Annotated in this window: 107 protein-coding genes, 1 tRNA gene and 3 pseudogenes (2 of these 111 cut by a window edge); 53 read left to right on the top strand and 58 right to left on the bottom strand. The window is 45.0% G+C overall.

Going from position 1 to position 115,343, the window contains the following annotated elements; all coding sequences use genetic code 11:
• The 4 genes and pseudogenes from murA to SO_RS18360 form a co-directional block, all read left to right on the top strand.
• Positions 1-970 carry the 3' portion of a UDP-N-acetylglucosamine 1-carboxyvinyltransferase gene (gene murA / locus SO_RS18375; protein ID WP_011073687.1) on the top strand. 290 nt of this gene lie to the left of the window's left edge, so only the last 970 of its 1,260 coding nucleotides appear in the window; its start codon lies beyond the left edge, outside the window; the stop codon is at positions 968-970.
• A 364-nt stretch (positions 971-1,334) separates the two neighbouring features.
• Positions 1,335-1,604 (top strand): annotated as a pseudogene (locus SO_RS18370) (transposase); the annotation flags it as partial.
• An 89-nt stretch (positions 1,605-1,693) separates the two neighbouring features.
• A complete protein-coding gene (locus SO_RS18365; RefSeq protein WP_011073686.1) occupies positions 1,694-2,728 on the top strand; it encodes an IS110-like element ISSod14 family transposase in 1,035 nt (344 codons plus the stop codon).
• Between the two features lie 693 nt (positions 2,729-3,421).
• The gene (locus tag SO_RS18360; RefSeq protein WP_005054087.1) at positions 3,422-4,624 is read left to right on the top strand and encodes an IS256-like element ISSod4 family transposase; all 1,203 of its coding nucleotides are present in this window, start codon (positions 3,422-3,424) and stop codon (positions 4,622-4,624) included.
• 115 nt (positions 4,625-4,739) lie between these two features.
• Here the strand turns inward: SO_RS18360 and degS are convergent, their stop codons facing one another.
• Both degS and degQ read right to left on the bottom strand, forming a co-directional pair.
• Positions 4,740-5,822, bottom strand: a complete 1,083-nt coding sequence (gene degS, locus SO_RS18355; RefSeq protein WP_011073685.1) for an outer membrane-stress sensor serine endopeptidase DegS — start codon at positions 5,820-5,822, stop codon at positions 4,740-4,742.
• Positions 5,823-5,947: 125 nt separating this feature from the next.
• Entirely contained in the window at positions 5,948-7,300 is a 1,353-nt protein-coding gene (degQ, locus tag SO_RS18350) for a Do family serine endopeptidase DegQ (protein ID WP_011073684.1), read from the bottom strand.
• Between the two features lie 448 nt (positions 7,301-7,748).
• Here degQ and zapE point away from each other — a divergent pair, with 448 nt between their 5' ends.
• The 8 genes from zapE (at position 7,749) to rlmB (ending at position 15,629) form a co-directional block, all read left to right on the top strand.
• A complete protein-coding gene (gene zapE / locus SO_RS18345) occupies positions 7,749-8,861 on the top strand; it encodes a cell division protein ZapE (protein WP_011073683.1) in 1,113 nt (370 codons plus the stop codon).
• A gap of 296 nt (positions 8,862-9,157) precedes the next feature.
• Entirely contained in the window at positions 9,158-9,586 is a 429-nt protein-coding gene (rplM, locus tag SO_RS18340) for a 50S ribosomal protein L13 (protein WP_011073682.1), read from the top strand.
• Between the two features lie 14 nt (positions 9,587-9,600).
• Positions 9,601-9,993 (top strand): 30S ribosomal protein S9, encoded by a 393-nt coding sequence (gene rpsI / locus SO_RS18335; RefSeq protein WP_006083052.1) that lies wholly within the window; start codon positions 9,601-9,603, stop codon positions 9,991-9,993.
• 113 nt (positions 9,994-10,106) lie between these two features.
• Positions 10,107-10,295, top strand: coding sequence for a DUF2065 domain-containing protein (locus SO_RS18330; RefSeq protein WP_011073681.1), 189 nt, complete (start codon positions 10,107-10,109; stop codon positions 10,293-10,295).
• A gap of 66 nt (positions 10,296-10,361) precedes the next feature.
• Entirely contained in the window at positions 10,362-11,657 is a 1,296-nt protein-coding gene (locus tag SO_RS18325; RefSeq protein ID WP_011073680.1) for an adenylosuccinate synthase, read from the top strand.
• 107 nt (positions 11,658-11,764) lie between these two features.
• The gene (gene motX, locus SO_RS18320) at positions 11,765-12,421 is read left to right on the top strand and encodes a flagellar protein MotX (RefSeq protein WP_011073679.1); all 657 of its coding nucleotides are present in this window, start codon (positions 11,765-11,767) and stop codon (positions 12,419-12,421) included.
• 40 nt (positions 12,422-12,461) lie between these two features.
• Positions 12,462-14,888 (top strand): ribonuclease R, encoded by a 2,427-nt coding sequence (rnr, locus tag SO_RS18315; protein WP_011073678.1) that lies wholly within the window; start codon positions 12,462-12,464, stop codon positions 14,886-14,888.
• The gene (gene rlmB / locus SO_RS18310; RefSeq protein ID WP_011073677.1) at positions 14,889-15,629 is read left to right on the top strand and encodes a 23S rRNA (guanosine(2251)-2'-O)-methyltransferase RlmB; all 741 of its coding nucleotides are present in this window, start codon (positions 14,889-14,891) and stop codon (positions 15,627-15,629) included.
• Positions 15,630-15,700: 71 nt separating this feature from the next.
• Here the strand turns inward: rlmB and SO_RS18305 are convergent, their stop codons facing one another.
• Together SO_RS18305 and SO_RS18300 are read right to left on the bottom strand one after the other, a co-directional pair.
• A complete protein-coding gene (locus SO_RS18305; RefSeq protein ID WP_011073676.1) occupies positions 15,701-17,125 on the bottom strand; it encodes an MFS transporter in 1,425 nt (474 codons plus the stop codon).
• A gap of 211 nt (positions 17,126-17,336) precedes the next feature.
• Entirely contained in the window at positions 17,337-18,080 is a 744-nt protein-coding gene (locus tag SO_RS18300; RefSeq protein WP_011073675.1) for a DUF481 domain-containing protein, read from the bottom strand.
• A 212-nt stretch (positions 18,081-18,292) separates the two neighbouring features.
• Between SO_RS18300 and rpsF the strand changes: the two genes are divergently transcribed.
• From rpsF to rplI, 4 genes are read left to right on the top strand one after another with little or no spacing between them, the layout of a single operon-like run.
• Positions 18,293-18,688 carry a 30S ribosomal protein S6 gene (rpsF, locus tag SO_RS18295; protein ID WP_011073674.1) on the top strand — a complete coding sequence of 132 codons (396 nt, stop codon included), beginning with the start codon at positions 18,293-18,295 and terminating at the stop codon, positions 18,686-18,688.
• 8 nt (positions 18,689-18,696) lie between these two features.
• The gene (priB, locus tag SO_RS18290) at positions 18,697-19,002 is read left to right on the top strand and encodes a primosomal replication protein N (RefSeq protein ID WP_011073673.1); all 306 of its coding nucleotides are present in this window, start codon (positions 18,697-18,699) and stop codon (positions 19,000-19,002) included.
• 11 nt (positions 19,003-19,013) lie between these two features.
• Positions 19,014-19,241 (top strand): 30S ribosomal protein S18, encoded by a 228-nt coding sequence (gene rpsR / locus SO_RS18285; protein WP_006083042.1) that lies wholly within the window; start codon positions 19,014-19,016, stop codon positions 19,239-19,241.
• A gap of 36 nt (positions 19,242-19,277) precedes the next feature.
• The gene (gene rplI, locus SO_RS18280; RefSeq protein WP_011073672.1) at positions 19,278-19,730 is read left to right on the top strand and encodes a 50S ribosomal protein L9; all 453 of its coding nucleotides are present in this window, start codon (positions 19,278-19,280) and stop codon (positions 19,728-19,730) included.
• Positions 19,731-19,889: 159 nt separating this feature from the next.
• Here rplI and hydF read toward each other — a convergent pair whose 3' ends face one another.
• The 8 genes from hydF to SO_RS18240 form a co-directional block, all read right to left on the bottom strand.
• Complete coding sequence (hydF, locus tag SO_RS18275) at positions 19,890-21,131, bottom strand: [FeFe] hydrogenase H-cluster maturation GTPase HydF (protein ID WP_164925770.1); 1,242 nt, start codon at positions 21,129-21,131, stop codon at positions 19,890-19,892.
• The gene (gene hydE, locus SO_RS18270; RefSeq protein ID WP_011073670.1) at positions 21,115-22,194 is read right to left on the bottom strand and encodes a [FeFe] hydrogenase H-cluster radical SAM maturase HydE; all 1,080 of its coding nucleotides are present in this window, start codon (positions 22,192-22,194) and stop codon (positions 21,115-21,117) included. Before hydE ends, hydF begins: the two co-directional genes overlap by 17 nt.
• Entirely contained in the window at positions 22,191-22,832 is a 642-nt protein-coding gene (locus SO_RS18265) for a hypothetical protein (protein ID WP_011073669.1), read from the bottom strand. The genes hydE and SO_RS18265 overlap by 4 nt, the downstream gene beginning before the upstream one ends.
• The gene (gene hydG, locus SO_RS18260) at positions 22,833-24,272 is read right to left on the bottom strand and encodes a [FeFe] hydrogenase H-cluster radical SAM maturase HydG (protein ID WP_011073668.1); all 1,440 of its coding nucleotides are present in this window, start codon (positions 24,270-24,272) and stop codon (positions 22,833-22,835) included. It abuts the gene before it with no gap.
• A 69-nt stretch (positions 24,273-24,341) separates the two neighbouring features.
• The gene (locus SO_RS18255) at positions 24,342-25,007 is read right to left on the bottom strand and encodes a cytochrome b/b6 domain-containing protein (protein WP_238560501.1); all 666 of its coding nucleotides are present in this window, start codon (positions 25,005-25,007) and stop codon (positions 24,342-24,344) included.
• Between the two features lie 31 nt (positions 25,008-25,038).
• On the bottom strand, positions 25,039-25,359 hold the full coding sequence (gene hydB / locus SO_RS18250) for an iron hydrogenase small subunit HydB (protein ID WP_011073666.1): 321 nt from the start codon (positions 25,357-25,359) through the stop codon (positions 25,039-25,041).
• Positions 25,360-25,371: 12 nt separating this feature from the next.
• Positions 25,372-26,604 carry an iron hydrogenase large subunit HydA gene (gene hydA, locus SO_RS18245; RefSeq protein WP_011073665.1) on the bottom strand — a complete coding sequence of 411 codons (1,233 nt, stop codon included), beginning with the start codon at positions 26,602-26,604 and terminating at the stop codon, positions 25,372-25,374.
• Positions 26,605-27,241: 637 nt separating this feature from the next.
• The gene (locus SO_RS18240) at positions 27,242-29,440 is read right to left on the bottom strand and encodes a S46 family peptidase (protein WP_011073664.1); all 2,199 of its coding nucleotides are present in this window, start codon (positions 29,438-29,440) and stop codon (positions 27,242-27,244) included.
• 125 nt (positions 29,441-29,565) lie between these two features.
• Here SO_RS18240 and dnaB point away from each other — a divergent pair, with 125 nt between their 5' ends.
• Both dnaB and alr read left to right on the top strand, forming a co-directional pair.
• Positions 29,566-30,972 (top strand): replicative DNA helicase, encoded by a 1,407-nt coding sequence (dnaB, locus tag SO_RS18235; protein WP_011073663.1) that lies wholly within the window; start codon positions 29,566-29,568, stop codon positions 30,970-30,972.
• A gap of 76 nt (positions 30,973-31,048) precedes the next feature.
• Entirely contained in the window at positions 31,049-32,125 is a 1,077-nt protein-coding gene (gene alr, locus SO_RS18230; protein WP_011073662.1) for an alanine racemase, read from the top strand.
• A gap of 177 nt (positions 32,126-32,302) precedes the next feature.
• On the opposite strand, the gene SO_RS18225 is transcribed toward alr, so the two are convergent.
• A complete protein-coding gene (locus SO_RS18225) occupies positions 32,303-32,767 on the bottom strand; it encodes a chemotaxis protein CheX (protein ID WP_011073661.1) in 465 nt (154 codons plus the stop codon).
• Positions 32,768-33,324: 557 nt separating this feature from the next.
• On the opposite strand from SO_RS18225, the gene SO_RS18220 reads away from it, so the two are divergent.
• The 5 genes from SO_RS18220 (at position 33,325) to SO_RS18200 (ending at position 38,353) form a co-directional block, all read left to right on the top strand.
• Positions 33,325-35,517: a TonB-dependent receptor gene (locus SO_RS18220; RefSeq protein ID WP_011073660.1), complete on the top strand. Its 2,193-nt coding sequence runs from the start codon at positions 33,325-33,327 to the stop codon at positions 35,515-35,517.
• A 75-nt stretch (positions 35,518-35,592) separates the two neighbouring features.
• The gene (locus SO_RS18215; protein ID WP_011073659.1) at positions 35,593-36,267 is read left to right on the top strand and encodes a Fe2+-dependent dioxygenase; all 675 of its coding nucleotides are present in this window, start codon (positions 35,593-35,595) and stop codon (positions 36,265-36,267) included.
• A 230-nt stretch (positions 36,268-36,497) separates the two neighbouring features.
• Positions 36,498-37,505: a tRNA dihydrouridine(20/20a) synthase DusA gene (gene dusA, locus SO_RS18210; protein WP_011073658.1), complete on the top strand. Its 1,008-nt coding sequence runs from the start codon at positions 36,498-36,500 to the stop codon at positions 37,503-37,505.
• Between the two features lie 208 nt (positions 37,506-37,713).
• Entirely contained in the window at positions 37,714-38,007 is a 294-nt protein-coding gene (locus SO_RS18205; RefSeq protein ID WP_011073657.1) for a hypothetical protein, read from the top strand.
• Positions 38,008-38,152: 145 nt separating this feature from the next.
• On the top strand, positions 38,153-38,353 hold the full coding sequence (locus tag SO_RS18200; protein WP_011073655.1) for a PspC domain-containing protein: 201 nt from the start codon (positions 38,153-38,155) through the stop codon (positions 38,351-38,353).
• Between the two features lie 136 nt (positions 38,354-38,489).
• On the opposite strand, the gene SO_RS18195 is transcribed toward SO_RS18200, so the two are convergent.
• Positions 38,490-39,227 carry an enoyl-CoA hydratase gene (locus SO_RS18195; protein ID WP_011073654.1) on the bottom strand — a complete coding sequence of 246 codons (738 nt, stop codon included), beginning with the start codon at positions 39,225-39,227 and terminating at the stop codon, positions 38,490-38,492.
• A gap of 34 nt (positions 39,228-39,261) precedes the next feature.
• Here SO_RS18195 and SO_RS18190 point away from each other — a divergent pair, with 34 nt between their 5' ends.
• Genes SO_RS18190 through SO_RS18180 form a run of 3 tightly spaced genes read left to right on the top strand, consistent with a single transcriptional unit; the run spans position 39,262 to position 41,464 of the window.
• The gene (locus SO_RS18190) at positions 39,262-39,744 is read left to right on the top strand and encodes a copper chaperone PCu(A)C (RefSeq protein ID WP_011073653.1); all 483 of its coding nucleotides are present in this window, start codon (positions 39,262-39,264) and stop codon (positions 39,742-39,744) included.
• A gap of 11 nt (positions 39,745-39,755) precedes the next feature.
• Positions 39,756-40,724 (top strand): DUF2333 family protein, encoded by a 969-nt coding sequence (locus SO_RS18185; protein ID WP_011073652.1) that lies wholly within the window; start codon positions 39,756-39,758, stop codon positions 40,722-40,724.
• A gap of 2 nt (positions 40,725-40,726) precedes the next feature.
• Positions 40,727-41,464 (top strand): TIGR04219 family outer membrane beta-barrel protein, encoded by a 738-nt coding sequence (locus SO_RS18180; RefSeq protein ID WP_011073651.1) that lies wholly within the window; start codon positions 40,727-40,729, stop codon positions 41,462-41,464.
• A gap of 82 nt (positions 41,465-41,546) precedes the next feature.
• On the opposite strand, the gene tolC is transcribed toward SO_RS18180, so the two are convergent.
• Positions 41,547-42,854, bottom strand: a complete 1,308-nt coding sequence (gene tolC / locus SO_RS18175; RefSeq protein WP_011073650.1) for an outer membrane channel protein TolC — start codon at positions 42,852-42,854, stop codon at positions 41,547-41,549.
• Positions 42,855-43,095: 241 nt separating this feature from the next.
• Here tolC and nudF point away from each other — a divergent pair, with 241 nt between their 5' ends.
• Genes nudF through parC form a run of 7 tightly spaced genes read left to right on the top strand, consistent with a single transcriptional unit; the run spans position 43,096 to position 51,047 of the window.
• Positions 43,096-43,698, top strand: a complete 603-nt coding sequence (nudF, locus tag SO_RS18170) for an ADP-ribose diphosphatase (protein ID WP_011073649.1) — start codon at positions 43,096-43,098, stop codon at positions 43,696-43,698.
• 13 nt (positions 43,699-43,711) lie between these two features.
• A complete protein-coding gene (locus SO_RS18165; protein WP_164925769.1) occupies positions 43,712-44,152 on the top strand; it encodes a DUF1249 domain-containing protein in 441 nt (146 codons plus the stop codon).
• A 15-nt stretch (positions 44,153-44,167) separates the two neighbouring features.
• Positions 44,168-45,004 (top strand): 3',5'-cyclic-AMP phosphodiesterase, encoded by an 837-nt coding sequence (gene cpdA, locus SO_RS18160; RefSeq protein ID WP_011073647.1) that lies wholly within the window; start codon positions 44,168-44,170, stop codon positions 45,002-45,004.
• Between the two features lie 26 nt (positions 45,005-45,030).
• On the top strand, positions 45,031-45,606 hold the full coding sequence (locus SO_RS18155; protein ID WP_011073646.1) for a YqiA/YcfP family alpha/beta fold hydrolase: 576 nt from the start codon (positions 45,031-45,033) through the stop codon (positions 45,604-45,606).
• 56 nt (positions 45,607-45,662) lie between these two features.
• Positions 45,663-47,549: a DNA topoisomerase IV subunit B gene (gene parE, locus SO_RS18150; RefSeq protein ID WP_011073645.1), complete on the top strand. Its 1,887-nt coding sequence runs from the start codon at positions 45,663-45,665 to the stop codon at positions 47,547-47,549.
• A 53-nt stretch (positions 47,550-47,602) separates the two neighbouring features.
• On the top strand, positions 47,603-48,778 hold the full coding sequence (locus tag SO_RS18145) for a PQQ-dependent sugar dehydrogenase (RefSeq protein WP_011073644.1): 1,176 nt from the start codon (positions 47,603-47,605) through the stop codon (positions 48,776-48,778).
• The gene (gene parC / locus SO_RS18140) at positions 48,771-51,047 is read left to right on the top strand and encodes a DNA topoisomerase IV subunit A (RefSeq protein WP_011073643.1); all 2,277 of its coding nucleotides are present in this window, start codon (positions 48,771-48,773) and stop codon (positions 51,045-51,047) included. Before SO_RS18145 ends, parC begins: the two co-directional genes overlap by 8 nt.
• Before the next feature lie 198 nt (positions 51,048-51,245).
• Here parC and SO_RS18135 read toward each other — a convergent pair whose 3' ends face one another.
• Complete coding sequence (locus SO_RS18135) at positions 51,246-52,355, bottom strand: porin (protein WP_011073642.1); 1,110 nt, start codon at positions 52,353-52,355, stop codon at positions 51,246-51,248.
• A 1,022-nt stretch (positions 52,356-53,377) separates the two neighbouring features.
• Here SO_RS18135 and tcdA point away from each other — a divergent pair.
• Positions 53,378-54,181 (top strand): tRNA cyclic N6-threonylcarbamoyladenosine(37) synthase TcdA, encoded by an 804-nt coding sequence (gene tcdA, locus SO_RS18130; RefSeq protein WP_011073641.1) that lies wholly within the window; start codon positions 53,378-53,380, stop codon positions 54,179-54,181.
• Between the two features lie 74 nt (positions 54,182-54,255).
• Here tcdA and SO_RS18125 read toward each other — a convergent pair whose 3' ends face one another.
• Positions 54,256-55,887, bottom strand: coding sequence for an ATP-binding protein (locus SO_RS18125; protein ID WP_011073640.1), 1,632 nt, complete (start codon positions 55,885-55,887; stop codon positions 54,256-54,258).
• A gap of 169 nt (positions 55,888-56,056) precedes the next feature.
• Here SO_RS18125 and SO_RS18120 point away from each other — a divergent pair, with 169 nt between their 5' ends.
• A complete protein-coding gene (locus tag SO_RS18120; RefSeq protein ID WP_011073639.1) occupies positions 56,057-56,668 on the top strand; it encodes a superinfection exclusion B family protein in 612 nt (203 codons plus the stop codon).
• Positions 56,669-56,788: 120 nt separating this feature from the next.
• On the opposite strand, the gene SO_RS18115 is transcribed toward SO_RS18120, so the two are convergent.
• Positions 56,789-56,920: a DUF3149 domain-containing protein gene (locus tag SO_RS18115; RefSeq protein ID WP_011073638.1), complete on the bottom strand. Its 132-nt coding sequence runs from the start codon at positions 56,918-56,920 to the stop codon at positions 56,789-56,791.
• A gap of 314 nt (positions 56,921-57,234) precedes the next feature.
• Here SO_RS18115 and SO_RS18110 point away from each other — a divergent pair, with 314 nt between their 5' ends.
• Positions 57,235-58,824: a bacteriohemerythrin gene (locus SO_RS18110; protein WP_011073637.1), complete on the top strand. Its 1,590-nt coding sequence runs from the start codon at positions 57,235-57,237 to the stop codon at positions 58,822-58,824.
• A gap of 324 nt (positions 58,825-59,148) precedes the next feature.
• Positions 59,149-59,235: transfer RNA gene (locus SO_RS18105), tRNA-Leu, on the top strand.
• Positions 59,236-59,365: 130 nt separating this feature from the next.
• Here SO_RS18105 and SO_RS18100 read toward each other — a convergent pair.
• From SO_RS18100 to SO_RS18025, 16 genes and pseudogenes are all read right to left on the bottom strand, one after another.
• Positions 59,366-59,698, bottom strand: coding sequence for a YegP family protein (locus SO_RS18100; RefSeq protein WP_011073636.1), 333 nt, complete (start codon positions 59,696-59,698; stop codon positions 59,366-59,368).
• Positions 59,699-59,828: 130 nt separating this feature from the next.
• A complete protein-coding gene (locus SO_RS18095) occupies positions 59,829-60,233 on the bottom strand; it encodes a DUF2787 family protein (protein WP_011073635.1) in 405 nt (134 codons plus the stop codon).
• Positions 60,234-60,314: 81 nt separating this feature from the next.
• On the bottom strand, positions 60,315-60,782 hold the full coding sequence (locus SO_RS18090; RefSeq protein ID WP_011073634.1) for a hypothetical protein: 468 nt from the start codon (positions 60,780-60,782) through the stop codon (positions 60,315-60,317).
• A 22-nt stretch (positions 60,783-60,804) separates the two neighbouring features.
• Positions 60,805-62,847, bottom strand: a complete 2,043-nt coding sequence (locus tag SO_RS18085; protein WP_011073633.1) for an AAA family ATPase — start codon at positions 62,845-62,847, stop codon at positions 60,805-60,807.
• Positions 62,841-63,773: a tyrosine-type recombinase/integrase gene (locus SO_RS18080; protein ID WP_011073632.1), complete on the bottom strand. Its 933-nt coding sequence runs from the start codon at positions 63,771-63,773 to the stop codon at positions 62,841-62,843. The genes SO_RS18085 and SO_RS18080 overlap by 7 nt, the downstream gene beginning before the upstream one ends.
• A 168-nt stretch (positions 63,774-63,941) precedes the next feature.
• Complete coding sequence (locus tag SO_RS18075) at positions 63,942-64,352, bottom strand: hypothetical protein (protein WP_164925768.1); 411 nt, start codon at positions 64,350-64,352, stop codon at positions 63,942-63,944.
• 94 nt (positions 64,353-64,446) lie between these two features.
• Positions 64,447-65,649 carry an IS256-like element ISSod4 family transposase gene (locus SO_RS18070; RefSeq protein ID WP_005054087.1) on the bottom strand — a complete coding sequence of 401 codons (1,203 nt, stop codon included), beginning with the start codon at positions 65,647-65,649 and terminating at the stop codon, positions 64,447-64,449.
• Positions 65,650-66,069: 420 nt separating this feature from the next.
• Positions 66,070-67,110 (bottom strand): IS481-like element ISSod13 family transposase, encoded by a 1,041-nt coding sequence (locus SO_RS18065; RefSeq protein ID WP_011073373.1) that lies wholly within the window; start codon positions 67,108-67,110, stop codon positions 66,070-66,072.
• Between the two features lie 97 nt (positions 67,111-67,207).
• Positions 67,208-67,480: a hypothetical protein gene (locus SO_RS18060; RefSeq protein ID WP_164925767.1), complete on the bottom strand. Its 273-nt coding sequence runs from the start codon at positions 67,478-67,480 to the stop codon at positions 67,208-67,210.
• Positions 67,481-67,694: 214 nt separating this feature from the next.
• Entirely contained in the window at positions 67,695-68,900 is a 1,206-nt protein-coding gene (locus tag SO_RS18055) for an IS256-like element ISSod5 family transposase (RefSeq protein ID WP_011073631.1), read from the bottom strand.
• A 51-nt stretch (positions 68,901-68,951) separates the two neighbouring features.
• The gene (locus SO_RS18050; RefSeq protein ID WP_164925766.1) at positions 68,952-69,341 is read right to left on the bottom strand and encodes a hypothetical protein; all 390 of its coding nucleotides are present in this window, start codon (positions 69,339-69,341) and stop codon (positions 68,952-68,954) included.
• Positions 69,342-69,597: 256 nt separating this feature from the next.
• On the bottom strand, positions 69,598-70,800 hold the full coding sequence (locus tag SO_RS18045) for an IS256-like element ISSod4 family transposase (protein ID WP_005054087.1): 1,203 nt from the start codon (positions 70,798-70,800) through the stop codon (positions 69,598-69,600).
• A gap of 107 nt (positions 70,801-70,907) precedes the next feature.
• A pseudogene (locus tag SO_RS18040) lies at positions 70,908-71,327 on the bottom strand (integrase core domain-containing protein); the annotation flags it as partial.
• An 892-nt stretch (positions 71,328-72,219) separates the two neighbouring features.
• Entirely contained in the window at positions 72,220-73,191 is a 972-nt protein-coding gene (locus SO_RS18035; protein WP_011073630.1) for a LysR family transcriptional regulator, read from the bottom strand.
• A gap of 563 nt (positions 73,192-73,754) precedes the next feature.
• Positions 73,755-74,510, bottom strand: coding sequence for an outer membrane protein OmpK (locus tag SO_RS18030; RefSeq protein WP_011073629.1), 756 nt, complete (start codon positions 74,508-74,510; stop codon positions 73,755-73,757).
• 53 nt (positions 74,511-74,563) lie between these two features.
• Positions 74,564-76,354, bottom strand: a complete 1,791-nt coding sequence (locus SO_RS18025) for an aryl-sulfate sulfotransferase (RefSeq protein ID WP_011073628.1) — start codon at positions 76,352-76,354, stop codon at positions 74,564-74,566.
• Between the two features lie 417 nt (positions 76,355-76,771).
• Between SO_RS18025 and SO_RS18020 the strand changes: the two genes are divergently transcribed.
• Both SO_RS18020 and SO_RS18015 read left to right on the top strand, forming a co-directional pair.
• Complete coding sequence (locus SO_RS18020; RefSeq protein ID WP_011073627.1) at positions 76,772-77,383, top strand: thiol:disulfide interchange protein DsbA/DsbL; 612 nt, start codon at positions 76,772-76,774, stop codon at positions 77,381-77,383.
• An 11-nt stretch (positions 77,384-77,394) separates the two neighbouring features.
• Complete coding sequence (locus tag SO_RS18015) at positions 77,395-78,033, top strand: disulfide bond formation protein B (RefSeq protein WP_011073626.1); 639 nt, start codon at positions 77,395-77,397, stop codon at positions 78,031-78,033.
• Between the two features lie 419 nt (positions 78,034-78,452).
• On the opposite strand, the gene SO_RS18010 is transcribed toward SO_RS18015, so the two are convergent.
• Complete coding sequence (locus SO_RS18010; protein ID WP_172966570.1) at positions 78,453-79,499, bottom strand: DUF2628 domain-containing protein; 1,047 nt, start codon at positions 79,497-79,499, stop codon at positions 78,453-78,455.
• Positions 79,500-79,547: 48 nt separating this feature from the next.
• On the bottom strand, positions 79,548-79,781 hold the full coding sequence (locus SO_RS23110; protein ID WP_172966569.1) for a hypothetical protein: 234 nt from the start codon (positions 79,779-79,781) through the stop codon (positions 79,548-79,550).
• Positions 79,782-79,946: 165 nt separating this feature from the next.
• Between SO_RS23110 and SO_RS18005 the strand changes: the two genes are divergently transcribed.
• Positions 79,947-80,174 carry a helix-turn-helix domain-containing protein gene (locus tag SO_RS18005; RefSeq protein ID WP_011073625.1) on the top strand — a complete coding sequence of 76 codons (228 nt, stop codon included), beginning with the start codon at positions 79,947-79,949 and terminating at the stop codon, positions 80,172-80,174.
• Between the two features lie 14 nt (positions 80,175-80,188).
• On the opposite strand, the gene SO_RS18000 is transcribed toward SO_RS18005, so the two are convergent.
• The 4 genes from SO_RS18000 to modA all read right to left on the bottom strand — a co-directional run bounded on the left by SO_RS18000 (position 80,189) and on the right by modA (position 84,380).
• Positions 80,189-81,463: a tyrosine-type recombinase/integrase gene (locus SO_RS18000; RefSeq protein ID WP_011073624.1), complete on the bottom strand. Its 1,275-nt coding sequence runs from the start codon at positions 81,461-81,463 to the stop codon at positions 80,189-80,191.
• Between the two features lie 315 nt (positions 81,464-81,778).
• Positions 81,779-82,864: a molybdenum ABC transporter ATP-binding protein ModC gene (gene modC, locus SO_RS17995; RefSeq protein WP_011073623.1), complete on the bottom strand. Its 1,086-nt coding sequence runs from the start codon at positions 82,862-82,864 to the stop codon at positions 81,779-81,781.
• Positions 82,858-83,595: a molybdate ABC transporter permease subunit gene (modB, locus tag SO_RS17990; protein ID WP_011073622.1), complete on the bottom strand. Its 738-nt coding sequence runs from the start codon at positions 83,593-83,595 to the stop codon at positions 82,858-82,860. Before modB ends, modC begins: the two co-directional genes overlap by 7 nt.
• Complete coding sequence (modA, locus tag SO_RS17985) at positions 83,595-84,380, bottom strand: molybdate ABC transporter substrate-binding protein (protein ID WP_011073621.1); 786 nt, start codon at positions 84,378-84,380, stop codon at positions 83,595-83,597. Before modA ends, modB begins: the two co-directional genes overlap by 1 nt.
• Positions 84,381-84,582: 202 nt before the next feature.
• On the opposite strand from modA, the gene SO_RS17980 reads away from it, so the two are divergent.
• Positions 84,583-85,362, top strand: a complete 780-nt coding sequence (locus tag SO_RS17980) for a TOBE domain-containing protein (protein WP_011073620.1) — start codon at positions 84,583-84,585, stop codon at positions 85,360-85,362.
• 19 nt (positions 85,363-85,381) lie between these two features.
• Here SO_RS17980 and queG read toward each other — a convergent pair whose 3' ends face one another.
• On the bottom strand, positions 85,382-86,563 hold the full coding sequence (gene queG / locus SO_RS17975; protein WP_011073619.1) for a tRNA epoxyqueuosine(34) reductase QueG: 1,182 nt from the start codon (positions 86,561-86,563) through the stop codon (positions 85,382-85,384).
• A 206-nt stretch (positions 86,564-86,769) separates the two neighbouring features.
• Between queG and SO_RS17970 the strand changes: the two genes are divergently transcribed.
• Positions 86,770-87,522 (top strand): substrate-binding periplasmic protein, encoded by a 753-nt coding sequence (locus tag SO_RS17970; protein ID WP_238560610.1) that lies wholly within the window; start codon positions 86,770-86,772, stop codon positions 87,520-87,522.
• Position 87,523: 1 nt separating this feature from the next.
• On the opposite strand, the gene SO_RS17965 is transcribed toward SO_RS17970, so the two are convergent.
• Positions 87,524-89,419: a GGDEF domain-containing protein gene (locus SO_RS17965; protein WP_011073617.1), complete on the bottom strand. Its 1,896-nt coding sequence runs from the start codon at positions 89,417-89,419 to the stop codon at positions 87,524-87,526.
• 134 nt (positions 89,420-89,553) lie between these two features.
• On the opposite strand from SO_RS17965, the gene SO_RS17960 reads away from it, so the two are divergent.
• The 3 genes from SO_RS17960 (at position 89,554) to SO_RS17950 (ending at position 91,860) form a co-directional block, all read left to right on the top strand.
• On the top strand, positions 89,554-90,756 hold the full coding sequence (locus SO_RS17960) for an IS256-like element ISSod4 family transposase (RefSeq protein WP_005054087.1): 1,203 nt from the start codon (positions 89,554-89,556) through the stop codon (positions 90,754-90,756).
• 118 nt (positions 90,757-90,874) lie between these two features.
• Entirely contained in the window at positions 90,875-91,402 is a 528-nt protein-coding gene (locus SO_RS17955) for a phosphatase PAP2 family protein (protein WP_011073616.1), read from the top strand.
• A 23-nt stretch (positions 91,403-91,425) separates the two neighbouring features.
• A complete protein-coding gene (locus tag SO_RS17950) occupies positions 91,426-91,860 on the top strand; it encodes a DUF3069 domain-containing protein (protein ID WP_011073615.1) in 435 nt (144 codons plus the stop codon).
• A gap of 73 nt (positions 91,861-91,933) precedes the next feature.
• Here the strand turns inward: SO_RS17950 and SO_RS17945 are convergent, their stop codons facing one another.
• The 9 genes and pseudogenes from SO_RS17945 to SO_RS17905 form a co-directional block, all read right to left on the bottom strand.
• Complete coding sequence (locus SO_RS17945) at positions 91,934-93,622, bottom strand: NAD-dependent malic enzyme (RefSeq protein ID WP_011073614.1); 1,689 nt, start codon at positions 93,620-93,622, stop codon at positions 91,934-91,936.
• A gap of 341 nt (positions 93,623-93,963) precedes the next feature.
• Entirely contained in the window at positions 93,964-94,887 is a 924-nt protein-coding gene (locus tag SO_RS17940) for an IS5 family transposase (RefSeq protein WP_011073613.1), read from the bottom strand.
• A gap of 341 nt (positions 94,888-95,228) precedes the next feature.
• Positions 95,229-95,693 (bottom strand): YehS family protein, encoded by a 465-nt coding sequence (locus SO_RS17935; RefSeq protein WP_037422212.1) that lies wholly within the window; start codon positions 95,691-95,693, stop codon positions 95,229-95,231.
• A gap of 149 nt (positions 95,694-95,842) precedes the next feature.
• Positions 95,843-96,094, bottom strand: a pseudogene (locus SO_RS17930) (divalent metal cation transporter); the annotation flags it as partial.
• Positions 96,095-96,176: 82 nt separating this feature from the next.
• Complete coding sequence (locus SO_RS17925) at positions 96,177-96,719, bottom strand: PH domain-containing protein (RefSeq protein WP_011073611.1); 543 nt, start codon at positions 96,717-96,719, stop codon at positions 96,177-96,179.
• A gap of 352 nt (positions 96,720-97,071) precedes the next feature.
• The gene (locus SO_RS17920; protein ID WP_011073610.1) at positions 97,072-97,572 is read right to left on the bottom strand and encodes a DUF4447 family protein; all 501 of its coding nucleotides are present in this window, start codon (positions 97,570-97,572) and stop codon (positions 97,072-97,074) included.
• Positions 97,573-97,617: 45 nt separating this feature from the next.
• Positions 97,618-98,025: an SMI1/KNR4 family protein gene (locus SO_RS17915; protein WP_011073609.1), complete on the bottom strand. Its 408-nt coding sequence runs from the start codon at positions 98,023-98,025 to the stop codon at positions 97,618-97,620.
• Between the two features lie 204 nt (positions 98,026-98,229).
• Positions 98,230-99,015, bottom strand: a complete 786-nt coding sequence (locus SO_RS17910; protein WP_011073608.1) for a RelA/SpoT domain-containing protein — start codon at positions 99,013-99,015, stop codon at positions 98,230-98,232.
• A gap of 210 nt (positions 99,016-99,225) precedes the next feature.
• The gene (locus SO_RS17905) at positions 99,226-101,310 is read right to left on the bottom strand and encodes a M13 family metallopeptidase (protein ID WP_011073607.1); all 2,085 of its coding nucleotides are present in this window, start codon (positions 101,308-101,310) and stop codon (positions 99,226-99,228) included.
• A gap of 345 nt (positions 101,311-101,655) precedes the next feature.
• Here SO_RS17905 and rsuA point away from each other — a divergent pair, with 345 nt between their 5' ends.
• On the top strand, positions 101,656-102,345 hold the full coding sequence (gene rsuA / locus SO_RS17900) for a 16S rRNA pseudouridine(516) synthase RsuA (protein ID WP_011073606.1): 690 nt from the start codon (positions 101,656-101,658) through the stop codon (positions 102,343-102,345).
• Between the two features lie 72 nt (positions 102,346-102,417).
• On the opposite strand, the gene SO_RS17895 is transcribed toward rsuA, so the two are convergent.
• The 3 genes from SO_RS17895 to SO_RS17885 are packed head-to-tail and all read right to left on the bottom strand — an operon-like array spanning position 102,418 to position 104,497.
• Positions 102,418-103,374, bottom strand: a complete 957-nt coding sequence (locus SO_RS17895; protein WP_011073605.1) for a DUF4097 family beta strand repeat-containing protein — start codon at positions 103,372-103,374, stop codon at positions 102,418-102,420.
• Positions 103,371-103,964: an anti-sigma factor gene (locus tag SO_RS17890; RefSeq protein WP_011073604.1), complete on the bottom strand. Its 594-nt coding sequence runs from the start codon at positions 103,962-103,964 to the stop codon at positions 103,371-103,373. Before SO_RS17890 ends, SO_RS17895 begins: the two co-directional genes overlap by 4 nt.
• Complete coding sequence (locus SO_RS17885; RefSeq protein WP_011073603.1) at positions 103,964-104,497, bottom strand: RNA polymerase sigma factor; 534 nt, start codon at positions 104,495-104,497, stop codon at positions 103,964-103,966. The genes SO_RS17890 and SO_RS17885 overlap by 1 nt, the downstream gene beginning before the upstream one ends.
• Before the next feature lie 405 nt (positions 104,498-104,902).
• Between SO_RS17885 and SO_RS17880 the strand changes: the two genes are divergently transcribed.
• The gene (locus tag SO_RS17880) at positions 104,903-106,765 is read left to right on the top strand and encodes a methyl-accepting chemotaxis protein (protein WP_011073602.1); all 1,863 of its coding nucleotides are present in this window, start codon (positions 104,903-104,905) and stop codon (positions 106,763-106,765) included.
• A 73-nt stretch (positions 106,766-106,838) separates the two neighbouring features.
• On the opposite strand, the gene SO_RS17875 is transcribed toward SO_RS17880, so the two are convergent.
• From SO_RS17875 to lolB, 3 genes are all read right to left on the bottom strand, one after another.
• On the bottom strand, positions 106,839-107,786 hold the full coding sequence (locus SO_RS17875; RefSeq protein WP_011073601.1) for a ribose-phosphate pyrophosphokinase: 948 nt from the start codon (positions 107,784-107,786) through the stop codon (positions 106,839-106,841).
• A gap of 112 nt (positions 107,787-107,898) precedes the next feature.
• Positions 107,899-108,753 (bottom strand): 4-(cytidine 5'-diphospho)-2-C-methyl-D-erythritol kinase, encoded by an 855-nt coding sequence (gene ispE / locus SO_RS17870; protein WP_011073600.1) that lies wholly within the window; start codon positions 108,751-108,753, stop codon positions 107,899-107,901.
• A 1-nt stretch (position 108,754) separates the two neighbouring features.
• A complete protein-coding gene (lolB, locus tag SO_RS17865) occupies positions 108,755-109,399 on the bottom strand; it encodes a lipoprotein insertase outer membrane protein LolB (RefSeq protein WP_011073599.1) in 645 nt (214 codons plus the stop codon).
• A 254-nt stretch (positions 109,400-109,653) separates the two neighbouring features.
• On the opposite strand from lolB, the gene hemA reads away from it, so the two are divergent.
• From hemA to prmC, 3 genes are read left to right on the top strand one after another with little or no spacing between them, the layout of a single operon-like run.
• Positions 109,654-110,904, top strand: a complete 1,251-nt coding sequence (gene hemA, locus SO_RS17860) for a glutamyl-tRNA reductase (protein WP_011073598.1) — start codon at positions 109,654-109,656, stop codon at positions 110,902-110,904.
• A gap of 14 nt (positions 110,905-110,918) precedes the next feature.
• A complete protein-coding gene (gene prfA, locus SO_RS17855; protein ID WP_011073597.1) occupies positions 110,919-112,010 on the top strand; it encodes a peptide chain release factor 1 in 1,092 nt (363 codons plus the stop codon).
• Between the two features lie 2 nt (positions 112,011-112,012).
• Positions 112,013-112,873 carry a peptide chain release factor N(5)-glutamine methyltransferase gene (gene prmC / locus SO_RS17850; RefSeq protein ID WP_011073596.1) on the top strand — a complete coding sequence of 287 codons (861 nt, stop codon included), beginning with the start codon at positions 112,013-112,015 and terminating at the stop codon, positions 112,871-112,873.
• Positions 112,874-113,019: 146 nt separating this feature from the next.
• Here prmC and SO_RS17845 read toward each other — a convergent pair whose 3' ends face one another.
• Positions 113,020-113,433 (bottom strand): GNAT family N-acetyltransferase, encoded by a 414-nt coding sequence (locus SO_RS17845; RefSeq protein WP_011073595.1) that lies wholly within the window; start codon positions 113,431-113,433, stop codon positions 113,020-113,022.
• A 118-nt stretch (positions 113,434-113,551) separates the two neighbouring features.
• Between SO_RS17845 and SO_RS17840 the strand changes: the two genes are divergently transcribed.
• The 3 genes from SO_RS17840 to SO_RS17830 form a co-directional block, all read left to right on the top strand.
• Positions 113,552-113,947: a SirB2 family protein gene (locus SO_RS17840; protein ID WP_011073594.1), complete on the top strand. Its 396-nt coding sequence runs from the start codon at positions 113,552-113,554 to the stop codon at positions 113,945-113,947.
• Complete coding sequence (locus tag SO_RS17835; RefSeq protein ID WP_011073593.1) at positions 113,947-114,735, top strand: transglutaminase family protein; 789 nt, start codon at positions 113,947-113,949, stop codon at positions 114,733-114,735. Before SO_RS17840 ends, SO_RS17835 begins: the two co-directional genes overlap by 1 nt.
• A gap of 141 nt (positions 114,736-114,876) precedes the next feature.
• Positions 114,877-115,343: the 5' end (the start) of a DUF819 family protein gene (locus SO_RS17830; RefSeq protein WP_011073592.1), read on the top strand. It continues 781 nt past the right edge of the window; the window shows 467 of its 1,248 coding nt (coding positions 1-467); the start codon lies at positions 114,877-114,879; its stop codon lies beyond the right edge, outside the window.

Genomic DNA, 115,343 nt, shown 5'->3' with positions numbered 1-115,343 from the left:
GATCCTTGGCCCTTTATTGGCGCGCTATGGCACTGCAGATGTGTCATTGCCTGGTGGCTGCGCCATTGGTGCCCGTCCAGTTAACCTTCACTTACATGGCCTTGAAATGATGGGCGCCAAGATTGAAGTGAAAGAAGGTTATATCAAAGCCCGTGTCGATGGTCGCTTAAAAGGCGCCCATATTTTTATGGATATGGTCAGTGTTGGTGCAACCGAAAACCTACTGATGGCCGCAGCCCTTGCCGATGGCGAAACCGTGATTGAAAACGCGGCCCGTGAGCCAGAAGTGATCGACTTGGCTAACTGTTTGATTGCCATGGGTGCAAAAATCACCGGTGTAGGCAGTGCTACTCTGCGTATTCAAGGGGTTGAGCGTTTACAGGGCTGTGAGTATCGCGTGATGCCAGATCGTATTGAAACTGGTTCATTCCTCGTTGCCGCCGCCGTGACCCGTGGTCGTATCCGTTGCTTAAAGGCAGACCCTGCTTCGTTAGAATCGGTAATCGCCAAACTTGAAGATGCGGGCGCCAAGATCACCACAGGTGAAGATTGGATTGAGCTGGATATGGAAGGCAAGCGTCCAAAAGCCGTGAATATCAAAACCGCGCCATACCCTGGTTTCCCAACCGATATGCAGGCACAGTTCTGCGTGCTCAACGTATTAGCGCAGGGCACGGCAACGATTACCGAAACCATCTTCGAAAACCGCTTTATGCACGTACCAGAACTCATCCGTATGGGCGCGACCATGGAGCTTGAAGGCAATACCTGCATTATTCAAGGCATTGAGTCTTTGAGTGGTGCGCAGGTAATGGCGACCGATTTACGTGCTTCGGCAAGTCTAGTGATCGCAGGCTTAGTCGCCGATGGTAAAACTATCGTCGACCGCATCTATCACTTAGACCGCGGCTACGAGCATATTGAGCAGAAATTCCAAGGATTGGGCGCGCATGTAGAACGTGTGCAATAACATTTGCGTAGGATTAGCTTCCAATAAAAAACCAGCCTAGTGCTGGTTTTTTATTGGGTGCAATTTGTTTAGGTAAAAAGTAAGGGGCATTTAAACGCTGGATTTGATTGATGGATGAGTCATGGCATTTGCTCGACGACACGCAGCTAGTCCATCCTTGGATGCTCGACCGCCCCATCCGTGGGGCGGACGGTCGTCTCGCTAATCACCATGACTCACTCTTTTAGCATCGGTGTAGCTTGCAGGTTTTAAAGAAAGACACAGCATGCTTTGGGACATAAACGTGCCAGAACTGATTGGAATGACAGAGGCTGTTCATAATTCTGTGTCATTTCAGTAAAATATTCAAAAACAGGAATGATACATGACCCAACCTTTTAACTTCGAACAAGCCCTTAAAGATCTGCAGTCAGGTAAAAGCCTCACAGGTAAAGACAGCATTCTTGGCCCACTGATCAAGCAACTCACTGAAGCGGCTCTCCAGGCTGAGCTTGAGCAGCATTTAGCGCATGATCCTCAGCCTAATCGTAAAAATGGCAAAACCCCTAAGACCATTAAGCATCCGTCCGGTAACTTTGAGTTAGACGCGCCTAGAGACCGCAATGGCACCTTTGAGCCTCAGTTGATTAAGAAAAAGATATGGCTGCTGAGATGGTCACCTCGGTCTCGGCATCGCAATGTGCCATGATTTAGGTGCACAAAATCTGACTCGAGGTGACCGATATGAACTATAAACTCATCAGCATTGATTTGGCAAAAACTGTCTTCCAAGTCGCAGCCTTTAACCCTGATAACACCATTGCTTTTAACCGTAAAATCAATCGCCCAGCATTACTTGACATGCTTAGGCAATGCGAGCCGACACTCGTGGTGATGGAAGCCTGCTACAGCGCTAATTACTGGGGGCGTACAATCGAAAAACTCGGCCATACCGTCAAGCTTATCCCCGCCAGAATGGTGAAAGCCATGCTGGTTGGTAATAAGAATGACGCCAATGATGCGGTTGCCATCGGAGAAACGGCTGGCCGCCCTAAAGTGAGTCTACTTCGCCCTAAAACGGTCGAGCAGCAGGATATTCAATCTTTACTGCGCATTCGTGAGCGCTTGGTGGAGAATCGCACGGCTAACTGCAATCAACTGCGTGGTTTTCTCGCGGAATACGGCCTGATTGTCGCAAAGACCCGCCGCCAGTTGATGTTAGCCATTCCGCTCATTCTTGAAGATGCTGACAACGAATTATCCACGGTTGCCAGAGGGTTTATTCAACGACTCTATGAGTTTCAGTTGTATTTAAATGAACAAATCGACCAGGTTGCACAGGACATATTAGCCCTTGCCCAAGCCATGCCACAGTATCCATTATTGCTAACCATCCCCGGTGTCGGCCCTATCGTCGCATCCACATTATTAGCCAGTATTAATGAAGTTAATGATTTTAAAAATGGCCGGCAATTGGCGGCATGGCTAGGGCTCACTCCTTCACAATACAGCAGTGGCACGACCAATCGGCTCGGCAAGATAACCAAGCGCGGAAATCAAACGCTCCGGCGGTTACTTATCCATGGCGCAAGAACCGTGGTGAACTGGTGCGATAAGAAAGACGACTCACTTAGCCTGTGGTTACAACGGCTTAAACAGCGTCAACACGTCTGCAAAGTGACGGTTGCCTTGGCCAATAAGATGGCTCGGATGGTGTTTGTAGTGATGAGCCGCGGACAAGCATTTGATATGAATAAGGCCTGTAAATTGGCAACGTAATGCAGTGTTTTTTGCGTAAATAGACTCAAAATGTAAATAGATAAATGTCCATCAAAGCACAACAGCGGTAATGGTATTAATGAGTTAAACGGTTTGTCTTACCCAAAACCTGATGAGGACAGTGGCCTTTGAGGCCATGTGGGTGCCAAGGAGGGTAAGACGTCAATTTGGATCTCATTAGGGCGCAACAGACGCCGGATATATGTCGCAAGACCGCAAACCATTAACGACCGATACCCCGTTGTGAAAGGTGAATTATCGATTAGCACAAATTAATTTGAACAAAATAGGACATTGACCTTGCTAACCCCGAGGTGACCATATATGTCCTCTCTTTTGTCTTGGCGGCATGGTTGCTCATTCACATCAGACCCATAGGGATATGGGGAATATCACTATAATGTCTGGAACATTATTGACCATGTGAACGCGACATTTACACTTCCGTGTGCTGCAGATGCCGCCGTTGAGCCTATAGGGATACTTCTAGTGAAATAAAGGGGCGGTTTGTCACTGGGGAAACAGTGGCAATCTATATAAGCATATATGGTTCAGTAATCTAGCTTTGGGCAAAAGTGAGTTAAAAATAGCGCGGTGAGATATTAGTTCTGCCATTTGAGGATGAGGTAATACGCGGGTAGTGTTCATAATTCTGTGTCATTTCAGTAAAATATTCAAAAACAGGAATGACACATGACCCAACCTTTTAACTTCGAACAAGCCCTTAAAGATCTGCAATCAGGTAAAAGCCTCACAGGTAAAGACAGCATTCTTGGCCCACTGATCAAGCAACTCACTGAAGCGGCTCTCCAGGCTGAGCTTGAGCAGCATTTAGCGCATGATCCTCAGCCTAATCGTAAAAATGGCAAAACCCCTAAGACCATTAAGCATCCGTCCGGTAACTTTGAGTTAGACGCGCCTAGAGACCGCAATGGCACCTTTGAGCCTCAGTTGATTAAGAAAAATCAAACTACACTAACCGATGAAATCGAACGTAAAGTGTTATCGATGTTCAGTATAGGTATGAGCTATCGCGATATTAATCAACATGTTGAAGATATGTATGGGCTCAATGTGTCTAACGCAACAGTCAGTGCTATCACTGACAAACTCATCCCCGAACTTAAAGCGTGGCAGCAGCGCCCATTAGATAGCCATTATCCTATCGTTTGGCTTGATGCGATACATTATAAAGTCAAAGAGGATGGGCGTTACGTCAGTAAAGCCGTTTACACATTGTTAGCGCTTAATATGAAAGGAAAAAAGGAAATTTTAGGGCTTCACTTATCCGAAAATGAAGGCGCTAATTACTGGCTATCCGTACTGACCGATCTTAATAATCGTGGTGTAAAAGATATTCTTATCGCCTGTGTTGACGGCTTGACCGGTTTCCCTGAGGCCATAGCCAGTATCTTTCCTCATACGGAAACACAGCTATGCGTTATCCACCAGATCCGTAACTCAATGAAGTATGTCGCCTCAAAAAATCAGAAAGCGTTTATGGCTGATTTAAAGCCTGTGTATCGAGCCGTGAGTAAAGAAGCCGCAGAGATGGCATTGGACGAACTGGAGGCCAAATGGGGTGATGCTTATCCGTTGGTAATCAACTCTTGGCGTCGCAAATGGCATAATTTGTCTCATTATTTTAAGTACCCAGAACATATCAGGAAAGTGATTTACACGACCAATGCAGTTGAGGCTGTACATCGCCAATTTAGAAAGCTCACCAAAACCAAAGGTGCTTTTCCTAATGAAAATAGCTTGTTGAAGCTACTTTACGCAGGCATATTAAACGCCTCAGATAAATGGACCATGCCAATCCACAATTGGAGCCTTTGTTTATCTCAGTTAGCGATTTATTTTGAAGGACGTTTAGATAGCGTGCTAGAAATTTAAAAATTAGCCTGACACAGAATTTTGAACGCCCTCAATACGCGATTTAGATTGTAATTACACCAAATGAGGCTTTATTCCGGCCTCATTTGGCATTTATCTAAACATGGTCATTCAATTAATTACTAACAACCACTTTTTCATCGATGATTACAGGTAATTCTTGCTGTTTGCCTTGGCGGATCACTGTCATCATGACTTTCTTGCCGGGCGTTGTTTCGGCAATTCGATCCATCAGCATTTCAACCCCTGGCACATCTTCACCATCATATTTAATGATCACATCCCTTGGTAGTAGCTGCGCACGTGCCGCAGGACCATTAGGGTCGATGCCAGTGACTAATACGCCACGCAAATCGGGGAGGTTAAGGATTTGCGCCACAACAGGGTTAATCGGTTCGCCCGAAATCCCTAAGGCGCCACGGATCACACGGCCATTTTTGATCAGTTTGCCCATAATGCTGTGGGCGAGTTTAATCGGGATCGCGAAGTTAATGCCGTGGCCACCACCTTCACCGCCCACTTGAAACGCAGCGGTGTTGATGCCAATCAGGCTACCATTAGTGTCAATTAATGCACCTCCGGAGTTACCGGCGTTAATTGCTGCATCGGTCTGTAAAAAGTCTAAATAACCCGAACTTAAGCCGTTACGGCCTGTGGCGCTGATAATGCCTTGGGTAATCGTTTGGCCAAGGTTATAGGGGTTACCAATGGCTAATACCACATCGCCAACCTGGGGGGGGCTGTCGAGATTGACTGGCACAGTGGGGAGATTATCGCCTTCGATCTTAAGCACTGAAAGATCGGTTTCGGGATCAAACCCCACCACTTCAGAGGTGAACTTGCGGCCATCTTGCAGCGCGACGACGATCTCATCGGCTTTTTTAATCACATGATAATTAGTGAGAATATAACCTTCTTTACTCATGATCACCCCAGATCCTAGACCTTGGAGTGAGCCAGAATTCAATGGACGGCTCTGATCGATACTCAAGCTGTAAATATTGACGACGGCAGGGGCTGCGCGACGCACGGCCTTGGCAAAGGAGAGTTCAACCGTGTTGTTACCGCGGTTTTGTAGTAATGAGTTGCCAAGACTCTTATTGTCGAAGTAATGAGTTACTAACAAAAACATGGCTGCCATAATAAGGCCGAAAAGCACGGCTTTACCGAGATATAACAGGGTGTCTTTTATTGTCATGGCAGGCTAAATATTGAAAAAGGTGAGTTAGATTAACATGTTTAACAAGTTAAAGCATAGGGAACGCGTGTTCCCTATGCTGATTAGCGTCTGATAATTGGAGCAAGATCAGATTCGCCAATTGATTAACGAAGCACTAAGTAAAGCATGCTCTTACCACGGACAATCTTCAGGGCGACAGCACCTTCTTGATCTTTGAGCAGCTCTTTGAGCGATTTAAGATCTTTAACCGCAGTACGGTTGATACCGACAATCAAATCGCCTTTTTGCAGACCGCTCATTGCCGCTGGAGATCCTTGTGCAACATCGGTAATTTCGACCCCTTTAGAGGCATTTTCTAATGAGGCACCTTGTAGCATAGGATGCACTGCACCAGCTGCTTTTTCTGTCGTTTGGTTTGCTTCACCTAAGGTGACGTTGACAGTTTTCTTATCGCCATCACGGATAAGGCCCAGTTCGACTTTAGCGCCAGCGCCCATCGTCGCGACTTTAGCACGCAGCTCTTGGAACGACTTGATCGCACGGCCATCGACGCTAACGATAATATCGCCCGCCTTAATACCAGCTTTTTCGGCGGCACTGCCCGCGCTAACTTCATTCACAAAGCCACCGTGTTGAGTGTCTAAGCCAAAGCCTTGGGCAAGTTGGCTATCTAAATCACGGCCAGCAATCCCCAATACGCCGCGGCGAACTTCACCATGCTCAGCAATCTGTGCGATGAGGTTTTTCACCATGTTTGCTGGAATCGCAAAACCGATACCTACGTTACCGCCGTTAGGCGCGACGATAGCCGTGTTAATACCGATCAGTTCGCCTTTAAGGTTAACTAGAGCGCCGCCCGAGTTACCACTGTTGATGGCTGCGTCGGTTTGGATAAAGTTTTCAAGCATTTCAATGCCTAAACCGCTACGGCCTAGGGCACTGACAATCCCTGATGTTACGGTTTGTCCTAGACCGAAGGGGTTACCGATAGCGACGGCAAAGTCACCGACGCGCAGTTCATCAGAATCAGAGGTTTTAATCGCGACCAGATTTTTAGCCTCGATTTGCAATAACGCAATGTCGGATTCGGAGTCAGTACCAATCAATTTGGCTTTGACTTCACGGCCATCGTGTAAACCCACTTGGATATCATCGGCACCGTCGATCACGTGGTTATTGGTGACAATATAGCCTTTGTCGGCATCGATAATAACGCCGGAGCCTAAGCCTCTAAATGGACGCTCTTGCACTTGTTCTTGTGGCGCATTAGGGCCAAAGAAATAACGGAACACATCGGGCACGCGTTGTTTAGAAACATGGGTTCCAGAAACCGCCACAGAAACCACGGCGGGAGTCGTACGCTCTAACATGGGCGCAAGACTGGGTATGGATTGTCCCTCAACAGATTGCGGAATAGCGGCCTGTGAGACAGCTGGCATCATTGTCAGGGTTGCGGCTAACATTGCGGCTGAAAGTACAGATAATTTCGTTTTCATCTATTCATAACTCCAAATAAGGGATCAAGGATCTGGATGTAATACGTCTTAAGTTTTGTCCGCACCAGATCAAATCTGTATCGGTACCGGCTATTTGCCTAGGTAACCACTCGGACACGCACCTCATTGAAAAAGTTCATTAATATTAACAAAGGTTAATTTCTTAACTGTTATTTTATCAGCATTTAACTGAGTGTAACTTGTGGGCTTTGAAGGACTTTTTCAAGTGTTAAATGATCCAAACCGTTCAGTTTAATTAGCTAACAGCATAGTCCTTTATAAATCAGTTTTAATCATTTTATACATGGTTTTAGTGGTGTTGCAGTACTTATTACTAGGTGATTTAAAAATGCTGAATTCAGGTCGCTTGGGTATAAATATATGCTGTGTCATCTAGGCCGTGCTAATATCGACGCAGTTTCAATAAAGGATATAAGAGAATTATAACGTGCCCCAGTTAAGCCCTTGGCAGCATTACCAAAAAGATCTTACTCGAGATGGTTTTTCCCATGATCCGGCGCAGGAAATTGCTGTTAAGGCGCTGCAACGGGTTTATGAGGATTTAACCGCAGCCGAAGAGCCTAACTCTTTGTTTGGTAAATTATTTACCTCTTTTGGGTTAACATCTGCGCCCGCGCCTACAAAAGGACTTTATCTTTGGGGGGGCGTTGGCCGCGGCAAAACCTATCTGATGGACACCTTTTTTGATACCTTGCCAGGCAATCAAAAATTAAGGGCGCATTTTCATCGTTTTATGCATCAACTGCATTTAGACTTAGATGCGCTTAAAGGTACGCGAGATCCATTATTAGTCATTGCAAAACAAATGGCGGCTAAATATAGAGTCATTTGTTTTGATGAGTTTTTTGTGTCAGATATCACCGACGCCATGTTACTTGGCACCTTATTTCAAGCCCTCTTTAAAGAAGGCGTGGTCTTAGTGGCGACTTCAAATATCATCCCTGATGACTTATATAAAAATGGGTTGCAACGGGCCCGTTTCTTACCGGCTATTGCACTGATTAATCAACATTGTGAAGTACTTAATGTGGACTCGGGGATCGACTATCGTTTACGGACGTTAGAGCAGGCAGAGATTTATCATCATCCATTGGACGAGCAAGCCGATACTAACTTGCTGCGTTATTTCGGCCAGTTAGCACCAGAGGCTGAAATCTCAACCGAAGCGATCGAAATTGAAGGACGCGCAATTTCAATACGTCAACAGGCGCAAGGCGTCTTACTGGCGGATTTCAGAGCCCTCTGCGATGGCCCGCGAAGCCAGCGGGATTATATGGAGTTAGCGCGGATTTATCATACCGTGTTGGTCAGTGGTATTGAGCAAATGGGTGCGTTTTTAACCGGTGATGATATCGCCAGACGTTTTTTGGCGATGGTGGATGAGTTTTACGAACGAAACGTTAAATTGATCGTGTCCGCGCAGGTGCCGTTAGAAGACATTTATGCCGACGGCTTATTGAGTTTTGAATTCAGACGTTGTCGTTCTCGCTTGATTGAAATGCAATCCCATGATTACTTAAAATCAGAGCATTTACCCTAACTCTTAGACTACTGCAGGGCGTGCTTTGCGGTTTTTTTCGACAAATCTTCAGTGGCTCATTCCTTAGCACAGTAATGAGCCACATCGATCGAATTTTTATGAGTTTTGTCAAAATATCAGGTGATTTTTAACTCACGTTTGTCTATAATCCGCCACCTGCCCACGTTACTCCACCAAACTAGGTGGAAGTTGTACGCCGAGTTAAGTACTCGAAGGGGTACTGAAAGGCAATTTTGTGTTGTTTGCCATTGCAAGCAGCATGTGAGACAGAAAATTAACTTTGGGTTTTTGTAATAATGAAGACTTTTACTGCTACACCAGAAACTGTAACTCGTGACTGGTTCGTCGTTGATGCAGACGGCAAAACTTTAGGTCGTATCGCTACCGAAATCGCTCTGCGTTTACGCGGTAAGCACAAGCCTGAATACACTCCTCACGTTGACACTGGTGATTACATCATCGTTATCAACGCTGAGAAAGTTACTGTTACTGGTAACAAAGCGCAAGGCAAGACGTACTACTCGCACTCAGGCTTCCCTGGTGGCATTAAGCAAATCAGCTTTGAAAAGCTGCAAGCTCATAAGCCAGAAATGATCATCGAGAAAGCAGTTAAGGGTATGTTACCAAAAGGTCCACTGGGCCGTGCCATGTTCCGTAAACTGAAAGTTTACGCTGGCGCAGAACATAACCACGCTGCACAACAACCTCAAGTTCTTGATATCTAAACGGGATTAAGCAAATGGCTGCAACTCAGTACTACGGCACTGGCCGTCGCAAAACCTCTACAGCACGCGTATTCGCTAAAGCTGGTAGTGGCAACATCGTTGTAAATCAACGTCCTTTGGACCAATACTTTGGTCGTGAAACTGCTCGTATGGTTGTTCGTCAACCATTAGAGTTAGTTGAAATGACTGACAAGCTGGACATCTATGTAACTGTTAAAGGCGGTGGTATCACTGGCCAAGCAGGTGCAATCCGTCACGGTATCACTCGTGCGCTGATGCAATTAGATGAAGCTCTGCGTCCATCATTACGTTCTGCTGGTTTCGTTACCCGTGACGCTCGTAAAGTTGAGCGTAAGAAAGTGGGTCTACGTAAAGCACGTCGTAAGCCACAATTCTCTAAGCGTTAATACGTTTTGGAATATCAAAAAACCCAGCTTATGCTGGGTTTTTTATTGCCTAAAATTGGTTATCCTTGTGTTAGTCGTGTTGTTTTAGGTTGAAATACTCAAAAGAGGGGAAAATGACCTTACAGTTATTTATGCTGGCCGTGGCACTGGTGCTGATTTTGGAAGGTGTAGGGCCATTGTTATTCCCCAATAAATGGCGCCGTTACTTGAACGAACTTTCCAATCAAAATCATCAAGTTTTACGTCGAATCGGTGGTTCATTGGTCACCGCTGGCTTGGTCATGCTGATTATTTTTTCATAAATGCCTTACCACTTGCGGTTTAAAATCTGTTAGAATTCTTTTTTAACCACAACCTTGCAGCAAACAATGGGCAAAAACGTAGTTGTTCTCGGCACCCAATGGGGTGACGAAGGAAAAGGTAAGATTGTCGACCTTCTAACAGAACAGGCAAAATATGTAGTTCGCTATCAAGGCGGTCATAACGCAGGTCACACCTTAGTGATCAATGGCGATAAAACCGTACTTCATCTGATCCCATCTGGCATCTTACGCGACAATGTTAAGTGCATTATCGGTAACGGTGTGGTGCTTGCACCCGACGCGCTGATGAAAGAGATCAACATGCTCAAAGAGCGCGGCATTCCTGTTGAGGAACGCTTGCTGATCTCTGAAGCATGTCCGCTGATCCTGCCATTCCATAGTGCCTTAGACATCGCCCGCGAAAAAGCGCGCGGTAACAAAGCTATTGGTACGACTGGTCGTGGTATTGGTCCTGCGTACGAAGACAAGATTTCCCGTCGCGGTCTGCGTGTTGGCGATCTGTTCAATGCTGAACTCTTTGCTGAAAAGCTGAAAGAAGTTATGGCATATCATAACTTTATGCTGACAGAGTACTACAAAGTTGACGCAGTCGATTATGAGCAAACGCTCAGCGATGCGTTAGCCTTGGCAGACTACCTCAAGAGCATGTGTGTTGACGTAACCGAACTGCTTGATAACGCGCGTAAAGCGGGTGAGCCAATTCTGTTTGAAGGTGCTCAAGGTACGCTGCTAGACATCGACCACGGTACTTATCCGTTTGTGACTTCGTCAAACACAACCGCAGGTGGTGTAGCAACGGGCAGTGGTTTTGGTCCACGTCACTTAGACTATGTATTAGGTATCATGAAGGCTTACACCACGCGAGTGGGTGCTGGTCCTTTCCCGACTGAACTCTTATGCGAAGTGGGTGATCATTTAGGTACTAAAGGTCATGAGTTTGGTGCGACTACTGGTCGTAAGCGTCGTCCAGGTTGGTTAGATGCTGTGGCAATGCGCCGCGCAGTACAGATCAACAGTGTAAGTGGCTTCTGCTTAACGAAGTTAGACGTACTTGACGGTCTGAAAGAAGTGAAGATCTGTGTGGGCTACCAACATCCAGATGGCACAATTTCTAAGGTTACTCCGTTAGCGGCTGAAGGTTATGAGCAGGTCACTCCTGTTTATGAAACTATGCCAGGTTGGAGCGAGTCAACTTTCGGTGCGACCTTTTTAGAGCAGTTACCGCAAGCGGCTATCAACTACATCAAACGTATTGAAGAGTTGTTAGAAACGCCGATTGACATCATCTCTACCGGTCCAGACCGTAACGAGACGATGATTTTAGTTAGCCCGTTTAACTAAGATTGTGAAGGCCGTGTTTCACGGCCTTTTCTTCCTGTGCTTTTCCTTCCTGTTTGCTTTCGTGGTTAGAAATTCGGCTTGAGCTCAAGAAATAGGTTATACTGCCGATGCAAGTATTCATCCTATTGTCATTGAGAGTCGTTATGCTACGTACTGCATTATTTGCGCTGCTGCCCTTAGTATCTTCAATGTGCTTTGCCGAGACACAAGCAGTAGATATTTATTCTCAAGAACAATTACTTGAAATGATCCGTAGTGAACAATATTTGGCAAAAGTCAAACAGGATGAGTGCCAATTAGTACAAGATATTGAAGCGCGTGCAGAAGTCTTAAAACAGCCCCTATATCAGTTTTTGTGGGGGGAAATGCTCAATCACGGAACCTGCGTAAAAGCCAATGCTGTCAAAGGGATGGCGTTACTGCGTGAAGCGGCTGAGCAGGGGAGTCCTGAGGCAATGGTAAAACTTGCCGAGTATTATCAAACGGGTAAGTTTGTTATTCGCAATAAGGACCGCGCAGTCAATTATTTATTGCCAGCTGCAGCGAGCGGTAGTTTAGCTGCTCGAATGATGCTTGTACGTTTGTACGGTGAAGGTTATGGTAGTCCAAGGGATTACGAAATGGCCTATAACTGGTTATATAACAATGTATTTACCGATGAGGCGACGAAGAAAAAAGCCTTATCATTACTGCAGGTGTTAGCAGCTAAAATGCCCGCCAGTGCAGTGGCGCGGGCCCAGCAAGAGCACTTGCGAACCCGTTGAGATGTCTCCAATCGTTGAGACAGAAATTTTTGGATATTGAATGATAAAAGACCCTCATTTTGAGCGTGAACAGGATAAGTACGAAAACCCTATCCCAAGTCGTGAGTATATTATCGAGTACTTACGTTCTCAAAAATCACCTATTACCCGTGACAGCATTGCTGCTGCATTACAGATCCATGATGAAGAGCAGTTAGAAGCTCTGCGTCGTCGTTTACGGGCGATGGAGCGCGATGGTGAATTGGTGTTTACCCGCGGTCAAAGCTACGGCTTACCTGAAAAAATGGATCTGATTTCTGGCACAGTGCTGGGTCATAAAGAAGGCTATGGCTTCTTTAAACCTGACGAAGGTGGCGACGATTTATTTATCTCCAACCGTGATATGTTGATGTATTTCCACGGCGATAAAGTATTGGCGCAGAAGGTCGGAATGGACCGTAAAGGTCGTCGTGAAGCCCGTATCGTGCGACTTATTCAGCCTCGAAGTGCTGCGATTGTTGGCCGATTCCATGTCGATAGCGGCATGGCATTTGTGATTGCCGATGATAAACGCATTACCCAAGAAATCTTAATTGCAAGCGAAGATCGCAATGGCGCCCGTCAAGGCGATGTGGTGGTGGTGGAATTAACCCGCCGTCCCGGTCGATTCGTTAAAGCCGCAGGTAAAGTGACCGAAGTGCTCGGCAAACAAATGGCGCCTGGAATGGAAATCGAAATTGCCCTGCGTAATTACGATCTTCCCCATACGTGGTCGGCTGCAATTGAAAAGAAACTGCGCCGTATTCCCGATGAAGTGACTGAGTCTGATAAAGTCGGTCGTGTCGATCTGCGCAGTCTGCCTTTAGTGACGATTGATGGTGAAGATGCCCGCGACTTTGACGATGCGGTATATGCCGAAGTCAAGCCTAGTGGTGGCTGGCGTCTGTGGGTGGCGATTGCGGATGTTAGTTACTATGTACGCACCGATTCAGCCTTAGATACCGAAGCACGCGCCCGTGGTAACTCGGTGTACTTCCCGTCGCAAGTGATCCCAATGCTGCCGGAGAAGATCTCTAACGGCTTGTGTTCACTCAATCCCCATGTAGACCGCCTCTGTATGGTTGCTGAAATGACGATTTCAGCCCGTGGTAAGCTGTCGGGTTATAAATTTTATCCGGCGGTGATGCATTCACACGCGCGTTTTACTTACACCCAAGTTGCAGCCATGCTCGAAGGCGGGCCGATTGCGCCTGAACATGAAGCACTCTTTGTGCATCTTCAATGCTTACAGTCGCTTTATTTAGCGCTTGATGAACAGCGCGCCGAGCGCGGTGCGATAGCATTTGAGACGATAGAAACGCAGTTTATTTTTAACGACCAGCGCAAGATCGATAAGATTGTGCCAAGAGCTCGAAATCAAGCTCATAAAATCATTGAAGAATGTATGATTTTGGCCAACGTATCGGCTGCTAAGTTTGTGAAAAAGCATAAGGGTGAAATCCTTTATCGAGTGCATGAGTCGCCCTCAGAGCAAAAACTGGCTAACTTTAAAGAGTTTTTGGCCGAGCGCGGCTTAAGCATGGGCGGTGGACTTGAGCCGACGCCGGCGGATTACCAAAATGTGATGTTGCAGATTGCCGATCGCCCCGATGCTGAACTCATTCAAGTGATGTTGCTGCGATCAATGCGCCAAGCTATCTACACGCCTGATAATGAAGGCCATTTTGGTTTAGCACTGGAAGAATACGCACATTTTACCTCGCCAATTCGCCGTTATCCGGATTTGGTGCTTCACCGTGTTATCCGCTATTTGTTGGCGAAGGAAAAGGGCGAAGCCAATGAAAAATGGACTCCAGATGGTGGCTACCACTATCAACTCGATGAGTTAGACCAATTAGGCGAAGAATGTTCTACTACTGAGCGCCGCGCCGACGAGGCTACCCGTGATGTAAGTGACTGGCTGAAATGTGAATTTATGCAGGACCATGTGGGTGACACCTTTGAGGCCGTGATTGCCTCTGTCACTAACTTTGGTTTATTCGTTCGCTTAAATGACTTATTTATCGATGGCTTAGTGCATATTTCTAGCCTTGGCAGCGATTATTATCAATTTGATCCTATGCGTCAGCGTTTGATTGGCGAGCATACCGGACAAGTCTATCAGGTGGGCGACCCCGTCACGGTTAAAGTGGCCGCGGTAAACTTGGATGATAGACAGATAGACTTAATGATGCTCGGCGATAGTGGCAAAGGTGGACGCCGCAAGGCTGCGCCGAGTCGTGATAAACCTATGACGGCCCGTGAGCGTGTTAATCGCGAAGGTGCGAAAATGGCCAAAACGGCTAAATCGTCTGGGGCTAAGTCTAAAGCGGGTTCAGGAAAAGCGGCGAGCAAGTCCAAGTCAAAAGCGGGCACTAAGCCTAAGAAAAGCGTAAAAGATACGGCGAAAAAGCCAAAGGCCGCGAAGCGGAGCACGAGAAAGAAGTAAATGAAAAAACAAGATATTATTTTTGGGATCCACGCAGTTGAAGCCCTGTTAAAGCATAGCCCTGAGCGCATTATCGAACTTTGGTTGTTGCAGGGCCGTGAGGATGAGCGTTTAACTCCGCTGATCCGCCAAGCGAAAGCCTTTGGCACGAGTATTCAAGTGACTTCACGCAAAGTGTTGGACGAGAAAGCCGAAAGTACTCAGCACCAAGGCATTGTTGCCCGTGTGAAAGCGGCAAAAATCTTGGCTGAGCATGACTTAGATGAGCTGTTAGCTAAGACTGATTTACCGTTTTTATTGATTTTAGATGGCGTGACTGACCCGCACAATCTAGGTGCTTGCTTACGTAACGCCGATGCGGCGGGCGTGCAGGGTATTATTGTGCCAAAGGATAACTCCGTTGGCTTAACGGCAGTGGTCAGTAAGGTTGCTTGTGGCGCTGCTGAAACCGTGCCGTTATTCCAAGTGACTAACCTAGCCCGTACTATGCGTCATCTACAGGAAAAGGGTGTGTGGATTGTCGGTACGGCGGGTGAGGCGGATTGTGAATTGTATCAAGCCGATCTTAAAGGGCCATTAGCTATTGCGATGGGCGCCGAAGGCAAAGGCTTACGCCGCCTCAGCCGTGAGTGTTGTGATACTTTAGTCTCTATTCCGATGTCGGGTAGTGTTTCTAGTTTAAACGTGTCAGTGGCGACGGGCATTTGTTTGTTCGAAGCCGTGCGTCAGCGCCGTAGTTAATCAAGATCATTTGCAGAAAAGACGGGCTAGCCCGTCTTTTTTATTGCGTAAAAATCTGTCCACTCAATTTGTTAGCTGGTTTTCACTGCATCAAGATTGTGCGCTGTGACTTGGTTTTCAACCTCAGGGATGAAAGCTGGCTCGGGGTCAAATTGAAACTCGAATGTGAGTTGGTGCTCGTTGTCATTTTCAGCATCTTCATTGGTATCGGCACCTAAATCTTCTTGATCTTCCTGCGGTGTCGGTGTCATGTGTTCCTGAACCGATTCTACATCTACCCTCGGATCGAGCGCTGCGGCCAGTGGTGATGAGACTAAGTCACCGGTTGCCATCATATAGTCTTGGGTGACATTCGTTTCGGCCTTTTGCTGCGAGTGAACATAACGTAGTCGTAAAAACAGGATTACAGTACAGGCCGACATAAAACCGTAGAGCATACTGTTACCAAACCATTGCATGAGGGTCGAGGCGATAAGCGGGCCGATACTGGCGCCCATGCCAAAGGTGAGCAAAATGGTTGCCGACAGTCCAACCCTTTCACTTTGCTCGACACGGGAGTTCGCCAGTGCGGTTGCTAAGGGGTAAAAGGTAAAGCCTAGGATACCGAATAGAAACGTCATCACCAGTGAGACTGTTGGATGATATGGAGTGAGGGCGATGCCTAAGGCTAAGATCCCAAGCAGCACGCAGTTAATACGGATAAGTCGGCTACGGGACATAATGTCGGATAATTTTCCCATTGGCCATTGGGCAAGTAGACCGGCTAAAATTGTCGCGGTCATGTAGGTGGCGACTTTTTCTGGAGGCAGACCAAGATTGCTCGCATAGGCGGGTGCGAGACCGTAAAAAGATCCGACAATCATGCTGCCGATGGCGATGGTGGTCAGTGCTTGCGGAGCCTTTTGCCAATAGTGAGCGATTTTTAAGGGTGCAGGCACCAGTGGCGCGGGGTGAATTCGCCGCGTTAAAGAAATCGGAACTATGCATAGGGCGAAGCAAATGGCTATCAGCAATAGTGGCTCTAGACCTAATTCGGGATACAGGCTGATGGCACCTTGGCCTAATATCAAGCCGAAGTACGAGACGATCATGTAGCTGGCAAACACTGTACCGCGTTGGCTACTTTCTGCCTGCTCATTGAGCCAACTTTCGAGCACCATGTATTGACACATCATGCCCATGCCGACAATCAGTCTTAATAGGAGCCAAACCGCTAATTGATCCACGAGTGCGTGGCCAAGCGCGCAGGCGGCGACAATCCCCGCACTGGCGACAAAGGCGCGGATATGGCCCACTTGTGCTATTAGTCGATGGCCTATCTTAGAACCTGCAACAAGGCCGACATAGTACGCTGACATCATGCCGCCAATCCATAGCTGTGGAACATGTATCACAGAGAGACGCAGACCTAAGTAGGTGGTCAGTAAGCCACCCGCGAGCACAGTCAAAAGGGTCGTACTATATAAAGAGGCAAAAGTGCGCAGCTGATTAGCCATCTACAACTCCAGAATACCAACACATTCACGTACATAAAAATGTTCATATTATATCAGCAGTTGATGTCTAAACTGTGTTGCAAATTGTTGGTAAATGTCGATTAATTTTTCATTTTTGTGCCTGAGTCACTTAATCAAAAACCTCAGAGCAACATCATGGCTCTATGTCACCCTTATCATTTGCTAAACGCAGTCTTAGTGATGCTGACGGTTATCTAAAGGTATAGAGTAAATTGAAGGTCGTGATAGTGTCGGTATGCTTGCTGTCCTCAGGTACTTCCTCTGTGTATTTAATGTTAACGCCGATTTTGAAAGCCCAGTCTTGAAATACAAGATTTTTATAGTTCATGTCTAAGGTTAAGGTATTGTTCTTATCGCCCACTTCGGCAGTCAAATCGGCATTGATACTGGTGTATTCCTGAAGTTTTTGGGATACCTTCGCCGCAGTACGTAAAATGACGTCTTTTTCAGCCTCGGGATTGGATTCGGCAAGTGATTCGGTTGGTAAGTTATAACGATAACCAGGACCGACTTCGAGGCTCAGTTTTGTTCGGTAACTGTTGAGTGCATCAAAACCATAACCAATAGAAAATATTGATATTTTCGTGTAGCTACCGAACTGATCCCACGTAAAATCTCCCCGGCCAAAAATATAACCTCGATCGAGTTTATAGTTACTTTGTAACTGCAGTTCATATTTTTCAGAAGTGGTTTGGTTTTTTTCTGATGCAAAATAAGCCTTTAATACTGCCTCTTGCTTTGTTTGCTTGGTATCGAAAATCAGTTGAGTACGACCATTAAAACTGCTGGATTCGGTATTACCCATGTTCAATTGCAAACCGGCTTCGACTTCTGCAGTAAAATCATTCGCAGGCTCCTTATAATCAGGAGGGACAAGAGCAACAGATTGAAATGAAATAAAAAAAAGGCTGCTTGGTGCGATAAATTTTAGCATTGTCAGGTATTCTTGCTTGGCTTATGTCTGATATCCGGATAGGAGTGAGACGTCATCATACCCGTATTGAAGGGGGAGGCAAAGTTATTGCTTGAGTTTCACGTCTGCTTTCTGTACTATTTCGCGCTCAAATCAGTCACTATTTTCGTTCCTTGCCTCCATTTGGTCTGACTGAGCCAATAACGAGGCTACATAACCGTAAGGAGCAATAAATGCGTCATTACGAAATCGTATTTATGGTTCACCCAGATCAAAGTGAACAAGTACCAGGTATGATTGAGCGTTACACCGGTGCAATCACCGAAGCTAACGGCAAAATCCACCGTTTAGAAGATTGGGGCCGTCGTCAACTGGCTTACCCAATCCAAGACCTGCACAAAGCTCACTACGTTCTGATGAACGTTGAAGCACCAGCAGAGACGATTGAAGAGCTAGAAACTGCTTTCCGTTTCAACGACGCAGTTCTGCGTAACATGGTAATGCGTACTAAAGGTGCCATCACCGAAGCATCTCCAATGGCGAAAGCTAAAGATGAGCGCGATTCACGTCGTGGCCCAGCTGGCGACCGCTCATATGATGAAGCTAACGCTGAAGAAATCGCTGAGTAAGTTTATCTGTGACCACCAATAACTTGGTGTTGTCAGGAACGATAACTCGTTCCAGACGCTTTAAAAGCCCAGCAGGCATTGCACATAGTGTAATCATGCTAGAACACAAATCGCAGCGTTATGAAGCAGATATGCTTCGCAATGTCTACGTTCAAATACAAGTGATTTTGAGTGGCCCGCGCTTTGAAAGCGTTGCAGATAATCTGAAAGCAGGTGTGGAAGTGCAAGTTCAAGGTTTTATGACGCTTCAACAGGGGCGAAATGGCCAAAATCGCTTAGTCATCCATGCCGAAAATGTCGAATTGAAAACTTAGGAGACTGTCAAATGGCACGTTATTTCCGTCGTCGCAAGTTCTGCCGTTTCACCGCTGAAGGTGTTGCAGAAATTGATTACAAAGATATCGTTACTTTAAAGAACTACATCACTGAAAGCGGCAAAATCGTTCCAAGCCGTATCACTGGTACTAGTGCTAAATATCAGCGTCAACTAGCTCGCGCTATCAAGCGTGCTCGTTATCTTTCTCTACTGCCATACACTGATTTACATCAGTAATTGCAGTATTCCTAATCGAATATAGAGGATTTGATAATGAACGTTATTCTGCTTGATAAAATCGCTAACCTGGGTAACCTGGGTGACCAAGTTGCAGTTAAAGCTGGTTACGCTCGTAACTACCTGCTGCCACAAGGTAAAGCTGTTGTTGCTAACGAAAGCAACGTTAAAGTATTTGAAGCTCGTCGCGCTGAATTAGAAGCTAAATTAGCTGCTGATCTGGCTGCTGCTAACCAACGTGCTGAGAAAATCGCTGCCCTGGAAGCTGTTGTTATTGCTTCTAAAGCTGGTGATGAAGGCAAACTGTTTGGTTCAGTTGGCAACCGCGACATCGCTGATGCAGTAACTGCAGCTGGCGTTGAACTGGCTAAATCAGAAGTTCGTTTACCATTAGGCGCTCTGCGTACTACTGGCGACTTCGAAGTTGAAGTTCAGTTACACACTGAAGTTAAAGCTGTTGTTAAAGTTTCTATCGTTGCAGAAGCTTAATTACAAACTGCTTTAAACTAAAAAAACACCGCCTAGGCGGTGTTTTTTTATGGGTGTGATTTAGCAGATATTGCTGTGTGAGTAGCTGTTTGTTACGTATTAACGCTAATCAGGCTTTGCCACTTGAGTGCAGCCAAGCCAGACGCTAAAACACATGTGCTATTGCTGAGGATTGCGGTTAAAAGGCGTAAGCACTCGAGGCAGCACGCCCTGTAATTTAGAAATCGCCACCCCATAGTTAGTGATGGGCACCTGCCGCCGTTGACATTCGCGGATGCGACGGAGCATTTCATTGCGATTAAACATACAAGCGCCGCAGTGAATAACGAGGGCATATTGCTCTAAATCATTGGGAAAGTCGTGTCCTGATGTGACTACAAACTCGAGTTGTTTGCCTGTGTAGCTATTGATCCAGCGGGGGAGTTTAACTCGGCCAATATCATCTTCCTGTACATTGTGGCTACAGGCTTCACTGATCAGCACTTTGTCGCCATCTTGCAGAGTATCTAGGGCATCAGCTCCAGTGGCGAGTGCAGCTAAATCGCCTTTAAAACGGGCAAACAGGGTCGAGAAGGTGGTGAGAGGGACGGCGTCTGGCACGATGGCGGCGACTTGCTTAATCGCTTGGGCGTCGGAAATCACCAGTTTAGGCGTAACGACAGATAATGCCTGCGCGAGTTCTGTTTCTTTGACGACCATAGCGATCGCGCTGCGATCGAGCGCCTCACGCAGTATTTGCACCTGTGGCAAGATCAGACGCCCTTTAGGTGCGGCCATATCGATAGGGACGACGCAGAGAATAACGTCCCCCGCTTGATAGAGGTCGCCCGCTAGGAGCGGCTCCTGCTTATATTCCGCGGGCGCTAATTCGACCATCAACTGCTTAAGCTGTTTACCCGCAAGACCTGTGGCGGCAGAAACGACAATAAAGGGTAAGGATTGATTCTGGCAAAAGGCAATATCCTCAGCTTTGGGTGTGCAGATATCGGCCTTATTGAATACCATAAGTATTGGCATCTGCAATTGGCGTATTTCGTCTATTAATGCCATGTCTGAGGGGCATAGTCCCTGCTCATCAACGACTAAGAGTGCCATATCGGAGCGGAACAACACTCTACGAGTGGCGCTCACTCGCATTGCACCTAATGTCCCTTCATCGTCGATGCCAGCGGTATCGTAAAAGGTTACAGGTCCCAAGGGCTGTAACTCATAAGCCTTGGCCACGGCATCTGTCGTCGTGCCTTTTATATCGGATACTATCGAGATTTGCTGCCCTGCAAGCATATTGAGTAAGGAGGATTTCCCCGAATTACGCCGCCCGACCAAGGCGATATGGTAACGCATCCCTCTTGGCGCCGATTGGGCTTGGGAATGTTCTTGTGGATTAATGCCTTGACACATATTGAGTCCTTTTTGAATCACCACGGCTAAAGGAGGGTATTAGCCCATGGCGTTGAATTTGCTGGCAGACTTGGTTAAGTCGCTCTGCTGCGGGGTGTTGCTGCTGGTTTTTTCCTGGATAGATGCTGTAATCGCCACTGACCTTTGTTGGTGTAAAGGAAGGCATAATCACATTACATCCCCGTTTGAGTGCCTGCTCTCTTGCGCCCTTATCGAGGGCGTCGAGTGAACTGGTGGCGGGAATATTCGCCCCCGGATTCATCAGTCGCAAAATAGCGCTCACCCTGTGACTCTTAAGCGCGCTGCCATTGGGCGAAGTCGTAAACGGCGTTTGGTGATGGGCGATAAAGGGGCCGCAGGCGAGCATATCGAGCTGCAACTCAGATAAATGCTGAATATCACGGGCTAAGATTGCATCCGTCATTCCCGGTAAATCGACAATAATTCCTGAGCCAGTTTGATATCCCAGTGACTTAAGATAATTGAGCCTTGCAATGCGCTCGTCAAAATTGGCTTTAGGGCGACACTGAGCAAAGAGGGCGCGGTCGAAGGTTTCCATTTTGAGCAAATAGCGATCTGCGCCCGCTTCGCGCCATTTTTCCAGCTCTTGATGTTTGCGATCACCCAGTGACAGAGTGATTGCTAGATTGTGGTGACGTTTAATTTCAGTAATAAGGGTACTAATACGATTGCCGCTGTAGTTAAAGTCATCCCCCGATTGCAGCACCACAGTACCTAGTCCCAGCTCGGCTATGCTATCCACTGCGTTAAGGATTTCTTCGTTCGAGAGCCGATAGCGTGTTACCTGCCGATTTTCGGTGCGTAAACCACAGTAATGGCAGTGGTTACGACAGTGATTCGAAAATTCGACAATGCCGCGTAAATACACCTGTTGATTAAATTCCAACTCAGTGGCGAGCTTTGCGCGACTAAATAGCCATTCGTCGTCTTGCCCCTGAAGTAGCGAAAGGATTTCGGCATAGGAAAACACTGTGTTAAGCAACGTCGGTTTAACGGACGTTGGCTGAGTGACTGGCGCCGGCGGGCTAGGGCGAGTGATCATCTGTTAAACCCTTTATCTAGCTCAATCAAGCTCTGATACCAAAGATCGCCCACTGCGCGGCGGCATTCTTCAACATAACGGCCAAGGGCAATTGCCACCGCTGAGTTTTGCTCACTGGGGACGCCAGTATCAAACCAATCGATTAAGGTGTTTGGCGCAATGCCTAAACCAAGGATATCAAACTCCAGCCAAAGTCCTTGAGCCGAGGTGCAATTACTGTGGGCGTAGTGACCAATAAAGAGTTTATCGCCAATCAGCAGTATGGGTTGCAGTGGTAACGCTTGGGTCGACATGAGATTGACTGCCTCTGGAAACTGCGTTTTAAGCTCGGCGCACCAGTGGCGGGAAATATCATACAGCTGCTCAATGTCCTGCAGCGGCATCTCGGGCCTTAGGATGGTGGCAAACTCATCCTGCCACGGACGGGTGGGTTCGAGTTTAATCAGGGTGAGTTGTTTTAAGCTGGCGTTTTGTAGCCGCTGTAATAACAATTGCCCCACGGCATTATCGGCAAAATTACTGTAAATCGCCGCGTGTAGCACGATTGCATCAGCGCGTTTTATCGCATTCAGTAAGGCGTTAGTGTTAAGGCCAAAATGCAACTGCACGCCGGGCTCAGAAAATAAATAAGATGCCATTTACAGATAGATATCCCGTTCACCCGCATCGGTTTTTTGCAAACAGCCGCGCACATTGCGTGCCCGTGACGGGCTCATTTTAGCCAGCTCTCGCTCTATCAGCGCATTGCCAGCCTCGCGGGTCTTTTCACTGGCGTAATCGTTCAAATATTCCTTAAAGGTGATCAATGCATTGGGCTGGCAGAATTTACCAATAAACTGCTGTTTGGCTAATCCCATAAAATGATCGCCAGTTCGCCCTTTGCGGTAACAGCCAGTGCAGAAGGAGGGGATGGCATCCGAGTCGGTGACTAATTCATAGATGATTTCGTCCATTTCTCGGTGGTCACCAAGGCTGAATTGCTCGGCATCATGTTGATTTTGTTTGCTGTCTTGATATCCACCCGGCGCGGTACGCGAGCCTGCGCTGATTTGTGAAACCCCGAGTTCTAATAGTTCTTTGCGCAGCGCTGCACTTTCCCGCGTGCTCATAATTAACCCTGTATAAGGCACGGCAAGGCGAGTGATGGCAACAATGCGCTTAAAGCAGTCATCATCGACCTCATAGGGCGGCTTTTCACTGATAGCAGAGCCATGGGCGGGTTCAATCCGCGGAAAGGAGATAGTGTGTGGGCCAACGCCACAGTCTTTTTCGAGTTGCTGAACATGGGTGAGCATGGCAAGGAGCTCGAATCTATGATCATACAGGCCAAAGAGGGCGCCAATGCCGACATCGTCAATTCCTGCTTCCATCGCCCTGTGCATGGCGTAGAGGCGGTATAAAAAGTCGGTTTTTTTACCTTTAAGATGGACTTGGCTGTAGGTGTCTTGATGATAGGTTTCTTGGAAGCATTGATAAGTGCCTATCGCCGCGGTTTTAAGTTGCTTAAAGTCCTCCACACTCATTGGCGCGCAGTTGACGTTGATACGGCGTATTTCTCCGCCCTTGCCCTGCTTAACGCTGTACATGGTTTGAATACTTTCAACAATGGCTTGCACATTGTTGCGAGGATGTTCGCCATAGACTGCAAGGATCCGCTTGTGGCCCATTTCTTCAAGGATCGCAACCTCTTGGCGGATCTCATCCTGTTTTAAGGTTTTACGTTTGAGCTCATGGTTATCGGCGTTAAAGCCGCAATAACTACAACTGTTGGCGCAATGATTCGATACATACAGCGGTGCAAACATCACAATACGGTTGCCGTAAATAGTGTTTTTAATCTCACGGGCGACGCTAAAAAGCATTTCATCCAAGGTCTTATCTTGGTTTTGCAGCAAAAGGGCGGTCTCGCTAATGCTTAAGCCTTCACACTGGCGCGCCTTGTCGAGAATGGCGAGAACTTGCTCGCGACTTGGATCACTGGCGTCTTCAATGGTCTGCCAAATCGCTTTATCGTCGATAAAGTTGACGTTGGGATTGTAGTCCGAAAGTGTAATGGAGTGATGCTCGTGTGTGCTCATGGTTATCTATGCCCTTGAGTATGAATGCGAAAATGCGGCAGTTGTGAGCAACTGCCGCAGGGGACTTAGCTATTTGCTTGTCAGTTGTTCACCGTTAGTGGCGACGGGGGCAATTTCATTTTTAACCCACAGAGGGGTGTACTCAGCGGCATCATGGTAAGGCACATTACCGTGGATCATCATGGCCTTGAAATCATCAAAGCGGTACACAGCAAGGAATAAATGCACGGGCAAGAAGGCGGTTAACACTAAGCCTGACACTAAATGGGCCTGACCTAAAAACCACACTATATCCCGCGGCGCAGCGTGGGGAATGAACCACAGCACTAAACCGGAGAGGATAAGCACTGTGCCGCCAATCAGTACGCAGGCACCAAAGAGTTTTTGGCCTGAGTTGTATTTGTTCATCGGTGGAATAGGTACTTTTTTACCCAGTAAGAATTTCTGTGGGTAGCCGCCTAACACCATAAACCATTTCACATCACGCCCTGAGAAGCTAAACACGCGGGCGATGAACAGTACCACTCGGTCAAATGCCATGATGGTAAATGCCACGGCATCGAGGGCCATAACAATCCCCGCAATGATGTGCACATCATAGGTTAGCTGCATACCTTCTTGGGAAAGCGGTTTAAAAAACAATAGCAAACCTGTTGCGGCTAATGGCAAAAAGCTGAGCAGCAGAATGTAGTGGAAAATCCTGACGTTTAGCGGATGTTTTAAAATGGGTCTCATATCATGTTCTTGATGCATTTCTCATCTCCAATCAAGAGCTTAATTTGGTGCGATCGACAAAGTGGGTGTGCAGTAGCTCGTGGGACATATGTCCTAATGGCTCGCCACCGAATTCTTTGTAGTACTTTTCTACCGCGGGGTTAGCATGGCTGACGCGGGTTTTTGCTAGGCTGTCGTCCTTGTATAGCCCTTGGCTTCTGGCCTTAATGTACTCATTACGGCGTTCAAGCTTGCTGGTAAACCAGCCGATGGGGATCGCGAGTGCGGCCACAAACGCGGCACCGACAGCCATAAATTTACGGCGTGACAGAAAGAAACTGTCCTCGGCAAATAGGTGTTTTTTCTTGTTCATTTCTGTTTCCCGTTAAATGTTACCCAGCCATGAAGAGCCTTTACCTTCAATAGGTTGGCCTCCGCCGTTGACGCAACCGCCAGCGCAGTTCATCACCTCAATAAAGTGATAAGGAGAGGTGCCAGCCATCACATCGCGCAGTACGGGCTCAATGTTGTTGCCCATGTCGTGCACTACGGCGACATTGACGGTCACATCTTGGTTAAGCTCTGTATCAAACAGGCTGACAGAGGCTGATTTCACGCCTTTTAGCCCGCGTACGGGTTCAAATTCCAGCTTAGCCATTTCAGTTCCAGTCAGTACTTTATGGGCGGTACGCAGCGCCGCTTCCATCACCCCGCCGGTTGTTCCAAAAATTGTGCCCGCGCCAGTGTATTCAGAGAACAAACTATCGCCTTGATATTCCGCGGTATTCGCGAGATCGATATCGAGCAGTTTGAGTAACTGAGCCATTTCCCTTGTGGTGAGCACGGCATCAATATCTTGGTAGGAGGGCGAGTTTGCGCCGTGTTCCTGATGATATTGCCAAGCCGAGTTAAATTCGGGACGGGAGGCTTCGAGCTTTTTCGAGGTGCAAGGCATTACAGAGACAGTGAAAATATTCTCTGGCTGCATTTGATATACCTTGGCGCCGTAGGTTTTGGCGACAGTCCCTGCCATTTGCTGAGGTGATTTGGCGGTCGATAGGTTAGGTAAAAGTGCAGGGTAGCGGGTTTCGAGGTAGCGTACCCAGCCTGGGCAGCAGGAGGTAAATTGCGGCAATGGGCCTGCGTTAGCTTCACCTTTTACATTGGCGTGCAGGCGATGAATAAACTCACTGCCTTCTTCCATAATGGTCAAATCGGCGGCGAAGTTACAGTCGAAAATTTTAAAGCCAGCTTGATTCATGGCACCGTAGAGTTTGCCTGTTACTAGCTCACCTGTACCTAAGCCAAATTCTTCACCAATCGCCACCCGTACCGCAGGCGCGATAATCCCGACCACGGTGGTATTTTTATCAGCGAGCTTTTTAATCACGGTTTCAAGTGCGCTGTGGGTTTCCTCAATAGCGCTAAATGGACAGTTAATTAAACACTGTCCGCAGCTTAAGCATTTATCTTCATCGATAGAGTGTACTGCACCCGAAGCGCCATTAATGGCATGGGTTGGGCAGAATTGTTTACAGGCATCACATCCTTTGCATTTGGATGCATTAATCTTGATCAGCCCTTGGATTTCTCCTGGTTGATAAGTTGTCGTTGTCATAGGATTTTGCGTTCCTCATTTTCAACCTGAATTAAGTGTTCAGTGTTATTTGATGTATTTATTAAGCAGCTTATGTTGGCGGCAAAAGCTAATTTTTGAATTTTTAGACTGCGGGATAATAGGAAATTGAATGTGGTAAAAACATGATGGCGATCAAGTTTCATTGTTTTTGATAAAGCAGGCATTTTTAATGGTTTTATTAGCGATTTTTTAGGTTTTTTGAAAAGTGAAAATAATATTTTTTGCTGGTTTTACATTGATTGCATTTTTATTTTTCTCTTTATATTTATGTGTTTATGTTGCACCTATTGGTTTCCTATCACTATTTTTTGTATTTTAAAGGCTTAAGTTTAAATTTGTTGGTTAATGTGGCTTTTATCACTGGTTTTTATTTTTAGGTTAGACAAATTGTCCATGTTTAGTCTTGCTTTAAATAATGCTAATTAAGGTGCTTTGATTGGGTTTATGGTGAATTGATAATGCGGCACATCACAAATTTATAAATTACTTAAAATAAAAACCGTCCAAGGAATATTTCTTGAACGGTTTTGAAAGATGCTTAATTTATACTGATTAAATCAAATGGTTTAATCATAGTTAATTCCATTATCATTCATCACGAAAGGCTAATGGGTAATTAGTTTCTCACTAAATCCAGTTCTTTAATCAGATTATCGGCATGGTCGACTTCATCCATCATCCATAGGATATAGCGGATATCCACGTGAACCGCGCGAGTGATGGTTGGATTAAAGAACCAATCCTTGGTAATTGCTTCATAGGTAGAGTCGAAGTTAAGGCCAACGAGTTCTCCTTTACCGTTAAAGACGGGTGAACCTGAGTTGCCACCTGTGGTATCTACGCTCGATAAGAAGTTAACCGGTACTGAGTTAAATTCTTCTGGTTTATCTAAACAAGAGAACAGACGGCAAATCCAGCCGCGGGGATCTTGATAAACCGACTTCACCAGATGATCGCCAAAACGTTGTACGCTAATCGCATCGAGGAGTTTTTTCGGCGCATTATAGGGCTCAACGCCTGTGTGTTTTGCGACTATGCCATCAAGACGAGTAAACGGCTGTTTGTATAGTGCATCGCGGGATTGATAACCATCGACCATACCATAGCTGATGCGTAGCGTACCGTTAGCGTCGGGATACACTGGCCAGTTGTTGGCTTTGTAGTAGTCGATAACGGCTGCCATGTAGGCTGGGCGAGCGGTAGACAATTTACCCGCAAGGATTTTTTCTGCTTTTTCCTGCGCCATATTAGTGTCATACAGCGCGACTGCAAGGCGGATAAACGGATCGCTGCTGGTTTCAAAGGCCTTGGCATCTGCTTCCATCCAAGCCAAACGTTGCGCTTGATCTGTCAGAGTGGTCAGCGAATATAAACCATCGAGTTTAGCCGCTAAACTGACGTTTTTATCGTTCAAATTCAGCATATTGTCTAAGGCTGCAACACGATTTGGCTGTGATAAATAAGCATTTAAATCTTGTAACCACAGGGTTTTATCGACTTTTACATCAAAACTAGAATCGATACGTTTTAAGCGTGAGCTGAACATGGCTAAGTCGCGTTCTTGGTAACCGATTTCACGCTCAGCATCGCTCTTTTGCTTTTCTTTCGCTAAGCGATAGAGGTTGTTGGCCGCAGTGAGCAGCGTGCTCGATTGGGCGTTGGTGAAGTAATAATTGGTTTGGGTTTGCAGTTGCTGCTCGGCCAGTAAAACTTCAAGCTCGCTGATGAGATTCTGGTTAAGGTTTGGGTTTTTGGTTAACCATGCCAGAAAGTCATTTTCACGTTGCTGCTTAATACCGACGATATCCGTGGCTTTAAAGCCAGCGAGTAGGCCGTTGAGCTTTTTCATCCGGTTGGCCATCGACGCCATATTGCCTGCATATTTAATGGCGATGTCGGCATCTTTCTGCCCCATGGCTTCAATGGTATCAATCTGTAATTGATAACGTTTTGCCTGTGTTGGATAGAGCCAGTCGCTAGCAAATTTAAGCTCGCTAGTGAGGTTATAGCGGTTGGTCGTGCCAGGGTAGCCAGCCACAAACACGCCATCGCCCGCTTTCACGCCATCGGCATTCACTTTTAAATAGCTTTTGGGCGTATAAGGAATGTTATCTTCGCTGAAAGCCGCAGGTTTTCCGTCTTTACCTACATAAGCCCGTAGAAAGGCAAAATCACCCGAGTGGCGTGGATACTCATAGTTATCAATATCGCCACCATAACCGCCAACACTTTCAGGCGGTGCATATACTAGGCGCACATCGCGGATCATCAATTGTTTGATCAGGTAGTATTCCAGTCCATTGTGGAAGCTACGGACATTGCAGCGGTAGTTATCATCGGCTTCACAGCTTTTGATTAAGGCTTTACTGTGATTCTCAATCTCTTCGTAGCGTTTTAAAGGATCTTGGCTTAAATCTTTTGTCACGTCGCTGGTGACATCCGTCACGGCTTCGGTGATGTATAAACGTTCATTGGGACCGGCCGACGGTTCTTTATCCATTGAGGTGGCTAAAAAGCCTTGTTCGAGATAGTTATGCTCTTTCTTAGTGTTATATTGTATCGCCTTGTAGGCACAATGATGGTTTGTCACAACTAGCCCTTGGGGCGAGACAAAACTGGCGGTACAATAGCCCAGCCCGACAACGGCGTTCATTGGGTAACTGGTGAGATCGGCCAGCTTGTCTGCGGGAATATCAATTCCACGCGCGCTGAGTTTGTCTGCAATAGAAGGCATTTGATAAGGTTGCCATTGCCCTTCATCGGCAGTTGCTATGCCACAGGTCAGTACTAAGGCTGCAACCAATGCAATACGCATGTTCTTTCCTTATTTTTAGTTAGAGTGTCCGTTGGAATGAGATAACAGGTCTGTGTAAACCACCTGTTTGCTTGACGCGGGTTTTATATCATATTTTGTTAAGTTGTTGGAAATCGGGAGTGTTAATGTCACAACAAGGTGCTTTTAAGCCTAAGAGTAAGCCAAGGGATTTGCAGGTCGATAGCCTCAAGCTGCCGCCGCATTCAATTGAGGCTGAACAATCGGTATTAGGCGGCCTCATGTTAGACGCCGACGCTTGGGATAAAGTGGCCGAAACGGTAGTTAAAGAGGATTTTTATTCTCGCTCGCACCGGATGATTTTCGCCGCCATGCACCGTTTAGTCGAAACAGGCCAACCTATCGACTTAATTACGGTTTCCGAACAACTTGAACTTGAAAACCAACTCGAAGAAGCGGGCGGCTTTGCCTACTTGGGTGAGATTGCCAAAAACACCCCGAGTGCAGGCAACATTGTTTCTTATGCTGAAATTGTCCGTGAGCGCGCCGTAGTACGCGAGATGATCCGCGTCGCCCATGAGATTGCTGATGCGGGTTATAATCCCGAAGGCCGCGATTCCAGCGCTTTACTCGATTTGGCCGAGAGTAAAGTCTTTAAGATTGCCGAGCAGCGCACCAATGCCAACGAAGGTCCCGAAGGCATTAAAACCATTCTTGAAAAGACCGTCGATAAAATTGAGCAGCTCTACAATAACCCCCACAACGGTGTGACTGGGGTATCGAGTGGTTTTAGCGATCTCGATAAAATGACGGCTGGCTTCCAATCTGGCGACTTGATTATTGTCGCAGCGCGTCCGTCTATGGGTAAAACGACCTTTGCGATGAACCTGTGCGAACAGGCGGCGATGAATGAAGACAAGCCCGTGTTGATTTTCAGTCTCGAGATGCCCTCAGAGCAGATTATGATGCGTATGTTGGCTTCTTTAGGGCGCGTTGACCAAACCAAAATCCGTACTGGACAACTCGATGATGAGGATTGGGCGCGGGTATCCTCAACCATGGGGATTATGCTCGAACAAGGCAAGATGTATATCGACGACGGTTCAGGCTTAACGCCGACCGAAGTGCGCAGCCGTGCTCGCCGTATTGCCCGTGAACATGGCGGGTTATCGATGATCATGGTCGACTACTTACAGCTGATGCAAGTTCCGGCGTTATCGGACAACCGTACCCTTGAAATTGCTGAAATCTCTCGCTCTCTCAAGGCATTGGCTAAAGAGTTAGAGATCCCCGTTATCGCACTTTCTCAGCTTAACCGCTCGCTCGAACAACGTGCCGATAAGCGCCCTGTGAACTCCGACTTACGTGAATCGGGTTCTATTGAGCAGGATGCGGATCTCATCATGTTTATTTACCGTGATGAGGTGTATAACAACGACTCTCCGGATAAGGGCACGGCGGAAATCATTATCGGTAAACAGCGTAACGGCCCGATTGGACGGGTGCGTTTAACATTCCAAGGCCAGTTTTCCCGTTTTGATAACTATGCAGGTCCTCAGTTTGAAGAAGATTAATTCCCGGTGTTAGAAGATAAGCGTGGCTTATGTATTCTTTGTATTTCCAGACTTTTCTAAATAGACAAGGCAAATTTTGAAACCTTTTCCCCGAGCAGAAATTAGCAGTAGTGCACTGCAAAACAACCTCGCCGTTTTACGCCAGCAGGCGAGCAGCAGTCAAGTCATGGCCGTGGTGAAAGCCAATGGATATGGACATGGATTATTAAATGTTGCCAAATGCTTAAACAATGCCGATGGTTTCGGCTTAGCTCGTTTGGAAGAGGCATTAGAGCTGCGCGCAGGTAGTGTTAAGGCGCGCTTATTATTGCTTGAGGGTTTTTTTCGCAGCACCGACTTACCTTTGCTGGTGGAGCACGATATTGATACTGTGGTGCATCACGAATCGCAAATCGAGATGTTAGAACAGGCGACACTATCGAAACCAGTGACAGTATGGTTGAAAGTCGATTCGGGGATGCATCGTTTAGGGGTCACGCCTGAACAGTTCTCAGCGGTTTATGCGCGTTTGACGGCCTGTAAAAATGTCGCCAAGCCTATCCATCTGATGACCCACTTTGCCTGTGCCGATGAGCCCGACAATCATTACACTCAAGTGCAAATGCAAACCTTTAACCAGTTAACTGCAGATTTACCTGGGTTTAGAACCTTAGCGAACTCGGCGGGTGCGCTTTATTGGCCGAAGAGCCAAGGTGATTGGATCCGTCCAGGCATTGCGATGTATGGTGTGTCACCCGTTACTGGGGATTGCGGCGCAAATCATGGTTTGATCCCTGCAATGAACTTGGTTTCACGTTTGATAGCGGTGCGCGAGCACAAAGCGAATCAACCCGTAGGTTATGGTTGTTACTGGACCGCCAAACAAGATACTCGTCTTGGCGTTGTCGCGATTGGTTATGGTGATGGCTATCCACGTAATGCGCCGGAAGGCACGCCTGTATGGATAAATGGCCGCAGAGTGCCGATTGTTGGCCGGGTATCTATGGATATGTTAACAGTGGATTTAGGCCATGATGCAACAGATCAAGTCGGTGATGATGTTTTGCTTTGGGGTCAGGCTTTACCTGTTGAAGAAGTCGCTGAGCATATTGGTACTATCGCCTATGAGTTAGTGACTAAGCTGACTCCGAGAGTCGCTGTTTGCTTAGCATAGCCTGATGCTATAAGAATAACAAAACGGCGCAAATGCGCCGTTTTTCTTTATTCAGCATAAGGTTAATTGATTTGCACCGCTAGAGTTTAGGCAAGCATTATTGATAAACATTACCCAACACGCGAGGTTTTAGTACAACATAAACCCTATGTTATGACTTGGCGTTGCGCGCGCTCATTAACTTTCGAAGCAAACTTCGATAAAGGCGGTTCCGTACGAACTGGTAAATGGCATGATGATTTTGGTGCCGTTGGCTTTATGGGAAATCGTATGCCCTTGACCTGACACTACCATTGGAGTCGCCATTTCGAATTCGTAACCCTTTTGTCCTAAAAGATTTTTTGCGCCGCCCGTAACCATATTAGTGATTTCACCCACCAAATCGGTCACTTCTTCATTTATTTTACCGGGGTTCTCACCCAGCATATTTTGCATGATTTGCAGTACGAGTTTTTGCTCAAATGTAATTGAAAGTGAGCCTTTGGTTTGCGGCCCAACCATACCAATTAAACCTGATACATCGCCTTTGGCTAAGTTGTCAGTTTTTATTTGGGGTTTACCTGGCGTGAGCTCTAGGCTGGCCATGGTCGAAATAACATTGAGCAGCGACTGCAAAAAAGGATTAATAAAATTGACGTTCATGCTTCAGTGTGTCCTCTTATGAACTTAAGCCTTATGGTCACTACGTAATTAAGGGTAGTCGAAAAGTGGCTTGACCACAGCAATCTTAATCACACTCTATCAGCTTAGATGACACAAATGGAAGTGTGAGGTTAATTTCACGATTTTCTTGTTATTTTTCGTAAAAGTCCTTTCATCAAAGCCACTCCTCAATATGGTGAAATAACAATGCATTTTTACATTCCTCCTAAGGGCTGAAGACAAATTTCCATCTAAAGGTTGATGATACGGATGGTCATGCTGCAAATATATGGTTGCTGCAACTTACAATGTAAGTTTATTTATTTTTGTCTAAATTTTTGTTTTTATTGGTAATAATTTGAATTCCCTATCAATATAACTGCATTTTTTTCTTCAAGACCTACCAACAATTCACAGCCTAAACAGTGATGCTGATTAAATTATAATGCAAATGATAATAATTATTGATCACAAAAAATATTTTACATATATTAGCGGGCGATTAACAGGTGGGGGACATCTGTTACAGGGTATAGTCCGCAACAGGAATGTTTTTAATGAAATTTGCAAAACGCCGTAATGGTCGGGTCACGCTTGGTGCCCATGTTTTAGGTTCGTTAACCATAGGTATGGCAGCCTCTGCTATCCCTGCTATGGCAGCTGAGCAGGCACAAGTCGTTGATAAAAAAGTTGAACATATTGAAGTCAATGGTGAGTACTTAGGTTATAACACCCGTAAAGTACAATCGGGTAAATTTACCGAAGACCTACTCAATACCGCGAAAACCGTTACCGTAATCAACCAAGATTTGATCAAAGATATGGGCGCGCAGAGTTTTACTGATGCGCTGCGAGCGACGCCTGGTATTACCTTAGGCACTGGCGAAGGGGGGAACCCCTACGGTGATAGACCTTTTATTCGTGGATACGATGCTCAATCTTCCACTTTTATCAATGGCATGCGTAATGTGGGTTCACAAAGCCGTGAAACCTTTAACATTGAACAAATTGAAGTCCTGAAAGGCCCAAGCTCAGTCTACAACGGCCGTGGTGCGGTTGGCGGTAGCATTAACATTGTGACCAAAAAAGCTCAGGCTGAAGATTTTATTAACGCTGATGTTGCAGTGGGGACTGATGCCCTCAAACGTGCCAATGTTGATATCAACCATGTTATTACCGATGAAGCTGCGGTTCGTGTCAACATGATGGCTCACGATGCCGACACTCCAGGGCGCGATGAGGTCACTGGTAATCGTTGGGGTGTAGCACCGTCTGTTACCTTTGGGTTAACGACGCCGACTAAAGTGACCCTTGAATATTATCATTTTGAAAACCATGATATTCCTGATTATGGTATTCCATACGATCAGGCGACAGGCAAACCTGCCGATGTCGATCCCGACAATTTCTATGGCTTATTATCGCGGGATTTTCGCGACACGATGGACGATACGGCATCAGTGTTGATTAGCCACGATTTTAACAACGACATGCAGTTTACTTCGACGTCCATCTATAGCCGCAACAGCAATTACTATATTGTGACCAACCCTGACGACACGGCGGGTAACGTCGCTAAGGGGTATGTATGGCGTAACACTAAGTCTCGCCATTCGGTCACAAAAACCTTAGCAACGCAATTACAGCTGTCAGGTGAAGCAACGCTGGCTGGATTCACTAACCGTTTTGCGGTGGGAACTGAGTTAAGTAATGAGCACACCAGTAATTTGAGTTATACCGTCGATACAGGCAATGGCCGTAATGGCGGTTGTAATGAGGCGATGCTTGCCAATTACAACTGTACATTGCTCGATAATCCTAATCCCCATGATCCTTGGATAGGGAAGATCGCACTCGGCACTGATGCGACAGTGACAGAAACAGACACCCGCTCTATTTATGGCTTCAATACCATTGAGCTAACTGAAGCTTGGATGGTGAACGCAGGTATCCGTTGGGATGACTACAGTACGAGTGCTAAGAACTCAACCTCTCAATTCGGTAATGATGCTGATTTCTTCAACTACCAATTGTCGGTACTGTATAAGCCAGCAGAAAATGGCAGTATCTACGCTGCGTGGGGAACATCATCTAACCCACCTGGCACGTCTAACGGAGATGGGGCTGATCGCCTAGGCAGTACCAACGCCGATTTAGAACCAGAAGATACCGAAAGCTACGAGTTAGGCACTAAATGGGATCTTTGGGAGGGGCGTTTATCTCTGAATGGCTCTGTATTCCAAATCGAGAAAAACAATGCCCGCGTTGCAACCTCTGGCGATCGTAATGCGCCACAGGAAAACGTCGGTGAGCAAAAAGTGAAAGGCTTTGAAATCGGCTTCTCTGGTGACTTTACCGAAGATTGGCATGGTTTTGGTGGTTATACGTATTTGGATGCGACCCTTGAAAGCAATGGTTACAACGCAGCGCTTAATGGTAATCGCTTCCCTAATACAGCTAAAAATAGCCTGAGCTTATTTACAACTTACGATATTACCGAGCAATTAACGGTTGGCACAGGTGCCTATTATATGGACAAAGTGTATGGCAATACGGCCAACACCCTGTCGATTCCATCCTACTGGCGTTTTGATTTGACCTCATCTTATAAGATTAGCGAATTCATGACTTTACGCCTGAACGTGCAGAATCTGACGGATGAGCGTTATTACGATAAAGCGTACACCGCGCATTTTGCCAATATGGCGCCTGGACGCTTAGTAATGTTAAGTGCCGATATGCACTTCTAAGCAGTATTAATCGAGATCTGAATGGCAGCCCTAGGGCTGCCTTTGATGTTTATGCTATTCCAATAGGATTCTGAAATGCTTATTGAAATTCCGAATGTTTTTTCTAAACAAGAAGTCAATCAGCTAAGGGAGCAGCTCGATGCCCGCACTTGGATTGATGGCAATCAGACCTCAGGCATGATGGCGAGTACCCGCAAACGTAATCAGCAGTTAGACAAAGATGATCCTGTAGCACTTCAAATCGGTGAGCTGATCATGGCGCGCCTCTTGGCCCATCCTTTATTTGTGTCGGCGGCGCTGCCGTTACAGTTTTATCCTCCCTTGTTTAATCGTTATCAAGGTGGAGATACCTTTGGTTATCATATTGATAACGCGATCCGCTCGACGAGCGATGGCATGGTGCGTACTGATCTTTCTGCAACCTTATTTTTAAGTGAGCTAAATGCTTACGAAGGCGGTGAGCTGGTGATCCAAGATACCTATGGCCAGCAGAGTATTAAGCTGGCGGCGGGATCTTTAGTGTTATATCCGTCAACGAGTTTGCATCAGGTTACTCCTGTCACATCCGGTGAACGTACCAGCGCGTTTATGTGGTTACAGAGCATGGTTCGCGATGAAGGGCAGCGCCGCTTGTTATTTCAACTCGATCAATCAATTCAAACACTCACGGCACAGCAGGCTGCAGAGCAAGAGCTGTTTAATCTGACGGGGGTTTACCATAACTTGCTTAGGCGTTGGAGTGAGTTATAGCTTTGGTTCAGGGCCGGTTCCTGTTCCTGCATCATCTCCACAAAGCTGGCGGTTTAGGGTATAATCCCGCTAGCTCTGAAGGGCAATAAAACAGCAAACGTTAGCTCGTTTGCTGTTTTTCTATTTTTAAGCTTGGTGTTCATTGATCATGCTTGGCCTTAATTTTGGGCGCTTAATCCCTTAAAGCAACAATAAGTTAGCAAATTTTAATTACTTGAGTTGATAGTAACGTGTTGAAAAATAATATTAATGATAGCAAAAATCTCGACCGCACCTTTTCCATTGCACCTATGCTGGATTGGACGGACCGTCATTACCGTTATTTTGCTCGTTTAATGTCGGCCAATGCTTTGTTGTATACCGAGATGGTTACCACCGGCGCGATATTACATGGCCGTGGTGATTACCTTACCTATAACCAAGAAGAACATCCTCTTGCATTGCAATTAGGCGGCTCTAATCCTGTCGAACTTGCGCGCTGCGCGAAACTGGCGGCTGAGCGCGGTTATGATGAAGTGAATCTCAATGTGGGCTGTCCTTCTGATCGCGTGCAAAACGGCCGCTTTGGTGCTTGTTTAATGGCAGAACCTGAGCTGGTGGCAGAGTGTGTCGATGCCATGAAGCAAGTGGTTGATATTCCTGTGACGGTAAAAACGCGCATCGGTATCGATGAGCAAGATAGCTATGAGTTTTTAACTCACTTTATTGATACTGTTATGGCTAAGGGCTGCGGTGAGTTTATTATCCATGCGCGCAAGGCCTGGTTGCAGGGCTTAAGTCCGAAGGAAAATCGCGAGATCCCACCATTAGACTACGACCGTGTGTATCAGCTCAAACGTGATTATCCAGCACTTAACATCAGCATTAATGGTGGGATCACCAGTCTCGAACAGGCTCAAACCCATTTGCAGCATTTAGATGGGGTAATGGTGGGGCGTGAGGCTTACCAAAATCCTTACATGTTGGCGCAGGTTGACCAAGTGCTGTGTGGTAGCACAAAAGCGGTGATGAGTCGTGAAGCCGTGATTGAGGCGATGTTGCCTTATATCGAAGCTCATTTACAGGTGGGCGGGCGCTTAAATCATATCACTCGGCATATGATTGGTTTATTCCAAGGCCTGCCCGGTGCGCGCGCTTGGCGTCGTTATTTGAGCGAAAATGCCCATAAAAATGGCGCTGGTATTGAGGTAGTTAAATTGGCCTATCAGAGCGTGCAAACCGATTTGGTTGCGCAATAATTATTCGATTTGGAAAGTGGTGAAATTTACTAATGCTTGTAGTATTTTTCACCACTTAACATTTATTAAAAAATATCATTTACATCACTTTATCAAAAATAAATATATTAAGTTGTTGAAAATAAATAATTTAAATTTTTTTGATAAGTTGGCACGTCCTTTGTAATAGTCCCTATGTCAAGTTAATTAATCGGAAAGGGACTACATCATGTTTACTGCAAATGTTAAAAAATCAGTTCAAGTGAGTGTGTTATTCGGTGCATTAATGGCGAGTGTTACGGCGCATGCAGAGGCGGCTCCGGTATCAGATGTTATGAGCGCCATTGAGCAAACACTCAGTACCCAAGCGCAGGAGTTGCTAGTCAACACTAAGCGTGAACTGGTGTTATCACTGCAAACGCAATTAGCTGAAAGCATCTATGACTTCAACAGTCAGCTAATACTCAGTGCTGATACTCAAGACGAGTCTTCAGCAACAGGCGAATATAGCGCAAATAAGTAAGGAGTTGCCTATGTGGTTTGTAGCACCTCTAATGACTTTGCTACTGCTACCAGTGATTAGCCTTGCGTTGTTTTCAGGAATTATTTGCTGGTTTCAGTGGCACAGTGTCAGCGATAAGTAAGTCATGAATATATTGGAGTTAAAAATGAAACGAGCACAAATGCGAATGGATAATTCAGTACGTTTGGTTTGTGGTGTTGCCTCTGGTATGGCGTGGCAATTTGGTTGGTCCTGCTTTTGGACTCGTGTGGTGTGGGCGGGTGCAATTCTGTTTATGCCGGGTGTGAGTCTGTTAGTGTATTTTGTACTGGCTTTAGTTGTAGACCAATGGAAAAGACCCATTTAACTGAGGTGATAACTCGCTGGTTTGAGATATCACATTTACATTTTCACGAGTCAAGAGACGCAGTTTTTAGCAGTATGCAATCAACAAGAGGGCACATCGACCCTCATGCCAATAGTGAATACTTTCTCAGTGAGTATCACTTTTTAAGAAAAGCTTGAAATCTTGCTTTGGCTTCATCACTTTTAAGTCTTGCGCCAAATTGCTCTAACTCTTGATGCATTTGGTGTTGTACGCGGTTTTTATGTGGACGCATTAATTGACGGGTAATTTGCAGCGCCTGTGGTGGCTGATTTGCCAGTTTTTTCGCTTGGTTAAAGGCATAAGCTAATAACTCTTCTTGGGCGATAACATCATTAATGATATTCAGCCTATGGGCAGTATTGGCATCAAAACTTTCTCCGAGCAGCAAAAGTTCAGCCGCTTTTTGATAACCCACTAACTCGGGTAACAGTAGACTCGCACCCGCTTCGGGGACTAAGGCTAAATTGACAAAGGGCAGTTGAAACTTTGCCGAATTATCGGCATAGACTAAATCACAGTGCAGTAGCACAGTGGTGCCAATGCCTACCGCGGCACCAGAGACGGCAGCAACCAGCGGTTTTTTGAGTTCCAATAGGCAAAATAAAAAGCGTACAGCGGGGTGATTTGGACCTAAGTCACTATTTTTTAAAAAGTCCGCAACATCATTACCCGAGGTGAAACAATTATCTTCGCCATGGAGCATAAAGGCACGAATGTCGTTGTCTGCTTCACCTTCGATCAGGTATTCTGTCAGTTGTTTATACATATTAAGATCAAGTGCATTACGTTTATCTGGGCGATTAAAGCTGATAATGCGAACGCCCTGATCATCCCGAACCTGTATATGACTCATGGGTTGTTTTCCTTTACGACGACATTGGGTAGACATGGAGTTTAAGACATTGAAACCGATATTCAAACAGATGTTTAATTGTGTTGCCTTATCTTGTGCATCATTTTCTGTTTTCGCCAGTGTAGTGATGACCGAAGGTCATGTACGTGCAATGCCTGATACAGTACCTAATACCGCAGCTTATTTTACGCTCGAAAATCATAGCGACAAGGCCGTTCGATTGATCGGAGTGACTACTGATGTGGCGAACGAAGCGCAATTACATACCATGATTCAAGAGCAAGGTATGGTAAAAATGCGCCATGTTGAAGGCTTTGATATCCCATCCCATGGAACATTAACCCTCATGCCGTCAGGGGAGCATGTCATGCTAATTGGGCTGAAAGCGCCATTAGCGTTAGATCAGCAAGTTAAGCTGCAATTACAGTTTAACGATGGCGAAAATATGACGATTACATTGCCTGTCGCTAAGCAGGCTGAAAATGCTGCCGAACACGAGCATCATCACCATCATTAAGGAGTCGCTTGATGCAAATAACATGGAAGAAAGTCACCGGAGTTGCTTTATTTATTGTGTTAGTTGGTTACGTTGTAAGTGTGTGGTGGAGTATCGAACCTGATACTTTGACACCACAGGAACTGACGGCCACAGAGAAGAATGTCGTCGGTTATGCGACTACAACCTCTTTGATCCTCACGGTCGAAACGCTGCTGGATAAACAAGGAGGCTGGTTATCGAACGATGTGACGCCACCCTCTATTTTTATGGATAACATGCCTGCCTTTGAGTATGGGGCTTTAGAGCAAGCCCGTGATTTGGCGCTGATTATGCGTAAAGAGTTTAGCCGCTCACAGTCTCAATCTACTGCGGATAAGGATCTGAGTGAAGCACAGGCTAAGTTAAACATCGACCATACCAGTTGGTTAGTGCCAAGTGCAGAAAGCGAATACCGCGATGGTGTTAAGCTGCTAAAGCTGTACCGTGCGCGCATGATGGATCCGAACAATCAGGATGCACAGTTTTATGCCCGTGCTGACAACCTTAATGAGTGGCTGAAAGAAGTGCAAAAACGTTTAGGCAGTATGTCGCAACGGTTATCGGCCAGTGTGGGGCAAGAACGTCTTAACACCGATTTAGCGGGGGATAATGCCGCACGTCAATCAACACCGAATTTAGCCAGCCATCAGGTGAAAACCAGCTGGTGGAAAATTGATGATGTCTTCTATGAGAGCCGTGGTGCATCATGGGCGTTATTGAATTTTATGCGTGCGGTGGAAGTCGATTTTGCTGACGTATTGAAAAAGAAAAATGCTGAAGTGAGCTTAAGACAGATCATTCGTGAACTGGAAGCAACTCAGCAAACGGTTTGGAGCCCTGTCGTACTTAATGGCAGTGGTTTCGGTCTAGTCGCTAATCATTCATTGGTTATGGCTAACTATGTGTCCCGTGCGAATGCCGCGGTGATTGATTTAACGAACTTGCTTTCTCAAGGTTAATTATGAAAAAAACACTCCTCGCCAGTGCGGTATTAGGATGCTTAATGGTCACTTCAGCCCACGCGGCAACAGTGGTTGGTTTTAAAATTGGTGGTGATTACTGGCGTGCTGATACCAGCGGTACCTTTTCTGATAAAGGTCAGCCACAACAAGGTTTTGACTACAGCTCATCTGCGCAAGGTAGCTATTGGTTTGCCGTTGAGCATCCACTACCTTTTGTGCCAAATCTTAAAATCCGTGAAAACAGCCTTGATCAAAAAGGTAGTTTGGCGAATGCGGATTTCAGCTTCAATGGCCACGATTTTAAAGGTAATGTGACCAGTTATACCGATCTGAGCAACACCGATTTTGTGTTGTATTACGAGCTGCTGGATAACGATATTTTATCTTTTGATTTGGGCGCAGCTTATAAACTGATGAACGGCTCACTGCGAGTGCAAGATCCCGGTCACCCTGAAGAGAAAGATGTGGATGGTGGCATTGTAATGGGGTACGCCAGCACCCATGTAAGCATGCCGGGTTTAGGCTTATTTGGCTTTGCAGATTTAATGCTTGGAGTGAATGAGTCTAATGTACATGATTATGCGATCGGTTTAGGCTGGCAGTTTGATGGCGCAGCAGTTGATACCCGTGTGCGCGTGGGTTACCGCGAGTTTGCCTTTGATGTGAATAATTTCTCAGGCATTAGTGCTGATACTAAGTTTGATGGCTATTTCGCTGGTGTTGAAATTGATTTCTAAGCTGTAACTGTGACCAATAAAAAACCGCCAACTAAGGCGGTTTTTTATTGGAGTGTATCGCTTAACTTATGTATCGCTTAACTTATTCAGCTTTTAGGCCGTTGTTGATGGCGATAACATCATCTTCGTTTAACGTTCCAGCAGCTTGTTTCAGTGCAACAATCGAGTTGATATAGCTATAACGCGCATCTGATAATTTACGCTTTGAGTCGTACAAGTCGCGTGTACGGTTCAATACGTCAACGATGGTACGGGTTCCAACTTCAAAGCCTGCTTGTGTCGCTTTTAAGGCACTTTCGGATGAAATCACTGACTGCTCGTAAGCACGGATAGAGCTGATTGACGCACCCACGTTGTTGTAGTTATTACGAACGTTTTTCACTACGCCACGGTAGGTTTGCTCCAGCCTCTCGCTTGCTTGAACATATTGGAACTGCGCTTCTTTGACTTGAGAAGACACTTTAAAGCCTTCAAAAATCGGCACGCTTAAGTTGATGCCAACGCTCATGTTGTCAAAATCAGGTTCACTTGCATCACCTAATTTTTGCTCTAAACCTTTAGCATAACCTGCATTTAAGCTCAGTGATGGCATATGGCCTGCTTTATAAAGGCTAATGGTCTCTTGAGCGATATCTTTACCAATGCGTTGAGTCATCAGATCGACACTATTGGTTTCAGCAATTTTTAACCAATCAGTTGATGAACTCGGTGCGGGTGTCACTGCTGAGAAGCGGTTTGTGTCGAGCACGTTTAAGGCTTTGTGATCGATACCTGTGATTTCGCGCAGTGCTTCATAGCTATTTGCGAGGGTATTTTCAGCAAGAATTTCAGAGGCGGAGGCCAAGTCATATTGTGCTTGTGCTTCATGAACGTCAGTGATGGCAGTTAAACCAACGGCAAAACGTTGTTTAGTTTGCTCGAGTTGACGTTCAATCGCGCGCTTTTCCGCACCTTGGAACTCGTAGTTATCTTTGGCTGTTAATACATCAAAGTATGCTTTGGTCACTCGGGAGATCAAATTTTGCAGTGCCGATGCATAGGTAGAATCAGCTTGAGAAGCCGCTTTCTCGGCAAGGCTTAAACCTACCCAAGCACTATGATCATAGATGACTTGATTTAGCTTTAGGCTACCAGTCAGTCCGCTACTATCGTCCCGAGGGTCATTCCATGCCTTGTCATAACCCACGTTTGCACTGATAGTCGGTAACAGTGGGGCACGGTTTTGTTCAATTTTCTCAAACAAAGCGTTACGTTGCGCTTGCGCTTGCAACACCAGAGGGTCATTCGTCAGTGCTTGTTGATAAATTTGCAGTAAATCATCTGCTTGAACCGCATGAGCGGAAGCGGCTAGAGTTAATGCTACGCATAGAGAACGGATCTTAAATTTCATTTGCTGTCCTTATTAGACAAAATCTCCAAAAGGAGAAATTTATAACTTCGTTTAGACTAAGTAATGCCTTTGCCAAGGCGGTTTGCGCTTCCCGACGCTTCCCGATACAGCTAAAACTTAATGACGTAGAGTCTAAAAACTCCCACACGTTCAAGTCAACTGCGAAGTGTAACAGATTTTATTTAAAAACGAGCCAAATTGCCTTGATAATAGGCGAAAATTTAACTGTTAAGGATAAGATATGAAGCCTCAGGTTTTTTCGCAAACAGATATTGAAATCCTCGAAAAAAAATCACTATATCAAGGCTTTTTTGCCTTAGAGCAATTTACCTTCAAACATAAGCTTTTTGCCGGAGGCTGGAGTCAGCCTGTCACTCGTGAGGTCTTTGAGCGTGGCCATGCGGTCGTTGTGCTACCCTATGATCTCAAGCGTGATAAAATTGTGTTGATTGAGCAAGTGCGTTTTCCTGCATTAGCAACCACTAAATCCCCTTGGCTTATGGAGTTAGTCGCGGGTATGATTGCGCCCGACGAAATGCCACTGGATGTCGCGCACCGTGAATTGTTAGAAGAAACTGGCTTGACCGCTAGCAACATCCATTTTGTGAACAGTTACCTTGCAAGCCCTGGTGGCAGTACAGAACGTTTCTACTTTTATTGGGCTGAAGTAGATTCATCACAGGCACAAGGTTTGCACGGATTAGCTGACGAACACGAAGATATTCGATTACATGTTGTAGACCGTGAGGCTGCCTATAACGGGGTCGTTACTGGCGAAATAGACAATGCATCGACCGTCATTGGATTGCAGTGGTTGCAATTAAACTATCAGCAACTGGTTTAGGTTGGAAAAAGGTTTGACTCATTCAACATCACATCAAAAACCGCGTTATCAACCCAACGTGAGCGACTTTTTAGCGCTTTGCGGGCGTAACTATGGCTATATGCAAAAGTGGTTGCCACTCGATATTGCCGTGGGGCAGTCTTGGCAGCTTGAAGGTGAAGTTGGTGTATTAGTCATCCGTATTTTAGAAAATACCAAATATACTCAATTAGTTGAAATCTCACGCCCAGTGCAAATACTGGAGTTTGTTAATACTCCCAAGGTGTTAGTGAGAATTTATCATGATGCTAAATTAGCAGAAGTGTTAACTGGTCAACAGATTTACCAATTGCGCCCAGTGTATGATTATCCCAATTTACGTATGTATCATAGTGATGAGAAGTACCAGGTAAATGCATTCCTGGGAGAATTATTGAAGATTGGCAGTCAACAACGTTTGGTTTGCCAGTCTTAGAATTGGGTATTCAATGTGCTGAAAGAGGCTATCTCTTACTCTATAGCTGATGAAAGTGTGCGCATAGTGCAAGTCACCGACCCGCACCTCTTTGCCGATCCTGAAGCTCAGCTACTTGGTGTTAATACCAGTAAAAGTTTGGCTGCGGTACTCAATACGATTCGCGCTGTCAATTATCCAGCTCATCTTTTGCTAGCCACAGGCGACTTAAGCCAAGATTATTCTCCCGAATCCTATCGCCAATTTGTGTCTGCTGTTGCCCCGCTCAATTTACCTTGTCATTATCTTCCGGGTAACCATGACGATCCGCGGATCATGTTTCTGCATATGCAGGGCGAGCGTGTTTTTGGCCAGCAACGTATCTTAGTTGGCAAATGGCAAATTTTGATGCTGGACTCGACCGTGAGAGGAAAACCAGGTGGGCATATGGGGGAGGGGCAGTTTGAACTCATTGAGCAAGCGATTGCAGCTCACCCTGAACATCATACGTTGCTGGTGATGCACCATAATCCGATCCTAGTTAATTGTGCCTGGTTAGACCAACACTGCATGGATAATGGTGCGGAGTTTTTAAGGCGTGTAGCTCAATATCCACAGGTCAAAGCATTGCTTTGGGGTCATGTGCATCAACAATTAGATACTTATTACGATGGTCCTCACCGTGCGCTGCAGTTAATGGCAACGCCTTCAACCTGCATCCAATTTAAACCACAATCACCTTATTTTGCGCTCGATGGACTGCAACCGGGTTATCGTTTGCTGGAGCTTAAGGCCGATGGTAGCATCAGCACTAATGTGTATCGCGTGCCGGGAAATCTGTTTTCCCCCGATAAAGATTCCAGCGGTTATTAACGCGAATGACCGCAGCTTGAGGAACTATGCTGCTCTATATTCACGGATTCAACAGTTCTCCTTTCTCTGATAAAGCGGTGATAACGGCAAGATATATGGCCGAGTATCACCCATCTCTCACTTTTCATCAGCCACAGTTACCCAATACACCCAAAGCAGCGATGGCTTTGCTGCAAAGCTATGTTGAGGCGGCGCAGCAAGCGAACGAGCCCCTTAATTATATTGGTTCGTCCTTGGGGGGCTACTTTGCCAGTTATTTAGCTGAGCGTTATGGTGGCAGAGCTGTGTTGGTAAACCCAGCCGTAAAGCCTTTTGAATTGTTTGATGAATTTATGGGGCCACAATTTAACCCTTATACCCAAGAGCATTATCAGGTTTTACCAGAGCACAAGCGGGAAGTGGCTGAATTTAATACTCCAGTTATCCGCAATCCGGAGCGTTTTTTGGTACTATTGCAAACGGGCGATGAAGTGCTGGATTATCGTGAAGCACTGCATAAGTATCACCATTGTCAATTACGGATAGAATCCGGTGGTGATCACAGTTTTGTGGGTTATGAGCGATATCTGCAAACCGTAAGCCAATTTTTACACTTACCTTGACAAATAGTCATCCAGAGCCGCAACATGGCCGGATATAACAACTTATAGCGTACACTATGACGAATCAATACACCTCTGACGCCATTGAAGTTCTTAACGGACTTGACCCAGTAAAACGCCGTCCAGGTATGTATACCGATACCACCCGACCTAACCATTTAGGCCAAGAGGTCATAGATAACAGTGTCGATGAAGCCTTAGCAGGTCATGCTACTAAAATCGAAGTTGTGCTCCACACCGATAACTCACTGGAAGTCACTGACGATGGTCGTGGTATGCCGGTAGATATTCATCCTGAGGAAGGTATTCCAGGGGTTGAATTGATCCTCACTAAACTGCATGCCGGCGGTAAGTTTTCAAATAAAAATTACCAATTTTCCGGTGGTTTGCACGGTGTGGGGATTTCAGTTGTTAACGCCCTGTCTCGCAGAGTCGAAGTCACAGTGCGTCGCGATGGCCAAGTGTATGATATTGCCTTTGAAAATGGCTTTAAAGTTGAAGAGCTTAAAGTCACTGGCACCTGCGGTCGGCGCAATACTGGTACTCGAGTGCATTTCTGGCCCGACACAAGTTATTTTGATTCGCCGAATTTCTCCAATTCAAAACTCATCTATTTACTGCGTGCTAAGGCGGTATTGTGCCCAGGCCTTAGAATTAAGTTCACTAATAAGCACACTAACGAAGTACATGAGTGGTACTACGAGAGTGGCTTAACCGATTATCTCAAGGCTGCCGTGGGCGATAATATTATGCTGCCGGAAGAGCCTTTTATCGGCAGTTTTAAGGGGCAAATTGAAGCGGCAGATTGGGCGATTACGTGGTTGCCAGAGGGCGGGGAGTCGATCAACGAAAGTTATGTCAACCTGATCCCAACCCCCCTCGGTGGTACCCATGTTAATGGTTTCCGTCAAGGTTTGCTGGAATCGATGCGCGAGTTTTGTGAGTTTCGCAATCTGATCCCCCGTGGGATCAAGCTCTCTCCTGAGGATATTTGGGACCGTGCGGCGTTTATTCTGTCGGTGAAGATGCAAGACCCACAGTTTGCAGGGCAAACTAAAGAGAAGCTTTCTAGCCGTCAAAGCTCAGCCTTTGTTTCTGGCATTGTCCGCGATGCGTTTTCGCTTTGGTTAAATTCGAATACCGAATTGGCCGAATCATTGGCTGAGATGTGTATCAATAACGCGCAAAAACGTTTAAAAGCCGCCAAAAAGGTCGCCCGTAAAAAAGTTACTTCAGGCCCTGCATTGCCGGGTAAACTGACCGATTGTAGTGGACAAGATCCGATGCGCGGTGAGTTATTCCTCGTGGAAGGTGACTCTGCGGGAGGCAGTGCTAAACAGGCTCGGGATCGTGAGTTTCAAGCCATTATGCCGCTGCGTGGAAAAATCTTAAATACCTGGGAAGTGGATGCTTCGCAGGTATTGGCCTCGCAGGAAGTGCATGATATTTCTGTGGCTATTGGTTGCGACCCCGATAGCAATGATATTTCTGAGTTAAGGTATGGCAAAATCTGTATTCTCGCCGATGCTGATTCCGATGGATTGCATATTGCAACTTTACTCTGTGCGCTGTTTTTGAAGCATTACCGAGTGTTGGTGGAACAGGGCCATGTTTATATTGCCATGCCGCCACTGTTCCGTATTGATATAGGTAAAGATGTCTATTACGCCTTAGATGATGCCGAGAAAGAAGGTGTGCTCGATCGTATCAACGCGGAAAATAAGAAAGGTAAGGTTCAGGTAACACGCTTCAAAGGCTTGGGTGAAATGAATCCCCTCCAATTGCGTGAAACAACGATGGATCCAAACACTCGCCGTTTAGTCCAGTTAACCATCGATGATGCGGAAGAAACCGATTCCCTGATGGATATGCTGCTGGCTAAAAAGCGTTCACCCGATCGTAAAAATTGGCTCGAAGATAAGGGTGACATGGCGGTACTTTGAATGTTGTGCACTATTGCCGATAACAATAACACTTAGGCATAAAGAAAATTACCATGTTGTATATAAAAACGAATAATTATAAATATCTAACAGTGTTCTCTGCCTATTGGACCCTACTGGTAAGTCTGGCGTTGTTACCATTCCAGGCGGCTATTGCAGGGTCCCAGTCGATCATGATTACCGTCTCAAAGGGGTTTGGTTTATCGCTTTATGCCTCCGATCTTGGAGATGCCAAACAAATTGCAATGGGTTCAAACGGCACGTTATTTGTCGGTTCCAATAAAAGTGGCACAGTGCATGCGCTTGTTGATAGTAACCAAGATGGTCGCGTTGATAAGCGTTATGTGATCGCCAAAGGGCTTGAATCACCCGATGCGATTGCGTTTCATAATGGCGATCTGTTTGTCGCAACTGAAAATCGAATCGTCCGTTTTATTGATATCGAGCAGCGTTTACGTCGCCCTAGTCGCCCTAAAGAGATTTATAGCGATCTACCCGAGTCAGACAAAAAAAGTGCGCTAGCGATGAAGTTTGGCCCTGATGGTCGGCTCTATGTCTCTATTGGTGCACCTTGTAACGTGTGTGAAGCAAGCTCACCCCATAGCAGCATTATTGCGATTAATGTCGATACTGGCGCAAGTGAACAAATTGCCTTAGGTATCCGAAATGTGACAGGGTTTGACTGGTCTCCCCAAGATGGCAAATTATGGTTTGCCGATCAGGGGCGGGATTGGATGGGTGATAACTTGCCACCCGATGAGATTAACCGTGTAGATGTGATGGGCAGCCACTATGGTTTCCCCTATCTGCATGCCTCATCCGTAGTGGAGCCTGCCTACGAAAAACCCCAAAATTTAAAAATTAATGTACCAGTGTATGAGCTGCCAGCCCATGTTGCACCTACGGGACTTGCGTTTTACCGTGGTAAGCAATTCCCACAAATCTATCATAACCAATTGTTTGTGGCTGAAAATGGTTCTTGGAATCGTTCAAGCAAAGTCGGTTATCAAATCGTCATGTTAAAGCTTGAAAATCAACAGGTAGTCAGTCGCGAAACCGTAGTGAGTTTTCTCGATGGTGAGTTTCCGGTTGCCCGTCCCTATGCATTGCTGTCGGGTGAAGATGGGGCCATGTACATTTCGGATGATTTGAAAGGTAACCTGTATCGGCTGTTCTATAGGGATGGCGATAATACTGAAGAACCACAGGAACTAGAAGAAAATGAGTGACGCAATCAAGTTAAGCTTGGATGGCGTAGAGCAGATGCCATTGCGGCGCTTTACCGAAGAAGCTTATCTGAATTATTCCATGTACGTCATCATGGACCGTGCCTTACCCCATATCGGTGATGGCCTTAAACCCGTGCAGCGACGGATTATTTATGCCATGAGCGAGCTCGGTTTATCCGCGCAATCAAAGCATAAAAAATCGGCCCGTACAGTGGGTGACGTATTAGGTAAGTACCATCCCCATGGTGATAGCGCCTGTTATGAGGCGATGGTACTAATGGCGCAGCCATTTTCCTATCGCTATCCGCTGGTTGATGGTCAAGGAAACTGGGGCGCGCCAGACGATCCTAAGTCATTCGCTGCAATGCGTTATACCGAGGCTCGCCTGTCGAAGTTTTCTGAGGTGTTATTATCTGAGCTAGGACAAGGTACAGTTGAATGGGGCGCGAACTTCGATGGCACTCTAAAAGAACCCAAAGTACTGCCGGCACGCTTACCCCATATTCTACTCAATGGTATTACAGGCATTGCGGTGGGGATGGCGACGGATATTCCGCCGCATAATGTCAGAGAGTTGGTGAATGCCTGCGTCGCGCTTTTAGATGAGCCTAAACTCGACCTTGAACAGTTGATGGCCTACGTGCCGGGGCCGGATTATCCTACTGAAGCTGAGATTATTACTCCCGCTGCCGATATTGCCAAAATCTATGAAACGGGGCGGGGTTCCTTAAAAGCCCGTGCCGTTTACAGTGTGGAGGCGGGGGAGATTGTCATCACTGCACTGCCGCATCAGGCGAGTAGTGGTAAGATTTTAGAACTGATTGCAGCGCAAATGCAGGCGAAAAAATTGCCTATGGTTGCTGACTTGCGTGATGAGTCTGACCATGAAAATCCTGTTCGCTTAGTGATTGTTCCGCGCTCTAACCGTGTTGATTGCGATCAACTCATGGCTCACTTATTTGCGACCACAGATCTTGAGAAAAGTTTTAGGGTAAACCTTAACGTGCTTGGCCTTGATGGTCGTCCACGGGTAAAAGGCTTAAAAGACTTACTCACCGAATGGTTAGAATTCCGTGTCGATACCGTAAGACGTCGCCTCGAATATCGTTTAGATAAAGTGCTGGCGCGCTTACATATTCTTGAAGCATTAATGATCGCTTTCCTCAATATTGATGAAGTGATTGAGATCATTCGCTTTCACGATGAGCCCAAAGCGGAATTGATGGCGCGTTTTAACCTGACCGATAAGCAGGCTGAGGCCATCCTCGAGTTAAAATTACGCCATTTAGCTAAGCTAGAAGAATTTAAGATTAAGGCTGAGCAGGACGAGCTCGAAGCTGAACGTGAAAAGTTAGAGCAATTATTAGGTTCTGAGCGCCGCTTAAAAACCTTAATTAAGAAAGAGTTAATCCAAGATGGTGAGACCTATGGCGATGACCGTCGTTCTCCTATCGTCGAGCGTCATGAGTCTAAAGCCTTAACCGAGCAAGAGCTGACACCGAGTGAGCCTGTGACAGTGGTGTTATCCGATAAAGGCTGGGTGCGTAGTGCTAAAGGTCATGATATTGATGCGGAGTCTTTATCCTATAAGGCGGGTGATCAATATCTGTGTAGTGCCATGGGACGGAGTAATCAGGCGGCGGTGTTTATTGACTCATCCGGTCGCGCCTTTGCCACCGATAGTCATAGTCTGCCATCGGCTCGAAGCCAAGGTGAGCCAATTACCACCCGCTTTAATATGGCGCCTGGTGAAACCATGCAGCATGTTATTTTGGGTGAAGATGAACAGTGCTTCCTACTGGCGACTGATGCAGGTTATGGTTTTATATGTACTTTCAATGACATGGTATCCCGTAATAAGGCGGGTAAAGCCCTATTGAGCTTACCGACGAATGCCAAATCTTTACCGCCTAAACCGATTGACCGTAATCGGGAGATGTCTATTCTGGCCATCACCAATGAAGGTCGTATGCTATTGTTTTCATTGGAAGCATTGCCACAATTATCTAAGGGTAAAGGTAATAAGATTATCGGTATACCAAGCGAACGCGCTAAAAACCGTGAAGAGTTAATGACACATTTACAACTTGTTCCTGCCGATACCTCCGTCACCCTATGGGCGGGTAAACGTAAACTCACGCTAAAACCAAGTGATTTAGAGCATTATCGTGGTGAGCGTGGCCGCCGTGGTGCCAAGTTGCCGCGCGGATTACAGCGCGTCGATAGCATGGAATTAGGCGAAGGTGCTGAACCTATACCAAGCATTTAATGCTTAACTTATTGCGTGAGTGTTTGCTGTTGATATAGGTAAACGAGCTAATTAAAAAGCCACTTGAGTTTGTTTCTCTTGAGTGGCTTTTTTATTTCAAGCATTTTTATTTCATAGTGGGTAGCGATTATTAAATGCAAGGCATAAAAAAACCTACCGCAAGCGGTAGGTTTTTATTAGCAGATATCCAAAAGGATATTAGAAATCGTAACGTACACCAACAGAGAATACGTTGTCGTCTTGAAGGTCTACTTTGTTACCTGCTACGACATGATCACCACGGTACATTGAATATTGGCCGTATACCATAGTTGATTTAGAGAAGCGGTAGTCAGCACCCACGTTGAAGTTTTGTACGCTGATATCGGTACCAGTTGTTGATTTTGCTACAACAGTTGGTTTGCCATCAATAATTTGTACTTCAGTATATTTATTTACGTTGTTGTAGTAGTTACCAAAGCCTGCTTCGTCAACACCGTATTCGGCTTTCAGGTTAACACCGTTTAAAGTGTAAACGACGTTTACAAAGTAAGTGTTACCATCTACTGAGCTATTAGTTACGCTTTCAGAGTTTTGGAATAAACCACCCACTTTGAAATCGCCAAATTTAACTTGTGCCACACCACGGTATGCATCAATACCCGCAATACCTTTGTTATAGGCAACCGCTAAATAGTAGTTTTGATCTTTGAACTTGCTATCACCCAGAGTTGCACTCAGAGCGTATAAGCTTTCGTTGGTTTTTGCAGTAGTGTCGTTATCATCGAACAGGTAAGTGGCGTTTAAGGTCACTAAATCAGCGATTTTTGGTGAATAGTACCATACGCCATCTGCGCTACGGGTTTGTGCGCCAACTAAACGGTCGATATCCGCGTTGGTGTTACCAAATACGTCTACGTTACCTTCAGCTTGTTTAAATACAGTGTCATTACGACCCACTAACACAGTACCTGCGTTAGTTTTTAAACCGAGGAAAGTGTTACGAGCTTTAAACACATCACCAGAACCTGAAGTGTTTTCAACTTGGAATTCCATTTGATAAACAACATCATAACCGTTGGCGATCTTTTCAGAACCTTTAACTCCTAACAGAGAGAAGTTGTTTTCTAAATAAGTGCCGCCATTGTTTTCATCAGCATAGTTTTTAGTGTCAACACCGTTAGTGCCAGATTGCAGAGTTGCACCTGTTTCAGTATTGGTTAATGCAAGCTCTAAACGACCGTAGAAGCTTGGGCCTTCGGCTAGCGCGCCGAATGAGGCCAGTGCTAATACTGATGCGACTGATGCAGAGATGAATGTCTTTTTCATGTTTTGTGCTCCCTCGAACCTAAGTTCTTGTCCATTTTTCATGGTTTTTGTGTGGTTTAACACATTTGTTACAGAAGTCAGTAACAAAGTTGCTGCCGATTCTTACAGTTTTGCGACCTGCAGGCTGTGTCGCAGATCATGTTTTTGGCTCTCCTTGTCCGTATTCGGGGTTTTTTAGGAAATTTCCCTATAGCTTGATCGTAAATCGACGTGAAAGTCATAAAACTGTATTTTTCACATACCACTAAAGAGGTAGGTGAGGCGCCATGGCACAAGTGAGCCGGCGGGGCTAACTGTAGCATATACTAATGCTGTCGCAAGCTTGTCATAAACGGGGATGTTGTTGATATTTAGTACGCAGTACAATTAAAAAAACGTTCCAAGTTGCTTTTTTAGCTAAAATCATCCCTTAAGTTGGTTTATTTAAACTTTTAAAATCAATATGTAAACTCGATATGGCGTTTCTGCCATGTAGATATTGTCGCTTCCCTATGCTCATCAGCTTACCTGCACTGGTCATAGACCATAGTATTAGGGCGTGTTGACGTTTCGAGATTAAATTTTGTTCGTTCTGGCAAGCTCGTGCTCGCGAAACGAGGAATGATGTGTAGTTATTCTACTCAAATGACGAGTGACAAAGACGGCTTGCCAGACGAACCCTTCGGGCGGCATTTGGCTGACGTTTCTGCTGCGTTATCGTCCGTTTATGTAGAATAACTACACAGCACGGACTTTGCCTTGCATAAACGCCAGCCAAATTGCTGCAAAAATAACCCTGAAACGTCAACACGCCCTAGTCATAAGACGATAATTTATTCACTTTTGCAGGGCTGTTAGCTGTTTATCTCTCTCGCTTGGCGAAGATTATATTGTCCAAATACGCGGCGTGTTGACGGTGATTTCGGTTTTCGGCTTAAATCGTTTAGAATCCGCGACAGATTTTTATTGCATTATGTTGCTGATTAGGTGATTTCTTAGCCTTTCAGGAACAGCTACGTTAGCCAGATATAAGGTATGTATTGATGACTGAAGCCTATCAAAATCGCTTTGGTGGCATAGGCCGCTTGTACGGGCAAAAGGCGCTCGCTAAATTTGCTGTCTCTCATGTCGTGGTCATTGGCATTGGTGGTGTGGGGACGTGGGCGGCAGAAGCCTTGGCTCGAAGTGGCATTGGTCAAATGACTCTCATTGATTTAGATGATATCTGTGTGACCAATACCAATCGTCAAATTCACGCGCTGATCTCAACCATTGGCGATTCCAAAGTGGCTGTGATGGCTAAGCGGATCCGCGAGATCAATCCTGATTGCCAAGTTAATGAAGTCGAAGATTTTATTACGGTTGACAATCTTGGTGAGTATTTACTCAGCGCTCAGGCCGGCGGTAATATTGATTATGTTGTTGATTGCATTGATGCCGTTAAACAAAAAGCGGCGCTTATTGCTTGGTGTAAACGTCAAAAAATCAAAATTGTAACAGTAGGCGGTGCGGGTGGTCAGGTCGATCCCACCCAGATACAACTGACTGATTTAGCTAAGACCTATCAAGATCCCTTACTGGCAAAAGTGCGCAACATTCTGCGCCGTGAATATAATTTCTCCAAAAATGTTCAGCGCCGCTTTGCCGTAGATGCGGTGTTTTCCAGTGAACAGCTTGTCTATCCACAAGCCGATGGCTCAGTTTGTAGTAGTAAAGCCTCGGCCGATGGTACTATGCGGATGGATTGTGCCTCGGGTTTTGGTGCCGTCACTATGGTCACTGGCACGTTTGGATTTGTGGCGGCGAGCCGTGTTCTTGCGCGCTTGGCTCAATTGGCGAATGAATAGCCCGAGTTTTTTAGCGTTTAAATACCCAATCCACAGCCAATGCTGTGGATTGTTGTTTTAGGCTCAGTTGCACCTCAATTAGTAAAGTCGTGGTGTGTGCCAATCTTTGGTAAATCGCATCGATTTAGGGGGATACGGACGTTAAACTGAGCACCACCCAATTGGGAGTCTGCTTGATAGCTCATCGTGCCTTTTAACAGGGTTGCCGCATTAAAGGCGGCGGATAAGCCTAATCCTGTGCCTCCTTTACTTCTGTTGGTGGTAAAGAATGGTTCAAACATATGTTCAGCAATCTCTGGTGGAATTGCGATACCATTATTCTGAATGCTGATATTTACAACCTCTTGCTCAATATTGGTGCTGATCAGTATCTGATTATCTTCCCTATCTTGAAACGCATGCGTATAAGCGTTGGACAATATATTACTGACGATTTGGTTTAATAGGCTCGCATTAGTTTGAATGTTTAAGCTAGGGTCAACGTGCAGTTGCGTCTGTGCTTTGAGTGTTGGATGCATGAGCAAGCTAGACTCTACAATCTGTTTAAGCTGGGTCTGCAGATTGATACACTGATGTTCTTCGTGACTGCGATCGATAGCAATCGTTTTGAATTTTTGAATCAAACTGCTGGCTTTAGTGATATTACGGACGATAAGTTCACAGCTTTGTTGATACTCATCCAAAATCGCATTGATTTCGTCAAGCGTTGCTTGCTCGCTGTGGATAAGCTCAATCAGCTCTTCTATATGACTTAATTGTGCGCTGGCGGCGGTTAAACAAATGCCAATTGGGGTATTGATTTCATGTGCGACACCAGACACTAACCCACCTAACGCCGCCATTTTTTCCTGCTCGACTAACACCTGCTGCGCACGCTTCAAGGCTGCTAAAGATTGCTCTAATTCCTGCGTTCTTTCTTTAACTTGTCTTGCGAGTTCTTCCTTATAACTGCGTTCGAGTTTCAGTAAACGCTCTCTATCCTCTAACGCCGTCTGTAACTCCGCTTTAGAACTTTTAAGCGCCTCGAATGAGTTACGAAGTTGCCCTTGCATGCTGTTAATCGCATCAGCAACTTGTTTGAATTCATCGGCTTTTTCTTTACGCTCAAATTGAAGCGGCTCGAAGTCAGCGTCTAAGTTAATCCGTTTGCAGTAATTACTGAGTTTATCGAGATGTTTCGTGATGTTGTACCAAACTAAAAATAGAATAAATCCAGCCACTAAGAAGGTTTTGATACCATTGGAAAGTAGAATGAGTATGGCTTTATCGTAAAGGCGTTGGTAAATGGCATCCATATCCACTTGAACTTCTAAGGTGCCAACATTGATGTTATCGGTAGGCGATTTATACACCAGAGGAAAGATTTTATTTAAAGTATGAGTTGGTTTTGAGTTACCTGCATTCCACGACTGGCCACTATCATCTTTTATTGAAATATAATTGATATCAGGCAGTTGGATAAGTCCGTTCAGTTGAGTGTTAATCAGTCTTTCATCAATTACCCAAATACTTGCGGCCAATACATCAAGGTTGGCTTTCTCTATGTTAGAAAACACTCTATCAATCCGGCTCACATCGCCACGATAATCGTTAATCAGTTGGTAGGCTGTGGTTATTAGCGTGATTAAGGAGCTGAATAGCACAATCGACAAGGTGAGATGCCTGCCAATCGGACTTTTTATAAATTGACTAAAGAAGGTCAGCATCTTAAATAATCTTTATTTGATAGCGAGTTGGATGCTTATAAGCATAGACTCAAGCCCAAGTAATTTCGCATATTATCCCTGTGAAAAATCCCTCAATATTGAAGAAAACGATGGCATCAAACTTGCTTAATGCTGGCTAAGTTCAATTTTTTGTCGCTGGGATAACACTATGATTAAATTCAAATTCGATTCAGTGAAGTTGTTTAGCCCTAAGAAGATGATGTTTCGGGTGATGTTGTGGCTAATGGTGAGCTGCGGCGTTTTATTGGCGATTCCATCAAACATCCTTGCTATGCTTGCGCTTGATAAGTTTGTCCCCGAACATGCGCATTTTGTCGGGCTGGGTCTTATTATTTCAATCGCTTATTTTTTAACTCAATTATTGAACTTGGGGTTAGATGAATCGATCCGTTATTTAAGTGACAAGCGCATCATCGAGACCATTGAGGCTAAGGTTAATCTACTGGATCGTGCCGAACGGGCGTTATTGCGAGAGTTCTTTTTACAGGGCGCCACCATTTTGACATTGCCGCAAAATGAACCTGCGGTAAAAAGTTTGCTTAATGCCTGTATTCTAGAATGTCTAGGCAATGAACGTCATTATGCCATCCAAGGACCTACGGCGGATTATAAGATTTCGATGAAAGCGCGTATGTACTTAAATCGCGGTGTTTTACGTTTACCTGCTGGGGAGCCAAGTCAGGAGGAAATGCAGCATCTTATTAAAGCGCGCCCGCAGTTCCTTAATGGCTTAGTACAAAACCGTAAACATGCTGCTTAAGTTTGGTGTTGGGATAAACATTAAATTACAAGCATAAAAAATGGGGGTTATTGGAACCCCCATAACAACGTGCAATTTTTACAAAGTACAATGAACAGAATAACAATTTGGAAGCAAAAACTACGATTGTGGCGCTGACTTCATGATGAACAACCAAGTGATATAAGAAATTATCCCTATAGTGCTAAAGATAACGATCATTGAAAGTAAACCAATTGGGTTACCGAACATTAAATCTAACCAGAATGCCATGATTGAAATCCTCTTTCTTGTGAAGTCCTCCTTACACTAGCGCCCTTGGCGTTTGCAAATACTGATCCTGATCAATAAAAATTCGACATCCAAAAACAATCTTGTAACCAGAGATTAACCATGTGATCTGGTTCAAATTTAGCGCTTAATAAAATATTACCAAACTCAATCCTTTGGGCTTTGTTTCTTACTTAATTAGAGACTAGGCTTAAGGGGAGCATCATGAAAAATCATTAAATGATACGAAGAGTTAAGTATTAACTAATCTGTTTCGCATCCATTAAAGTTAGACTGCATTTTTGAAGGAGCCAAAAATGGCCAGCACTACTGTCAAAAAGGGCACAATGGGAAATGGTATTATCTTTGCCCCCATGCTGTTACTTTTATATCCACTCTACAGTTTAGTCACCAGCGGATACTTGCTTGCAACGCTGTGCTTAATTGCGCTAGCAGTCATTCTTATTTTTAACATTAATAAACTGATCCGTCATTTGAGACAACTCGAACGTGCCGCCCATCACTTAGGCGAGGGTGATTTGAGTTATCAGCTTGACGAAAAAGATGCAGGCGTCTTTAACAGCGTCGTACATAGCATTAATCGTATGGGCGAAGATGTAAGCCGTACGATTTTATCCTTAATCGATACCAGTGAATGGATGAAGAAAGTCGCGACGGATATTAAAACGATCAGTGAGCAGGCCAAACAAGGCGTACTTGAGCAGGAACGCCAGACTGAGCTTGCTGCAACGGCGATGACGCAGATGGTTTCAACAGTACAAGAAGTCTCGCAAAATGCCGCAAGTACCGCGCAAGCCGCCGATATTGCTCAAAATTCTGCGAAGCATGGCGATAAAATAATGGGTCATATCGTAAATAAAATTAACGATATGACCACACAAATCCATCAAACAAAGTCGGTTATTGAGCATCTTGCCGCTGATACTAATAGTATTAGCAGCATTATTGAAACCATTTCCCAAGTGGCAGAGCAAACTAACCTGCTCGCGCTCAATGCGGCGATTGAGAGCGCCAGAGCGGGTGAGCATGGTCGTGGATTTGCTGTCGTTGCTGATGAAGTCCGAAATTTGGCAAAACGCACCTCAGAAGCAACCGCCGAAATTCAACAGCAGATAACGGCATTGCAAAAGGGCGCCCAACAAGGGGTGGAGGTGATGTTAAAAAACGTCACTATCGCCGACGAAACCGCCTTGATGGTAGAGCAAGCCCATAAATCTCTGGGTGAAATTGTCACTCACGTTGAAAGCATTACGGATATGTCCCATCAGATCGCCACCGCATCGGAAGAACAACATGCCGTTGCTGAGGAAATTAACAAAAACATCAGCGCGATGGCCGAACTGGCATTGAAGAATGCTCATCATACGAATCTGACCAATTTATCCAGTCTCAAGGTTTACAATATGTCTCAGGAGATTGGCTCGCTGCTGCATCGTTTCCATGTGGATAAACAGCTGTTTACCTCTAGCCAAGCCCAAAACAAATTGTTTGTGAAATGGGGGCCAGAGCTTGATATTGGAATGTCTGAGATTAACCGTCAGCATCAACGTTTAGTTTCCTTAGTTAACGAATTGCACCGTACCTTAAGCGAAGCCTATGGCCTTGAGGCGATCAAACGAATCGTTCAAGGACTGGTGGATTACACCGCGAATCATTTTTCCTATGAAGAAGAGCTTTTTGCTCGTTTTGGTTATCCACAAACCAATGGACATAAAGAAAAGCATGCTCAACTAGTTGGTCAAGTTCTTGATTTTCAAAAGCGGGTTGCCAGAGGTGAAGATGTGGCCGATGAGTTAATGGCATTCTTAAAATCTTGGTTAGTGAACCATATTCAAAAAAGTGATAAGGAATATGCCCAATTTTTACTTGCCCATGGTGCAGAGTAGATTTAGCTGCCGTTATTATGACTATGGTGCATCCTCGCAGAGGACATGTGACTAGAAGACGGATTTTTGAGCGGTTAAATCTAATTTGTCTACAAGCCTTTGAAAAGGGCTTGCCATTGTCTTCGGCAAAGGTATAATTCCCACCACTTAGAGCCAGCTGGTTGTTTTTGTTAGCTCTAAAATCTAATAATGCCAGAGTGGTGAAATCGGTAGACACAGCGGATTCAAAATTCACTAAGCTGTTGATTAAGAATGTTAATTCTAGTAAATTAACAATCATTGACGATGTAAAGATTTGCAAAGTTTCTGAAGTTCCAAAGTTGTGCCAGAGTGGTGAAATCGGTAGACACAGTGGATTCAAAATCCACCGCCCTTAAAAGCGTGACGGTTCGAGTCCGTCCTCTGGTACCATACATATAGCCGACATTAAGTCGGTTTTTTTGTATCTAAAATTCAACATTGTTAGATACTTACCGCTTTAAGTCCAGCTTTTTGTTGGTACGCTTTCTCCTTCAAGATCCACCACTCTGTACACACGGATCTAGGTTAGATCTTTAATCGTCGTGGTTTTGCCATTCTCCATTACCGACTTGATCCCGTTGTCCCTTGCTGCGGTACTCGAATACATTTGGCTGGTGCCAATGATCTGATGGTTCGCGGCTTTTAGGTTGAAGTACGGCTTATCGTTTTTCGCCACTTCTTTGGCATATCGGGCTTCGATAGGGGAGTTGGTTTGAACGGATTCGATACCATTCATGGCACCACTCTTACCCGTGTAGAGTTCGCTGGTGAGGATGACTTCTCCGTTACCAGCCTTAAGCACAAACTTAAATTGATCGTTACTACTTTTGCTTAATTCATACCATCCTGACATGGGGTTGCTCCTTCTTCTTTAAGGTATTGCATAGCGCAAGCGAGGAAACCATTTCCTGCTCGTGCCTCAGTCTAGTCGACTTTATCTGATTTGATATGTGCCGATGCCACATTTTTGAGTGTTTTGAGGGTTAGTCCGTCGAAATGCTGACATTAAAAACGTCCATTTCCTGCCAGTAACAGAAGAAGTTTTGCTCCCAAATGGGATAAAGCTCAGCTGCCGATTCAATGACTAACAAGCCACTAATGGACTGAAACACGCCGCAGCTAAAATCAAAGTCCAGCTCTTTCACTAATTCCCATTGTCCCTGATAGCCGACATAGCAAAAGTCGGTGATGTAACATAACTGCCACTGGTCATCACCTTTCTCTAGCCTGATTTCCACGGGATGAAAGCCGCCCGTTTGTGGACTGTAATCAGGGTTGCGAAAGTTAATGGTGACAGCCTTGCTATCAATATTTTTCACCAGCTCTGCCAGTGCTTGGGCAAAGACTGGTGACACGGGTAACGGTAGGTCGGTATTCATGGTTTTCATTATTTAACCCTTAAAAGTGGCAAAACAAAGGGGGCATCATGTCCCCCTGTTGTTGGTATGGAATGTGGGTGATGTGAGTTGTCACTTACTGGCTTTCGAGCTGGCTTTATCGGTGCTGGCCTTCTTGCCTATCTTGGGGACGGGGGCGAGTAACTGCTCGTCTAACTCGCCTTTCTCCACGGCATTAATCACCACCTTAATCACCGCTGGCAAGTTGGCCTTTTCACCCACATCAATAGCAGGGCAGCCTTTTTCCAATTCGATGGGTTTATTACTAATCCGCACTTCAAAGTAATAGTGCTCGTTGCTGTCATAGAACCAAGGTCGGACGATGTAACGGCGGCGAATTTTCTTGCGCTCACCTGTCTCTGGGTCTTTAACTGAACGCTCTTTGTAGGCTTCAAATTCACGGCCTTCAATCATGCATTCGGCTAGAGACAATTGCTGGTCTAGCTTGTCGAGTAGCTTCATCCGTTTGCCTAGCACGGGTGGCTTAGGGGCAATTTCAGGGCGAGCGATTACCTTGAGAGAACTCAATACTGTGGTCATGGTGTGTTTCCTTTAGTGGGTGTTAGCGGATAAATCCGATACGGGGTTGCCCTTGTTTGCGGCTGTTCTCGGTGGTGAGGAGCGCAAGGGCGGTTGCGCGGTGGTCGCGCTTGGGTTCAAAACGTTGGCGTCTTGCTAAGATGGCAAAGTCGCCGGGTGTTAACTGGTTTAGGCTGTTTAGGGTTGATACTTCTTCATGGTTTAGGCGTTGAATCCCAAGGACTTGTCGATACAGTGCTTGGCGTTGGTCACTCGTTAAATAGTCACATGCCAACTTGAAGTCAAAGCGGCGCATCACCGCACTATCAATACTGGCAAGCGCATTGGTTGCTGCGAACACAGGTAGAGTGTTGCACTCAAGCTGAGATATCAGTTCGTTAACGAGCTGGACTTCATGCAGCGCTTGAGCGCTATCGCGTTTGCTGAGCAAGCTGTCGACTTCATCGATGAGCATCAGCTTTTGCTGTCTGTGCGCGTCTCTGAAGAGCCTAGCGATGTTCTGCTCGCTGTCACCGACATACTTACTGAGTACATCAGAGCATTTGATGTGCATCAGCTCAAAGCCATGGGTTTCAGCTAAGTGATGTACCCATGCCGTCTTGCCCGTACCAGGGGGACCACTCAGCATCACCCTAATCGGCATGGCCTGTTTAACGGCATGGTTAATCGAGGCCAGCATTTCTGCGGTAGTCACACTTGCAGCATCATCACTGACTTTGAAGTTGACCATGTTGCTATCGAACGCCAGTTCCCCTTGATACTTTGGCGGTGGTGCTTCTTCACCACAGGCTTCTAGGGTGGCATCAATCACTTCATCGATAAGGACTTCCGCTTTGGCACCTTTGAACTTGAGTGTCATTGCCACATGAGCTGCATTACCAACCATTGCGGGGGTGACATTAGGCTTTTCTGCCAGTAGCAGGTGATAGTCCTGTGACACCTTAAGCGGTGTTAGTAAGTGCTCATTGATGGTATAGGCAAAGGGTTCATCGGGTACAGGGACTTCCATCACCAACTTAAAGCGGCGAATAAAGCTAGGTTCTAACAAGCCAACATGGTTGGTAATCCAAATGGCAGGGACAGGGTTTTGCTCTAACGCCTGCATCAATTGTTCTTTGGAATACTGCTCATCGGCTTGCACGAATAACGCCTCACACTCATCGACCAATAACAAGCTGTCATTGCTGTGAGCCAGTAAACCTTGTAACAAGCTCAGGTGAACAAGGCGTATGCTGGTCGCCTTTGTGATGCTGTCACTTCGGTATTGGCTCCCGATTAACTGCTGGCTTTGGACTTCCAGTAGATTGCGCTTAATCGTCTTTGCCAATGTCCGTGCCAACTCAGTTTTACCTGTACCTGCTTTACCATAGAGCAGGATATTGACGCCTACCGAGGGCTTTTTAGTAATGGCCGCAAGGTAGTTAGCCAGTAAGTCAGTGTTCACATGCCCAAATTGCGACAGACTAAATTGTGCCTCGGGGCTTTTGCTGAGCATGGGGGCTAAGAAGTCGACCGCGCTCGTTAACTTCTGCGACACTAAAATGGATACCAGTACGTTTGGGAACAGCAATCGGTAAGGCGCATCCAAGGTCGCTTCAGCAATCAGTTGATAGCGCTCAAACACCGCTAATTGCGACAGGATGACCTCTAAATCGAGGGTTGTCTTAGCCTGTAGCATTCGTTCAAGTACATCAAAGTCATCATCAATCAGTAATTCGGTTAACTCTCGAAGCCCCGCATTGGCATTGATGACAATCAAGAACTCAAGTACAGCTTGCATCTGTGGCATTAAGCCAAACAACTGACCAAGAAACTGCGCATTATGCTTAACCGTTGCCGTGTTGAGCGGTGCACGGTCTTTGCTTGGTAGCTTGAGTGATGCATCCTCTAGGCTAAGGCGTAGAAATGGCTCAATCTGCTCACCTGTGATTGCGCCCAGTATCGAGGATGGCACCACCATGTCGACGGTAATGGCGGCAAGCATCAATGCTTCACTCAACTGCGAGGCGAGGTAGTGGCAATGATTGGCGCGCCATTTACGGGGTGATTTTGCACGCTTTAGCATCTTGTTTTCCCACCCCGTTCGTTCGGTGCTGACACATAGTTCAGGGTGGCAGCGGCTTCACGCATAAACGCATCACCACGCTTGTCATAAATGGTGGTAGTACTGATATCTGCATGGCCTGCCATTTGGCGCACGGTGTTGATATCGACGTTTTGCTCCAGTAGCCGAGTAATAAAGGTGCGGCGCAAATCATGGGGTGATGCACCTACTACGCCGATATCTCCAAGTTTATCTTTGACTAACCGATAGAGTGCATCCCGACTCACAGGGCGGTAATGGACAATAATGCCAGTCGTGCGACAGTGGCAAATGAGTGGCCCCAATTGCATCTTGCGCACGTTGAGCCAAGCGATGACATGCTGTTCAACCCAATCGGGTAAGAACAGAATACGGCTCTTGTTGCCTTTACCTGCAACCACCTTAATTGTTGAGGTTGCACTGTCATAATCGGCAAGTGTCAGTGCCGCTAGTTCACTACGGCGTAACCCCGTTCCGAGGAACAACGCAAAGATAGCTAATGTGCGAAGCCCATACGTGTCTTGGCGTTTGGAAAGCAAGGCGAGCAGCTTAGTGACTTGCTCTGCACTCAGGGGATTACCCTGATGGGCACCGTGTTTCATGTTAGCGATGCTGTTGATGTGCGCGACTTGCTGCATATCCGCTTCACCCATCAAAGCGGCGACTTTGACAATACTCTTAATCGCGGTCATCGCACGGTTAATCGAGCGTGCCGACCACTGCTCGTGTATCAGCAATGCCCGTATCTGCATCGCTTGTTGATAGTTAATGCTGCTGAGTTGCTTGCCTATCACTTCGTCAGGCCAGTCCATCAGCTGTGCAATGCTGCGCATCTGCGAAGCAATCGAGCGCTGACTGTTGGGCGCAAGACGGCTCAAATAGAGCGCATAAGCAGTCGCTGTAGTCATAGATAACTCCAGTAAGAATAGTTTGATATGTTGCTAGGGGATTGAAACAGAAGGGAATAGTGATACCGCACTGTAAGAGTATGGTATCACAAATGAGGCTATTTTTCAGCCGCTGTTTTTGACACGGTAGGTAAAACAAAAAAGGGGGCGATGTTGACCCCCAATCGGTTAACTGTAGTTGTCTTTAAAGTGTTTGCGGACCTCTTTGGCGGCGCTATGGTTGAAATCACTGTCATTACGTCCTAGGACTAACGCTACGGTTTTCTTAAGTTTCTTTTCCAGTTCGGGATAGACTTTTTCATTAGGAATTAAGTCAACACGGCAAGACTCGAAAGCTTTACGATAACGACGACGCTCAGGCTTCGGAAGAGACTGAAATGCAGCCTTTAAGCCGAGCGTGTTAATGGCACTAAGCGTATGAGGGTGGATGCATTCTAATGCGCGGATCTCATCAAGATCATAAACCTCGATACGCTCAAGAAAACTACTATCAAGCAGCTCGCTTGCTAGCTTATCAAGCGAACAATTCGGCTTTACCTGTACTTCGATTCGGGTGTTAGGCAGTCCCAAGTGAGCCAAATTCTTTGCCTTGCAGTTCGCAAGACGGTCATAGATAACAATGCGAATCTTGGATTTTTTCGAGGGCGTTCAAAATTCTGTGTCAGGCTAATTTTTAAATTTCTAGCACGCTATCTAAACGTCCTTCAAAATAAATCGCTAACTGAGATAAACAAAGGCTCCAATTGTGGATTGGCATAGTCCATTTATCTGAGGCGTTTAATATGCCTGCGTAAAGTAGCTTCAACAAGCTATTTTCATTAGGAAATGCACCTTTGGTTTTGGTGAGCTTTCTAAATTGGCGATGTACAGCCTCAACCGCATTGGTCGTGTAAATCACTTTCCTGATATGTTCTGGGTACTTAAAATAATGGGACAAATTATGCCATTTGCGACGCCAAGAGTTGATTACCAACGGATAAGCATCACCCCATTTGGCCTCCAGTTCGTCCAATGCCATCTCTGCGGCTTCTTTACTCACGGCTCGATACACAGGCTTTAAATCAGCCATAAACGCTTTCTGATTTTTTGAGGCGACATACTTCATTGAGTTACGGATCTGGTGGATAACGCATAGCTGTGTTTCCGTATGAGGAAAGATACTGGCTATGGCCTCAGGGAAACCGGTCAAGCCGTCAACACAGGCGATAAGAATATCTTTTACACCACGATTATTAAGATCGGTCAGTACGGATAGCCAGTAATTAGCGCCTTCATTTTCGGATAAGTGAAGCCCTAAAATTTCCTTTTTTCCTTTCATATTAAGCGCTAACAATGTGTAAACGGCTTTACTGACGTAACGCCCATCCTCTTTGACTTTATAATGTATCGCATCAAGCCAAACGATAGGATAATGGCTATCTAATGGGCGCTGCTGCCACGCTTTAAGTTCGGGGATGAGTTTGTCAGTGATAGCACTGACTGTTGCGTTAGACACATTGAGCCCATACATATCTTCAACATGTTGATTAATATCGCGATAGCTCATACCTATACTGAACATCGATAACACTTTACGTTCGATTTCATCGGTTAGTGTCGTTTGATTTTTCTTAATCAACTGAGGCTCAAAGGTGCCATTGCGGTCTCTAGGCGCGTCTAACTCAAAGTTACCGGACGGATGCTTAATGGTCTTAGGGGTTTTGCCATTTTTACGATTAGGCTGAGGATCATGCGCTAAATGCTGCTCAAGCTCAGCCTGGAGAGCCGCTTCAGTGAGTTGCTTGATCAGTGGGCCAAGAATGCTGTCTTTACCTGTGAGGCTTTTACCTGATTGCAGATCTTTAAGGGCTTGTTCGAAGTTAAAAGGTTGGGTCATGTGTCATTCCTGTTTTTGAATATTTTACTGAAATGACACAGAATTATGAACACTACCATTTTTTCGTTCCTATGTAGATAGTGCCTATCCTGCCACTGGAGTTGATATCTAAATACACTCCGGAAGCGTGAGCATGCTTGAGATTCACAGCGATCTGAGCAATGTCGATAGGAAAATCCATTGCAATATCCAGTGCAGTAACTTTGATGTTACCTGCATGCAAGATGCGCTCTGCCTGTGAGCCAATAATTTTCGTTAACCATAATCTTGTTGCGTAGAACTCTCGCTTGGTCGGGGAGAAGCCCTTCATTTCAAACTTGATGAATGGACGGCTATTTCCATAAGGAGCAACTTGAACATAAAGTGTACTAGCTCAGACTTGATCTGACAGTTACCAGTTTTATGCTGGTGTCTGTCAGATTAGATTCGAGTCAGATTCTTTTCCGCCCAAACCCGTTTCCCATCAATCAATGTTTCAACTGGCGTTCTGCCGTTGCACATTTTGCCTTGATGAGTGCGTTCATTGTTGTAGTAAGACAGCCACTCGTCCAGATCTTTTTGCAGCTCCTCCAGCGTTTGGTACAGCTTTTTGCGGAAGGTCACCTGATAAAACTCGTTCAGGATCGTCTTATGAAACCGCTCGCAGATCCCATTCGTTTGCGGCGACATCGCTTTGGTTTTCGTGTGGTCGATATCATTAATCGCCAGATATAGCTGGTAATCATGGTGCTCGACCTTGCCGCAATACTCTGTGCCACGGTCAGTTAAAATACGCAGCACCGGCAACTGCTGTGACTCGTAAAACGGCAATACTTTGTCGTTCAATAAGTCCGCTGCAGTGATAGGTGTTTTCGTAGTATAGAGCTTGCAATGAGCGACTTTGCAGTACGTATCGACATAGGTTTGCTGATAGATACGACCAACGCCCTTGAGGTTTCCGACATAAAACGTGTCTTGCGACCCAAGGTAGCCTGGGTGCGCGGTTTCAATCTCACCACAGGCTTCATCGTCGTGTTTTTTGCGCTCAAGTGCCGCAATCTGTTCATCAGTAAGTTGAATGCCATCGCGAGCTACTTTGGCTTCCAAGGCTTTCAGTCGCTTCTTAAAGTTCTCTAAATCATGTCGCAACCAGATTGAGCGGACACCACTGCCAGAAACAAACACGCCTTTTTTGCGCAGTTCATTGCTGGTTCTGTGCTGGCCATGGGCGGGAAATTCAATCGCATACTCCATCACTGCCTGTTCAACAGCTTCTTCGACACGGTTCTTGAGATTTGGACTTCTACGACTTTTTTCGATCAGTGCATCAACACCGCCATCGTCCACTAACTCGCGGTAACGATAAAACGTATCACGAGACACACCCATGACTTTGCAGGCTCTGGAGACGTTGCTCAGTTCCTCTGCCAGATTGAGTAAACCTGTTTTGTGTTTGATGATTGGATTGTTACTATGGAGCATGAGAGTTACCTCCTTGGTTTTGATTAAGGATTCGACACCCACAATCAAAACTGGTAACTCTCACCTTTTCAAGGCGATGTGTCAGATCAAGTCGAGACTAATTCACATAAAGGTGGGGTACACCATGCAGTGCACAGCTCCAAGGGATCGACTTAATCAGCGGCAGCTTGATGCAATAGCGATATCCTGCTTGGCTCTTAAGCAGTTTAACCTTCAAGTTGTGGCGTTGTTCAAGATTATCCGCAATGCGCTGGATGTTTTGAATACACTCCTCTTTCACTTGCTCATCCGAGCATGCAATGACGGCAACGAATTTATCAATCAGGATAGAGACACTGGCGTAAAGATTATCGAGTAATTTGCCCAACATATTACACCTCCTGACCGTTCAGGCTCTTGAGGCGCTTTGTGAGCAGTTTCACCGCCTTCTCAAGTGTTTTAGGATTCGAGCCACTTTTGGTCTTAAGAAACGCGCTGAAGATCGCTTTCGATGAACACTCGTTACGGCACTCTTTTTCGAAGTGCTTAAGAAAGTCAGCCTGAAGCTCACTAGAGGCTGTTCATAATTCTGTGTCAGGTTAATTTCACAGGTCGATATGGTTTTCTAAGCGCCCCTCAAAATGGATTGAGAGCTGTGATAGCGTCAAATTCCAGTTTTGGATGGGGTGAGTCCAGCGCTCAGAGGCCTTCAATATACCCGCGTAAAGCAGTTTGAGTAAACTGTTCTCGTTAGCAAAACCACCTTTGGTTTTAGTTAACTTCCTGAATTGTCGATGTACCGCTTCAACCGCATTGGTGGTGTAAATGGCTGTGCGAACATAGTCAGGGTATTTGAAATACACCGATAGCAGCGCCCATTTGTTGCGCCATGACTTAATCACCACGGGGTATTTATCGCCCCATTTCGTCTCCAGCTCATCCAGTGCCATCTCGGCCGCATTCAAGGTGGCGGCCTTATAAACGCACTTTAAATCCGCCATAAAGGCCTTTTGATGCTTAGAGGCAACATACTTCATCGAGTTGCGAATTTGGTGGATGACACACAGTTGCACTTCCGTCTGCGGGTAAATGGTTTCAATCGCTTCAGGAAAGCCTTTAAGGCCATCAACGCAGGCGATGAGGATGTCTTTAACGCCGCGATTATACAGGTCGGTTAGCACGCTTAACCAATGGTGAGCCCCTTCATTATCAGACAGATATAAGCCTAATAGTTCTTTTTTACCTTCGACGTTAAGCGCCAAAATGGTGTAAACCGCTTTGCTAATAAAGCGGCCGTTCTCTTTGATTTTATAGTGAATCGCATCGAGCCATATGACGGGGTAAGGCGGCTCTAGTTCGCGTTCGCGCCATGCTTGAAGCTCAGGGAGTAACTTGTCAGTAATGGCGTTCACCGTGCCGTTGGACACCGACATGCCGTACATGTCTTCGATATGCGCACGAATATCTTGATAGCTGGAGCCTAATGAAAATAAGCCAATGATTTTACGCTCCATTTCATCGGTAAGTTGGGTTTGGTGCTTTTTGACTAATTGAGGTTCGAAGGTGCCCGCTCTGTCTCTGGGCGTGTTCAACTCGAAGTTGCCAAGGGGGCTTTTAACCGTTTTAGTGGTTTTACCGTTTTTACGATTGGCGCCTTCAGTGCTTGCCAAGTGGCCATCCAGCTCAGCCGCCAAGGCCGCTTCAGTGAGTTGCTTAATCAAAGGGGTTAAGATGCCATCCTTGCCGGTGAGGTCTTTACCTTCACGTAGTGCTTGAATGGCCGCATTGATATCAAAAGTAGGTGTGGTCATAAATCATCTCTTTTTGGTATAGCTTAAAGAAATGACACAGAAATTTGAACACTACCGCTCACTATAAGTAGCAAGCGTTGCTTTCCCCGCTGTCGCAGACTTTTTCGTTGAGCGTTTGTCAGCGTTTTTATCAGTAATGTTCTCAGTCTTCTTCAAATTCTTAGCTTTAGTGTCAACGCCTGTATCTTTAGAGCGATGTTTGTGTTTGTTGCTCTTTGATTTCTGCTTATTATCACGAGCAACCTTTTCACCATCGGTGGTATCATTTTTACTGTGTTTACCACTGGGTGAGTGTTTGTCTTTGCAGCCAATAGCAAGATCAGATATCGCCTCTTCGACCATTTCTTTAGTCAAATTGATTTTGGTTATTTCTGATTCGCCATGAGTTTTTTTAATTGCCTTGACAACAAACTTGATTTCTTTTTTGCTCAAATTTTTCATCGCAAGCATACTTGCGTCGCTGAACACTCCAATAGCTTTTTTTCCACCGACTTTATAAGCAACTTTTGCAGCATTTACTTGCTTGATTGCAGCATCGTATGAGAGCGAAGTATACGTTTCGACATAAGATTTAAAGTCTTTGCAGTTGAGCTTTTCGTAGCCTTTATTCTTATAGATGAAGTAAACGAGTACTTTAGTGTCGCGAGTTGAGTTGTTAATACACGAGGGCGTTCAAAATTCTGTGTCAGGCTAATTTTTAAATTTCTAGCACGCTATCTAAACGTCCTTCAAAATAAATCGCTAACTGAGATAAACAAAGGCTCCAATTGTGGATTGGCATGGTCCATTTATCTGAGGCGTTTAATATGCCTGCGTAAAGTAGCTTCAACAAGCTATTTTCATTAGGAAAAGCACCTTTGGTTTTGGTGAGCTTTCTAAATTGGCGATGTACAGCCTCAACTGCATTGGTCGTGTAAATCACTTTCCTGATATGTTCTGGGTACTTAAAATAATGAGACAAATTATGCCATTTGCGACGCCAAGAGTTGATTACCAACGGATAAGCATCACCCCATTTGGCCTCCAGTTCGTCCAATGCCATCTCTGCGGCTTCTTTACTCACGGCTCGATACACAGGCTTTAAATCAGCCATAAACGCTTTCTGATTTTTTGAGGCGACATACTTCATTGAGTTACGGATCTGGTGGATAACGCATAGCTGTGTTTCCGTATGAGGAAAGATACTGGCTATGGCCTCAGGGAAACCGGTCAAGCCGTCAACACAGGCGATAAGAATATCTTTTACACCACGATTATTAAGATCGGTCAGTACGGATAGCCAGTAATTAGCGCCTTCATTTTCGGATAAGTGAAGCCCTAAAATTTCCTTTTTTCCTTTCATATTAAGCGCTAACAATGTGTAAACGGCTTTACTGACGTAACGCCCATCCTCTTTGACTTTATAATGTATCGCATCAAGCCAAACGATAGGATAATGGCTATCTAATGGGCGCTGCTGCCACGCTTTAAGTTCGGGGATGAGTTTGTCAGTGATAGCACTGACTGTTGCGTTAGACACATTGAGCCCATACATATCTTCAACATGTTGATTAATATCGCGATAGCTCATACCTATACTGAACATCGATAACACTTTACGTTCGATTTCATCGGTTAGTGTAGTTTGATTTTTCTTAATCAACTGAGGCTCAAAGGTGCCATTGCGGTCTCTAGGCGCGTCTAACTCAAAGTTACCGGACGGATGCTTAATGGTCTTAGGGGTTTTGCCATTTTTACGATTAGGCTGAGGATCATGCGCTAAATGCTGCTCAAGCTCAGCCTGGAGAGCCGCTTCAGTGAGTTGCTTGATCAGTGGGCCAAGAATGCTGTCTTTACCTGTGAGGCTTTTACCTGATTGCAGATCTTTAAGGGCTTGTTCGAAGTTAAAAGGTTGGGTCATGTGTCATTCCTGTTTTTGAATATTTTACTGAAATGACACAGAATTATGAACACTACCCGACAACTACGGGTAATCCTCCCATTTTTAACCGAAGTTAAAAGTAGAGTTCATGCAACCATCAATGGCGGCTTTCCGCCATTGGCTTTGTGCGGCCGTTCATGATTGTAAAACCATAACCATTTTGTGGCATAGTCCTGAACTTCTTCAAGCGTATCAAATAAATGTTTGCTTACCCAGCTGTACCTGATGGTCTTATTGTGTCGTTCTATGTACGCATTTTGCTGTGGCTTGCCAGGTTGAATGTAATCAATCCTGATCTCATGCTTTTTCGCCCATTCCGTAAATTCGTGGCTAATAAATTCAGGTCCATTGTCACAACGGATCGCGATTGGTTTTGTTCGCCCTTCAAGTAGCTGATTTAGGGTCCGGATCACCCGCATTGTTGGCAATGAAAAACCTGCTTCAATCGCGAGCCCTTCACGTTTAAAGTCATCAATCACGTTGAACAGTCGATAGCTTCGCCCATTCTTCACTGCTAATGCCTCGGATGTAGGGGCTGAATCGGTTACTGTCACAAAGTTGCCGCCAATATAAATGGTTTCTGCATCAGGTTTTGGGGGGCTTGATGCATGTGCGAATGGACTCAAGCTTAAACAGACAACAACTGACGATATGAACTTCATTGAGTGGCTCCGTGTGATACTTCACTATAAGATTGTACGCGTTACTATTGTAGGTGATTATATAATCATTAGATGCATTTTTGACATGCGCATTTATGTGCATTAGAAAAGCGTTTGTGTGGCTTTAATCGGTTCATAATTTCGGGGGACCCCCTTTCAGTCCTGAGGATTGTGAAGCTTTGTACAATGATGCTTGTTCAGTTACTACACGTTAGTGCCCAGGCATCGTGTCAATATTTGCAAAAAGAGATTGGCACTTGCTTAAAACTTTAGACCGTATTTATGATTCCTCGTTAGAACAAAACAAGCTTGAATAGCAGCCAATATATGGTTTTGAAAGCGTTTTAGAAATGCTTGATACAGAAATAGCGGAAGTTCTACCAGTTTCAAAACGCCGCCAACAAACGCCTCAAGAGGGGCAGTCAATGCGCGGCGTTGCCCCATCGATATATTAGACGAGTTAGAGCAAAGGATCTATCACGCTTTTGTCCCTCAGCGAGTATGTAAAATGAGATGAGTGAGAACCTGAATTTTTATACAGTTTTATCTGCATAAGTAAAGTCTATCTACATAATAATAGCTGAAATCTGCTCATCAATATTATGATTTCTGCATGGTAATAACCATTAATATGCAGATTTTGTTTGTAGTATCGCTTCATAAATTTTTATGACACTCACGTTATTATAACGAATTAATAGTTATTGAAAAAATAAGATGCAGGTTAACTTACCAATTATTTATTTATTACTGCAGCTATATCAATCCGATTATATTGTTGGGTTAGAAAGTGTTTAAAGGAATCGTATATAAAATCAATTAAATAATTAGTTTCCTGAGATCCATAACGCATTCTGCTAATGTAAAGCCGGTAGAAACAGTCGACTTCATTTACCTCCTTTGGTCCTCTAAGTAAAGTAAGACCAGGTATTGATTGAGGTATGGATGCTGCAGAAGTATATGTAATGGCATTACTAGTGTGTAGGGCCGTGAAAATGCTATTAATATAGCCTAGGCGTCCTGCAATATTTAGTTTGAGACCGTGTTTTTCTAAGACTCGTTGCATTAGGGAGTTTCCATCATTATTCCAGCCTCCTAAGTCATTAATCAACACTGGATATTGTTCTAGATCCTTTAATGTAACTTCTCCTTTAGAAATTAGGGGGTGTCCATCCCTTACTACACATAGTCTATAGCAAGGTGCGATATCCATATCATAAATCCCCTTTTTTGAGTTTTCGATAATATGAATACCAAAATCAACTGCGCCACTATCTAAATCTTCCATTGATTTTAAATTCCATGGGCGAGCACAAAGTGTGACTCTAGGAAGTGTTTTTTGCATATCGCTAAAGAGTGTGCTAAACCAACCACATGCCGTATCGGCAGCGATTAATGTGAGTTCTCGTTTCATTTGCTTTGGAACAAAATCATTAGCATGAATTAATTCTTCCTCAACACGATTAATGAGGTCTTGGGCGAAATGGCCAATTTGAATACAACGTTCAGTCGGTTTTAGGCCTTTTCCAGTACGGATAAACATTTCATCAGCAAAGATAACTCTTAATCGACGTAAGTGGTAACTAATAGATGATTGGCTAATCCCAAGTTCATCTGAGACGACACATGAGTTCCCATGCTTTATAAGGCAAACAATTAGCTGAAGATGAGCTATTGACAGCTCTTTTATATTGTTATTTATAATCATTATTATCTCGAAGTAAGAAAGTTAATTATGCTAATTGTATGCTAAAAAAATGGGTTTTTGTGAAACTGTAATGATATATTTTATAGTGATCACAAAATTTCATATCCATAACTTTTGTGATGAGAGAAATTTTAACTCTTGATTCTGAAAGTTAATACATGATTCTTACTATGTTTTAGGATATGACCATGATAACTCTTTTAAAGTAAGGAGGCTTCTAGTTATTTATAGTCTTTGTGGAAATTATTTTTGGTATTAAGCATTCAAATATCATATTTGTTTGAGTTTTCATCAGGGTGCTAGTTGTTTGATTTTTAACCTTTATTCTGATAGATATGTACAGTAATGGCTAGATAGTATATGTAGTATCTAATTAGGTTATTCTTAAATTAAAGTGTGAGATTAGTTAGTTTAATTAAATAGATTTATTAATAAATATTAAGTAGTTATTTAAGATTCTGCAATTGCTTTTAGTGTTAAATGTTTTTTAAGTTAAAAAAACACTCTGATATATGTATCAAATCCGCCTTTAAGAAGGCGGATATCCCTAAAAAAATAGGTTTTTAAAAAGTATATCCAATCTCAATAAATAGTTCTCCACCATCATTTATTGCCCCCCCCCAGCTATGTCTATGCTTATATAGGAAACTTGCAAATAATTGAGGTTGTAAAAGATAATCTATACCTAAAACAAATTGGTGACCGTATGATTCATAGCTTAAAACGTCTTTATGTTCTGTACTACGTCCAATTTGTGCTTCATAATACAGTTTTGTAAACCATTCTGGTGTAATAGGGTAGCCTAGTATTAATGTTATTCCAACACCAGAAATCCCGTTAAAGGACTTTCCTGTAGGTGCAAAACTACCATAAGCATATTGCATACCTAGACCGAAACTCCCTTTTATTTTCGCATAGTTAATATCATAAGAAGCACCTAAGTATATATCCTGCTCAACTGCAGCTTTATTTGAGCTAGTAAATGATTGTACCCATGTGTTAAAGGGGGATTGACCGATATTATAGTCAAGTTTAAGCCAGACTTTTGTTGCTGAACCTGCGTCCGTACCCTGTTGGGTATTTGCACTATCTGTTGGGTTTTCAAGCCTTAACCAGCCCGCGATATTCCCCCAATCTGCCGAAGTAGAGTGCCCTAATATAAAATATGGTTGGTCATATAGGTTTGGGTTGTTTTCTTCTGCATCGAGTAAAAATTCATAACCTACGATAATGTTATTTTTAGAAATTGTTTCTGCATTAACAGTTGTTATAATTAATAATGATAGTGTTGTAAATAATAAATACTGATAAATTTTCATATTAATACTCTTGGGTAATGGGCCTTGTATAAGGCCCAAAACATTAGTGTTTATTAATTACCAAATTGACTTGATGGATTTAGAATAATTGCACGGTAATGTGGAGAGTTAGGCTTGTCTGATAAAACGTCAATTTCAACTTTGACCTTTTTATCGTCATAACCTATTTCATTAATTCGACCAATAGTTGGTTTTCCCGGATTATAAAGGTCTACTGAACCACCAAATCCAAACATGGTATCCTTATCTTCCATATATTCAACATTAGAAGTAATTGGGCTATACCATTCGTAACCACGTTCTTTACCGTATTCCCAGATTTGTTCAACAGTCATATTCTCTTCGTTAATTTTATATTCAACGAAGCGAGAATATTTCATCGTAGGTAACGCGGGCTGTTCGTAACCACGGCCATCACCGTTGTCAAGTACGGTCAGTGTACCCGTTTTATTATTTAACCATGCTGTATGTTGGGTATAAGTGAAATCGAAATCACCATCGCAAACCCCTTTGCTTGTGCATGAAATTTTTTTACCTTTTGAATCAACTGGTGTTAATAGTTTAGTTGATAGTTCTTTATTCCAACCTTCAGATGGAGCAAGAATCCATTTAACTTTTTTATCGCGGGTTACTTTAGCTACACCTTGATGACGGAATGATAGAATTATAGAGTCATCCTTTGGATCATATTCAACTGAGTTAATGTGTGCCCAGTTTCTACCAGCTACAACACCTGGAATATCTCCGTAAGGTGCATCAATTTTAACTTCAGCTGTTTTACCAATATTATCCATATCGACGTTTAAGCATACTGCGCCCATATCTAATGCATTTAGCAGGGCATCCCTGTAAGGATCCAAAATAGTTGCAAGGTTCCATACATCAACTAAATTACCTTGTTGGTCAATTTCTAGAATATGATCCCTTACAGTGTGAACGACATCACCACGATCATTTTCGTAGTTTGATTTTGCTGCGCGGATAAGTGAGTGTCCATTAGGCATTAGATTGTGCTCATGGGAAGCATCAATGTAGCCTCTTGGTAGACGTCTTGATTCAACATTTCCTAAGAGATCAAAATGGCCGTACCGTTGTCCCTGTACGAAGGTAATCCCACCCTTGCCATTATCATGCAAGCCCATGAAATATCCACGCTTATTTAGATCTACATCTGAACCATCGTAAACGGCATCTTGCTCTAACCACCAACGAATTTCACCTTTAGTATCTACAACGTAGGTCATTGGAGCGTTATCAAAGGTTAATGAACCCATGCTTGGTGTCGATTCAAAAATTCCCGCATCTTTGCCTTTTTGACCAGACCAGTGAATATCAGATCCCTGTTGGTTATATGTATGGCTGTTGACCATATATAGACGGTTTTCAAAACCTTTAGCTACGGTTTTTACTTTTACTTCCTGCATAACTGTCGTGCTTCGGTTGTCAACATATTTATTTGATATCGCTCCCGTTAATACGTTATATTTTTCAGTTAAATTTTTACCATCTAGAGTATATTTTACGGTAACTTGGTTATTATGGTCGGCATATAAACCGAATAATGGAATACCATCATGTGTATTCATTGTTCTTTGACCTACAGGATAACTAATATCTACACCATTATTACCCTTGCCATGAACAGTTACTGTAACATTAGTTGGTTTTTTACTGCTGAGTTCTAATATAGCTGTTAATGGTGAATTACCATATGGATTAACAAGAATGGCACCTAATTGTCCTGCAGGTGGAGCTGGTTTGAAACCTGCTGCATTTGATTCTGAAGAAATAATAGATTGAGATAGTGCCAATATAACTGCAACGCCTAATATGTTTTTTTTCATAGTTTAAACCTCTAAATACAAATGTGATCGGGCGGTTTAGATATTAATCTGCTGTTTTTTATTTATTTGAGATCGGTGTCACGCGGATATTTTTTTTAGAATAGTTAGTTGATTATTCATTGCTTTAATCATAAAAAAACATCAGAGTAAAAAATTTATGAATTCTGATTTATATAAATTAACAATCACATTAAAATGATGGTTTAGTTGATCTTTAAATTTCTAATATCAAGATTTGTTAATTTTAAAATCATCATGATTATTGCTTGTTACTTCAATTTTGTTGAAAGCAACTGCTGAATAAAATTATTTTTAGGGATAAAGTTTTATTCGAGTTTATATGTTGTTTGAATATGTAATTTTATATTCTACGTACGATTACATCATTTCTATATAATTCATGAATTGAGAGGAATTATGAAAAAATCACTAATTGTTATCACTACATCTTTATTAATGTCTTTTGGTGCTCATGCAGCAACGGAGGGAGTGGAATATCAAGTTCTACCTAAAGCTATACAGTTTGATGCGCCAAATCAAGTGGTTAAAATTTATTCAATTAACTGCCCTTTCTGTTATAAGTATGAAAAAGCTGGTATTCCTAACGTGAAGATTATTCCGGCAGGTATGAGCTTTGAACAATATCATATTACGACTAAGCCTCCCTTTGGTATTGAAAAGTCAACTGCGCTGGCAATTGCTAAAGTAGTTAAGGGAGATTCAGTATTTAAAGAACTGAAAAATAAATACTATGAACAATATCACGTTAAAAAAGAAAAGTTCAAAGACTCAGATTCAGCAATCGCATATTCTTTGGATATCTTAAGTATGAGCCGTGCTGAGTTTGACTCACACGCGAAGGACCCCGCTGTAAAGGCGCTACTAGCTAAGTGGGATTTAGGTGTCGAGGTCGCAAAAATTCAAGGTATCCCAGCAATTACTGTTAATGGTAAATATCTTATCAATACTAAATCAATTAGCTCTATGGAAGTGTTAAAAGAATTGATTGCTGAACTGTCTGATAAGTAAAGGAAGCCGTAATGTCAATCAATGAAGTTTTCCGAAGTTTCAAAGCTCAGCCGGTTAATCAACTAGCTAAAATTCAGGCTGAACGGCCAATTTGGTTTGTGATGGTAGGGGCTGCAATATTCCTCATTTTATCAGCCATTTTTTATTTTCAATTATTTTTAGCAATGGCTCCATGTGAAAAATGTGTGTACATCCGTTTTAGTCAAAGTTGTATTGTAATCGCGGGTTTAATTATTTTGATTAATCCCAGAAATAATATTCTTAAGACTCTTGGCCTATTATTAGCGTGGTACGCTATGATTCAGGGGTGGATATGGTCCTTTGAATTGATGAAAATTCATGATGCCGCACATATGGTTGTTGACGAATCAATGGATTTCTTTGCTGCTGCGGGTGATGCTGCTGGGTCTGCTTGTTCAACAGAACCTCGTTTCCCACTAGGTTTGCCCTTAGATAAGTGGTTACCCTTTGAGTTTGCACCTACAGGTGGTTGTGGTGAAGATGATTGGGCATTATTTGGCTTAAACATGGCGCACTACTGTATGATTGCCTATGCGACATTCATGGTTTGTTTAGCACCACTCACCTTGGGTTGGTTCGCAAGTTTTATGACAGATCGTCGAAATACTATTGTATATCAGACTCGATAATTAATTGAGTATTGGTTCTTCGAATATTAAGCTGCGGTAGTTTAGCGCAGCTTTTTACCGTATTATTTCAAGTTGTTATAGTATCCTTATCATGGAAAAATAGAAACCAAAGGAATTCGGAATGGTCAAAGCCTAAATTAAAGCTTTCACCAAACTCGCGTTTATATAGTGTCATTTTAAGCTCCTGAATTTGTGAGGTGTATTATGGTCTAGAATGGCAATGGATAGAAGAACTTACTGTTAATAGGTATGTATGTTTGTATGCCGTTCTTTTGACGAAATAGCTATCTGATGTGACACGGACTGTCTAAATGCCCATGCTCCATATGTCAGTAACTGCCATGTAATGTGGCGATAGCGCAGGGGAAAGAGCTATAACACCTTATTTTGACGATCTTAATTTTACTTTTTAATGGGAACTACTTGCCCGTATTATTTTCAAAATTACGCTGCTCCCCAATTACGCTGTTGAGCAGTATATTTTGCACGGTAAAAAGTTCTTGAACACTCAAGCTAAGCTGATTTCGATAAATATCTACCATGACATTGTTGGCTGTAACATAACGTTGTGAATGAGTTTGACCGAGGTCAAGATCCCACAAGACGTGGTCTACTGTAAAAGAGTTACCATGGTTTAGGATAAAGGCGACTTGTAATGAAGCAGCTTCCAGCGTCTTCGGAACAGCTTTTTTATCATCACCAGTGATTCTGAGAGCTTCTGTATGCGCTGCTTTCTTGAAGACTGATAGGTCTGTCTGGCAATGATATGTCACCGTCCTGATACCATTGGTGCTTTGTTGTAATTCCCAATTCACTTGATTACAAGGTGACCAGTTATCAAAGGCCAAGCCTACCGTGGTTTGTTCGTATCCATTGAGGTAACTGTCTTTGACGCTACTGGTTCCCCCTGATTCTTCAGCTACAACACTTAGGAAAGCCGCTCCCAAAAGGATTGCTAATCCAAAAAAATACGCAACTAAAATTCCCCACCAGTTTTGCATCCATTTTGGCATCCAAGGCCATATTGTTTCGTCGAGCTTGTAGTAGCGGTAATAGTCATAATTAGCCAGCGCCCCAAAAATAGCACAGTTAAGCGAAGGTAATAGCCTATCAATCAACTCTGAGTCAGAAAACAGCTCCCAAACCATATAGATACCAATGTTTGCCATGACTAGCATTAAGGTGAGGTAAAGTCCTTTCTTCCACATACCTTTGGCAAAGTAATAAAAAGGACCAAAAAGAAACGCAAGTATTTTGAAGTTAACAACAAAATTTGCCTTTAGCTGCTGACTTTTAGGTCTCGATGTATGCGCTGGATGTTTAGCGCAAGCCAGTAGCCCTAATTTATCCGCTTCTCTTAGGTCAAACTCAGCAAACACCTTTTGCCAACCTTTACTTAACTCATCATAGGATTTCACTGCTGGCTTTACGGCTATGACAGGCTTTGTCTTAGTTGGTGTAGCCACTTTGGGTTGCGTTTCAGGTGTTATGGCGACAGATTTTGTCGATGATGTTTAAGCTGGCGCAAGTTTGGTGTAGGTAATAATACCCACAGAGTTCAGCTTTGCTTTTAGTGCATTAGCCTCACTTTCACTTAAGGCCTTCTTAATGCATATAGGGTTTCCAGAAAACAGTAGGTGTGCTTTTTCTTCTGGAATTTTAAGAAACTTTGCTAAGGCCACACTCAGTTTGTGACGGTCTTTTCCTTCAGCTATCTCACCTTTAAAAATGACGTTGTAGGAGTTCATTACTTTTCCTTGTGATGTGAATAGAGCTATTGGTTGCTGTATATACAGAACTCAAGTGTGCTCAATGGCTTAAAAGAGGACTATAAGCATCAAATGCGGATTATAATCCGTGGTTAGTTGGTAAGCAAATTCACATAGTGGTTGCCTTGTGATCAAGGAGACACTATGAAAACTTTAGCGACAGAATTAGGTCATGCGATGCGTAAAATGAGAAAGCTCAGAGGCTTATCTCAGGATGAATTAGCGTTAAGGGCAGAAATTGACCGTAGTTACATTGGCCGTATAGAAAGAGCAGAGGTAAACTTAACGCTTGATATGTTGTATAAAATTGCAGAAGAGCTTGATTGTGAGCCACACGAGTTGTTACCAACTCGTGCATCTCTTAGAGTTTAAGCGTTGTTTTATGTTTAAATACAACCCACTTTTTTATAGTGTGCTTCCCACTCTTTATATCTATTTTTCAATATGTTAAGCAGTTTATCACTGCGTTTTCTTATCGATTTCTTGACTGTTACTTCACCGAGGTCAACACCAGACAACTCCCTACTGAACATCTTAGGGATTACATGGCTGTAGTGCTTTTCAATCATCGCAACACTAGTACCACACTGTTTCGCCAATACTTCCATATTAACCCCCGCTAAGAGTTGCCAAGTGATATAGCTGTGGCGTAAGGAGTAAAGCGACCTATCACCATGTGGAGAGGTCTTTAAACCTGCACTGATTAGCGCCTTTTCAAAGGTTTTCGTTAGCTCATTGGTTGTACTGCCATCGGCTAATCGAAAGATCTTGTCTGTGGGTTTCCGGTTTGGGAATCGTTCGCGTAATGATTCTAAGCTCGACAGGATCTTTTCACGACACACAATCTCACGAGTGCCAGTGTGCTTGATGGTTTTGCCTTTGGAGACGGTAATAAACAACTGAAAGGCAATTCCATTGGTCTGGAATCCTATATCGCCCCACGTTAGATTATCCATCTCAGTACCCGCTCTGATGCCGGTGTAGACTGCAAATTCCATATAATCGATGAGCAATTCACGGATTTGTCTGCTCTTTTCTTTGCGGCTGTTTCCTTCCAAAGCAACCACTGCATCATAGGCTTTTTCATACTCTTCTGGTGTGAAGTGTGCACGTCGCTGTGACTCAGCACCTTTAGTCGATAGGGATGGCACTTGAGCGGCTAGCATCCACTTCTGGTCTACAGCTTCTTTGAACACTAACTGCATGGCAGCATTGTGGTTCAGTAGCGTCGACTTTGCTGGCTCACGGCCGAATTCCTCTATTCGCCATTTATCAAATTCCCGCAGCTTGTCACTGTCGATAGAGGTGATATAAGTTCGGTCGAAAAAGGGGATATGGTACTTGCGAAGTACCTGCATATAAGTCGTGTACTTCTCGATATCTTTACCATTGTCGATAGACTTTTGCATAGCCTTAATGGCTTTATCTGCCACATCACGAAAACGTTTGGAGTTAACAAAAAGGCCACGTTCCACCAATATCCCCTGTTCCATTTGTAGGCGGTGAGCCATGGCTATGGCTTTCTCTTTTTCCTTTTGCTTGGTGGCTTTAGCAATCCACTTGCCAGCAACTTTAATCCGAGCGTACCAACGCTCGCTATTGTCTTGCTTATAGACGTATAATTCGTCTGAGATATCGTGTCGTTCGAGTTGTTTGCTCATGGTCAGAGTCTGATGTGGGTTTTGCAAAGAATTTGCAAAGTGCGATTATGATGTCGTAACTAGCTGAAAATTAATAGTGGTTTTAAGCACTATCTTTTCAAAATCCGCCGCCCTTAAAAGCGTGACGGTTCGAGTCCGTCCTCTGGTACCATCCCTATTAAAGGGACTAAAACCGACCTTGAGTCGGTTTTTTTGTACCTCCAATTCAGTAAAATAATCTGCGTGAGCTTGATGCAATATACGCATAGTCATCATTTTGATGAGTAGTATGGGCATCGAGACGCAATTTACTGCAACTTTGCCTTTGCTGATTATTTAGTGGGATTGGGCAATATCCATCTGCGTCATTGTCACGCCTTTTATCTGAGCGTAAATCTCTTTTCCTGCCACAAGTTGTAACTCGTCACAGGCCCATAGGGTGATGTTGGCCCAGAGTTCGTCATTGCCTAAGGCGATTTTGAGCTGGACTTGCTCGTCATTATCGCTGGGATAAAGTTCTTTTATCTTCCCTTTGAGTACGTTACGAATGCTCGACCTTTTAGGTTCCGCAGTACAAACCGAGACATGGTTTGCTTGGATCCGCACTTTTACCTGTTTGTGGGTTTGTGGCAACTGCCCGCTGACCCAGAGCTGATTGCCATCATCCATCACCAGTCTGGTCATCGGATAATCTGGATGCCTATCGGCGATTCTGGCGCAAATAAGTGAACTCAGTTCCTGCAGTGGCACCCAAGGGCGCATTTGTTCGCTATTCCACACGTCAGTCAGTGGCCCTTGGGCAATGATGTGACCTTGATGCAATACCAGCATATGGTCGGCAAGTTGTAGGATTTCATCCAAGCTGTGGCTGACATAGATAATCGGCAGCTTCAATTCCTGCGCGAGGGTTTGTAGATAGGGCAGCAATTCCCGTTTCCGTGGCAAATCGAGGGAGGCTAATGGTTCATCCATCAATAACATTTGCGGCGAGGTGAGTAGTGCCCGGCCAATGGCAACCCGTTGTTTTTCTCCGCCTGAGAGGGTGGAGGGGTAACTGCGTAAGTGTTTTTCCAGGCCGAGTAGTTGCACTATTCTATCAAACAGAGCGGGAGATTGATGGCGCATTCCATAGGTTAGATTGCCCTTTACGCTGTAGTGGGGAAATAACCTGGCCTCTTGAAAAACATAGCCAATCCGGCGTTTTTCAGGAGGCAGATTAACGGTTTTATGTTTGAACAACAGTGTATCACCTAAGCTAATTTCGCCTTTATCAGGCGTGGTTAATCCGCCGAGTAAATTCACTAGGGAGGTTTTGCCTGCACCAGAGCGGCCAAATACGGCGGTGACGCCTCGTAACGGCAATTGGGTGTTTACCTTGAGTTGCAGTTGACCAAGCTGTTTTTCAATATTGATAGTTAACATACATTTGCCGTTCTTTTTAAGGCTTTTTGTGTGAGCCATTGGGAAGCGAGTAGGGAGGTCAATGCGATTACAATCGAGATAACACACAGGCGCATTGCCTGATATTCTGCCCCCGGTGTTTCGATAAAGGAGTACATGGCCAGCGGAATGGTGCGGGTTTCGCCGGGGATATTGGAGACAAAGGTGATGGTCGAGCCAAATTCACCTAGGCTGCGGGCAAAGGCGATGATCATTCCGGACACTATCCCTGGTGAGGTGAGCGGCAAGGTTATCGTGAGAAACACGCGCCAGCGGCTGCTGCCTAGTGTACGGGCTGCCTGCTCAAGCCGAATATCAACTGTCTCGAAGGACTGGCGTATGGCTCTGACCATCAAAGGAAAAGACACTACGGCCGCAGCCAGCGCTGCGCCGCGCCAACTAAAGCTAAAGCTTAATCCAAACCAGTTATAGAGCCATTGTCCGATAATGCCTTGGCGCCCCATGCTGATAAGCAGCAGGTAACCCACGACCACTGGTGGTAACACTAGGGGGAGATGGAGAATACTGTCGAAAATAGCTTTACCGGGAAACTCCACTCTTGCCAGTAACCAAGCGCATAGAATACCCAAGGGTAAGCTAGCAATCACAGCAAGGGTAGATACTTTGAGACTGAGTAGCAGCGCGGCGGCTTCATACTCGCTGAGAAGTGGCTCGCTAAACAGCGAACCACTTAAGAATAAATCACTCAGCACTAATTCACTCCAAAGCCATATTTTTCAAACACTACTTTTGCGCTAGGGCCTTGAAGATATTGATTAAACGCTTTCGCGCAGTCAGTCGATTGTTGCTGAGTTAAGGCGCTAGGATATTCAATTGGGCTATAGCTGCTGGCTGGGAAGGTTGCCACAATTTTAATCTTTTGCGCTACTTTGGCATCGGTCGAATAGACGATACCGAGCGGTGCTTCGCCCTGTTCCACTAGCGCTAAGGCGGCGCGCACATTGTTTGCTCTTGCCAGTAGTGGCTCGGCGGTTTTCCAAAGATTCAGGTTTTCAAGCGCTTGCTTGGCGTATTGTCCGGCAGGAACATGGTCAGGGTCACCCACGGCTAAACGGCTACCATTGACTGCGGCTTTAATATCCCAGTCGCTATTTAAGGTCACTTCGTTTAAGGGACTATTTTTTTCGGCAATGAGCACTAAGGTGTTTTTTAACAGGGTAATACGGCTATCGGCATTCACGGCTTTCGCATCGATGAGGTAATCCATCCATTCTTGATTGGCGGAGATAAACAGATCGGCGGGCGCGCCATTAGCAATTTGTTTCGCTAAGGTTGAAGAGGAGGCAAAGGAGAAAATCACTTTTGTTTGATGTTCCTTTTCGTACTGCTGGCCAATCTCATTAAGCGCATTCGTGAGTGATGCGGCAGCAAAAACGGTAACTTTCTCTTTGTCTGCGGCAAAGCTGGTGCTGCAGCTAAGGGCTAAACTAACGATCGAGGCTGTGGTAAAGCGCAAAAAGTGTTTGAGCGAGCTCATGGTGTTCCTCCGTGATAAAAAGTGATCGATATATACCAATCTATATATCGAGTGTTCAAGCCCTGATACGTAAATAAGTGATCTCGGCTCGATTTATCTGCGAAAACAGTCATGCCTTGGCGGATATTTCCAACTGTGCGTATTGGTATCTCAAGATTGATCGGGGACAATAACATTTACTCAAGCTAAGGCGCGCAGGAACATGGACTTACACGCACTACTGACATTGTCATTGGGGGATAAACCTTTCGCCAATCCTCGGCGGATAGCTTTGCTACGCCAAGTGGCCAATACGGGATCGATAAGCCAAGGCGCTAAATTGGCGGGGATCAGCTATAAGGCGGCGTGGGATGCGATAAATGAGATGAACACGACTATGCCGGAGGCTGTCGTCACCAGTGAAAAGGGCGGTAAAGGCGGTGGTGGTGCCAAGCTTACCGAGTTTGGAGAACGTTTACTAAAGGTATACTCCATTACTTCGCAGGTGCAGGACATGGCATTAACAGCCTTGCTAGATGATTCAGTCGATATGCACAGTCTGCTAGATGTGATGGCGCATTTCTCCCTTAAAACCAGCGCTCGCAACCAGTTAACGGGACGTATTCACAGCATTGAGCCACTTGGTTTGAATGATAGCCTTAAGGTAACGCTAGCTGGTGGTCAGCTGATCCAGATCTCGGTGACCCATGCGAGTTACGAACGCTTGCAGTTAGCGCTTAATCAATCGATTTTATTGCTGTTTAAGGCGCCCGCTGTGATTGCCAGTCGTGATGCTTGCGAGCGAACGGGACAAAATTGCGTCAGTGGGCACTTACTGAGTGTGACTGAATTGGCCTATAAGGCAGAATTAGCCATAGATATCGGTGGCAAGGATGTGATCTACTCAGTGATGCCGTTGGCAGACATCCAAACGCTAGTACTAGGTCAGCCGTGTTTTGCCTGTTTTGATGCCACACAAGTGATTGTCGCCAGTATGAATTAAGGCAAGCCGCACGATGGTGCTAGGCATCCCTTGGTAAGCCTTTTTGAATGACTCTAACCAATCGTTCGGTTTTGCGGTTATTGGTTTGCAAGTCGCCAGCGCGTTGCTGCGCTAATGCCCAATCGATATGTTCTTTAACCATTTCATCAACATCCGCTTGGGCTTTACGTTGCTCTAAGGCGGAGATTATGTCGGCCGAGCTAGGCGCATTGCCTAGGGCGACGGCAATATTGCGTAACCAACGCTGATGGCCAATACGGCGAATGGCACTGCCTTCGGTTTGCTTTAAAAATTCTGTTTCACTCCAAGTAAATAGCGTGAGTAGCTCGGGCTGTTTGAGTTTGGGGCGAATATGGAAATCACTCTCTTGTGTAAGCGGCGCCGCACGATTGACTGGGCACACCAACTGACAATCATCGCAGCCATAAATGCGATTACCCATTAACGGACGAAATTCTTCTGGAATGGCCCCCTGTAATTCGATGGTAAGATATGAAATACAACGTCTTGCATCGACAGTATAAGGTTCAACAATGGCGCCCGTTGGGCAGGAAGTGATACAGGCTACACAGGAATGGCAACCTTCCTGAACGGGGATATCTACAGGCAAGGGGAGGTTGATCAGTAATTCCCCTAAAAAGAACCAACTACCTGCATCGTGATTAAGGATAAGTGAGTGCTTACCCGTCCAGCCTATCCCGGCTTTTTCGGCTAATGGACGTTCTAGCACTGGGGCAGAATCGACAAATGGCCTAAAGTCCGCGGCATCGAAACCTAAGGCGACAAGTTCGCTATTGATTTGATCGCCAAGCTTTTTTAAGCGAGCGCGGATGAGTTTGTGATAATCCCTACCGCCTGCGTAGCGGGAGATATAGCCCATATTCGGCGAGGCTAAGTTAGTGGCAAAGCCTGCCTCTGGTGGCAAATAATCCATTCGGGCTGATATCACTCGTACTGTACCTGAGTGTAACTCATGGGGGCGGGCACGCATCATACCGTGTGTTTCCATGTAGGCCATTTCCCCGTGGAATCCTTTATCTAACCACGTTTGTAGTTTTGCTTCTTCGGCGGTTAAGTCGGTGTCACAAATGCCTATCTGGGCAAAACCAAGCGCCTTACCCCAGCTTTTTATTTGCAAGGCGAGACGGGAAAGCATGGCAGCATCGGAAACATTGCTGGAAGTGGTTACTGTCATCGACATGGAAACTGTGTAGTACTAAATAAGATGGGCCTATGATAACAGTTTTAAGCTGCTACAGACGATTTTGTACCGAAGGGATTTGGGCTAATCCTTCATTCTCATTTTCGCCATTGCGCAATTAGGTCTATGATGAGTATTAACTTCCTCCTCCGGTCAAACCTATGTTATTCGCCACTTACAAACACTGCTATCGCCTGTTGTTGTGTATGAGCTTAGGTTATTCAGGGCTGGTTTTCGCGGTAACTGCGCCAGTACGTTTAGTCACTGAAGCTTGGCCCCCCATGAGTTTTGAGCAAGATGGCGTGCCCACAGGCTTTGGGGTTGAATTGGTTAATATGCTGCAAGTTAGCCTTGGGCAGCAGCAGAGTATCGAAGTATTACCTTGGGCTCGGGCTTATTCTATCGCCAGCACAACGCCAAATGTGCTGTTGTTTGCAACATCGATCAGCGATGAGCGGGAAACCCATTTTGACTTTATTGGCCCTATTGCGACCAGTAAAATCACTCTCTACGCCAAAGCCGACGATAGTATTAATATCAATCAGTTATCTGATGTTAATGCGGCGGGAATCGTTGGTGTTTATCGTGAATCCGTGGGGGCGCAACTGTTACAACAACAGGGCGTTAATGCATTATTAGTGGCGAGTTTTCCTCAGCAATCGGCGAAACAGTTATTATTTTCTCGGGTGCGACTTTGGTGTCAGGCTGATTTAGCCGTTAAGCACATTCTCGAAGAAGTGGGGGCGAAGGAGTCGGCTATCAAACCCGTTTATACTCTCGCTGAAATCCGTCTGTATCTCGCTTTCTCTAAGGGGACGCCTGCAGAAACGGTTCAGCGCTGGCAAACTGAGTTAGAAAAGCGAAAAGAGTCAGGCGAGTTTGCAAGGCTTTATCAAAAATGGTTTGGTACTTTACCCCCGCCCCTTGAAAATCAGATTTTTTGGCATAAGACTGATTAAGTTATCCCGTGATTTCAGCTGCTTTAACGCAATTTCTTCCGGCATTTTTGGCTTCATATAGTGCGTTATCAGCCCGTTTTAGTAAACGCGCAAAGTTTTGATCTTGTAATTCTGATTGGATGGGCAAGGTCGCCACCCCTGCACTGACGGTCAGTTTTAGCTCTACTGGTAAATTAATTGCCCCAAATCGTGTGATTAAAGTTTGTAACTCATGGGCAAGTTTCCATGCACGATCGGCATCCGTATTAGGTAATAAAATCAAAAATTCTTCACCCCCTATTCTGCCAACCAGATTTCGATCCGTTGTTAATGTTTTGCTCGCTTCGGCAATAGTCAAAAGAGCTTGATCGCCAATTTCATGGCCGAAGTTGTCGTTGATTTTTTTAAAATGATCCGCATCGAAGATAATGATCGAAAAAGGAATTTGTTGTTTAAGTGCTAGCTGAAAATACTGCTCTGCTTGGGCATAAATATGCCTGCGATTGGGTAATTGGGTGAGATAATCGGTTAATGCAATGGTTTGCAGCTGACGGTTTCTGTGTACTTGTTTATAAGCAAACAGTGACACAGTGGCCAAAATACAGCCTGTGAGTAACAGAATGATGAGCTGTAGCGACTTATTTTTTTCGAGCAGGGTTAATTCTTGTTCCTTCAACTTTTGATTATCGATCAATCGTTTGTTTTCTGATTCGATCCAGCTCGTGTCGAACTTTACTTTTAGCTCAGTTGTTTGATGTGCAATTGAGCTGTCATCTACTTTTTTTGTGAGTGCAATAAATTCCTGAAGAATATGGTAGGCCTGTGGTAAGTCCTCCATAGCGGCATAGATATCACTTTTGAGTTGTAATAGTTGGATTAGGCCTCGGTCATTATGCATCACGCGAAATGCATGTTCAGCGGCGCTAAGTTCATCTAGGGCTTCTTGGTAACGACCTTGTTGGTTGCGTATTTTCCCCATAAACAGCTTCATAAAACTATATGCAGCAGGTTCATTTTCGCTGATGTCGGGTGCCGCTTCATTTAAGTAGTTTTCAGCTTCATCTAAGCGGTTTAACTGAATAAGGCTATAGGCGATATTGGTCGCGTTGATCGCGGCAACAATGTTGAGCTTCTGGTCTTTAAAATACTGGTAACTAAAGCGAAAGTGTTCAATGGCTTGCTCATGTTTACCCATTTCATCCAGGGCGATTCCGATTTCTGACATTACATTCGCAACTTGCTCTTTATTGCCATTTTTCAAATATAACTCTTTGAGTTTTTTGTAGTATTTTATTGCACTTTCAGGGTCGCCATAACGTCTAAAGCTGGTGGCGATATCGGTCAAGTTTATATTCGCCCAACCCGTGAGATTTAACGATTCATAAAGTCCTTGTGCGGTCACCAAATCATCCAATGCCTCTGAAAAGTCTCCTGTGTAGGAATACAAGGCACCACGAAGACTGCGGGCATCGGCAATGAGTTTTATATCCTCATGTTCATAGGCGCTTTGAACGCTTTTGGTATAGCCCTCCATTGCGCCGTTAATATCGCCTGTCAGTTGTAAAAACCAAGCTCGGCAAAGATTGATATCGGTAATAAAATGAGTCGAAGCCGTTGATGGGATCTGCGAGAGTGCTTGCTCGGCATAATTGAGTGCTTTAGCGATTTCCTCTTCAGTATCTGAAGCTTGGTTCCAGCACTTGATTTGGTTTAGTTTTTCAATACGCTCGATATCATCACTTGAGATGAGCTTTTCCAAGAGCGCAATATTTTGCTCGATGGTTGCACGCGGCATAGACTCACCGCTATCAAATAGTTTGAATAGCTGACCGACCTGTGGCTGCTCTTCAGCAAAAGCAAGACATGATTGCCCTATGATGAGAAGGAATACGGCTAAATAGCGTGGGTAAGATAGCAAGAGAGGTTTCCTGTTCGCATTGAAACAGATAGCTAATCATTATCTTAGCATAAGTTTTTCATCTATTGTTTTCATTGGGTAGTGTTCATAATTCTGTGTCATTTCAGTAAAATATTCAAAAACAGGAATGACACATGACCCAACCTTTTAACTTCGAACAAGCCCTTAAAGATCTGCAGTCAGGTAAAAGCCTCACAGGTAAAGACAGCATTCTTGGCCCACTGATCAAGCAACTCACTGAAGCGGCTCTCCAGGCTGAGCTTGAGCAGCATTTAGCGCATGATCCTCAGCCTAATCGTAAAAATGGCAAAACCCCTAAGACCATTAAGCATCCGTCCGGTAACTTTGAGTTAGACGCGCCTAGAGACCGCAATGGCACCTTTGAGCCTCAGTTGATTAAGAAAAATCAAACTACACTAACCGATGAAATCGAACGTAAAGTGTTATCGATGTTCAGTATAGGTATGAGCTATCGCGATATTAATCAACATGTTGAAGATATGTATGGGCTCAATGTGTCTAACGCAACAGTCAGTGCTATCACTGACAAACTCATCCCCGAACTTAAAGCGTGGCAGCAGCGCCCATTAGATAGCCATTATCCTATCGTTTGGCTTGATGCGATACATTATAAAGTCAAAGAGGATGGGCGTTACGTCAGTAAAGCCGTTTACACATTGTTAGCGCTTAATATGAAAGGAAAAAAGGAAATTTTAGGGCTTCACTTATCCGAAAATGAAGGCGCTAATTACTGGCTATCCGTACTGACCGATCTTAATAATCGTGGTGTAAAAGATATTCTTATCGCCTGTGTTGACGGCTTGACCGGTTTCCCTGAGGCCATAGCCAGTATCTTTCCTCATACGGAAACACAGCTATGCGTTATCCACCAGATCCGTAACTCAATGAAGTATGTCGCCTCAAAAAATCAGAAAGCGTTTATGGCTGATTTAAAGCCTGTGTATCGAGCCGTGAGTAAAGAAGCCGCAGAGATGGCCTTGGACGAACTGGAGGCCAAATGGGGTGATGCTTATCCGTTGGTAATCAACTCTTGGCGTCGCAAATGGCATAATTTGTCCCATTATTTTAAGTACCCAGAACATATCAGGAAAGTGATTTACACGACCAATGCGGTTGAGGCTGTGCATCGCCAATTTAGAAAGCTCACCAAAACCAAAGGTGCATTTCCTAATGAAAATAGCTTGTTGAAGCTACTTTACGCAGGCATATTAAACGCCTCAGATAAATGGACTATGCCAATCCACAATTGGAGCCTTTGTTTATCTCAGTTAGCGATTTATTTTGAAGGACGTTTAGATAGCGTGCTAGAAATTTAAAAATTAGCCTGACACAGAATTTTGAACGCCCTCTTTCATTGACTGGTCGCAATTTTTGCATTCATTTCGCTATCAAGGTATAAACGTCGCCTTGGATCTTACCCTATAAGGAAAACCCTTGAAAAAGATACTCTGTGCCGTCCTGTTACTGTTTACTGGCGCCAGTTGGGCGAACTCCGATGATCTTGAAACGTCAGGAGATGTTGTGCATCTGCTCTTACCTGCAACCGCCTTGGGGGCAACTTTATTTTATGAAGAGGGTCATGAGGGAAGTTGGCAATTACTCAAGGCCGCAGTATCGAGTCGAGTGATCGTCGAAGGCTTAAAGCTGGGTGTCAATAAGGACAGACCTGATGGCAGTGGTGATGATTCTTTCCCATCAGGACACACCTCTGATAGCTTTATGGCGGCGACGTTTATCCAACAACGTTATGGTTGGCAATATGGCCTACCAGCTTATCTTGCCGCTTCATATGTGGGATATACTCGAGTGGAGAGCGATAAGCATTATGTAGAAGATGTGCTCGCAGGGGCTGCTATTGGTATGCTGGCGGGTTGGTATTTTACGGAGCCCTATAAAGGGATCACAGTGACACCGTTAGCCCATAATGGGGTTTATGGTTTATATATTAGCGGCCAATTTTAAGTCGTTTACGAAAGAGAGTCATTATGGCTGAAGTATCAGTTGAGTATCGCGAAACTACCGAACGTATTAGTTACAATGTTGCCAATAAAGTGCTGCCTATGGCGAAATTGCCGGAGAGCCTATTGGCGGCTTATCAAGGTTTGTGTGCAGAGCTGTTAGAAGACAGAGAAGCTAAATTTAGTCAGGCATGGGAAGCATTACCCGCCAGTGCGCGTAATTTGATGCCGCAGGCCCAATTCCATGGTTTTTATATTGCCAACGCTTGGTTGCAATTAAGCCGAGTTGCGCAGGAGATTTCTGAGCAGGCCGATACAGATGAAGCGATCAATGAACAGGAATATAACGGCATTTTTACTCGTTTAGCCGACGAGTCATTAAAGGAGTGCGTGCGCAAATTAAAGAAAGCGCGCACCGACCGTTCAATGCTCAACAGCTTTAAGCAAGTGATGGCGCCATAAGGCATAAACGTCTTGAGCAAGATAGCAAAAGCCCGTCTGTTGACGGGCTTTTTGTTTGTGCGAATGTCTGAAATTAGAACGATGTGCGCTTATAGCGACGGTATTCTGGTTTCCAGAAATTATCTTCGATAGATTGCATCAGTAACTCATCACTCGCGGGTAAGGATAAACCCTGTTCAATCGCCACTTTACCTACGGCGAACGCAATATGCTTACTCACTGAGTGAATATCTTCCAGTTTTGGCAGGAGTGGCCCTGAGCCATTAATCGCCAAAGGCGAGCATTCGGCAAGTGCGCGGCTCGACGCCATGAGCATTGCATCTGATACGTGACGGGCACCCGAGGCGAGTACGCCTAAACCAATGCCTGGGAAGATAAAGCTGTTATTACACTGGGCGATTTCATAGGTTTCACCATCAACAACCACAGGCTCGAACGGGCTACCGGTGGCGACTAATGCTTGGCCCGAAGTCCAATGCAGAATGTCTTTTGGCGTCGCTTCAACGCGGCTTGTTGGGTTCGACAGTGGGAAGATAATCGGCCGCGGACAGTGGCTATGCATTGCGCGCACAATTTCTTCGGTAAATAGGCCTGGAGCGCCCGATACGCCAATCAACACTGTAGGTTTAGCGTTGTTGACAACATCGAGCAGCGAAATATTGTCGCTGAAGTTATTCCAATGACTAATATCTGCGCATTTTTGTGCCAGTTTTTGCTGGAATGGCAACAGGTTTGGCATGTTATCGAGCAACAGGCCCCAACGGTCAACCATACAAACTTGGCTGCGGGCTTGCTCATCGCTAATTCCCTCTGACACCATTTGCGCCACAATGGCTTCGGCAATACCGCAGCCTGCGCTACCCGCACCTAAGAAGGCGACACGCTGTTTGTTAAGCTCAGTACCCGCGGCTTTACAGGCGGCGAGTAACGAGCCCACAGTCACCGCGGCAGTACCTTGAATATCATCGTTAAAGCAGCAGTAGCGTTCCTTATAACGCTCAAGGATTGGCATCGCATTTTTTTGGGCAAAGTCTTCGAATTGGATCAGGGTATCTGGCCAACGTACATGCACGGCTTGCATAAAGGCTTCGATAAATTCGGCATATTCTTCGCCGCCAATACGTGGATGGCGCCAACCCATGTACATAGGATCTTCTAACAATTGTGGATTGTCGGTACCTACGTCTAAGGTGATAGGGAGTGTGTACGCGGGACTGATCCCACCGCAGCTAGTGTAGAGCGACAATTTACCAATCGGGATCCCCATGCCACCAATACCTTGGTCGCCTAAGCCTAAGATGCGCTCACCGTCGGTCACCACGATGATTTTTACCTTTTGGCGCGTTGAGTTGTTGAGAATGTCATCAATCCTGTCTTTATTCGGATAAGAGATGAACAGACCACGGTTACGGCGATAGTTTTTCGAGAAACGCTCACAGGCCAAACCTACTGTAGGGGTGTAGATAATTGGCATCATTTCGCTGATATGATTTTGCACTAAACGATAAAACAGCGTCTCGTTGGTGTCTTGAATGTTGCGCAGATAAATGTGCTTATCGAGATCGTTATTGAAACTTCTAAACTGATCGTAGGCGCGCGAAGCCTGTTCTTCAATAGTTTCAATGGCATAGGGCACTAAGCCTTCGAGGTTAAAGAAAATTCGCTCTTCTTCAGAAAATGCACTGCCCTTGTTAATCAATGGCGCTTCAAGAATGGCAGGTCCTGCAAACGGAAGATAGAGGGGGCGTTTATTATCGTCCATGGGTAACCTTTGAGTTATTGTTTAAGTGGTTCGGTACGTGCTTGAGACGTGCTATAGGTCACGTAAGGTTATCACGAAATGTGATCTTTGTTGCTTGTGTCACATGCGATTTGTGGTTTTTTTTGCAGCATGAGCCAATCTTGCTGTTTAAAACACGCATCTGTTAATTGATTGTAAATGGTTTGGCTAAATAAAAGGTTGTTTAACAGACTGAAAAAGCCACAACGCAGCCTAGGCTGCGTGTCAGTATCACTGCATTTCGAGCAACAAAGCGATGGATTCATATCGGCTTTGTTTCCTAAATCGATTCAGCGAACAAGGCCCTATCTAATTGCTTAATTTCAAAGTATATAGTGAGTTTCAGGCATGCCTAACCCCGTCAGTTTATTCAACGCCCTTATCATTGTGTTGGTTTCTTCCACCTGAGCGTTATAATTTCGCATGCATAACGTGCCACCTAGCAGTTGTTTTATCCTGTACATGGTGGTTTCTGAGATTGACCGTCGATGGTAGCCATACTGTTTTTTCCACTGTTTATTTGAACCATGAAGCTGTAGCCAACTGACCGCTAAGTTACGTGGATGCCCTTGTTCCCAGAGCGCTGCACCTTCTCTAGGCGGAATGAGTACTAACGCCTGTTTTCGACGAACGGCTTCGTGACAAGCTCTCGTGTCGTAAGCACCATCACCCGAGATATTGCGGATTTTTCGATGGGTTTGCTTAAGTAAATTTGGCATCACTTCAGCGTCTGTTACACCCGATAAACTAAGTTCTGCGGCAATAATTTCATGGCTATGTGTATCGACGGCAATGTGCAGTTTACGCCATACTCGGCGCTTGCCATCTGTGCCATGTTTTTTCACTTCCCACTCACCTTCGCCGTAAACCTTTAAGCCCGTTGAGTCGATAGCCAAGTGCTCAAGGGTGCCACGAGTCTTGGTTTTAAAAGCAATATTGACCGTTTTCGCACGTTTGCTGATGCAAGTGTAATGCGGGCACGAAAGCGGAATATCACTCAGTTTAAACACTGAGTAGATAAAGCCCCGCAGGGCTCGTAGTGGCATAGATAAAACACGTTTAACCATCAGCGCAGTGGTAATGGCTAAGTCACTAAACACGCGAGGGCGGCCTTTCTCTGGTTGCTCGACTTTGGCTTTCCACTTGGCGATAACGTCCTCATCAATCCAGAAGGTCAGCGAGCCACGATTGATTAGGGTTTGGTTGTATTGCTTCCAGTTGGTTGTTTTATAGCGAGGTTTTGGCACGGTTGATAGATGTGTTAATGAGCGATGCCGATCAGATCCGCCACCATCGCATTAGTTCAACTGATTTAGGAAACAAAGCCGGGCATTGCTCTCGATAAAGATGCTGATTTTGTGTTGTTAAACAATGATCTCGCTATTAATAAAGTTTGGGGCAAGGGGCAACTGTTAGTGGATAATGGGATTGCCGTTAAATTAGGTACCTTTGAGGTTTGCTAGGGCGTGTTGAGGTGATTCTTTGAGTCAGATTGATGCTTTAGAACGAAAAAATCCGAATATCATAGCTATTCGGATTTTTAATTTTCAGCCTAATCTTAGCAAGATTTGCATTGATACCAGCAGGATTATACGCCGCGATATTTCAATGACAGACCACGGATAAAGTTGCGCAGGATCTGATCGCCACAGGCCTTAAAGTTTTTATGATCTGGATTGCGAAATAGCGCGCTAAGCTCAGATTTTGACATTTGCACTTCAGCGAGCGCTAGGGTGGCCACAATATCTTCTTCACGCATTTCGAGGGCAACACGTAATTTTTTGAAGATTAAGTTGTTGTTTAATTTTGATACTGGTTTGGGGATTTCAGCACCTTCACGCAGACCACGTTTTTCGATGATTAGACCATCTAAAAACTGACATAGGGTGGTATCGTTACAGGCTTTATAACCTTCTTCCTCTTCTTTGCGCAGTAGGTTAATCATCTCTTCGGTGGAGACTTCTCTTCCAACTTTGGCAAAAATCTTAATCATTTTGGCATTGCTGAAATCGAATACGAAGCGCAAACGGCGCAAAATATCATTGTTTATCATGGTCATCTCTAGGCGCGGCTGCGCAGTCTGGTTTAAGAGCAGGTAGTATATACTCAAACAACCTGAAGATGCAGGATTCAGTGGTATTTGTGGTGTTAATCATTAATATCACGCTTATGTTCAAGATGTTCTAAGTCTTCACCCAATACCAGTAAACTTTCGCCCGTTGCTGTGGTGTAACGGGCTCCTGCGACAAAAAATGGATATTTCAGCAAGTTCACGCCAAGAATGACCCAAGCCAATTACCAACCAAATTCTGCGCCAGCGCGTGTGGATGACACTAAATGAGAAGCCTCAATCGCGGCGGCAGCCATTAACACGCCGGGCCCCATTGCTTGTATGCCAAGGGAGAGCTGTGCAGTCCAATTTATGGAGAGTGGTTTAACTTGATGACTAGCCATAGGTGCTGCGTGTTTCCTTATCCATTGGAAATGATATTGTTGATACTGAGCTATATAAGTACTTTAGTCGCAGTTTTATCTGTTAAGAATTGTATTTGGAGGTGAGTAGGGCTTCGATACGCTTTAAGCTTGCGGTCATTTCTACCAGTTGGGCGAGTAGCACATTATCGTTTGTGACGGGAAATGCCTCAGGTTGTGGGGGGAGGCCACTCAAGCGCTCTTTTTGCTCCAAAATCTGTGCTCTAAAACCTGGAGCATCGACTATGCCCACTAGGCTGATTAAGGAACCCGTTCCCGATTGCCCCGCCGTTTCGACAGTGAGTTTATGTAAGCCCATGAGCCTCATAATCGGACCTTGGATTAAGGCAATATCGGTGATCTTATCTAAGGGAACGGTATTTTCGGTGCGCGTTAATATGCCCCTACGCACGATAAGTTTTTTGCTGGTGAGACGCGCGCTCATATTGTTGATATAGCGGCGCGTTCCCCATAAGCCGAGAGGAAACCAGAGTAATAATAATGGGATACCAATAATACTTAGGCTGAAATAAGCCGCCCCAGAGAGCAACCAATACAGGCCTAAATTGGCCTCAAATTCCGCTTCATGAATGGTGTTATCTTGCATTTTTCCCCTAAGCCCTGTGTCCTGTTTGGGTTATCTTGAGAAAATACATTGTTTTTATTATTAACAAAATAGCAACGTCAGTGAAGTCGGGATTTTTGTATCTGACATTATTTGTAGCGGGTATTTTTGTCGTTATTTATACAAACGGACACTTACGCAGCAGAAACGCGAACCCAAGCCTAACTAAAGGGATTATTCTGGTAAGAGAGTATTTGTCAAATTCCCATAATCCAATCAATCGGTATTAGCAAAAATGGAAGCCATCGCTGCTGTAGCGCTATTTAGGGTGGGTCAATTAAAAACAAAAGGGCAGAAGTAAAACTTCTGCCCTTTTGATTAAGTTAGTTGGCGTTTATAGCTGAGTTGCCGCCCATTTAGCGCGACTTTCACGGCTCTCACTTAGTCCGTTTTGTTCGCGGTAAGCTTTATAGGCTTCTACGTTCAAATTGATTAGGCTGACATCCACTTCGAGCACGAGTTTGCATTCTTTTTTAATGCGCCATGCCGCGGTGTTATAAAGCTCTGTTAGTGGCAGAGAGCTTAAAAATTCAGGGTTATATTGGGTGTAAATCGCTTGGGTCGGATAAACCACAAAGGCTAAGTGACGCTTAGGCTCTTTTTTGAAGAGGGCTTCGATACCATCTGTGGTGTTAAGCACTTGCATCTCGATAATATCGTCGATGTCTAATAGCTTTTTTTGCGCCAGTTCAGGAGCTTGTGTTTCAGCATTTTCCCATGCCAACACTTCAGCTTCGCTGTGGTTGGTCAGTTGGCCTACTTGAGCCGCACTGAGGCTGAGTGATTGGCGTAAGTAGCTCATTTCGATGGCGTTCAAGCCAATATTTTTAGACATAATGCAGTTCTCAAATTGGTAAATATAAAGTCGGTAAACGTCAAATTAGTATTTGTTTTTTAACCAAATATCTTCGACCCATTCCCAGAAGGATTCCCAATAGGTATCGGTAAAGTCACCGTTTTGCCAAAAATGGACTTGGCCGTCTTGGTCGATGCAATAAAAGTCGTCGCCTAATTGGCAAATCGCAATTAAGTCCCTTGGCAGGCCGATTGACCAAGCGTAGCAAGTCACTTCAGGCAAATAGGTGTGTGAGTAAGGATCGGCCGCGGTGACAGGCTCAATCACGCCATAAATCACATCACTGGCATGGAGTAGGTATTCCTTTAATTCCCGTGGCAGTGGGATCAGAATTTGTTCCTCCACTTCCACTAATTGCTCGAATGTGGGTAACTCGAGTGGCACAGGTACAGTTTCGCTGCGTTCTTGGAGTTGCTCAATAATGTCGTGCATGGAATGTCCTTAAGGGTCGCCTTATGGCGCGGGATTATATAGGGAAACGAGGTTGGATGCGAGGGACGGGCAGTGGGCGCTTAAGTGGTGTTAGCCGAGATTAATCGCTTGGATATGTTGCTCGTTGGCAATGCTTATTAATTCAGTAAAAAAAGCGCTGGTATCTTTACAGAAAACCAGCGCAAAAGTGGAAGATGTGATGGGTTAAGCGACTGAGCTGTTTAGCAGGGTTCCTTCTGCAATGCGTTTATAGTTCAGCCATGCTTTGTGATACAGCTTATGGGACTCTTGGCGCAGTTTGGCAATTTGTGCGGTTTCAAATTCACTTAACTGACGATGTTGTTTAAGGGCATTGGCTTCAATTTGCTGCACTTGTTCATAGACCTTATGCTCAGGGCCGCTTTTGATGTCGGCAATTTCCTTAAGGTGTAATTGCACTTCGGCAATCATGCCGCTTTCAGGTAAACGTACCAGCAGGTTGAGATCGCGGTAACCCGAGGCTTTGGGTTCGGCGAAACGGTTCTTTAGTTTCACGACCTGCGTTTGCTCACTTAAGGTGTAATAGGCTTGCATTAACTCTGAAATACTATCAGCCACAATACTGGCACGGGCGAGATCGGTTATCTGACTCGCATCACCGTTAAATTTGCTAGCGACTTTTTCAGCAGCGCGTTGGTAACTTTTCACTTCAGGCAATATTGCGTGCGTCTGTGAGTGAGTTGTGATTTTTTGCAGTAAATTACCTAGTTCATGCTGCGCAGCGTGAGCACCTAAATATAAGTTATCTAAGCAGTTTGAGGATTGGCGTGGTGTGTCGAAGGTTTGACTGCTTAGCGCGTATAATCCATGTAGGTCATGGCTTTGTGCCTGTCTTGCGCTATAACTGCCACGTTCGGCGGTACTGTCATTGATGACTAAAGGATTGGCTACGCCAGTGCGGGTCGATAATAAGAGTAGAAAGATAAAAAAGGTACGAAATAACTTATTCATAACGGCCTACTTCCTTATGGGAGTGATACACATCACAGGGACACCATAGGCTGAAATGGCTTAATTAAAGCTGAATCAACGATGAAGACTTGTTCATGTTCGGCCCACATTTGTTTTTGCTAATAAAAATGGCGCTGCTAAAAAGTAGCGGCGCCATTATGTTGGTTAACTATTGCGTTGAGTTAACTATTGTCTTGAATTAATTTGGCATTACCAAATTTTTACGCGTTTTTCTGGCGCGATATACATAGCATCACCTGGTTTTACATCATAAGTTGTGTAGAACTCTGGCATGTTAGACAGTGCACCCAGTGCGCGGAACTCTGCGGGTGAGTGTGGATCTGTTGCTACACGGTTACGCAGGGCTTCTTCTTTGGCTTTTGCACGCCAAATTTGGGTAAAACCGATGAAGAAACGTTGATCGCCTGTCAGACCGTCGATAACCGGTGCTTCTTTACCATTGAGTGATTTTTTGTAAGCGCGGTAAGCGATAGTCACACCTGATAAGTCACCGATGTTTTCACCTAAGGTCAGGCTGCCGTTGACATGCAGATCGTCAAACACATAGTAGCCATCGTACTGAGCGATCAGTGCTTTACCACGGGCAGAGAACTCTTCTAAGTCTTTCGCTGTCCACCAGTCACGCATATTGCCTTCACCGTCGAACTTCGCACCTTGGTCGTCGAAACCATGGCCCATTTCGTGACCGATAACCGCACCGATACCACCGTAGTTCACGGCGTCATCTGCTGCCATATTAAAGAATGGTGGTTGCAGAATCGCGGCTGGGAACACGATTTCGTTCATGGTTGGGTTGTAGTAGGCGTTAACCGTTTGTGGCGTCATGTGCCATTCGTCTTTATCGATTGGTGCACCTAACTTAGCCAGCGATTTAGCGTGTTCTACTTGGCCTGCGCGTACCGCGTTACCAATTAAATCATCGGCTTTGATGGTCAGCTTGCTGTAATCTTCCCACTTGTTTGGATAACCAATTTTGGGATTGAATTTTGCTAACTTTTCCGCCGCAGCTTGTTTAGTCGTCTCGCTCATCCAAGTGAGATCTTTGATACTGTCGCCGTAAGCACCGCGCAGGTTTTCAACCAGGGCTTGCATGCGTTCTTTGGCCTCTGGAGCGAAGTGACGTTTCACATACACTTTACCAACAACTTCACCCAATACACCGTTGACTGCAGCTACACCGCGCTTCCAACGTGGCTCTTGTTCTTCTTGACCATTGAGGGTTTTAGAGAAGAAGGCAAAGTTTTCGTTGTCAAACTCTTCACTCAAGTTGCTTGCCGCATGGGTCAGCACTTGCCATTGCATGTAAGTTTTCCACGTGGCGAGATCGGTGGTTTTAAGCACTTCGTTCAGGCCTTGGATATAACTTGGCTGGTTAACGATAATATCGGTTTGCTTGTCTGCGCCCAGCACAGTCAAATAACCCGTCCAGTCGATATCTGGCGCTAAGCTTGGCAGATCTTTGACTTGATACAGGTTGTAGGTTTTAGTGCTATCGCGGGTTTCAACCACATCCCAATGTTTAGCGGCAATGGCGGTTTCAAGGGCGAGGATAGACTCTGCGCTAGCTTTTGGATTGGCGAGTCCCGCTAGCGTGAACATTTTTTCGATATGAGCTAAGTACGCTTTGCGGATATTAACGAAACGTTCTGACTTGTTAAAGTAGTAGTCTTTTTCTGGCAGGCTCAGGCCGTATTGATACAGGTGGGTCGCGTAACGGCTAGAGTTTTTCGCATCGATATCGATGTAGAAAGCCATTGGCGTACCCGCACCCATGATTTGGCTGTGGGCGAAGTATTTAACCAGTTCGTTTTTATCTTTTAAGGCGTTGATGGCATCAAACTCGCCTTTCAGTGGCGTCACGCCCAGTTTGTTTAATGTGGCAGTGTCCATAAATGAACGGTAAAGATCGGCCACTTTTTGCTCGTCGGTGCCTTCGACCAGGTTTGGCGTTGCAGCGACTTCTTCGATAATTGCTTTGACATCGTCCCGTGATTTTTCACGCAGATCGTAGAAAGCACCAATGCTAGTGCGATCGGCAGGGATTTCGGACTTTTTCAACCAAGCGCCGTTAACATATTTATAGAAATCATCCTGCGGACGAACTGATTTGTCGAAGTTTTCAAATTCGATACCAGAACCCAATGCTTTAGTGACAGCGGCAGCAGTGGCGGTTTTTGCGGTTTCTGGAGCGTTAACTTCTGCTGTTTTGTCATTACAGGCAGTAAGGCCTGCGATGAGTGAGGCACACAGTCCCCCAATGAGTACTTTTCTCATGTCGTTTCCTTTGAGTTTGTTATTGTGCCCATATCTGGGGCTATTTGGGTTCTAAATGGGATTGCTTCAGGCGCAACGCAACGTATGTTAATGCTTTACTGGGAGTCTAAACAAGGTGGTTACACTTTTTAAGGCGGATTTATTATCTAGCAGTTGTAACTAAAAATTACCATAACGTAAATTGGTCTAAAAAGCGGCAAACATACCGTATGCAAGCTTTGCCAAGTTAGTAGGTACTTAGTTTGTATATAACAATTGGATGATGTCGTTTTAGTTTGGGCTTTGTCCTTTTGGTGATTGGGGCCATAATACGGCAGTTTTTATTTATTGAAGTTGGGTCATCCTGTGCGTTTAGACAAATTTATTTGCGAAAGTACCTCGCTGACACGTTCCTTGGCTAAAAAAGCGATGCACCGTGGCGATATCACCTGTGATGGTATTGTGATTAAAGACGCTGGCTTTAAAGTGCTGGAAGGCATGCAAGTATGCCTCGACGGTGAGCAAATCTCCCTTGTCGGAGAGCGTTACCTTATGCTGAACAAACCTGTGGACACCATTTGCTCGAGCATAGATGAAGTCTACCCTTCAGTATTGAGCCTGCTGGATATTGAAAAGCCTGAAACATTACATATTGCCGGCCGTTTAGATGCTGATACTACAGGTTTAGTGCTGATCACCAGCGATGGTCAATGGTCGCATCGGATCACTTCTCCTAAAAAAGATTGTGGCAAGCGGTATTTAGTGACGTTGGCAGAACCTGTAGATGAGAGTTTAATTGCCATGTTTGCCGCCGGGGTGGCACTGAAAAACGAAGATGCCCTCACGAAACCCGCGATGCTTGAAATCATCGAGCCACAATTGGTGCGTTTAACCATTACCGAAGGGAAGTATCATCAAGTGAAGCGGATGTTTGCCGCCGTGGGTAATCATGTGGTTGGCTTACATCGTGAAAGTATTGGGAAAATTGAACTCGACTCAGATCTCGCCTTAGGTGAGTGGCGTTATCTGACAGCTGAGGAAATCGCTTCAATTTAATGCTATGTGTGTAAAAAAATGCCGCTTAATAAGAGCGGCATTTTTGTATTGGATGTTTACGATAGCGAATGACTATTGCTTTTTAAGGATCAGATTACCGCTAATAGTGTCCATTTTTACACTGGCGCTACCTGAGCCGGTTTGGAAGCTTAGAGATTCATTTTGCACGTATTTTTGTTTTTGTGGCATATCTTGACTCAAGCCATTTTTGATTTTGCCACTAGGGCCGCCATTGAGCTCGAAGCTGGCATCGGGCGTATCTGTAAAGCTCACCATCATATCGCCACTCACGCTTTCAAGATTGGCTTTATCAAACGTTTTTGCTAGCGACACTTGGGTATCGCCGCTGACGGTACGTACATTAACCTCTTTGGCGGTTTTAAAGTCGCCTTTCACTTCCCCTGAAACCTGCTCAACCTTGACTTTGTCGGCTAAGGTTTGGCTGTTGAGATCGCCGCTCACTAAGCGATATTTGATTTCGCCTTTACTGTCAGCATCTTTAATCTCGCCAGACACAGTATCTAACATCACTTTGCCTGTTAATCCTTTAGTGATGATATTGCCTGAGACAGTGTGCAGCGTTGGGCTGCCTCCCAGATTGTCAGCAGTAATATTGCCGCTGACAGTATTGAGCTCAAGTTCGCCTTGAGTCTGACTCATTTGCAGATTGGCAGAAACCGTATCAGCACTGAGCTTAACGGTCTTAGGCACCTTAATGGTGAGTTTTGAGCCGTTGTTGTCACTGCCGTTATAGTGGCGGGGCATTTTATCTTCAATATTTAGATTGTTACCTTTTTGCTCGAAGACAAAACCTTCACTCAGCTCATCGAGCGTCCCTGTGACGCTGACTTCATTTTTATCCCAGCTCTGGATTTGTACTTCGCCCCGTTGGACTTTGATTTGCAATAGGGTATCTGTGCCAATGCTCATTTGCTTATCCACACTTTCAGCGGCGAATGCATTGCCCATTAAGCCAAGATAAAGCGTTGATACTAAGAGACTGGTTTTCTTGAGGGTAAAATGACTCATATGCTATTTCCTTGTGTTGAGTTTTGAATCGAAAGTTTTTGGCTTTGTTTGAGTAAATCGAGTTCACGTTGCTGCACCCAAAGCCAGAGTTGCCATAGTTGTTTATCTGTCGGATTGGCCTGAAGTGCTTGAAAAATCTGCTCACCAGCCTGACGTAACTCCACTAATCCTTGTTCTAATGGCGCACTAAAACGGCTGGTTTGCCAGACGACTGTCGCAGGTGTTTGCGTTAAGTTAGCAACTTGAGTCTGATGGGTTTGTGCGATTTGACTGAGCAAGGTTTGGAGTGCGTGTTCATTACTCGTCTGTTGGCTGGCTATTTGCTCAGCTTGCTCAGAGCCACTCAATAACGCTTTTTCTGGATTGAGATGATTGAAACCGAAAAACATTGCTAGCACGACTGTCGCAGCAATTGCCCATTGCGCACCTTGCTTTGGCCTTGTTTGGGCTGGAGCAAAAGTAAACTGCAATGGCTTATCCATACGTTTTTCAATAGCTTGCCAAAGATCCTGCTCTGGCGCTAATTCTTTGGGGGCATTAGCAATCAATTGCTGGAGCGTTGTTTCGCGGGGAGCGGATGATAAGGACATTACAGCATCTCCTGTAGTAATTGCTTGGCTCTGTGGTATTGGGTCTTACTGGTACCTACGGCAATACCGAGCAATTGGGCAATTTCTTCGTGTTGATAACCTTCAATGGCACAGAGCACAAACACAATGCGCGCCCGCTCTGGCAGTTTGAGGATCAATTTGTCTAGCCCTTGATAGTTTTCGTCTGAGCTTGGGTGTTCAGCATCGCTTTCCATAGGAATAAAGCGCGCCCAAAAGGATTTTTGCTTACGAATAAAACTCAGTGCTTGGTTTACACAAAGCGTGTGTAGCCAAGTCGAAAACTGACTTTCTCCCTTAAATTGCGGTAATTTTTGCCAGACCAAAATAAAGCACTCTTGGGTAATTTCTTCCGCCTGCGAGGCTTGGCCGCAAAGCCGCAACGATAAGGCATACACCTTTTTATGATGGTTTAAATACAGTTGCTTAAATGCGGCTCGATTACCTTGGCTTGCTAAGGTGACGAGATCAAATTCTGACATCGCTTTATCGAGTGGGAGTCTCCCTGCCGTCACTGTATTTTCCTGTCATGTGGTGAATATGTACTGATTAGACGCGTTGAAAGGCTAAAAAGGTTTGTATCGAATAAAAAAATATTATTCACAGCGAAAGATATTGAGTCAATCATCACAAGATTGTAGTAAAATTAATGATGGTTGTTACCGTTAAGCTTATGAACTTATTAATTTTATACCAAGTGGTATTCTGTGAGATAACTCACTGAGCGTGAAATGGCAGACTATACTTTGAGGGCTTGACTCGTTATGGGCATTCAACGGAAATAGGCGAATTTAGGAGTATTGGGTAGCGTATAAACAATAAAATGAAAAGATGAACTTTTTATGTCAAGGCAATATTTACGGTAAAAGACGTGACTCCCAACTATCTTTTTAAGAGACGTTATTTATTAGGGGCTTTTTATGTTAATCCGCTCGAAATTGTTACTCAGTGCTGCCGTATCCGTAACGGCTGTGATTGCCATGTTTGGATTGCAACTTTATACAAATTCGGTTGAGTCGGAACTCTCCCATGCGGCACAAACCGTGCTTGAACTCGAGCGTGATGTGTTGTTGCTGCGTAAAAATGAAAAGGATTTTTTTGGTCGTAAAGACATTCAATATGTTGAAAAACATAAACAAACTCATGTTCAAATAGATGACATGATCCCGAGGCTTGAGAGTATTTTTAAAAAATACGATGTACCCGTTGCTTCCCTCGAAAGTTTTGATCGTAATCTAAACCAATACCAAGTCGCATTTAATGAAGTTGTTCAACTACAACAAGAAATAGGATTAACGCCTAAAACAGGCCTTTATGGCACCCTAAGAACCGCGGTACACAATATCGAATCCATGCTTAAGGAATATGATCAATTATCCTTACAAGTTGCCATGCTACAGCTTAGACGCAATGAAAAAGATTTTATGTTGCGCCGCGAAATGAGCTATGTAGAGACTTTTGACAGCAATATTGCTGTGTTTAATACCAGTCTAAGATCGTCAAGTTTAGATTTCGATACGCAAAATAAAATTGCCGCCTTGATAGACCAATATCAAAAGGATTTTAAAAGCCTTGTCAGTAAAGAACAGCAACTGGGATTAGATGAAAAGCAAGGCACGATGGCGCAATTAGTCGCGGCCAATCGATTAACTGAATCTAGCGCCGACGAACTGCATAACCTTGCCTTAAAAGCGATTGATGAGACTGAGAATAGTAGTCGGAATATTGGGATTACTGTCTTTCTGATCATTGCATTAATCCTAGGCATAATTACTTACCTGATTATCCGCAGCATTATCACTCCAGTAGAGCGTATTACTCAGGTGATTTCTCGTATCGAAGTGAGTAAAGACTTAACCCTAAGGTGTGATGCGTCAACGCAAGATGAGTTAGGTGAAATAGCACAGCATTTCAATAGCATGGTTGGAAGTTTTCAGCAGCTTATCGAGCAAGTCATTGAATCTGTTGCTACGATTAACACTTCAAGTAAGAGCGTTTCACAAAATGCAATGCTTGCTTCAGAGGGCGTGGCGCAACAACTCAACGAAACCGATATGGTGGCTACTGCGATTACTGAAATGGGAGCAACCATTGATGAAATTGCTAAAACTACGGAACTTGCTGCCCTTAAGGCGGGTAAAACCCATGATAACGCTCAGTTAGGTCAAAGTGAGGTTGAACAGACGATTCTTAAAATCAGGCAGTTGTCAGAACAAATCAATACGAGTGCCTCTGTGGTTGATGAGCTCGAGCGTGATAGCGAAACCATTGGTAGTGTGTTAGATGTAATCCGTGGCATTGCAGAGCAAACCAATCTGCTGGCGCTTAATGCTGCGATTGAAGCGGCGCGAGCTGGTGAACAGGGACGAGGCTTTGCGGTGGTTGCTGACGAGGTACGTAGTCTTGCTATGCGCACTCAGTCATCAACCCAGGAAATTGCCAATATTATTCAGACATTACAAAGCCGAACTCGCGCGATTGTGCAGCTAATGGATGCGAGCCAAAAACAAGGAGCAGAAAGCGCGGAGCAAGCAGCCGCTGCTGGTGAGTTACTAAAACTTATCAATAATGACGTGCGTAATATTATGGATATGAGCACTCAGATTGCCGCTGCGATTGAAGAGCAAAGTATGGTGGCTGCTGAAGTGAATAAGAACGTCGTTGTTATCCGTGATATTGCAGAGGATTCGTCTCGAGCGGCAGATGCCAATGCTTCAGCATCAGATGAATTAAGAACTCGCGCCGAATATCTTGTGAGCGCAGTAAGCCACTTTAAAATCTAATATTTGCGCTAACAACAATCAGCTCCAACAAAAAACGCACCTTAAGGTGCGTTTTTTTATGCAAGCGCCGTAATTAGTGGCTGAACATTGCAGAGATAGATTCTTCGTTGCTTACGCGGCGAATGGCTTCTGCCAATACAGCCGACATAGTCAGTTGAGTCACTTTCGCCACTTTAAGCATTTCAGGGCTTAAAGGTACTGTATCAGTGACGATCACTTCATCGATTACTGAGTTGGTGATATTTTCAGCCGCTTTGCCAGAGAATACTGGGTGCGTTGCGTAAGCAAATACGCGGTTTGCACCATGCTCTTTCAAGGCTTCAGCTGCTTTACACAGAGTGCCACCTGTGTCGATCATATCGTCAACGATAATGCAGTCACGACCTTGTACGTCACCGATAATGTGCATGACTTGCGCAACGTTTGCCTGTGGACGACGTTTGTCGATAATCGCCAGATCAGAGTCGTCTAACAGTTTTGCCACTGCGCGAGCACGAACAACACCACCAATATCAGGAGAGACAACCACTGGGTTATCTAACTTCTTCGCTAACATGTCTTCTAACAGTACTGGGCTGCCGAATACGTTGTCTACAGGAACGTCGAAGAAGCCTTGAATTTGCTCAGCGTGTAAATCACAGGTCAAAACGCGGTCAACACCGACGCTAGACAGGAAGTCAGCAACCACTTTCGCAGTAATAGGTACACGTGCGCTACGGACGCGACGGTCTTGGCGGGCATAACCAAAGTAAGGAATAACAGCAGTGATACGACCAGCTGAAGCGCGGCGTAGCGCATCAACCATCACAATCAGTTCCATTAGATTATCGTTGGTCGGCGCGCAGGTGGATTGGATGATAAACACATCGGCACCACGTACATTTTCGTTGATTTGGACACTGATTTCACCATCGCTGAAACGACCAACCACTGCGTCTCCGAGTTTACAAAATAGACGATCGGCTATCTTCTTAGCGAGACTGGGGGTGGCGTTCCCAGCAAAGAGCTTGATGTCGGGCACTGTATGAACCTCAGGCGTTTGCTTTATATTTTAGTGGCTAGAGCAACGACGATGCGGGGACGGGAGCGAACCCGTGGGCTATCGTGAAAAAGTTGCTCTAGAAGAAAGTAGTTTATGGACGATTGAGTCGCACTATTAGCGGCGAAATATTCATCCCTTTTGCAACAAATCCTTGCATATCAGACGGTAATTTCGCCAAGGCTGCGAGAGCTTGCTGCTGCGACGAAAACTCCCCAAACACGCATGCGCCCGTTCCGGTCATTCTCGACGGCGCATATTCTAGCAGCCAGCCTAAGGCCTTGGCAACTTGAGGGTATTTAGAAACCACCAGTTCTTGGCAATCATTTGCCCAGGGTTGGCTCAGTAAAGTATCGAGGCCAAGCTTAGGTGTATTACGGGGGAGCAGTGGATCTTGGAACACGGCTGCGGTGGAAACATGGGCATCAGGCGCAATGACTAAATACCATAATTCAGCCGGATTAACCGCCTGTAAACGCTCACCCACCCCCTGTGCAAATGCGGCGAAACCATGAATAAAAACAGGGATATCGGCACCGAGTTTTAATCCAATCGCCGCTAGTTCATCATGGGATAATTGGGTGTTCCATAACCGATTTAAGGCCACGAGCGTGGTGGCCGCATCCGATGAGCCACCGCCCAAACCGCCGCCCATGGGCAGACGTTTATCGAGCCAGATTTCAGCGCCACCGTTAAAGCCAGTGGCTTGTTGTAATGATTTTGCGGCTCTCAGAATTAAGTTATCGCTATCCGCGACAACCGCCGACATCGTCGAATGCAAAATGAGTTCAGGCGTATCAGTTACGCGAAAGTCGAGTTGATCGCAACAATCAACAAACTGAAACAGGGTTTGCAATTCATGATAGCCATCGCTACGGCGTCCGTTAATATGCAAAAACAGATTGAGTTTGGCGGGCGCAGGCCAATTACGTGAAATCTCTTGGGACATGCTAAGGTTTTTCTCCGAGCAGTATTGAGGGTTTACCTAAGGCTTGCCATTGATTAAGTTGCAGCTTGAGCTGTAAATCACCGCGTTCGAGCGTTAATTGATAAGGCACCTTGGCGCCACTTTGGGATTGCCAGCTTAAAAATGTGACCAACCAAGGCGGTGGCGTTTGCATATTTTGCAGTTGCTTCGCCTGACCTGCGCTATCAACGGCGATGACGCGATCTAAACTGCCGATTTGCCCTGTGATCCACAGGGGTAAATCGTTAATCGGGATGGACCAGCCACTGACGCGCTCAAGCAAGGCTTGAGCGTTAGTATCGCGAAAATCTTTGCCATCGATATGTAGATGAGCCGAGTTAGGTGTCGCTTCCAAGGTTAATACTGTGGTACCTAACATCGTTGTGAGGGTGAGTTCGTCCCGCTCCTCACTGTGGCGCCAATAGAGATTGGCACTTAGCTTATCTTCAGGAGTACGGATGGCAAGCTTGCCCTGTAACTCCCACGCCTTGGCTTGGGCTGCATTATCGACCGTGATAGGGCTGAGATCTGTCATTGGCGGCAGTGTTTCACAGCCGCCTAAAAACAATAGGCCGCTCAAGGCGATACAAGAGAAAATGGATTTTGTGAAGCGCTTCAAATTATTCATCTATAACTGATATACCAAAGTCCTTATGATACGAGGGCTTGGAAAGAATACCAATGCCATTTGTAAAATTTCCATTGGCGGTCACTTGGGATAACTTCAGTCGTGCTTATCGGTAATTGTCTATCATTGATAGAAAATTTAGGTAAGAAGTTAGACCTTTATTCGGTTTTGTTAAGCGTATTCTGTTTTTAGTTGGGCCAATTCAGTAGAATGCCCTTATTAAGAGAGACGCCAAGAATCTAGAAAAGAGTCAGATGAGCCTTGTAGCAATCGGTATTAACCATAAAACAGCCACGGTAGACCTGCGTGAGAAAGTCGCCTTCTCTCCGGACAAAATTCATGATGCCATGAAGAGTCTGGCCAGTCGTACACGCTCGGGTGAAGCCGTTATCGTCTCGACCTGCAATCGCACTGAATTGTATTGTAACAATGGCGATGAGACCGATATCATTGAATGGCTTGAAGAATATCATGGCCTAGAACATCAAGATGTCGCGCCTTGCCTCTACAATTATCACGGGCAAGAGGCGGTAAGGCATTTGATGCGCGTCGCTTCAGGTCTTGACTCGTTGATCCTTGGTGAGCCGCAGATTCTTGGTCAAGTTAAACAAGCCTTTGTCAAAGCCAAAGAAGCCGGCACAGTTGCCTTAACCATTGACCGCTTGTTCCAAAATACCTTCTCAGTTGCTAAAAAAGTGCGTACCGAAACCGAAATCGGTGCCGCTGCTGTATCGGTCGCCTTTGCGGCTGTCAGCATGGCAAAACATATCTTCTCTTCACTGTCGACAACCAAGGTGCTGTTAATTGGTGCTGGTGAAACGATTGAGCTAGTGGCAAAGCATCTAAAAGATAACGGCGTCGCCTCAATGGTGGTGGCAAACCGTACTTTAGAGCGTGCCCAAAGCATGTGTGAGGAATTTAATGCCACGGCAATTACACTGGCACAGATACCAGATTTTCTCCCTAAAGCCGATATCGTGATATCCTCTACCGCCAGCCCGCTGCCAATCCTTGGTAAAGGCATGGTAGAAAAAGCGCTAAAGCAGCGTCGCCATCAACCTATGTTATTGGTTGATATAGCAGTTCCTCGGGATATTGAGCCAGAAGTCGCCGATTTGGACGATGCGTTTCTGTATACAGTGGACGACCTGCATAGCATTATTGAACAGAATAAGGCTTCCCGTAAGGAGGCCGCCGAGCAAGCTGAATTAATTACTGAAGAACAATCTCATCTATTTATGGAGTGGGTGCGTTCTTTAGAGTCGGTCGATAGTATTCGCGAGTATCGCAGCCAGAGCATGGCGATAAAGGATGAGTTGGTGGAACGCGCCCTGAATAAATTAGCGCAGGGGGGCGACACTGAGCAGGTATTGGTTGAATTAGCCAATCGTCTGACCAATAGACTCATTCACGCACCTACCCAAGCCCTCACGGTGGCCAGCCGTCAGGGGGATTTGAATACATTAGGTCAGTTAAGAACAGCGCTCGGATTAGATAAAAACTAAGGTTAGCGAGTTAAATGAAGGAATCCGTTATCCGCAAGCTGGAAGGCTTGCTCGAGCGCAACGAAGAAGTCTTAGCTTTGCTTGGCGATGCGTCGGTTATCGCCGATCAGGATCGTTTTCGTGCGTTATCCAAAGAATATTCCCAGTTAGAAGAAGTGGTTGCAGGCTTTAAAGCCTACCAGCAAGCACAGGCTGATCTCGAATCTGCCAAGGAAATGCTGGAAGAAGATGACGCCGAAATGCGCGAAATGGCGCAGGAAGAAATCAAGGCCGCTAAAGTAGAGCTTGAGCGTCTCGAAGCCGAGCTGCAAATTCTGTTACTGCCAAAAGATCCTAACGACGACACCAACGCCTTTATCGAAATTCGCGCCGGTGCGGGTGGTGACGAAGCGGCGATCTTTGCCGGCGACTTATTCCGTATGTATAGCCGTTATGCTGAAGCCAACCGTTGGCAGCTCGAGATTATGAGTTCAAACGAAGGTGAACACGGCGGCTTTAAAGAAATCATTGTTAAAGTCAGTGGTGAAGGTGCCTACGGTAAACTCAAATTTGAATCCGGTGGTCACCGCGTTCAACGTGTGCCTGAAACTGAATCCCAAGGTCGTGTACACACTTCTGCTGTGACTGTGGTAGTGATGCATGAAGTACCTGAAGCGGAAGCGATTTCCATAAATCCTGCCGATCTGAAGGTTGATACTTTCCGCTCATCGGGCGCGGGTGGTCAGCACGTTAACAAAACTGATTCTGCGATTCGTATTACCCATATTCCGACAGGGATTGTGGTGGAATGCCAAGATCAACGCTCGCAACATAAAAACCGCGCCCAAGCGATGAGCGTGTTAGCGGCGCGTATCCAAGCCGTTGAAGATGAAAAACGCCGCAGCGCCGAAGAGTCAACTCGCCGTAGTCTGGTGGCTAGTGGTGACCGCTCTGAACGTGTGCGTACCTACAACTTCCCGCAGGGTCGCGTGAGTGAACACCGTATCAACTTAACCTTATATCGCTTGAACGAAGTGATGGAAGGGGACTTAGACGCGATTTTAGGACCACTGATGCAAGAGCATCAGGCAGATTTGTTGGCCGCACTTGCTGACGAGCAGGGGTAATTTTGGCTGATCAATCCTGTATCGCCGAGGCCCTGCAATGGGCCTATGTCCAGTTAGCCGCAAGCTCTGAATCCGCACATTTGGATGCAGAGGTTTTATTGTTGTATTGCCTCAATAAAAATCGTGCTTATCTGTACACTTGGCCTGAAAAAGCCTTGAGCGTAGAACAGTGGAAGCGCTTTCAGCAAATGGTGCAACGGCGCCAGCAAGGCGTGCCGGTGGCTCACATTGTTGGCGAGCGTGAGTTTTGGTCACTGCCCTTTATTGTGAATGACACGACCTTGATCCCACGGCCAGATACCGAGATCTTAGTCGAATCTGCTTTAAACTTACCCCTTGAGAGCAATGCAAAAGTGCTCGACTTGGGTACGGGAACTGGTGCAATTGCACTGGCGTTGGCTTCTGAACGCGCCGCATGGCAAATTACCGCGGTGGATAAAGTGGAAGATGCGGTTGCGCTGGCCAAAGCAAACCGGACTAACCTTAAGCTTGAGCAGGTGGAGATCCTCCAAAGTGACTGGTTTAGTGCAGTTACGTCCCATGACTTTGATTTAATTGTTTCCAATCCTCCCTATATCGATGAGGCCGATGAGCATTTGCATCAAGGTGATGTACGTTTTGAGCCACAAAGTGCGCTTACCGCGGCCGATGAAGGCTTTGCCGATCTTTACTATATCGCTAAAACCGCTCGGGATTATTTAAAACCTAACGGTTACATTCTGCTGGAACATGGTTTTGAGCAGGCGGTAAAACTGAGGGCAAAACTTATCGAATTGGGTTATCAAAATGTCGCCACGGTGCGGGATTTTGGCAGTAATGACAGATGCACTATGGGTAAGTGGATGGGATTAATTGGAATCTAATATTTAATCCAATCCTGCTGAGTACCCAAAGAAACGCCATTGACTTCCATCAATGGCGTTTTTGTTTATGCATCTGCTGAGATTGTTAGCCTTCGCTTAGCCCACAACGAAAGGTCTTAAACACCGCATTCAACTTTCGCCAGAAGCTAGAGCACCTTCACCATAAAGAATTTACTGCCGATTTCGGGGTAGGCTTGCTGCACCCATTGCACCTGATAACCATGGCGTTCATAAAAAGGTTTGGCCTGAAAATCTAAGGTGTCGAGTAGGGCAAATTGGCAGCCGCGTTGTTTGGCCTTGCTTTCGGCCTCGCGTAATAAGCGTGAGCCGATGTGTTGTTGGCGTAATGCTTCATCCACCCACAAATAGTCGATCAATAGCCAATTGCCAAAGGTTTTGCCGCTTAAGCCCGCGAGCAAGTTACCGTCATCATCCTGTAATTTTAAACCAAGATTTTGGCGTTTCAGCGTTTGCCAGTGTGCCTGATTAAATTCGATGATTTTTTGTTTTACCGTGTCGGCAAATTCGATGGACTCATCGGCAATTATCATTAAATTCATTGTGGTTTCCTGCAAAGTGAGGGATGGGTTTTCGTCAGCGAATCTCGCGTCTTAGGCATTGGTCTGACGATATGATTAGGGTAAACTAGCGCCTTTGTCACTGGCCATAAGTATCACAATGGAAACTTTTTACAGTCTTTATCCTGCTGTTAAGCACTTGCACTTAACCTTAATTGCCGTGAGTGTGCTGTTTTTTGTCGTTCGGTTTGTGTTGCATTTACGTCAGTCAGCACTGATGGGCAAGAAGGTATTCAAAGTCGCGCCCCACGTGATTGACACTTTCTTGCTGCTTTCAGGCTTAGTGCTGTGCTTTATGATCAAGCAATATCCTTTTGTGGATCCTTGGTTGACCGAAAAGATCGGTGCTGTCGTTGCCTATATTGCCTTGGGTGTCATTGCGATAAAAGCCAACAGAAACAAACTGTTCAAAGTATTCGCCTTCCTCGGCGCTATAGGTTGGTTAGTCTACGCCGCCAAATTGGCGCATTTTAAACAAGCGGTATTATTGGGTTAATGGGTAAATACACTCTGCAAGATGGCATTTCATTGCCCGAGTCGGCATTGGATGTAGGTGCTCACCTTGGCTTTTCAAACCTCGAAGCGGCGAAATGGGCTTGGTTTGAATTAGCGGGAGCCGTATTAAGTCATTATCTGGTGGATCAACAACAACGCTTAACAGCATTGTTTCGTTGGTTTTATCTGGATTTGGGGTTCTGTGTTCGCGAAAATTACTTCAGTACTGAAGCGGCGGACTTAGGTACTTGTCTTATCACTAAACAGGGCAATAGCACCACGCTGGCGACGGTTTTGATGTTATTGGCTAAGCAGCTTGATTTAGAGCTAGAAGCGCTGTTATTACCAGGTAATACCGTACTTCGCAGTAAAATTGCTGGGGTTGTGCGTTATCACGATCCATTGACAGGAAAGGAACTGACTAAGCATCAGCTCCATGTCTTAGTACGTGGTGAACTCGGTAACGCGGCGGAACTTAAGCCGAGTTACTTAAAAGCGGCATCGGTAAAGAAGTTGATTTCACGCATGCTGCACGAGATTAAGGCGGGTTGCATTGTTTCCCATCAATTTGAGGCGGCGATGGAATGTTGTAACTTGTTACTTCAGTGGCATCCCGATGATGTGCACTTAAATCGTGAACGCGCCTTTATCGCTCAGCAGCTTGGATGCATTAATGTTGCAGCGGCCGATCTGCAACATTTTGTCGATAACAGTCCACACGATCCTGTTATCGAAATCGTTAAGATGCAGCTTAAAGAACTGAGTGAGCACGCTGAAATCTATCATTAACCTTTAAAGGAGAGCCTATCCGGCTCTCCTTGTTTATCATAAAAATAATCATAAATGGCGAATGGACATTTGCCTATTAACTGCAAAATGCAGACATCAACATAAATACAATAACAACTGTACCAAACAGGGAGAACACACATGGCAAGCACGGCATTAGTCACCAATGACGCGGTGGCGCTGGGAATATTAGCGACAATTCTGGGATTTGTGTTTTATACCAGTAGTAGCAGTCATCCATTTTGGCAAAAGTTTTACCGTTTTATTCCTGCGTTATTGCTCTGCTATTTCTTGCCTTCGTTGTTAAACACCTTTGGGGTGATCGATGGCGATACATCACAGCTTTATCAGGTGGCCTCTCGTTATTTATTACCCGCTTGTTTGGTGTTGTTGATTTTAAGTGTGGATTTAAAAGCGATCTTAGGACTCGGGCCTAAGGCGGTGATTATGTTTTTAACCGGAACCATAGGTATTGTAATTGGTGGCCCAATTGCGCTGCTGACAGTGTCATTTATCGAACCATCATTGATAGGTGTTGACGGCCCTGATGCAGTGTGGCGCGGCATGACAACGCTTGCGGGCAGCTGGATTGGCGGTGGTGCTAACCA

The sequence above is a fragment of the Shewanella oneidensis MR-1 genome, from assembly GCF_000146165.2.
GTDB lineage: Bacteria > Pseudomonadota > Gammaproteobacteria > Enterobacterales > Shewanellaceae > Shewanella > Shewanella oneidensis.
Note: the sequence above shows the minus strand (reverse complement) of the source record. Positions and strands in the feature narration are given on the sequence as shown.

Excerpts from the sequence above, each read along its gene's own strand:
- prfA (WP_011073597.1), top strand. The coding sequence starts at position 110,919 with ATGAAGGAATCCGTTATCCGCAAGCTGGAAGGCTTGCTCGAGCGCAAC.
- SO_RS18005 (WP_011073625.1), top strand. The coding sequence starts at position 79,947 with ATGAAAACTTTAGCGACAGAATTAGGTCATGCGATGCGTAAAATGAGA.
- SO_RS18135 (WP_011073642.1), bottom strand. The coding sequence starts at position 52,355 with ATGAAAAAGACATTCATCTCTGCATCAGTCGCATCAGTATTAGCACTG.
- SO_RS18205 (WP_011073657.1), top strand. The coding sequence starts at position 37,714 with ATGTTTACTGCAAATGTTAAAAAATCAGTTCAAGTGAGTGTGTTATTC.
- SO_RS18085 (WP_011073633.1), bottom strand. The coding sequence starts at position 62,847 with ATGCTAAAGCGTGCAAAATCACCCCGTAAATGGCGCGCCAATCATTGC.
- hemA (WP_011073598.1), top strand. The coding sequence starts at position 109,654 with ATGAGCCTTGTAGCAATCGGTATTAACCATAAAACAGCCACGGTAGAC.
- SO_RS18195 (WP_011073654.1), bottom strand. The coding sequence starts at position 39,227 with ATGAGTCATATACAGGTTCGGGATGATCAGGGCGTTCGCATTATCAGC.
- SO_RS17905 (WP_011073607.1), bottom strand. The coding sequence starts at position 101,310 with ATGAGAAAAGTACTCATTGGGGGACTGTGTGCCTCACTCATCGCAGGC.
- hydF (WP_164925770.1), bottom strand. The coding sequence starts at position 21,131 with ATGTGTCAAGGCATTAATCCACAAGAACATTCCCAAGCCCAATCGGCG.
- SO_RS17925 (WP_011073611.1), bottom strand. The coding sequence starts at position 96,719 with ATGCAAGATAACACCATTCATGAAGCGGAATTTGAGGCCAATTTAGGC.
- hydA (WP_011073665.1), bottom strand. The coding sequence starts at position 26,604 with ATGACAACGACAACTTATCAACCAGGAGAAATCCAAGGGCTGATCAAG.
- SO_RS18110 (WP_011073637.1), top strand. The coding sequence starts at position 57,235 with ATGGCCAGCACTACTGTCAAAAAGGGCACAATGGGAAATGGTATTATC.
- modC (WP_011073623.1), bottom strand. The coding sequence starts at position 82,864 with ATGTTAACTATCAATATTGAAAAACAGCTTGGTCAACTGCAACTCAAG.
- SO_RS18080 (WP_011073632.1), bottom strand. The coding sequence starts at position 63,773 with ATGACTACAGCGACTGCTTATGCGCTCTATTTGAGCCGTCTTGCGCCC.
- rpsI (WP_006083052.1), top strand. The coding sequence starts at position 9,601 with ATGGCTGCAACTCAGTACTACGGCACTGGCCGTCGCAAAACCTCTACA.
- SO_RS18050 (WP_164925766.1), bottom strand. The coding sequence starts at position 69,341 with ATGAAAAATTTGAGCAAAAAAGAAATCAAGTTTGTTGTCAAGGCAATT.
- SO_RS18100 (WP_011073636.1), bottom strand. The coding sequence starts at position 59,698 with ATGTCAGGATGGTATGAATTAAGCAAAAGTAGTAACGATCAATTTAAG.
- tcdA (WP_011073641.1), top strand. The coding sequence starts at position 53,378 with ATGACTGAAGCCTATCAAAATCGCTTTGGTGGCATAGGCCGCTTGTAC.
- degS (WP_011073685.1), bottom strand. The coding sequence starts at position 5,822 with ATGACAATAAAAGACACCCTGTTATATCTCGGTAAAGCCGTGCTTTTC.
- SO_RS18015 (WP_011073626.1), top strand. The coding sequence starts at position 77,395 with ATGTCAATCAATGAAGTTTTCCGAAGTTTCAAAGCTCAGCCGGTTAAT.
- SO_RS18325 (WP_011073680.1), top strand. The coding sequence starts at position 10,362 with ATGGGCAAAAACGTAGTTGTTCTCGGCACCCAATGGGGTGACGAAGGA.
- SO_RS17980 (WP_011073620.1), top strand. The coding sequence starts at position 84,583 with ATGGACTTACACGCACTACTGACATTGTCATTGGGGGATAAACCTTTC.
- SO_RS18300 (WP_011073675.1), bottom strand. The coding sequence starts at position 18,080 with ATGCTAAAATTTATCGCACCAAGCAGCCTTTTTTTTATTTCATTTCAA.
- SO_RS18090 (WP_011073634.1), bottom strand. The coding sequence starts at position 60,782 with ATGACCACAGTATTGAGTTCTCTCAAGGTAATCGCTCGCCCTGAAATT.
- rlmB (WP_011073677.1), top strand. The coding sequence starts at position 14,889 with ATGAAAAAACAAGATATTATTTTTGGGATCCACGCAGTTGAAGCCCTG.
- SO_RS18020 (WP_011073627.1), top strand. The coding sequence starts at position 76,772 with ATGAAAAAATCACTAATTGTTATCACTACATCTTTATTAATGTCTTTT.
- SO_RS17880 (WP_011073602.1), top strand. The coding sequence starts at position 104,903 with ATGTTAATCCGCTCGAAATTGTTACTCAGTGCTGCCGTATCCGTAACG.
- SO_RS18215 (WP_011073659.1), top strand. The coding sequence starts at position 35,593 with ATGCTTATTGAAATTCCGAATGTTTTTTCTAAACAAGAAGTCAATCAG.
- SO_RS18225 (WP_011073661.1), bottom strand. The coding sequence starts at position 32,767 with ATGAACGTCAATTTTATTAATCCTTTTTTGCAGTCGCTGCTCAATGTT.
- SO_RS18185 (WP_011073652.1), top strand. The coding sequence starts at position 39,756 with ATGCAAATAACATGGAAGAAAGTCACCGGAGTTGCTTTATTTATTGTG.
- SO_RS17895 (WP_011073605.1), bottom strand. The coding sequence starts at position 103,374 with ATGAGTCATTTTACCCTCAAGAAAACCAGTCTCTTAGTATCAACGCTT.
- SO_RS18000 (WP_011073624.1), bottom strand. The coding sequence starts at position 81,463 with ATGAGCAAACAACTCGAACGACACGATATCTCAGACGAATTATACGTC.
- SO_RS17910 (WP_011073608.1), bottom strand. The coding sequence starts at position 99,015 with ATGAATAAGTTATTTCGTACCTTTTTTATCTTTCTACTCTTATTATCG.
- SO_RS18035 (WP_011073630.1), bottom strand. The coding sequence starts at position 73,191 with ATGATTATAAATAACAATATAAAAGAGCTGTCAATAGCTCATCTTCAG.
- lolB (WP_011073599.1), bottom strand. The coding sequence starts at position 109,399 with ATGAATAATTTGAAGCGCTTCACAAAATCCATTTTCTCTTGTATCGCC.
- degQ (WP_011073684.1), bottom strand. The coding sequence starts at position 7,300 with ATGAAAACGAAATTATCTGTACTTTCAGCCGCAATGTTAGCCGCAACC.
- SO_RS18055 (WP_011073631.1), bottom strand. The coding sequence starts at position 68,900 with ATGACCACACCTACTTTTGATATCAATGCGGCCATTCAAGCACTACGT.
- SO_RS18065 (WP_011073373.1), bottom strand. The coding sequence starts at position 67,110 with ATGCTCCATAGTAACAATCCAATCATCAAACACAAAACAGGTTTACTC.
- SO_RS23110 (WP_172966569.1), bottom strand. The coding sequence starts at position 79,781 with ATGAACTCCTACAACGTCATTTTTAAAGGTGAGATAGCTGAAGGAAAA.
- parE (WP_011073645.1), top strand. The coding sequence starts at position 45,663 with ATGACGAATCAATACACCTCTGACGCCATTGAAGTTCTTAACGGACTT.
- tolC (WP_011073650.1), bottom strand. The coding sequence starts at position 42,854 with ATGAAATTTAAGATCCGTTCTCTATGCGTAGCATTAACTCTAGCCGCT.
- modA (WP_011073621.1), bottom strand. The coding sequence starts at position 84,380 with ATGAGCTCGCTCAAACACTTTTTGCGCTTTACCACAGCCTCGATCGTT.
- SO_RS18030 (WP_011073629.1), bottom strand. The coding sequence starts at position 74,510 with ATGAAAATTTATCAGTATTTATTATTTACAACACTATCATTATTAATT.
- SO_RS17960 (WP_005054087.1), top strand. The coding sequence starts at position 89,554 with ATGACCCAACCTTTTAACTTCGAACAAGCCCTTAAAGATCTGCAGTCA.
- SO_RS18265 (WP_011073669.1), bottom strand. The coding sequence starts at position 22,832 with ATGGCATCTTATTTATTTTCTGAGCCCGGCGTGCAGTTGCATTTTGGC.
- rpsF (WP_011073674.1), top strand. The coding sequence starts at position 18,293 with ATGCGTCATTACGAAATCGTATTTATGGTTCACCCAGATCAAAGTGAA.
- SO_RS17920 (WP_011073610.1), bottom strand. The coding sequence starts at position 97,572 with ATGTCTAAAAATATTGGCTTGAACGCCATCGAAATGAGCTACTTACGC.
- SO_RS17915 (WP_011073609.1), bottom strand. The coding sequence starts at position 98,025 with ATGCACGACATTATTGAGCAACTCCAAGAACGCAGCGAAACTGTACCT.
- hydB (WP_011073666.1), bottom strand. The coding sequence starts at position 25,359 with ATGAACAAGAAAAAACACCTATTTGCCGAGGACAGTTTCTTTCTGTCA.
- SO_RS17835 (WP_011073593.1), top strand. The coding sequence starts at position 113,947 with ATGGGTAAATACACTCTGCAAGATGGCATTTCATTGCCCGAGTCGGCA.
- SO_RS18155 (WP_011073646.1), top strand. The coding sequence starts at position 45,031 with ATGCTGCTCTATATTCACGGATTCAACAGTTCTCCTTTCTCTGATAAA.
- SO_RS18240 (WP_011073664.1), bottom strand. The coding sequence starts at position 29,440 with ATGCGTATTGCATTGGTTGCAGCCTTAGTACTGACCTGTGGCATAGCA.
- SO_RS17840 (WP_011073594.1), top strand. The coding sequence starts at position 113,552 with ATGGAAACTTTTTACAGTCTTTATCCTGCTGTTAAGCACTTGCACTTA.
- SO_RS18190 (WP_011073653.1), top strand. The coding sequence starts at position 39,262 with ATGGAGTTTAAGACATTGAAACCGATATTCAAACAGATGTTTAATTGT.
- queG (WP_011073619.1), bottom strand. The coding sequence starts at position 86,563 with ATGTCGATGACAGTAACCACTTCCAGCAATGTTTCCGATGCTGCCATG.
- SO_RS18115 (WP_011073638.1), bottom strand. The coding sequence starts at position 56,920 with ATGGCATTCTGGTTAGATTTAATGTTCGGTAACCCAATTGGTTTACTT.
- motX (WP_011073679.1), top strand. The coding sequence starts at position 11,765 with ATGCAAGTATTCATCCTATTGTCATTGAGAGTCGTTATGCTACGTACT.
- SO_RS17935 (WP_037422212.1), bottom strand. The coding sequence starts at position 95,693 with ATGATAAACAATGATATTTTGCGCCGTTTGCGCTTCGTATTCGATTTC.
- rpsR (WP_006083042.1), top strand. The coding sequence starts at position 19,014 with ATGGCACGTTATTTCCGTCGTCGCAAGTTCTGCCGTTTCACCGCTGAA.
- SO_RS17950 (WP_011073615.1), top strand. The coding sequence starts at position 91,426 with ATGGCTGAAGTATCAGTTGAGTATCGCGAAACTACCGAACGTATTAGT.
- SO_RS17845 (WP_011073595.1), bottom strand. The coding sequence starts at position 113,433 with ATGAATTTAATGATAATTGCCGATGAGTCCATCGAATTTGCCGACACG.
- SO_RS18025 (WP_011073628.1), bottom strand. The coding sequence starts at position 76,354 with ATGAAAAAAAACATATTAGGCGTTGCAGTTATATTGGCACTATCTCAA.
- hydG (WP_011073668.1), bottom strand. The coding sequence starts at position 24,272 with ATGAGCACACACGAGCATCACTCCATTACACTTTCGGACTACAATCCC.
- SO_RS18255 (WP_238560501.1), bottom strand. The coding sequence starts at position 25,007 with ATGAGACCCATTTTAAAACATCCGCTAAACGTCAGGATTTTCCACTAC.
- SO_RS18180 (WP_011073651.1), top strand. The coding sequence starts at position 40,727 with ATGAAAAAAACACTCCTCGCCAGTGCGGTATTAGGATGCTTAATGGTC.
- nudF (WP_011073649.1), top strand. The coding sequence starts at position 43,096 with ATGAAGCCTCAGGTTTTTTCGCAAACAGATATTGAAATCCTCGAAAAA.
- SO_RS18070 (WP_005054087.1), bottom strand. The coding sequence starts at position 65,649 with ATGACCCAACCTTTTAACTTCGAACAAGCCCTTAAAGATCTGCAATCA.
- SO_RS18120 (WP_011073639.1), top strand. The coding sequence starts at position 56,057 with ATGATTAAATTCAAATTCGATTCAGTGAAGTTGTTTAGCCCTAAGAAG.
- SO_RS17890 (WP_011073604.1), bottom strand. The coding sequence starts at position 103,964 with ATGTCCTTATCATCCGCTCCCCGCGAAACAACGCTCCAGCAATTGATT.
- SO_RS18200 (WP_011073655.1), top strand. The coding sequence starts at position 38,153 with ATGAAACGAGCACAAATGCGAATGGATAATTCAGTACGTTTGGTTTGT.
- SO_RS18365 (WP_011073686.1), top strand. The coding sequence starts at position 1,694 with ATGAACTATAAACTCATCAGCATTGATTTGGCAAAAACTGTCTTCCAA.
- rplM (WP_011073682.1), top strand. The coding sequence starts at position 9,158 with ATGAAGACTTTTACTGCTACACCAGAAACTGTAACTCGTGACTGGTTC.
- parC (WP_011073643.1), top strand. The coding sequence starts at position 48,771 with ATGAGTGACGCAATCAAGTTAAGCTTGGATGGCGTAGAGCAGATGCCA.
- SO_RS18145 (WP_011073644.1), top strand. The coding sequence starts at position 47,603 with ATGTTGTATATAAAAACGAATAATTATAAATATCTAACAGTGTTCTCT.
- SO_RS18360 (WP_005054087.1), top strand. The coding sequence starts at position 3,422 with ATGACCCAACCTTTTAACTTCGAACAAGCCCTTAAAGATCTGCAATCA.
- rnr (WP_011073678.1), top strand. The coding sequence starts at position 12,462 with ATGATAAAAGACCCTCATTTTGAGCGTGAACAGGATAAGTACGAAAAC.
- SO_RS18125 (WP_011073640.1), bottom strand. The coding sequence starts at position 55,887 with ATGCTGACCTTCTTTAGTCAATTTATAAAAAGTCCGATTGGCAGGCAT.
- SO_RS18060 (WP_164925767.1), bottom strand. The coding sequence starts at position 67,480 with ATGTTGGGCAAATTACTCGATAATCTTTACGCCAGTGTCTCTATCCTG.
- dnaB (WP_011073663.1), top strand. The coding sequence starts at position 29,566 with ATGTCACAACAAGGTGCTTTTAAGCCTAAGAGTAAGCCAAGGGATTTG.
- SO_RS18095 (WP_011073635.1), bottom strand. The coding sequence starts at position 60,233 with ATGAAAACCATGAATACCGACCTACCGTTACCCGTGTCACCAGTCTTT.
- SO_RS18045 (WP_005054087.1), bottom strand. The coding sequence starts at position 70,800 with ATGACCCAACCTTTTAACTTCGAACAAGCCCTTAAAGATCTGCAATCA.
- SO_RS18330 (WP_011073681.1), top strand. The coding sequence starts at position 10,107 with ATGACCTTACAGTTATTTATGCTGGCCGTGGCACTGGTGCTGATTTTG.
- SO_RS17945 (WP_011073614.1), bottom strand. The coding sequence starts at position 93,622 with ATGGACGATAATAAACGCCCCCTCTATCTTCCGTTTGCAGGACCTGCC.
- SO_RS17970 (WP_238560610.1), top strand. The coding sequence starts at position 86,770 with ATGAGCTTAGGTTATTCAGGGCTGGTTTTCGCGGTAACTGCGCCAGTA.
- rplI (WP_011073672.1), top strand. The coding sequence starts at position 19,278 with ATGAACGTTATTCTGCTTGATAAAATCGCTAACCTGGGTAACCTGGGT.
- SO_RS18220 (WP_011073660.1), top strand. The coding sequence starts at position 33,325 with ATGAAATTTGCAAAACGCCGTAATGGTCGGGTCACGCTTGGTGCCCAT.
- hydE (WP_011073670.1), bottom strand. The coding sequence starts at position 22,194 with ATGATCACTCGCCCTAGCCCGCCGGCGCCAGTCACTCAGCCAACGTCC.
- SO_RS18305 (WP_011073676.1), bottom strand. The coding sequence starts at position 17,125 with ATGGCTAATCAGCTGCGCACTTTTGCCTCTTTATATAGTACGACCCTT.
- ispE (WP_011073600.1), bottom strand. The coding sequence starts at position 108,753 with ATGTCCCAAGAGATTTCACGTAATTGGCCTGCGCCCGCCAAACTCAAT.